Annotated in this window: 78 protein-coding genes (2 of these 78 only partly in view); 37 read left to right on the top strand and 41 right to left on the bottom strand. The window is 40.6% G+C overall.

All coding sequences use genetic code 11. The annotated features are described in order from the left end of the window. Both R8N23_RS08830 and R8N23_RS08825 read left to right on the top strand, forming a co-directional pair. Positions 1 to 277, top strand: the 3' end of a protein-coding gene (locus R8N23_RS08830) for a PhzF family phenazine biosynthesis isomerase (protein WP_318171222.1). It extends 536 nt beyond the left edge of the window; 277 of the gene's 813 nt are visible here — the last part of the coding sequence; its start codon lies off the left edge, out of view; the stop codon is at positions 275 to 277. Positions 278 to 352: 75 nt separating this feature from the next. Further along, positions 353 to 763: an EF-hand domain-containing protein gene (locus tag R8N23_RS08825; RefSeq protein WP_318171221.1), complete on the top strand. Its 411-nt coding sequence runs from the start codon at positions 353 to 355 to the stop codon at positions 761 to 763. Between the two features lie 209 nt (positions 764 to 972). Here R8N23_RS08825 and R8N23_RS08820 read toward each other — a convergent pair whose 3' ends face one another. Together R8N23_RS08820 and R8N23_RS08815 are read right to left on the bottom strand one after the other, a co-directional pair. After that, the gene (locus R8N23_RS08820) at positions 973 to 2,205 is read right to left on the bottom strand and encodes a hypothetical protein (RefSeq protein ID WP_318171220.1); all 1,233 of its coding nucleotides are present in this window, start codon (positions 2,203 to 2,205) and stop codon (positions 973 to 975) included. Continuing rightward, the gene (locus tag R8N23_RS08815; protein ID WP_318171219.1) at positions 2,195 to 4,525 is read right to left on the bottom strand and encodes a DUF2339 domain-containing protein; all 2,331 of its coding nucleotides are present in this window, start codon (positions 4,523 to 4,525) and stop codon (positions 2,195 to 2,197) included. Before R8N23_RS08815 ends, R8N23_RS08820 begins: the two co-directional genes overlap by 11 nt. A gap of 368 nt (positions 4,526 to 4,893) precedes the next feature. Between R8N23_RS08815 and R8N23_RS08810 the strand changes: the two genes are divergently transcribed. From R8N23_RS08810 to R8N23_RS08775, 8 genes are all read left to right on the top strand, one after another. Further along, a complete protein-coding gene (locus R8N23_RS08810) occupies positions 4,894 to 6,195 on the top strand; it encodes a DEAD/DEAH box helicase (protein ID WP_318171218.1) in 1,302 nt (433 codons plus the stop codon). Positions 6,196 to 6,392: 197 nt separating this feature from the next. Beyond that, on the top strand, positions 6,393 to 7,367 hold the full coding sequence (rlmF, locus tag R8N23_RS08805) for a 23S rRNA (adenine(1618)-N(6))-methyltransferase RlmF (RefSeq protein WP_318171217.1): 975 nt from the start codon (positions 6,393 to 6,395) through the stop codon (positions 7,365 to 7,367). 266 nt (positions 7,368 to 7,633) lie between these two features. Beyond that, a complete protein-coding gene (locus tag R8N23_RS08800) occupies positions 7,634 to 7,858 on the top strand; it encodes a hypothetical protein (RefSeq protein WP_318171216.1) in 225 nt (74 codons plus the stop codon). Between the two features lie 350 nt (positions 7,859 to 8,208). Then, positions 8,209 to 8,385 (top strand): hypothetical protein, encoded by a 177-nt coding sequence (locus R8N23_RS08795; protein ID WP_318171215.1) that lies wholly within the window; start codon positions 8,209 to 8,211, stop codon positions 8,383 to 8,385. A 466-nt stretch (positions 8,386 to 8,851) separates the two neighbouring features. Continuing rightward, entirely contained in the window at positions 8,852 to 9,385 is a 534-nt protein-coding gene (locus tag R8N23_RS08790) for a hypothetical protein (RefSeq protein ID WP_318171214.1), read from the top strand. Next, complete coding sequence (locus R8N23_RS08785) at positions 9,382 to 10,197, top strand: DUF6503 family protein (protein ID WP_318171213.1); 816 nt, start codon at positions 9,382 to 9,384, stop codon at positions 10,195 to 10,197. The genes R8N23_RS08790 and R8N23_RS08785 overlap by 4 nt, the downstream gene beginning before the upstream one ends. A gap of 71 nt (positions 10,198 to 10,268) precedes the next feature. Further along, the gene (locus R8N23_RS08780) at positions 10,269 to 10,448 is read left to right on the top strand and encodes a hypothetical protein (RefSeq protein WP_318171212.1); all 180 of its coding nucleotides are present in this window, start codon (positions 10,269 to 10,271) and stop codon (positions 10,446 to 10,448) included. A gap of 38 nt (positions 10,449 to 10,486) precedes the next feature. Further along, complete coding sequence (locus R8N23_RS08775; protein WP_318171211.1) at positions 10,487 to 11,110, top strand: DUF4386 domain-containing protein; 624 nt, start codon at positions 10,487 to 10,489, stop codon at positions 11,108 to 11,110. Between the two features lie 268 nt (positions 11,111 to 11,378). Here R8N23_RS08775 and R8N23_RS08770 read toward each other — a convergent pair whose 3' ends face one another. From R8N23_RS08770 to R8N23_RS08760, 3 genes are read right to left on the bottom strand one after another with little or no spacing between them, the layout of a single operon-like run. Continuing rightward, entirely contained in the window at positions 11,379 to 11,576 is a 198-nt protein-coding gene (locus tag R8N23_RS08770; RefSeq protein ID WP_318171210.1) for a hypothetical protein, read from the bottom strand. Positions 11,577 to 11,586: 10 nt separating this feature from the next. After that, the gene (locus R8N23_RS08765) at positions 11,587 to 12,558 is read right to left on the bottom strand and encodes a sodium-dependent bicarbonate transport family permease (RefSeq protein WP_318171209.1); all 972 of its coding nucleotides are present in this window, start codon (positions 12,556 to 12,558) and stop codon (positions 11,587 to 11,589) included. A 5-nt stretch (positions 12,559 to 12,563) separates the two neighbouring features. Further along, complete coding sequence (locus R8N23_RS08760) at positions 12,564 to 12,935, bottom strand: hypothetical protein (RefSeq protein WP_318171208.1); 372 nt, start codon at positions 12,933 to 12,935, stop codon at positions 12,564 to 12,566. An 89-nt stretch (positions 12,936 to 13,024) separates the two neighbouring features. On the opposite strand from R8N23_RS08760, the gene R8N23_RS08755 reads away from it, so the two are divergent. From R8N23_RS08755 to R8N23_RS08745, 3 genes are all read left to right on the top strand, one after another. After that, on the top strand, positions 13,025 to 13,948 hold the full coding sequence (locus R8N23_RS08755) for a LysR family transcriptional regulator (protein ID WP_318171207.1): 924 nt from the start codon (positions 13,025 to 13,027) through the stop codon (positions 13,946 to 13,948). A gap of 37 nt (positions 13,949 to 13,985) precedes the next feature. Beyond that, entirely contained in the window at positions 13,986 to 14,891 is a 906-nt protein-coding gene (locus R8N23_RS08750) for a patatin-like phospholipase family protein (RefSeq protein ID WP_318171206.1), read from the top strand. A gap of 158 nt (positions 14,892 to 15,049) precedes the next feature. Beyond that, positions 15,050 to 17,254 carry a T9SS type A sorting domain-containing protein gene (locus R8N23_RS08745; protein ID WP_318171205.1) on the top strand — a complete coding sequence of 735 codons (2,205 nt, stop codon included), beginning with the start codon at positions 15,050 to 15,052 and terminating at the stop codon, positions 17,252 to 17,254. A gap of 1 nt (position 17,255) precedes the next feature. On the opposite strand, the gene R8N23_RS08740 is transcribed toward R8N23_RS08745, so the two are convergent. Continuing rightward, a complete protein-coding gene (locus R8N23_RS08740; RefSeq protein ID WP_318171204.1) occupies positions 17,256 to 17,936 on the bottom strand; it encodes a nitroreductase family protein in 681 nt (226 codons plus the stop codon). Beyond that, positions 17,936 to 18,403, bottom strand: coding sequence for an Lrp/AsnC family transcriptional regulator (locus tag R8N23_RS08735; protein ID WP_318171203.1), 468 nt, complete (start codon positions 18,401 to 18,403; stop codon positions 17,936 to 17,938). Before R8N23_RS08735 ends, R8N23_RS08740 begins: the two co-directional genes overlap by 1 nt. A 278-nt stretch (positions 18,404 to 18,681) precedes the next feature. Here R8N23_RS08735 and R8N23_RS08730 point away from each other — a divergent pair, with 278 nt between their 5' ends. From R8N23_RS08730 to R8N23_RS08710, 5 genes are all read left to right on the top strand, one after another. Then, positions 18,682 to 19,911 (top strand): Glu/Leu/Phe/Val dehydrogenase dimerization domain-containing protein, encoded by a 1,230-nt coding sequence (locus R8N23_RS08730; RefSeq protein WP_318171202.1) that lies wholly within the window; start codon positions 18,682 to 18,684, stop codon positions 19,909 to 19,911. Between the two features lie 134 nt (positions 19,912 to 20,045). After that, positions 20,046 to 21,203 carry a homogentisate 1,2-dioxygenase gene (locus R8N23_RS08725; protein ID WP_318171201.1) on the top strand — a complete coding sequence of 386 codons (1,158 nt, stop codon included), beginning with the start codon at positions 20,046 to 20,048 and terminating at the stop codon, positions 21,201 to 21,203. A 106-nt stretch (positions 21,204 to 21,309) separates the two neighbouring features. After that, on the top strand, positions 21,310 to 22,470 hold the full coding sequence (gene hppD / locus R8N23_RS08720; protein ID WP_318171200.1) for a 4-hydroxyphenylpyruvate dioxygenase: 1,161 nt from the start codon (positions 21,310 to 21,312) through the stop codon (positions 22,468 to 22,470). 231 nt (positions 22,471 to 22,701) lie between these two features. Continuing rightward, positions 22,702 to 23,952, top strand: coding sequence for a fumarylacetoacetase (gene fahA / locus R8N23_RS08715; protein WP_318171199.1), 1,251 nt, complete (start codon positions 22,702 to 22,704; stop codon positions 23,950 to 23,952). A 158-nt stretch (positions 23,953 to 24,110) separates the two neighbouring features. Beyond that, entirely contained in the window at positions 24,111 to 25,010 is a 900-nt protein-coding gene (locus tag R8N23_RS08710; protein WP_318171198.1) for a flavin reductase family protein, read from the top strand. 1 nt (position 25,011) lies between these two features. Here the strand turns inward: R8N23_RS08710 and R8N23_RS08705 are convergent, their stop codons facing one another. The 12 genes from R8N23_RS08705 to R8N23_RS08650 all read right to left on the bottom strand — a co-directional run bounded on the left by R8N23_RS08705 (position 25,012) and on the right by R8N23_RS08650 (position 44,453). After that, positions 25,012 to 27,240 carry a methyl-accepting chemotaxis protein gene (locus R8N23_RS08705; protein ID WP_318171197.1) on the bottom strand — a complete coding sequence of 743 codons (2,229 nt, stop codon included), beginning with the start codon at positions 27,238 to 27,240 and terminating at the stop codon, positions 25,012 to 25,014. A gap of 226 nt (positions 27,241 to 27,466) precedes the next feature. Next, a complete protein-coding gene (locus tag R8N23_RS08700) occupies positions 27,467 to 28,426 on the bottom strand; it encodes a polysaccharide lyase family 7 protein (RefSeq protein ID WP_318171196.1) in 960 nt (319 codons plus the stop codon). 17 nt (positions 28,427 to 28,443) lie between these two features. Next, the gene (locus R8N23_RS08695) at positions 28,444 to 29,328 is read right to left on the bottom strand and encodes a polysaccharide lyase family 7 protein (protein ID WP_318171195.1); all 885 of its coding nucleotides are present in this window, start codon (positions 29,326 to 29,328) and stop codon (positions 28,444 to 28,446) included. A 124-nt stretch (positions 29,329 to 29,452) separates the two neighbouring features. Beyond that, the gene (locus R8N23_RS08690; protein ID WP_318171194.1) at positions 29,453 to 30,211 is read right to left on the bottom strand and encodes an SDR family NAD(P)-dependent oxidoreductase; all 759 of its coding nucleotides are present in this window, start codon (positions 30,209 to 30,211) and stop codon (positions 29,453 to 29,455) included. 340 nt (positions 30,212 to 30,551) lie between these two features. Continuing rightward, positions 30,552 to 31,823, bottom strand: coding sequence for an MFS transporter (locus R8N23_RS08685; RefSeq protein ID WP_318171193.1), 1,272 nt, complete (start codon positions 31,821 to 31,823; stop codon positions 30,552 to 30,554). Positions 31,824 to 31,834: 11 nt separating this feature from the next. Next, complete coding sequence (locus R8N23_RS08680; protein WP_318171192.1) at positions 31,835 to 32,209, bottom strand: cupin domain-containing protein; 375 nt, start codon at positions 32,207 to 32,209, stop codon at positions 31,835 to 31,837. A gap of 7 nt (positions 32,210 to 32,216) precedes the next feature. Further along, a complete protein-coding gene (locus R8N23_RS08675) occupies positions 32,217 to 34,493 on the bottom strand; it encodes a heparinase II/III family protein (protein ID WP_318171191.1) in 2,277 nt (758 codons plus the stop codon). Continuing rightward, the gene (locus R8N23_RS08670) at positions 34,490 to 36,778 is read right to left on the bottom strand and encodes a polysaccharide lyase 6 family protein (protein WP_318171190.1); all 2,289 of its coding nucleotides are present in this window, start codon (positions 36,776 to 36,778) and stop codon (positions 34,490 to 34,492) included. Before R8N23_RS08670 ends, R8N23_RS08675 begins: the two co-directional genes overlap by 4 nt. A 142-nt stretch (positions 36,779 to 36,920) precedes the next feature. Next, positions 36,921 to 38,882: a PKD domain-containing protein gene (locus R8N23_RS08665; protein WP_318171189.1), complete on the bottom strand. Its 1,962-nt coding sequence runs from the start codon at positions 38,880 to 38,882 to the stop codon at positions 36,921 to 36,923. 11 nt (positions 38,883 to 38,893) lie between these two features. Next, the gene (locus R8N23_RS08660; RefSeq protein WP_318171188.1) at positions 38,894 to 40,321 is read right to left on the bottom strand and encodes a RagB/SusD family nutrient uptake outer membrane protein; all 1,428 of its coding nucleotides are present in this window, start codon (positions 40,319 to 40,321) and stop codon (positions 38,894 to 38,896) included. Between the two features lie 18 nt (positions 40,322 to 40,339). Next, positions 40,340 to 43,477, bottom strand: a complete 3,138-nt coding sequence (locus tag R8N23_RS08655) for a TonB-dependent receptor (protein WP_318171187.1) — start codon at positions 43,475 to 43,477, stop codon at positions 40,340 to 40,342. Between the two features lie 211 nt (positions 43,478 to 43,688). Continuing rightward, on the bottom strand, positions 43,689 to 44,453 hold the full coding sequence (locus R8N23_RS08650; RefSeq protein WP_318171186.1) for a FadR/GntR family transcriptional regulator: 765 nt from the start codon (positions 44,451 to 44,453) through the stop codon (positions 43,689 to 43,691). A 358-nt stretch (positions 44,454 to 44,811) separates the two neighbouring features. Between R8N23_RS08650 and R8N23_RS08645 the strand changes: the two genes are divergently transcribed. Beyond that, positions 44,812 to 46,782: a polysaccharide lyase family 7 protein gene (locus R8N23_RS08645; protein ID WP_318171185.1), complete on the top strand. Its 1,971-nt coding sequence runs from the start codon at positions 44,812 to 44,814 to the stop codon at positions 46,780 to 46,782. Between the two features lie 86 nt (positions 46,783 to 46,868). On the opposite strand, the gene R8N23_RS08640 is transcribed toward R8N23_RS08645, so the two are convergent. Continuing rightward, positions 46,869 to 48,206: an RICIN domain-containing protein gene (locus R8N23_RS08640; protein ID WP_318171184.1), complete on the bottom strand. Its 1,338-nt coding sequence runs from the start codon at positions 48,204 to 48,206 to the stop codon at positions 46,869 to 46,871. Between the two features lie 378 nt (positions 48,207 to 48,584). Next, a complete protein-coding gene (locus tag R8N23_RS08635; protein WP_318171183.1) occupies positions 48,585 to 49,619 on the bottom strand; it encodes a LacI family DNA-binding transcriptional regulator in 1,035 nt (344 codons plus the stop codon). 168 nt (positions 49,620 to 49,787) lie between these two features. On the opposite strand from R8N23_RS08635, the gene R8N23_RS08630 reads away from it, so the two are divergent. From R8N23_RS08630 to R8N23_RS08610, 5 genes are all read left to right on the top strand, one after another. Next, the gene (locus tag R8N23_RS08630) at positions 49,788 to 50,834 is read left to right on the top strand and encodes a sugar kinase (RefSeq protein ID WP_318171182.1); all 1,047 of its coding nucleotides are present in this window, start codon (positions 49,788 to 49,790) and stop codon (positions 50,832 to 50,834) included. Between the two features lie 94 nt (positions 50,835 to 50,928). Continuing rightward, positions 50,929 to 52,149, top strand: coding sequence for a 6-phosphofructokinase (locus R8N23_RS08625; RefSeq protein ID WP_318171181.1), 1,221 nt, complete (start codon positions 50,929 to 50,931; stop codon positions 52,147 to 52,149). Positions 52,150 to 52,153: 4 nt separating this feature from the next. Then, positions 52,154 to 52,828, top strand: a complete 675-nt coding sequence (locus tag R8N23_RS08620; protein WP_318171180.1) for a bifunctional 4-hydroxy-2-oxoglutarate aldolase/2-dehydro-3-deoxy-phosphogluconate aldolase — start codon at positions 52,154 to 52,156, stop codon at positions 52,826 to 52,828. Positions 52,829 to 53,105: 277 nt separating this feature from the next. After that, positions 53,106 to 53,543: a hypothetical protein gene (locus R8N23_RS08615; RefSeq protein ID WP_318171179.1), complete on the top strand. Its 438-nt coding sequence runs from the start codon at positions 53,106 to 53,108 to the stop codon at positions 53,541 to 53,543. Positions 53,544 to 53,642: 99 nt separating this feature from the next. Beyond that, positions 53,643 to 54,425, top strand: coding sequence for a helix-turn-helix transcriptional regulator (locus R8N23_RS08610; RefSeq protein ID WP_318171178.1), 783 nt, complete (start codon positions 53,643 to 53,645; stop codon positions 54,423 to 54,425). A gap of 54 nt (positions 54,426 to 54,479) precedes the next feature. Here R8N23_RS08610 and R8N23_RS08605 read toward each other — a convergent pair whose 3' ends face one another. The 6 genes from R8N23_RS08605 to R8N23_RS08580 form a co-directional block, all read right to left on the bottom strand. Further along, positions 54,480 to 57,128, bottom strand: coding sequence for an ABC transporter permease (locus R8N23_RS08605; RefSeq protein ID WP_318171177.1), 2,649 nt, complete (start codon positions 57,126 to 57,128; stop codon positions 54,480 to 54,482). Further along, positions 57,116 to 57,466, bottom strand: a complete 351-nt coding sequence (locus tag R8N23_RS08600; RefSeq protein ID WP_318171176.1) for a PadR family transcriptional regulator — start codon at positions 57,464 to 57,466, stop codon at positions 57,116 to 57,118. The genes R8N23_RS08605 and R8N23_RS08600 overlap by 13 nt, the downstream gene beginning before the upstream one ends. A gap of 115 nt (positions 57,467 to 57,581) precedes the next feature. Then, the gene (locus tag R8N23_RS08595) at positions 57,582 to 60,650 is read right to left on the bottom strand and encodes an ATP-binding protein (protein WP_318171175.1); all 3,069 of its coding nucleotides are present in this window, start codon (positions 60,648 to 60,650) and stop codon (positions 57,582 to 57,584) included. A 182-nt stretch (positions 60,651 to 60,832) separates the two neighbouring features. After that, entirely contained in the window at positions 60,833 to 64,759 is a 3,927-nt protein-coding gene (locus R8N23_RS08590; protein WP_318171174.1) for a T9SS type A sorting domain-containing protein, read from the bottom strand. Positions 64,760 to 64,795: 36 nt separating this feature from the next. Continuing rightward, a complete protein-coding gene (locus tag R8N23_RS08585; protein ID WP_318171173.1) occupies positions 64,796 to 68,596 on the bottom strand; it encodes a tail fiber domain-containing protein in 3,801 nt (1,266 codons plus the stop codon). Between the two features lie 157 nt (positions 68,597 to 68,753). Beyond that, positions 68,754 to 69,353 (bottom strand): ribonuclease HII, encoded by a 600-nt coding sequence (locus R8N23_RS08580; RefSeq protein ID WP_318173570.1) that lies wholly within the window; start codon positions 69,351 to 69,353, stop codon positions 68,754 to 68,756. Positions 69,354 to 69,432: 79 nt separating this feature from the next. Here R8N23_RS08580 and R8N23_RS08575 point away from each other — a divergent pair, with 79 nt between their 5' ends. From R8N23_RS08575 to R8N23_RS08565, 3 genes are all read left to right on the top strand, one after another. Then, positions 69,433 to 70,062, top strand: coding sequence for an L-threonylcarbamoyladenylate synthase (locus R8N23_RS08575; protein WP_318171172.1), 630 nt, complete (start codon positions 69,433 to 69,435; stop codon positions 70,060 to 70,062). A 243-nt stretch (positions 70,063 to 70,305) separates the two neighbouring features. Next, on the top strand, positions 70,306 to 71,493 hold the full coding sequence (locus R8N23_RS08570) for a phosphoglycerate kinase (protein WP_318171171.1): 1,188 nt from the start codon (positions 70,306 to 70,308) through the stop codon (positions 71,491 to 71,493). 124 nt (positions 71,494 to 71,617) lie between these two features. Further along, positions 71,618 to 72,103: a hypothetical protein gene (locus R8N23_RS08565; RefSeq protein ID WP_318171170.1), complete on the top strand. Its 486-nt coding sequence runs from the start codon at positions 71,618 to 71,620 to the stop codon at positions 72,101 to 72,103. 5 nt (positions 72,104 to 72,108) lie between these two features. Here R8N23_RS08565 and R8N23_RS08560 read toward each other — a convergent pair whose 3' ends face one another. Then, on the bottom strand, positions 72,109 to 73,806 hold the full coding sequence (locus R8N23_RS08560; protein ID WP_318171169.1) for an RluA family pseudouridine synthase: 1,698 nt from the start codon (positions 73,804 to 73,806) through the stop codon (positions 72,109 to 72,111). A 291-nt stretch (positions 73,807 to 74,097) separates the two neighbouring features. Between R8N23_RS08560 and R8N23_RS08555 the strand changes: the two genes are divergently transcribed. From R8N23_RS08555 to R8N23_RS08545, 3 genes are all read left to right on the top strand, one after another. Next, positions 74,098 to 74,403 carry a GIY-YIG nuclease family protein gene (locus R8N23_RS08555; RefSeq protein WP_318171168.1) on the top strand — a complete coding sequence of 102 codons (306 nt, stop codon included), beginning with the start codon at positions 74,098 to 74,100 and terminating at the stop codon, positions 74,401 to 74,403. A 243-nt stretch (positions 74,404 to 74,646) separates the two neighbouring features. Beyond that, complete coding sequence (locus tag R8N23_RS08550) at positions 74,647 to 74,952, top strand: GIY-YIG nuclease family protein (RefSeq protein WP_318171167.1); 306 nt, start codon at positions 74,647 to 74,649, stop codon at positions 74,950 to 74,952. A gap of 377 nt (positions 74,953 to 75,329) precedes the next feature. Then, positions 75,330 to 76,430, top strand: a complete 1,101-nt coding sequence (locus R8N23_RS08545; protein ID WP_318171166.1) for a hypothetical protein — start codon at positions 75,330 to 75,332, stop codon at positions 76,428 to 76,430. A 117-nt stretch (positions 76,431 to 76,547) separates the two neighbouring features. On the opposite strand, the gene R8N23_RS08540 is transcribed toward R8N23_RS08545, so the two are convergent. The 3 genes from R8N23_RS08540 to R8N23_RS08530 form a co-directional block, all read right to left on the bottom strand. Next, on the bottom strand, positions 76,548 to 77,117 hold the full coding sequence (locus tag R8N23_RS08540; protein ID WP_318171165.1) for a hypothetical protein: 570 nt from the start codon (positions 77,115 to 77,117) through the stop codon (positions 76,548 to 76,550). Continuing rightward, the gene (murQ, locus tag R8N23_RS08535; RefSeq protein ID WP_318171164.1) at positions 77,110 to 77,925 is read right to left on the bottom strand and encodes an N-acetylmuramic acid 6-phosphate etherase; all 816 of its coding nucleotides are present in this window, start codon (positions 77,923 to 77,925) and stop codon (positions 77,110 to 77,112) included. The genes R8N23_RS08540 and murQ overlap by 8 nt, the downstream gene beginning before the upstream one ends. Positions 77,926 to 78,107: 182 nt before the next feature. Continuing rightward, positions 78,108 to 78,986 carry an N-acetylglucosamine kinase gene (locus R8N23_RS08530; RefSeq protein ID WP_318171163.1) on the bottom strand — a complete coding sequence of 293 codons (879 nt, stop codon included), beginning with the start codon at positions 78,984 to 78,986 and terminating at the stop codon, positions 78,108 to 78,110. Positions 78,987 to 79,231: 245 nt separating this feature from the next. Between R8N23_RS08530 and R8N23_RS08525 the strand changes: the two genes are divergently transcribed. Continuing rightward, positions 79,232 to 79,795, top strand: a complete 564-nt coding sequence (locus R8N23_RS08525) for a hypothetical protein (protein WP_318171162.1) — start codon at positions 79,232 to 79,234, stop codon at positions 79,793 to 79,795. On the opposite strand, the gene R8N23_RS08520 is transcribed toward R8N23_RS08525, so the two are convergent. Genes R8N23_RS08520 through R8N23_RS08510 form a run of 3 tightly spaced genes read right to left on the bottom strand, consistent with a single transcriptional unit; the run spans position 79,796 to position 82,872 of the window. Further along, positions 79,796 to 80,029: a cytochrome b5 domain-containing protein gene (locus tag R8N23_RS08520; protein WP_318171161.1), complete on the bottom strand. Its 234-nt coding sequence runs from the start codon at positions 80,027 to 80,029 to the stop codon at positions 79,796 to 79,798. Beyond that, positions 80,029 to 82,419: an endonuclease MutS2 gene (locus R8N23_RS08515; RefSeq protein WP_318171160.1), complete on the bottom strand. Its 2,391-nt coding sequence runs from the start codon at positions 82,417 to 82,419 to the stop codon at positions 80,029 to 80,031. Before R8N23_RS08515 ends, R8N23_RS08520 begins: the two co-directional genes overlap by 1 nt. A gap of 3 nt (positions 82,420 to 82,422) precedes the next feature. Then, positions 82,423 to 82,872, bottom strand: coding sequence for a DUF4296 domain-containing protein (locus tag R8N23_RS08510; RefSeq protein ID WP_318171159.1), 450 nt, complete (start codon positions 82,870 to 82,872; stop codon positions 82,423 to 82,425). A gap of 53 nt (positions 82,873 to 82,925) precedes the next feature. Here R8N23_RS08510 and R8N23_RS08505 point away from each other — a divergent pair, with 53 nt between their 5' ends. The 3 genes from R8N23_RS08505 to R8N23_RS08495 are packed head-to-tail and all read left to right on the top strand — an operon-like array spanning position 82,926 to position 85,735. Continuing rightward, positions 82,926 to 83,804: a DUF58 domain-containing protein gene (locus R8N23_RS08505; protein ID WP_318171158.1), complete on the top strand. Its 879-nt coding sequence runs from the start codon at positions 82,926 to 82,928 to the stop codon at positions 83,802 to 83,804. After that, a complete protein-coding gene (locus tag R8N23_RS08500; protein WP_318171157.1) occupies positions 83,797 to 84,690 on the top strand; it encodes a hypothetical protein in 894 nt (297 codons plus the stop codon). The genes R8N23_RS08505 and R8N23_RS08500 overlap by 8 nt, the downstream gene beginning before the upstream one ends. Beyond that, positions 84,683 to 85,735, top strand: coding sequence for a VWA domain-containing protein (locus R8N23_RS08495; protein WP_318171156.1), 1,053 nt, complete (start codon positions 84,683 to 84,685; stop codon positions 85,733 to 85,735). Before R8N23_RS08500 ends, R8N23_RS08495 begins: the two co-directional genes overlap by 8 nt. A 13-nt stretch (positions 85,736 to 85,748) precedes the next feature. Here R8N23_RS08495 and R8N23_RS08490 read toward each other — a convergent pair whose 3' ends face one another. The 4 genes from R8N23_RS08490 to murB form a co-directional block, all read right to left on the bottom strand. Continuing rightward, positions 85,749 to 87,713, bottom strand: coding sequence for a tetratricopeptide repeat-containing sensor histidine kinase (locus tag R8N23_RS08490; RefSeq protein WP_318171155.1), 1,965 nt, complete (start codon positions 87,711 to 87,713; stop codon positions 85,749 to 85,751). Between the two features lie 111 nt (positions 87,714 to 87,824). Continuing rightward, on the bottom strand, positions 87,825 to 88,943 hold the full coding sequence (locus R8N23_RS08485; RefSeq protein WP_318171154.1) for an MBL fold metallo-hydrolase: 1,119 nt from the start codon (positions 88,941 to 88,943) through the stop codon (positions 87,825 to 87,827). 21 nt (positions 88,944 to 88,964) lie between these two features. After that, positions 88,965 to 89,522: a TetR/AcrR family transcriptional regulator gene (locus tag R8N23_RS08480; RefSeq protein ID WP_318171153.1), complete on the bottom strand. Its 558-nt coding sequence runs from the start codon at positions 89,520 to 89,522 to the stop codon at positions 88,965 to 88,967. 66 nt (positions 89,523 to 89,588) lie between these two features. After that, positions 89,589 to 90,608, bottom strand: a complete 1,020-nt coding sequence (murB, locus tag R8N23_RS08475; protein ID WP_318171152.1) for a UDP-N-acetylmuramate dehydrogenase — start codon at positions 90,606 to 90,608, stop codon at positions 89,589 to 89,591. Positions 90,609 to 90,848: 240 nt separating this feature from the next. On the opposite strand from murB, the gene gyrB reads away from it, so the two are divergent. Next, entirely contained in the window at positions 90,849 to 92,819 is a 1,971-nt protein-coding gene (gyrB, locus tag R8N23_RS08470; RefSeq protein WP_318171151.1) for a DNA topoisomerase (ATP-hydrolyzing) subunit B, read from the top strand. Between the two features lie 66 nt (positions 92,820 to 92,885). Here the strand turns inward: gyrB and R8N23_RS08465 are convergent, their stop codons facing one another. The 3 genes from R8N23_RS08465 to R8N23_RS08455 all read right to left on the bottom strand — a co-directional run bounded on the left by R8N23_RS08465 (position 92,886) and on the right by R8N23_RS08455 (position 95,285). Beyond that, positions 92,886 to 93,608, bottom strand: a complete 723-nt coding sequence (locus R8N23_RS08465; protein ID WP_318171150.1) for a hypothetical protein — start codon at positions 93,606 to 93,608, stop codon at positions 92,886 to 92,888. Between the two features lie 74 nt (positions 93,609 to 93,682). Then, complete coding sequence (locus R8N23_RS08460) at positions 93,683 to 94,057, bottom strand: DUF423 domain-containing protein (RefSeq protein WP_318171149.1); 375 nt, start codon at positions 94,055 to 94,057, stop codon at positions 93,683 to 93,685. Then, a complete protein-coding gene (locus tag R8N23_RS08455) occupies positions 94,050 to 95,285 on the bottom strand; it encodes a pyridoxal phosphate-dependent decarboxylase family protein (RefSeq protein WP_318171148.1) in 1,236 nt (411 codons plus the stop codon). Before R8N23_RS08455 ends, R8N23_RS08460 begins: the two co-directional genes overlap by 8 nt. 1,064 nt (positions 95,286 to 96,349) lie before the next feature. Between R8N23_RS08455 and R8N23_RS08450 the strand changes: the two genes are divergently transcribed. Together R8N23_RS08450 and R8N23_RS08445 are read left to right on the top strand one after the other, a co-directional pair. Beyond that, complete coding sequence (locus R8N23_RS08450; protein ID WP_318171147.1) at positions 96,350 to 105,304, top strand: LamG-like jellyroll fold domain-containing protein; 8,955 nt, start codon at positions 96,350 to 96,352, stop codon at positions 105,302 to 105,304. A 266-nt stretch (positions 105,305 to 105,570) separates the two neighbouring features. Continuing rightward, a protein-coding gene (locus tag R8N23_RS08445) for a DUF2341 domain-containing protein (RefSeq protein WP_318171146.1) crosses the window boundary here: on the top strand, positions 105,571 to 115,343 show its 5' portion. Its footprint extends 3,979 nt past the window's final position; 9,773 of the gene's 13,752 nt are visible here — the first part of the coding sequence; the start codon lies at positions 105,571 to 105,573; its stop codon lies off the right edge, out of view.

The raw sequence follows: 115,343 nt of genomic DNA, 5'->3' as shown, positions 1-115,343 counted from the left end.
CAAGGAACTGGTGGTTACCACTAAGTCTGAAGACAACGAATTCGATTTTTATTCTCGTTGCTTTTGCCCATGGATAGGCATCAATGAAGACCCTGTGACAGGCGCATCCCACTCAGTATTAGCCAAATACTGGGAACAAAAGCTAAACAAACAGGAGTTATCTGCTTATCAACTTTCCAAACGCGGCGGTTACCTCAACCTCAAAATTACTAGCCCTTCTACGTTAGAAGTCAGAAGTAATGCTTGTATTGTATTCAAAGGATCCTTAAAGGTTTAAAAAAAACTTCTTATCGAGTTAAACCTTTTGATACTTCAAAAGTCTAACAGACTTTAAATCAAAAATTCAATAAATATGAAAGTATCAATTGTAAAAATGAGTGCCATGGCATTGGGCGTTTTGGTGTATTCACAAGCACAAGCTCAGCCTCCGCAAAGACCAGACAAAGAAGAGGTTTTCGCCAAGTTGGATACCAGCAAAGATGGTCAGCTTGACAAAGAAGAATTTAAGGCTGGCGCCAAAATGAGAAAGGAAAAAATATCAGAGAAAAAAGATGCTCGAAAAGCATTTGACAGAATGGATGCCGATAAAAACGGCACCATCGAATTTGATGAATTTGAGAAAGCAGGTGAAGCCCGTCAGGAACGAAGAGAGGAACGCTTGACCCCAGATGAGCTCTTCGAAAAAATCGACACTAACGCTGATGGCTTTGTCAGTTTAGAAGAATTCAAATCGCACAAAAGACCAGATAAAAATAAGAATTAACTAAATATAGTATCAAATCCCCCTTGCACTCTTTTTCTCAGGAGGAATTAAACTCCCTCTTGAAGAAGAGGGCTGGGGAGATTGAAATCTAGATTCTAAGATTTTAGCACTTTACGTTCATACAGCAGAAGTACTAACAAACAGGTCGCGCAACAAAGTGCGCGAAAAGTAATATTCACTCAGAGTTGTTCGCAAGGAACTCTGAGTGTTTATGCTCTTCCTCCTATCTCTTTCACCATCTTCAAAGAAATATAAGTCAACCCGAAACCAACGATTGCAATTACAAACCAAACCAGATACTTATTGCCCCAGAATCCAGAAGCGACTGCTGGGTCCTCTGCTGGTCGAATATCAACCATGGCGCCATGATCAACACGCGGAATATCATTTGGTATCTGGCTGGCAAATGCCTTTAGATCATAGTCTGGTTTTCTCAAAGATTGATTTCCAAGCTTCAAATCGTATTTCATTTGAGGAAGTAATTCACTCACGACATACTTACTCAGAAAGGAAGCTTTAATTGACTCCACCTTTAATGGGTGATTATCCCTATTATCAATTTCAATGAGCAATTCCTGAACCACAGTTCCATTGAAAGCTACCGCATTTTCACTATTAGAGTTGAGTTCAAAAGACGCCAATGATTCAAAATAGTCATAAGGGTTTTTCTTGCGATCGATCCCGTTTCTTTTTGCTTTAACAGTAGCCGATCTTAGATAATAATCTTCTCCACTCAATGAAAATTCCAATTGTTCCATATACATGGGCTGAGGAAAAATTACCTTAATGCTTGATATTTTGAGCGTATCTTTTTGCCATGTAATCGGGCAATCGAAACTAGTAGTTAACCCCTTCACTCTTTGTCGATCATAATAGCCTACTTTTAGAATGTTGATCGGCAATCGCCAATTGTCATTGATCTCTAATTTAAAATAGGCATAATCGCTCAATGGAAAGTTTAGCATTTTCATTTCTGAAGTCTCTTCCTGGCTTTGCATCGCATGCAAGAGATAGTTGTCCTTAATCACATACCAATTTTCCTGATCATCGCTTCCGCTCAATCTGGCTCGTTTTTTTACTTCGGTATTCTTCACTAAAAAGCTCACATTATCGATAGGACGCCTGTCAGGATTGCTGAAAATCAAATGTGAAATTGCATCCTCTTTGTAGGCCTTGTCTATAATTTCATATTCCTTGAATAACGACTGGGTAGAAACGGCGCTCTCCTGACGGATCAAATAAGCCTGCTCCTCGCCTGTATGATCGTAAACCCTGACATCCGACAAATCAATTTGAGCTTGCCCCATCAGTTCGGGCGAAAGCGCTATTCTATAATACCCCGAATCTGAAACCGCAGCAATCGGAGCCTCAAAAGCGAACTCCTGCCCAAAGGTCTGAACACTAATCAATAGTCCTAGTAACCAACCTATTCTACTTTTCATCATCTTGAATAATAAATTTTAGTTTCTGATACAGGAACGAAATCAATAGCAAAATCACGCCTAACAAGATAAAAGAAATGATTTTCCCGGTAGAGTTACCTGCCAGATCATAGAAGAACAATTTAACAATAGTGACAGAAAACACCACCAACGAGGCCAATCTCAGCGGTTTCATTCTGAGTTTCATTCCCACGACCATCAGCACCAAAGCAGACAGCGCCCAAACCGCCGGATAAACCGAACGAACGGCAGAATCTAGAGCTTCATATTCTTCCTTACCTGACCCGAATTGGTATAACATGGATAAATGACCTACTTCTACCGTACTCACAAAAACTCCAATAAATGCCAGTACCCATAGGGAGATGGTTCCTGCCTTGGATTGGAAAGTATAAGTCTTTTGGATATGCTGGTATGCATGAATCAATATCAGAACAAACAATACCAATAAGACATAATGCCAATAAAAACCTGTGGAGAGTCCATCCTCAAGGATATAATAACTTCTGGAGTAATTAACCGCACTCAAGTAGTAAGTCAAATAAGACCCAATAGCGATTATAGATAAACCAAAACTAGCCATATTCAAGGAGTCACTTGGCTTCTTTCTAGCCGCCATAGCAACCAATAACACATACAAGTAATTGTAGACCCCTAAAAGAATAAGTCTTTTGGAAAGCACCCATTCAAACCTTAAGAATTGATAATTCAGTTCCATCAAAAATCCCAAATAGAAAACAATAGCAAACAATACACTTACATAAGACTTCTTCCAAGTCATCTTCACACCCTTTATTTCAAACGACTCATCCGTTTTCATCAAAAGCATAGAACCAACCAAAGAAATCATGGCCACGAAAGATGCAATGAAGGCTTTATTGAGGAATACATTCAAGACCACATAATCATAACGAGGGTAGTAGCTTTGCTGCCAGTCCATGGACAAACTAATCAACATCAAAACAGTGATCAACGCCGAAGCTGCAGTCATTAATTTGATACCAGACTTCTGAGACAGCCAAAGCAGCAACACTGCCTCTATTGCCCAGAACAACGTGATATAATTTCCATCCAGCTGAATAGGCGCTATCAAACTCACAAAAGTCAACACCAACCCGATCAACAAGAACAGTAAGTTCTTATCAATGTCTTTTCGCTTAAATAGCGTGAACGCAAATCCAAAATTGAAGATAGCCACAAGTCCAGTGAACAGGCCACTTAATAAACCTTCTCTATATCCTTGAACCAATCCCAACCCTAGACCGAAATACAAACTGGAATTGGTGAGCAACATCATGATTTCTGGATACTTGAATTTCCGCGAGTTTTTGACGTTGTAAATGATGGTCATCAAAAAGAAGATCAAATAGAAAGCCGTAAGGAATAAAAATAAAGGCAATCTTGTCTCATCCTGATTATCAATAAACTTGGTAAAATAAACCCCTAGAAACAACAGATAGGTAAACCCATAAGCCAGGTAGTTGATCACATTCCATTTTTTAAAATAGACCAATGCCAGCATACCAATATCTAAGATCAGGATATAAGTGAGTAAAGCACTAAAGTTTCCAGAACCGGTACTTACAAAAAACGGTGTGCCAAAACCGCCAATGATCGCTAATACAGCTAGCTCCTTCCGATCATAAGCAATTGACAACAACACACCAAATGCCGTAATGACCACCATAATAATAAACGCCGCCATTTGCGGAATCAATTCATATTCATGAAAAGCGAGGGCAATGGTGAAATACAAAACGGCCAAAGCTCCACCAATCAAGATCGAACTAAACTTGGCAAATGAACCGCGCATATAATGCGCCAGACCAATCATACCTCCACCAATCAAGATACCAATGGCTACACGCATACTCTCCGTAATCACCTCATTGTCGATGCCCAGCTTCACCAAGAAGCCCATGCCAATCACGAAAATCACAATACCTACTTTGCTCAATAGATTTTCGCCAATGAACTTCTCCAAATCGGGGTTACGCTCCCAAAAGGATGGACTTGGAGGCTTACTCACCACTTTTTTCTTCGGTGCTACCGGTGTGGCTTTTGGTTTTTGAGAAGCCGCTATCAACTCCTTCACCGGATCCGGTTCTTTCTCTTTCACTACCTCTTTTGGAGGAATTGGAGCTGGTTTAGGCTTTTCGACTTCCGGTTGTTTGACTGACTTTGGCGACTTTGCCGTTGACTCACCTAATATTTCGTCGTGGATATGCTTGACTCTGGTATCAATCTTATCCACCCGATCCATCAAGCGAACGATCATGATCAAGAGTACTATTAACAGGAGTATGATAAATCCTTCCATTTAGTGATTGGTTTCAATGTTCCGGGTTTCCCCAATTTTAAACGCGCGACAAGATAAGATTTTCTTTTTTCATGCCACAATAATTTCGCTGGCAAGTCTTAATCTCCCCACTTTCAAGAAGGCCCAATCAATTATTTTTTTATACTTTAATAAAAATCGAAAATTTCACTGTTTGAGCCCGAAAGCGGAGCGCATCGGGAGAGTTTGAAATTTTCTAGTCTTTTTGCCTACTTTTTTGACAATGAAAAAAGTAGGAGCCAGTCCGGCTTGAGGACAATGCTAAGTTGAAACTGTAAATATCAATTTGCAGCAAGGACAATTATAGACTTTAGGTTGTCTAGCTTTGCACCACACGCATAGATACTTTCATGAAAAATTTCTCCTCGAGCAATCTGCACCTCAACATCAAAAAAGCCCTGGCAGAAAAAGGCATTGACATCCCTAGCGAAATTCAGGCAAAGACTATTCCGGTCTTGATGAATCACGAAGGAGATTTCATAGGCCGATCAGCGACAGGTACAGGCAAAACTTACGCCTACGGAGCCCCTCTCCTTTCGAGGATCGACCCGAAGATTGGAAAAGTACAAGCGGTAGTACTAGTCCCAACCAGGGAATTGTGTGAGCAAGTGGGCAAAGAACTCTCTTTTCTATCCAAATACATTCCCAACCTCAAGACAGAGTCCATCTACGGCGGCGTATCTCTAAAAACACAAATCCACGACCTAAGCAATGGCACGCATATCGTGGTAGCCACGCCCGGCAGACTGATGGATCTAGTTGGCAGAAACGTGGTGCATTTGGAGACTTTGAAATATGTGGTTTTTGACGAAGCCGATGAAATGCTATTCAAAGGATTTCAAACAGACATTGACAAAATTTTAGCTACATCCAACCGCACCTATTCTACCTGGTTATTTTCTGCTACCATGCCGGACGAGGTTAATCATTTGATCAAAAAGTATCTCAACAAAGACTTGGTAAAAGTATTAGTTGGAAAAGCGGAAACACCCAATGCAGGCATCCAGCATCAGCTGATCGAACTAGCTGCTGAGCAAAAACTAGACGTGCTGCTCCAGTTTCTTCAGCAATACTCGAACGAAAAATGCATCATTTTTTGCAGAACCAAATCTGGCGTTCAAAAACTCTACAAGCAGCTATCCGCCAACAAATTTAGTTGTGGTGCTATACACGGCGACTTGCCTCAGGGCCTCCGCAATAAAGTGATGGAGCAGTTCAAAGCAGGAAGCATCAGCACCCTGATCGCTACTGACGTAGCTTCCCGAGGCGTGGATATCGACAATGTGGGCGTGGTACTGCAATACCACATGCCAGACACCAAAGAGTCTTACATGCACAGAAGTGGCCGAACTTCTCGCGCTGGCAAAACAGGCATTAGCATCACGTTCATTTTCGCAGAAGAAAAAGAAAAGTGGAACGAAATCAAGAAAGCGCTGGACATCAAATTCAAAAACCTGCCAGTCCCGAGTGTTAAAGACCAACTGGTAGGCAAAGCCATGGTCTGGGCACAGAAAATTGCTAAGTCAAAACCCGTAGGGAACAAATTGGATGAGGCAACCAAAACCGAATTCAAGAACCAGCTTAAACATTTATCGAAAGAAGAATTACTGGAAAAGCTATTGGCGACTTACTTGAGAGAGCAGCAGGGGTAAACCTTGTCATTGCGAGAAGTTCCGATAGATATCGGGACGACGTGGCAATCCCCCGCGGCCTTCCACTGCATCTAGTGATACGCAGACTAAAAAGCATGAGATTGCCACGGCAAGCATTCGACTCTCGTCGAATTGCTCCACTCGCAATGACGTAAAAAAGTTAAATTGTATCCTTCTAATCAGAAAGCATTCCACAAATGCCAAACAAAAAGAAACAAAAAAAGTCCGTTGCCAAAATACACCCACGCAACAAACACACAGGCCGCTATGACTTCAAAGCGTTAATTGAAGCTTTACCAGCACTTGCCGATCACGTCCGCCCCAACCTCCATGGCGACGACTCGATCGACTTTGCCAATCCAGAAAGTGTGAAGGCACTAAACAAAGCGTTACTCAAACTACAATACGACATCGAAGGCTGGGACATACCCGAAGGCTACCTCTGCCCGCCTATTCCCGGTCGTGCCGACTACATCCACCACATGGCCGACTGGCTTTGTAGCCACAACTATGGCAAGATCCCAACCGGAGAAAAGATCACCTGCCTGGATATCGGTGTCGGTGCGAGCTGCATCTACCCCATCATTGGTCAGAAAGAATATGGCTGGTCGTTTATCGCTTCGGATATCGATGAAAAATCTTTGGCCTCGTCTCAAAGTATTGCCGATCAAAACGCCCAGCTCAAAGGCCAGATTGAATTTAGGCACCAAGCCGATCCCAAAGACATCATCTACGGCATACTGACCAAAGAAGAACGTATTGACTTGGCGGTTTGCAATCCGCCTTTCCACGCCTCAGCAGAAGAAGCGCAAAAAGGATCGCTCCGAAAGGTGAACAACCTCACCAAAGAAAAAGTAAAAGAAGCCACACTCAACTTCGGCGGACAAAGCAACGAACTCTGGTGCGAGGGCGGCGAACGAAAATTCGTGCGTGAACTCATACGTCAGAGCAGCAACTTCCCCGAGTCGTGCTTCTGGTACTCCTCACTGGTGTCCAAACAGTCTAACCTCAACAGCATCTACGAAGCGCTCGACAAAGCCAAAGCCACCATCGTGCACACCATTCCTATGGGCCAGGGCAACAAATCCAGCCGCATCGTTACATGGACTTTCCTATCGAAAGAGCAGCAAAAAAAGTGGAAGGATATGAAATGGAATAACCGAAAGAAGTAGTAGATTATTAATTAGATTTGGATGTTACATACTACTACATTATCGAGAATCTATTTAGCTGATGAAGAAGAATATTATTTGGTTTGTTTATGTGTTTATAATTTTGACATTATTGACATTGATAAGTATTAGGAGAACAGAAACTTTCATGTATAATTCAAAAAGAGAAGATTGTATGAACTCGTCTGAACTTCAAAACCTTTTTAAGAGGGTTTATCAACTAGAAGATTCTATATTGGTATTGTCCAACGAATTCAACTTTGAAAATGAATAGAAGAAAAATTCTACATGCAATATTTATCCTGATCATAATGTATCTGGTTAATTGGAATTCAAGAGAACGCACCCTGGCTTTAGTTGCAGAAAAAAGCTACAAAAGTTGCATTCACGATGAGCAACGAGACAGAACGAACCTAGAAAATGAAATTGCTACTAAAGAACTTATTATCAGTTCTCTCAAATTGGCCATTAAAAAGAAGGCGTCTCTATAATATCGTGTAGAAAGGAATGCCCTTGCGGAATCTCCAGAATCTCTGACTGGCGCGCATTTGTAATGCGTGCCCCATCTACATTAATTGCTCCTTAAAATTTCACTCAAAGCACGTAAGAAGATTAGCCATAAACTCACTCTCTCCGGCGTCATCCTCCGATTGACAGGCAGCCATGACATCAACTTGAATGAATCGAAAAGTCAATTCGGGGAATCTGTCAGCGATAGCTCTCAACCCAAACAGATTCCCTTGACAAGCAAAGGGAATGACGAGTAGTGGCTAGCACATTGAAAGTACACATCGACTCTAAAAGCTTTATTTAATTAAATTTGACACCAACCAAAACCAATATGAATAAATTTAGATATTTCATGGCTGCTTGTGCCTTTGCCATCATACTCGGACACTTGTATGTCATAAACTATAACGATTTGAGTTGGTCCAGAAATACCGGAGCCTATTTGGGTATTATTTCTATGACCTGCATAATGATCGCTATGATAGTCAATATTCGAGATGCCAAGTAAAAAATCGCACTGAATAGATATTGTAATATGAGCCAGGTCCACAACTCCCCAAATTCAGGAACTTATCTACAACACATTTAGTTAAGCTATCGTCCAATCATTTGAGGCCAAAGATCAACCCACTTTCCCCTATGACTTTGTACATGGTTTACATTAATTCAAACCTTTGATTTTTGATTAATTATCAAAGAATACCATATCGTAAAAAACATGAAGTGTTTTTGAATTGTAAGGAATTGAAAACCAATAGTACCTAAAAAATGTATAATTGAACCTTTGGACCTAAGAACGCTCTATAAAATTTCAGTAACAAGTGCAGCATAAATTTTACACCAAGACTCCACAGCAACAGCTTCTCATACAGGTATTAATAGGCACTGGAGCTCTGCTAGTATTTCTATTTTTCATTTTCATCTCTTGGCAGACTCAAATTTATCTGATAGGGATATTCACATTTTCCGTGATCATGTCCATTATAGCTCCTTTCTTTGATGTTCCATCGCTCAAGAAAGAGGGAAAGCTAAACTATCATTCCTTGCTTTTCTATGCTGAAAAGCCAAAAGCTGGAGTGATCGAAATACATGGAGGTACTTTGTTTGATTATGTATTTGTGTTTGATGAAAAACTGAAGGGCATACAAAGAATGAATTTTATCATTCAACAATATCTCGAGGGTCTGCTAAACTTGATGGAAGAAAATGACGATAAACAAACTACAATAATTCGAGGTACAAGTTATATTCTCAACGCAAGAACTGCCGAGCGATTGGGATTTAGAATAGTCAAAACTGATCTTCTTCAAAGATTGATTTTGACCTATAATTACTTCAATATTCTTATTACTAATTCAATCGCAAAAGGTAAGTTGTCTTTTCCCAAACTGAGAGAAACAAAAACAATTGAAACGGAACTAATTAATCTGATTGAAAGAAAAGATTACATCAAAAATTTAAACGAAAAATTAAAAGTCAGATTGACTAATCACATAAAAACACAATGAAAAACGCGCTTTATTTATTCCTTATCCCTGTATTAATATCCGCCTGTAACCAAAGTAAACCCTCCGAAAAACAGGAAACACCAACAGTTCAATTTCAAAACAAAGGACATGAACTGATCCACGGTCTGGTACAGAAGGTGGGTAGCTATCAAGATCTGTTGGATAGAAAAGATGTAGTATACACCTACACCTATCAAACACCCGATGGCAAAACCGATGTCTCTACAGAAAAATACATTTTCGATGGCGAATTGTCCATCGGGCAATACACCCAGCACGAAAGAACACTACCAGACCTCGAAGGCACCTTCACTCAAGGGTACAACGGCAAGGAGTTTTGGTTTCAACACGACGGGACCTATTTGGCTAATGAAGAGTACCTAAAACGGACTCAGTTCAACAGAAAGACTAATTTCTACTGGTTCGCTATGTTTCAAAAACTGCTCGATCCGGGATTGAACTATGAGCACTTGGGCGAAACAACCATAGAAAACAAAAAGTACAACATCGTGAAAATCACTTTCAACTCCGAAGATGGGAAGCCTACCGACATTTATCAGGTGTACATCAATCAGACCACCTCTATGGTAGATCAGTTTCTGTTCACCGTCGTAGATTTCAATATGATAGAAACGCCTTTGCTAATGCAAGTAGAATACGAGGAAATTGATGGACTACTCATCCCCAGCAAACGCCGATACAAAAAATCTACCTGGGAGGCTGAGGTCACAGATGCGCCATGGATTAATGTGAATTGGACCGATATTAAGTTTAATAATGGTCTAACTCGAACATCCTTCGACAAGGAATAACTGTTCGATTAACTCGATTACTTCGAGTAATCGAGTTAATTCATATATTTGATCCAAACAAAACCTTCCTTATGAAAAAATTCAGAGTTACCCTTGGCATCGGAGCTGCATGTGTACTAATTGGTCATATAACTGTATTGAACTATAATGATCTTAGTTGGTCTCAAAACACAGGTCAATATTTGGGAATCATCGCCATGATTGGTTTAATCATTGCCATGGTATTCTCTAAAAATCATAGCTCACAGTAAGTCCTATGACATATGTGTTTTAATATCAAATTCAATCCATGACGCCAAGAACCCTTTCCAAACTTACCGGTGCTAGTTACCTGATCATTTTCTTTGCAGCGATCTTCGCTAACTTTTTTGTACTCGAAGCGATTTTGCAAGACCCAATAGGCACGATACAGCAAGATCATCAAACGGTCAGGTTCGGGATAATGGCCTTTATGATCACTGTAGTATTCGATGTGGTTGTGGCCTGGACATTGAGCGAATTATTCAAGGATCATCCTTTAACCAAGCTAAGTACTTACTTCAGGATGATGCATGCAGCGATTATGGGTGTAGCCATATTTGCGCTCCCTCTGACCCTGGGTATGACGTCTAGTGAAGCCATTCTGGGGCAAATAGATATCTTCAACACCATTTGGCTCATTGGTCTATTCTTTTTTGGCATCCATCTCCTACTCCTTAGTGTGATCCTACAAAGACCAAAATGGATTGCCATCTTTCTTGCACTAGCTGGCCTGATGTATATGGTCGACACCAGTGCACATTTCCTTCTTGCGAATTACGACGATTATGCAGATATATTTCTTGCTCTCGTTGCCATTCCTAGTATTGTTGGGGAAATGTCTCTTGCTATTTGGTTGTTATTCAAGGGAGAAAAACACCAAATTCCTAATTAGAAACCCCTTTACCAGAATCAAAATGCATAAGCAAAAATATGCTTGTTACACTGAGGTCACAGATGTACCATGGATATTGGTGAATTGGTCGAATATCAAGTTCAACAACAACTTGAAAAGAAAGGAGTTTGACCATCAATAATCTTTCCTAATACGGGCCTGATAAGAATTTTCACTAAAAGATCACAAAAAAGGCACTGACCAATATGGTCAGTACCCTTATGAACTGAACTCAGATAATATGAAAATTAAACTACTCTACTAAATATTATGACTGTTCTGTTTCATTGACTGCAATAACCGAAGCCATTGTCAGTCCGATAATTCCTCCAACGAATAGTCCGCCTTCGATGAGTTCCCAGTGGCTGTTTTCTATTTGTATGATCATTGGCAGTAAGGTTCCAATCTTGGCCCCTATAGCCCCACCTATGATTACTCCGATAAGTAGTGTTCTTATTTTATTCATTTTGATAGAATTAAGATGTCATTAATATGATTGAATAATAAAATGGTATCCCAATGATCACATTCAAAGGAAAAGTGATACCTAAGGCCATGGGCAAATACAACCCTGCGTTTGCCTCTGGTACAGCCTGACTCATGGCAGCCGGAACTGCTATGTATGAGGCACTTGCGCCTAGTATGGCGAAGAGCAATTGATTTCCCGCTGCATCTGTAATTTGCATACTGATCAATAAGGCCAGAAGGCCGTTGATAAATGGCATGACACTCGAAAAAAGAAATGGATACATGCCCTTGTTCAACATGGAAGACAACTGCTTCCCACTGGTCAATCCCATATCGAGTAAAAAGACAGCTAAAAACCCCTTGAAAATGTCCGTAGTAAATGGCTTAATACCTTCTGCCTGTGCGGGTGTTGCCATAAAACCGATGAGCAAACTTCCTAATATCAACAACACAGATCCGTTGGTCACGGAATGCCAAACGATATCAGAAAAGTTCGAAGTACTCTTCTTCTTTTCACCTCGTTTAAAATAATTGATAAGTAAGACACCTACGATTATCGCAGGAGCTTCCATAAGTGCCATTACTGCAATCATGTGTCCATTAAAATTGATCCCTTCGAAGTCCAGAAAAGTTGTGGAAGTCACAAAGGTGACTGCACTAACTGAACCATAAGAGGCAGCGATCGCTCCGGCATTTTCTATACTAAATTTTCTTTTTAGTAGAAAAAAAGAAGTGATAGGTATAAGTGAGGCCAAAAAAAGCCCCAACCCCATACTATAAACAAGCTCCATACTCATGCCGCTATGAGACAGCTCCTGTCCTCCCTTGAAACCGATAGAAAGCAAAAGATAGATCGAAATAAACTTCGAACTGTTTTCTGGAATCTGCAGATCGCTCTTGATCTGAACAGCAATAATTCCTAGCAAGAAGAACAGCAACGCCGGGTTGGTCAGGTTCTCAATGAGTGTTTCAATCGCCATCTCTATTAGTCAGATATCTTTACCGTAAGTGTTTTGATATACTCTACTTTTTTGCCAAGCTTTTCTGCTTCAAGGACATAGCTATGCAAAGTCAAATTGGAAAGCCCTTCTACTTCCAATATGTCCTCATCTACAAAGCGACTAGTCACAGATTGAGCCTCCCCTTTTCTTCTCAGCGTATCATCAAATAATTCATACAGAGAGGGTGCATTCTTTTGCACTTGTCTTTTCAGTTCCTCAGGCATGGCACTCTCTTGTGCATGTGTCGATTTGATCTGTATACTCAATTGAGCATGACCGTTTTTCTTCGAAGTCGAACTCACCTCATGGGCTGATCCTCCTTGATTTTGGTTGTAAGTTTTTGTTAATAAAGTCATCGTTTATTTGTTTAATTCGAAGCAAACGTACATTTTTATATTCATTAATTTTTATTTAAATATATTATGATTAACATAAACTATTATTAATGCATTACACTTTACACCAACTGAAAATATTTCTTACAGTCACTGATTTTCAGAGCATTACGAAAGCGGCAGAAGAACTTCATCTAACCCAACCAGCCATCTCTATTCAGCTAAAAAAACTTCAAGATCAGTTTGACATTCCGCTTACAGAGGTGGTAGGAAGACAACTTTACATAACTGATTTTGGGAAAGACATAGCCATTAGATGTCGTAAAATTCTCGATGAAGCAGATGGGATTAAGCATACTGTAGACCAGTACAAGGGATTGTTATCTGGTAGTATAAAAATATCGGTAGTCTCCACCGCCAAGTATATCATACCCTATTTCTTAAAACCGTTCATGGACATGCACCCTGGGGTCAATATTTCCATTGATGTATCCAACAAAAACAAGGTGGTGGAAGGACTGGTAAAGAATGAAACGGACTTTTCGCTTGTTTCGGTTCTACCAGAAGACATAAAACTGAACACCGTTGAATTGATGGAGAATAGGCTCTATTTGCTCGGAAACGAAGATTTTACAGGAAAGATGAAAGCACCAAAAGACCTGGAGAAGGTAACTCTACTTTTCCGAGAAAAGGGATCTGCGACAAGAAATGCCATGCAACAATACCTCAATCACCACAAAATCAATGTCAGTTCTTCCATGTCACTGGTTTCAAATGAAGCGATCAAACAAACCATAAATGCGGGTATTGGATTTTCTATTGTGCCACTCATTGGATTGCGAACAGCATTAAAAAATGAAAAGGTTAAAATCTATCCATTGAAGGGATTGCCGATTATTACTCAATGGAATATGGTATACATTTCTGGAAAATCATTGACCCCAGCACAAATGGCCCTGGTCAAATTTATGGAAGAAAACAAAGACAGACTCGTACAAGAACATTTCAATTGGGCATTAAATCCATTGGTTTAATCGATGCTTTATTATCTTGTAACTAGAAGAAAAACACATGAACAAAAAATCGACCAAGGAAAAAAAATCAGTTTCTCTAGTATTAGGCAGTGGTGGCGCCAGAGGCTTGGCGCATATCGGCGTAATCAAATGGCTAGAAGAAAACAATTACGATGTCCAATCCATAGCTGGATGCTCTATAGGCGCGATGGTCGGCGGGGTATATGCCGCAGGAAAACTTCCCGATTTGGAAGAATGGATGTGCTCTATCACTAAAATGGACATGGCCAACCTACTCGATATTTCTTGGGGAAGTGGTGGCATTTTCAAAGGAGATAAGGTCATCGATACACTCAAAGATTTGATTGGTGACACACAGATTCAAAATTTGGATATTCCTTTTACAGCTGTGGCTGCCGATATGATCACTCAAAAAGAAGTGTGGATCAACAAAGGTTCAGTTTTTGATGCTATTCGTGCTTCTATTTCGCTGCCCTTGTTTTTCACACCTGTAAAAAGTAAAGGCAAGCTGCTCATAGATGGTGGTGTACTTAATCCAGTTCCCATAGCTCCTACTTTCAATGACCAAACAGATCTGACTATCGCTGTCAATCTGGGTGGACCATTGTTGAAAAAAAATGAGACCAAATCAGACTCAAAGGACGAAGAAAAAAACGGCTGGGGAAAATTTCAACAAAACATCAAAGACTTCATTGATAAATACAGCGACTCAGATGAAACGAAAGAAAAAGACTGGAGTATGTATGAAGTAGCAGACAGAGCATTTGACACGATGCAAAGCTCCATCGCCAGAATGAAAATCGCTACCTACCCTCCCGACGTAGAAATCAAAATTGCACGAAACGCTTGCGGAACATTGGACTTTGATCGTGCTTCACACATGATTGATTTAGGATACCAAAGAGCAAAAGAGGCTTTTGATGCCAATCACAAAGTCGTATAATTCATTTCATCTGACAAAATAATCGAGTAAATCATCTCCTTGATCGACTAATGGATTCATTTTGTCAATATTATTGTTATCATTGACAACTACCTTTGGCAAGTAATATTTTGAAAAGGAAATTGAATAAACGCTGCTCAGTTTTGTTGATTGTAAACATGCATAAATCTTTTTTGGTAAGAATTTTGACCATACTAATTGGTATCAGCTTCTCTTTAACAAATTTATGCATTGGTCAAACCTGCGACCCTTGCTATGCGATAGTGAATGGCGGGAACTGGAGTGATCCAAATACATGGTCTGATACGCCGGGTGGGTCAGCTACAACCAATACGCCGGGTAATACTACAGATGTTCATATTGGTGAAAGCGGTGCGATTATTGTTAATCTCGATGTAGACTCTGATAGCGATAATCTAACCATTTATGGCAATAGCGTATTGCAATATACAGCTGCAGGTCTTCGCTTAAGAACTCGTGGAGGATCTACTCTTGACCTTCAGGCTAATGGTGCCATTGATGGCAATGGCCAAAATAATGCAGATATCACCGTTAGAGGAAATTTTATCCTGAATGGATCCGCAAGTGATATAAGAAGAATACAAACAAATTCCGGAAATGATATAACCCTTTCTGGTTCAGGTACGCTTGGCATGAATGCAGGCAATGGTGAATTAAGAATTACCGGTACAGGTACTGTCACCAACAACATAAGTACAGCTATCAGCATGGTAAGACTCAGGCTTAACAGCGATGCTAATTTATTTGTAAATAACGGCAACATTCAATGTACAGAACTTCGACTTTATGGAACTAATGGTGTACTAACCAATAATGGTACTCTTACGATCACCAGCCAGATTGTTTCTAACAATGATACTGATGACGGAAATACATTAACTAATACTAATACCCTCAGTCTAACTGGAAACTTCAATATGAGTAATGCTGATTTCAGCGTCAATAACTCAGGTGCATTCACGCATACAGGAGATTTTCTAAATGTTGGCGGCACAGAAACTTTTAGCAATCTGACAGGTGGAGTTTGGACCACCACTGCTACGTCACATGCAAACATTGCCACAATTAATTGCAGTGCTACGAATAATTCATTCATCTATAACTTAGCTGGAGATCAGGTTGTTTTTGCACCTTCAGATGGTAGCTATAATAACTTAACCATATCAGGATCTGGTACTAAAACTATAACTGGAGCTATTCAAATAGATAATACTTTGGACATGACCTCGGGAAATGTAGATCTGGGAACATTTTCACTAACTCTTGGCACCGCTGCAGCTACTCCAGGCTCGTTAAGCTATACCTCAGGAAATTTGTTTAACGGAAGTTTTATCCGGTACTACGATGCGGTGACCCTAGCCAATGGTGATGTAGCAGGACTCTTTCCAATGGCAGATGCTAATGAAAACACCAGACCTTTTTACGTGACACCGGCTACAGCTCCAGCTACAGGAGGTACCATCACGGTATCTGTTACCACCAGCGATCAAGCGGTTGATATTGGCCCAATTGATGACAATGGTACAGATATTGTCAGACAGCACCAGGCTTCCTGGAATGTCAGTACAGGTGGTGGATTGGCTGGTGGAGATAATTACAATCTCCGTGGAGAAGGTACAGGTTTTGGTACCATCGATGCCGTCTCAGACCTACGTCTGATGACCAGCGGCGGAGTAGTTGGGACTGATGGTGGAGCTGGAGGTTCCACTTCTAATCCAAGTGTAGACAGAACTGGCCTGACATTAGCACAGTTGACTAATAGCTTTCATTTGGGATCCATCAATGCGACAGACTCGCCGCTTCCTATCAAATTACTCAGCTTTGATGCAAAATTTGAAATGGATCAAGTACAAGTTCAATGGTCTACCTCTTCTGAAACTGACAATGATTATTTTACCATAGAGCGTTCATCTGATGGTATTGAATACTATGAAATTACACGAATCGATGGCGCGGGACATTCAACTGAAAAATTGACTTATACCTACGCTGATTTTAGCCCTTTGAGTGGTGAATCTTATTACCGATTGAGACAAACGGACTTCGATGGAAAGACAGAAGTTTTCACTCCTGTAAGTGTACAAGCGCTATTCAACTCTTCTATCAGCATCTACCCAAATCCATTGACCGGCCATCAATTCAACATCCAACTCAATCAGAGATCAGAGCAACCAACATTGGTTAGCATCTATGACCATACCGGGAAAAGTGTTTCTTTTCAATCAATTGAAGAAGAAACTTCTTTGACCTTGACCTTGCTAGAACATTTGAACCCTGGCGTCTATCTGGTTTTTGTTCAGAGTGGATCTGCTACCTTCAGTCAACGATTACTTGTTCACTGATTTAATAATAAACAGCCACCTCGTCCAGTCCCTTCCTAGTCAGCTGAGGAACATAAACCTCATCTTCTGCATAGCCTACCGGAAGCAATAAAAAGGCTCTTTCATTATCGGGACGTTCCAATATTTCTTGAAGAAAATTCATGGGACTAGGTGTATGGGTTAGTGTTACCAATCCTGCGTTATGAATGGCTGATATTAAGAAACCACAAGCTATACCTACCGATTCGTTGACGTAATAATTATTGTGCTTCTTCCCTTCCTCATCCCTTTCAAACACGCGTTTAAACACGATGATTAAATAAGGGGCAGACTCCAAAAAAGGTTTCACATCATCGGTACCTATCGGTTTCAAATCATCCAACCAACGATCGCTCATACGATTCGCATAGCTTTCTCTCTCTTCTTCTTCGGCCGCTTCTCTTATTTTGCTTTTGATTTCAGGGTTAGAGACCACACAAAAAGTCCATGGCTGCTTGTGTGCGCCGGAAGGTGCTGTCGATGCAGTTTTAAGAATATTGTCAATAATTTCCTGAGGAACTGGTTGATCTGAAATTTCACGAACGGTTCTTCTCCGATCAATCCACTCAAAATAATCCTTACTTCTTTGAATCATTTCTGCTTCAGGGTAACTATCCGGAACATAGGCTTCATGAAGATGGCCTTTTATCTCTTTGGTTTTCATTAGGAATCTAATTTATAGGCGGTGGTAAATTTATCTCTTGAAAGTACAAACTGACTTTTCACATGCGCAATATTTGAATTCACCGATAGATTCGCCAGGATGAATTTCTGGAAGGTCTCGATGTCTTTGGTGACAATTTTAAGCATGTAATCGAAATCCCCAGCGATGTGATACACTTCTTGTACTTCTTTAAATTGATTCATCTCTTCGATAAACTTTTCTAAATAAGAACGTGTATGGTTCTTCAAAGAAATAGATACAAATACGGTTAGCTTTCGATCAATCTTTTTATGATTGAGCAAAGCCACATACTTGGCAATTACTCCGTCTTTTTCAAGCCTTTTCATTCGCTCAAAAATTGGAGTAGTAGAAAGTCCCAATTTTTCCGAAAGAGCCTTATTTGTGATTCTTCCCTCCTCTTGTAGAACGTTTAGAATCTTGATGTCAGTAGCGTCTAACTGCGTCATTTTAGAATTTTATTATTTTGAAAGATCATACATTGATGACAAAAAGGATATAAATCCATTAAGTCATATGAAAACATTCATTTATTCTAATTAATTACAAATATTTAGAATAATCAGACATCCAAGATAAGTAAAATCTATCTTCGCACAAGGATTTTAAAAATATTTTATTCTTAATAATTAATTAAGACTTACTTATTTATACGATAAAAATAATTCGAAAAGAACATTATTCTACACAAACAACAATAACTAGAATATTTCAATATCAACTATAGATGAAAGAACTACTAAACAAATTTGAGGCGAAGCAACCAGAGATCGTGTTCGAATGGAAAGACGCAGAAACAGAGGCAGAAGGCTGGGTGGTAATCAACTCTCTTCGAGGTGGAGCTGCCGGTGGTGGCACCCGGATGCGAAAGGGCTTAAACAAAAGAGAAGTGGAATCTCTCGCCAAAACCATGGAGATCAAGTTTAGTATTTCTGGCCCTCCGATTGGAGGAGCAAAGTCAGGCATCAACTTCGACCCTGCTGACCCTCGTAAGGAAGGCGTTCTACAAAGATGGTATGCAGCTGTTATGCCATTGCTCAAGTATTACTATGGGACAGGTGGGGATTTGAACGTAGACGAAATTCACGAAGTGATTCCAATTACCGAAGACCATGGCATTTGGCATCCGCAGGAAGGAGTATTTACCGGACACTTCCACCCTACCGAAGCACAAAAAGTAAATCGCATTGGCCAGTTGCGTCAAGGCGTGATCAAAATCATAGAAGACGAAAAGTATACACCAGACATCTTCAAAAAATATACGGTAGCCGATATGATCACGGGTTACGGTGTATCCGAAGCGGTAAGACATTATTACAACCTGTGGAGTGGTGATATTGCTAGTAAAAAAGCCATCATCCAAGGTTGGGGAAATGTGGGAGCAGCTGCGGCCTTCTATTTGGCTCAGATGGGCGTGAAAGTAGTAGGAATTATAGACAGAGCTGGAGGGTTAATCAAAGAAGAAGGATTCACCTTCGAAGAGATAAAAACTCTTTTTGTCAACAGAAATGGCAATCAACTGAACAGCCCTGATGTCATTCCGTTTGAAGAAATAAATGCTAAAGTGTGGGATCTAAAGGCGGAAATATTCATTCCAGCTGCAGCCTCAAGACTGATTACGCAAGATCAACTGGACCGAATGGTTAATTCCGGACTGGAAGTGATCTCATGTGGGGCCAACGTTCCATTTGCAGATGAAGCCATTTTCTATGGTCCAATTAGCGAACATGCGGATCAACATGTGTCTGTGATTCCAGATTTTATCGCCAATTGCGGAATGGCCAGAGTATTTGCCTACTTGATGTCTGGAGAAGTGGATATGACTGATGATGGTATCTTCAGTGACACGTCTAGCATTATCGGAAAAGCCTTAGAAGCGATCCACAAGCAGAATAAAGAGAGAACGCTACTGACTAATACTGCCTTTGAGAATTCATTAGGCCAATTAGTGAACTAGTTTGATACTTAGTAAATTTATATAGACTTAATCGTCATCGCGAGAGCAATGAAGCGATCCCATTCCTTCTACCCAAAGATAAGATTGCTTCGCTCCGCTCGCAAAGACGTAAACGAATTAAACATTAAACCACTATGCCTCAATATCATCAATTAGGTAAAATTCCACACAAACGGCATACTACCTTCAAAAAAGAAGATGGCAGCATTCACTACGAGCAGCTATTTGGAACGATCGGGTTCGATGGCATGTCATCCCTGATGTATCATCTACACCGACCTACTATGGTCAAAGAAGTGGCCAAATCTTATAGCGTGGCTCCAAAGATTGCAGAAGAAAAGAATATGCTTTCATTGGCCATGGAAGGCTTTAAGGTTCCTTCTGAGAATGATTATTTGGAGAGTCGGAAGACTATACTTGTCAATTCCGATTGTCATATCGTATTAGCTTCCCCTAAACACAGCCAAACCGAATATTTCTACAAAAATGCTGATTGTGATGAATTGATATTTATTCACAAAGGAACAGGTACGCTCAAAACGCAGTTGGGAAATATCACATTTGGATATGGGGATTATCTACTCGTCCCGCGGGGTATGATCTACCAAATGCACTTTGACACAGAGGATAATCGGCTTTTTATTGTAGAATCGAAAAGACCAATCTATACGCCCAAACGATACAGAAACTGGTTTGGGCAACTGCTTGAGCATTCTCCATTTTGTGAAAGAGATTTCAGGAGACCGTCAGAATTAGAAACCTTCGATGAGCTGGGAGACTTCACCATCAAGGTGAAAAAAGAAGACATGATGCATGAATACATCTATGCCAGCCATCCTTTTGATGTTGTTGGCTGGGATGGGTACAATTACCCATATGCTTTCTCTATCCACGATTTCGAACCCATAACAGGACGAGTGCATCAGCCACCGCCGGTTCATCAGACCTTTGAAACGGATGCATTTGTAGTGTGCTCTTTTGTACCCAGACTATATGATTATCACCCAGAATCTATTCCGGCTCCATATAATCATAGCAACATTGATTCAGACGAAGTGCTTTACTATGTGGATGGTGATTTCATGAGTAGAAACAATATAGAGAAAGGAAATATTACACTCCATCCTGCAGGCATTCCCCATGGACCACATCCGGGAGCTACTGAAAGAAGCATTGGAGAAACGGTAACGGAAGAATTGGCCGTGATGGTAGATACCTTCAAACCGCTGAAAGTGACTGAAGAAGCAATGAAAATATTAATTAAAGACTATCACAAAAGCTGGTTGGATTAAACCAAGTGTTCGTTGGTGACAACACCAACGAAGGCAAGATTAATAAACGAATAACATACCACAACAGGCTTTGAAACTCCTGTTAGGGTAATCTAAAAATAATATTATGGCAAAGCAAGTAGAAAGCGTAAACTACGGTTTAGAGAAAATATTCGAAGGAGCCCAGGACTTCCTTCCATTGTTGGGAACAGATTACATCGAGCTGTATGTGGGTAATGCCAAGCAAGCTGCTCACTTTTATAAAACAGCCTTTGGCTTTCAGTCTTTTGCATACAGAGGACTAGAAACCGGAAGCAGGGATGTTGTTTCTTATGTATTAAAGCAAGATAAGATCAGATTGGTACTTAGCACCCCGCTCAACTCCAAGCATCCAATCAACGAGCATATCGTCAAACACGGCGATGGTGTAAAAGTAGTTGCCCTTTGGGTGGAAGATGCTAAAAAAGCATGGGAAGAAACTACCTCAAGAGGAGCAAAATCATACCTAGAGCCAGTCGTGGAAAAAGACGAGCATGGTGAAGTGGTGAGATCAGGAATTTACACTTATGGAGAAACTGTTCACCTTTTTGTTGAACGTAAAAACTATAAGGGTGTATTCATGCCTGGATTCGAAAAATGGGAGTCGGATTACAACCCAGAATCATTGGGCTTGAAATACGTTGACCACATGGTAGGTAATGTAGGTTGGGGAGAAATGAACACCTGGGTGAAATGGTATGAGGATGTGATGGGGTTTGAAAATTTCCTTTCATTCGATGACAAACAAATTCACACGGATTACTCCGCTTTAATGAGTAAAGTGATGAGCAACGGTAATGGAAGAATTAAATTTCCAATTAACGAGCCCGCAAAAGGAAAGAAAAAATCTCAGATTGAAGAATACCTTGACTTCTATGAAGGACCAGGCGTTCAGCACATTGCAGTGGCTACAGACGATATCCTAAGTACAGTAGCTAATATGCGAGCAAGGGGTGTTGAGTTTTTAACCACACCTCCTGAATCCTATTATCAAGCAGTACCTGAAAGATTGGCTACGCATGACCACAAACTCAAAGAGGATCTTGAGAAATTGAAAAAACTAGGAATCATGGTTGATGCTGATGAAGAGGGTTATTTATTGCAAATATTTACGCGCCCTGTTGAAGATAGACCAACGCTGTTCTTCGAGATTATCCAAAGAATGGGCGCAAGAGGTTTTGGAGCGGGAAACTTCAAAGCACTTTTTGAATCCATTGAAAGAGAACAAGAGCGCAGAGGAACGCTGTAGCCCAAAGTCGTCATTGCGAGAAGTTCCGATGAATATCGGGACGACGCGGCAATCCCCTTCGGCCTTATCTGCCCTATTGATATGCAGACTAACAAAGTTCGAGATTGCCGCGTCGTACATTCGACTGCCGTCGAATTGTTCTTCTCGCAATGACGGAATGGAATTTTATTTACATCCGAATTGTATCTTTGTCTTTATTAAATAACCCAAAAATTTTAAAACACATTAACAATGAGTAAATCCTGGATTTCGGTAGCCGCTGAATCTGACTTTCCTGTTCAGAATATACCCTTCGGAATAGTAGAAAACGGCAAAGGCTGGTATGCTGCCTCACGAATTGGTGAGTACGCCATCAACCTAGCCATTCTTCAAGAAAAAGGTTACTTAAAAGGTCTTTCGCTACCAGAGGGCATCTTTGAAAAACAATATTTGAATGACTTCATTGCTTTAGGTAAACCAGTGACCAATAAAGTGAGAGAAAGGATTCAAAGCATATTTGAAGAGCATTCAAAAAACGGTCTGAGGGAAAATACGGTTCATCGGAATAAGATCATGAAAGATGTGAAAAATCTCACGATGAGCCTACCAGTGCAAATCGGAGACTACACAGATTTCTATTCGAGTGAGCAGCATGCCTTTAACGTTGGCTGCATGTTTAGAGATCCAGACAATGCATTAATGCCAAACTGGAAACATATACCTGTCGGGTATCATGGACGGTCTTCTTCTGTGGTTGTCTCAGGAACTGATTTTCATAGACCCAAAGGTCAGCAAAAACCAAACGCCGATGAGCCACCAGTTTTTGGGCCAAGTAAACTTTTGGATTTCGAGTTAGAAATGGGCTTTATCGTTGGGAAAGGCACTGAACTTGGCGATTCTATTACTACAGCCAATGCAGCCGATCATATTTTTGGTCTATGTGTTTTTAATGACTGGTCTGCTAGAGATTTGCAAAAATGGGAGTACGTGCCATTAGGGCCATTCTTGGCTAAAAACTTTGCTTCTCACCTATCTCCTTGGATAGTCACTTTAGAGGCGCTAGAGCCATTCAGAACCGAAGGACCTAAACAAGACCCTAAGGTCTTGCCCTATTTAGAATATGAAGGCAACCACCATTATGACATTGAGCTTGAGGTAGCCATCGAAACCGAAAAAGGCGAGAGCAAAACTGTGAGTCAATCCAATTTTAAATACATGTATTGGAATATGATCCAGCAGCTCGCGCATCACACGGTGAATGGTTGTAATGTAAAGCCTGGGGATATGATGGCTTCTGGTACAATTAGTGGCCCGGAGCCCCATCAGTATGGATCTATGCTAGAGATTGCCTGGCAAGGCACTAAGCCAGTACAAATGCCTGATGGAACTGAAAGAAAATTTATCCAGGATGGCGACACGGTCGTGATGAAAGGATTTGGAAACAAAGACGGCGTACGAGTTGGTTTTGGTGAAGTAAGAGCAAAAGTACTTCCGTCGAAATAGAGCAACATTACCCAAAAGTGATCTTTGATCATTCATATTAAGTGTTGTTGATCCCGACCTAACCGTCGGGATTTTTTATTTTACTTGACAGTTTCTATGTTTCAACAGTCAAGTAAAAAACATTATTTTTAAGCTTAACATTAAACATTGAATCCACAATGACTTCTATTGATCCTCAGTCAGTTTCTACAGCTCACTTTCATTCTGTACTTCTATCCGCGGTTGCACCCCGACCAATAGCATTTGCCAGCACGATCGATGCAAACGGAAATGTAAATTTGAGTCCTTTTAGTTTTTTCAATGCCTTTAGTGCCAACCCTCCGATTCTTGTTTTCTCTCCTGCCAGACGTGTCCGTGATAATACGACCAAGCACACGCTAGAAAACGTACTTAAAGTTCCCGAAGTGGTCATCAACATCGTGGACTATCCTATTGTAGAGCAAATGTCATTAGCCAGCACAGAATACGGAGAAGGAGTCAATGAGTTTGTGAAAGCGGGGTTTACTGAAGTGGCCTCAGAAAAAGTCAAACCACCTAGAGTCAAAGAGTCACCTGTTTCTTTTGAGTGTAAGGTTTTGGAAGTAAAACCTATGGGCGATCAGGGAGGTGCCGGTAACCTGATTATTTGCGAAGTGGTGATGGCTCATGTTCAAGATCACCTGTTGACGGAGGATAAGAAAATTGACCCTACCCGGCTAGAACTTGTCGCACGTATGGGTGGTAATTGGTACACTAAAACCAATTCGGATACCATGTTTGAAATACCGAAACCACTCACGACCATGGGTATCGGTTTTGACCAATTGCCAGACAATGTAAAAAACAGCGTAGTGCTCACTGGAAATAATCTAGGTCGATTAGCCAATGTGGAACATATCCCTACAAAGGACGAAATTTTGAATATGTCCAAGGAACCAGAGGTAAGCGCCATCCTAGAGAGTTTTGCAGACGATGAAGAAAACTTAGAAAATGAACTTCATCTGTTAGCACAGAAATACCTTGACTCAGGTGAAACTGCCCAAGCTTGGCAAGTCATATTGCAGGGAGAGTATTTGTAAATCAGGCTGTTTTCTTTAACTCCTCGTTCGAACCAGGATTCAACTGTGCAAGAAGCTTTCTTTCATTAGCCTTCAATTGTTCAATCTCTTTTTCCATTTTTTGCTTATTGAGTGTGTCTTCCGTTACATCACGTGAAATACCAAAAATACCAACCACCTTATTGTCCAGATCGTACAATGGCAACTTTGTGCTAGACTTATAGCTCACATCTCCATTCTTTAGCACCTTTTTCTCTACCTCGTTTAGAATGGGTTCACGAGTATCCATGATGCGCTGTTCGATATCGAATTGTTCTCTTGCATTTTCTCCGAAGAAGTCAAAATCATTTTTACCTACCAACTCCAGAGGACTCTCCAAACCAAAGCGCTTAGCATGCGACATACTGTTTCTAATAAAATTGCATTCTCTATCCTTGAAATAGATCAAATCAGGCATATAGTTTAGCAAGGCATCGAGCAAATATTTTTCTTTTTCGTAGGCCTCCTTCATTTTGAATATAGCTGAGTTTCCAACACTTCCATCGGTTACTTTGACCATACTCAAACCTTCTTTCAATGAATCCGCCACCTGGGCTAAACCCTCCACTTTCTCATGATAGGTTTCCATTCCTGAAGACAACTCGGATGCTGATGCTGCCACCTCATCTGTGCCGGCAGCAGTCTGTTCGGCAATCACGACAATGGATTCTGTAATGCCGACAATTTCATTGATAGACCCTATTTGCTTTTGACTTGATGCTAATATTTCTTCGGAAAGCATCAGCGTCTTTTTAGATGAATCGTTAATTTCATTAAAGGCTTCAGCCGCCTCGACCGATCTTTTTTCTCCGTTCATCACACTTTTCGCCATCGCTCCAATGGTCTTAGCTGCCTTGGTCGTATCAGATTGCACATCGGTGACCAATACTTCAATTGTTTTCGCAGAAGATTTCGCATCATCCGCCAATTTTCGAATTTCATCAGCCACTACGGCAAATCCACGTCCAGCATCGCCAGCTTGAGCAGCTTCTATCGCCGCATTAAGCGCCAAAAGGTTCGTTTGAGCAGCTATCTCAGTAATCACTTTTAATGCAATCGAAATCTCCTCTGATCGATCAGTCAAAACACGCATAGTATCTGTAGTAGCTTCACTAAATCCACCAATTTCCTTCATACTGCTTACCACCTCGTTGATTCTTGCCAATCCCTTCTCACTACTTGTCACTCCTTCCTTTGCCGCGAGGTTGATCTCTCCTGATTTCTCTCCCATATCATTAGATGAAGCCAAGATTCCTTCAATTAGATTTGAAGCGTCCTCTATTTTACGAAGCTGAGCTTGTGCCCCATTACTCATTTGTCCGATGGCCGAAGCGATTTCTACAGTATTGGTATTCATTTCCTGACTGGAAACTTTCATTTCTTCTGCAGATTCGTCAATAATATTGGTATTCAAATGTATCTGAGCCATGAGCCCATCAAGATTCTCAAGTGCAAGATTCAGGTTTTCCGCCATTCGATAGATGTCTCCTTTTTCTTGTTCGGAATATCGAAATGAAAGATCTCCTCCTGCTAGCGCTCGTATAATGGCATTGATTCTTCCCAATGGACCAGAAAACGAATTCACCATCTCGTTGATGCCCATGCTCAGTTCTTTCCAAGCTCCTCGCTTATTCTCTGTTTCAATCTGGGCATCAAGATCTCCATCTTGGGTAGCCTTGTTCACCACTCTCTTGGTTTCATCTATGAATCCACTTAATGTTTTTCTGAGTTGTAAAATTGATTGACTCAGTGCATCAGTTTCTGCTGATTCATCTAACACTGAGTTCAAATTTCCGGCAGCCATTTGCTTTGCCAAATCAAGCGTTACTTTTCGGTTATTGAATAAGCCATAGAGCTCTTGTTCAACAAAATCGAACTCATTCTCCTCAAAGTACGTTTCTTTTTCCACTACGTGGATGTCCAAATCAGCCCAATTGACAACCATACGTTTCAGTCGTTGGATAGGCTCTGAGAAAAAAACGTAGAGCATAAAAACTTGCAATCCAAGTCCTGCTGAAATAAATAAAGCCCAATAGAAGGGTTGAGTACTCAAGCCGAACATGTAAGCACTTAGTCCAATCGAAAGTGCGAACGACGAACACCCTATTAGTAATTTACCAAGGACAGATATAAAATTTAACTGGCCCAGTACATAAATACCTGCAAACAGCCCGATTTGACAAGCCATCATCATAATTTCGTAATTTTCCATCTCTACTATTGTTTAAATTGTACTTAAATCAATAGGTTAGATTGTATTCAGGTTGGTATTCACGTGTGGATAGTACCTCTTTGCATCTTCAAATTTTCGGCTCTTTAAGTCTACTCTGTTTTTGACTCTAGGTCTATTCTTGAATATTAAGTAACGACCAGCCCACACCGAACCTTGATGGGGCCAGCCGTCAGTAGGAGATTTTTAATGTTTTTCAATTCTCATATTAATGACTGACCTCCAGGTCATAATACTTCACTTTAGCAAAGGCATCTTCATCGAGTGCTGTCAGATAGTTTCCTGCTTTGAAGTAATTTTCGAAGATGCCCCATCTTTCCATGTGGATATCATCATAGACCATAGTCTGGTCATCATTAAGTGTTATTTCCATCTTACCATCGGATACTTTCACTTCTAGTGTAAACTTGTCGAAATCTACTTTTTCATCGAAGTTCACTCCTGTCAGATCTCCCCATGCATCAGTATGCAAAGCTTCGGTATCTGTGGCGTCCAGATCTTTGAGGTATTTGGTATGCACTCGTACATATCCATCGTTCCAATAGATTTTAAGTACAGGAGGAGCATTATTGTCATCTTCTCCAATCAAATCTCTCTGTTCATTCGTCAAACGACCATGGATTTGCATAATGATCGTACGATGATAGTCTCCATCCGATTCTTTAGAAATAGTATCCAAAGCCAAGGTCCCTTTCATATAGGCTCCTTCTGCAAACGTCCAATTGGTACTATTGCTACCTGAAACCATTTGCTCTCTTAATTCCGTTCTGGAATATTTGGTATTGTTTGTAGTTGCTCCTGGATAAGTATAAAACACTAAGCTCCCGTCTGTAGAGTCATTGTACATAAACGGCAATAATGTTTCGTTAGTAGCATAATCCAATATCTCTGGTGGTTCCACTTCTGTAGGATTTCCCACTGGCAGCGTTACTTTCCAATTATTAAGATCAATATTCGGTAGAAAATAGTCTACGCCTTCCACCAAATCACTTTCAACAACTTCTTTCTCCTCCTCTTCTTCTGTCTCCTCAGGTTCAGTGGTTTCCTCTGCCTTTTTTACAATCTCATCAGCTTCATCTTCTCCACAGCTGACAGTAAAAAAAACACAACTCACTACCAGCATGCTAACAATTAATTGCTCCCAACTTATTCTCCTCACTTTATTCATAGCCTTCCAAATAATGTTTAATTCTTTCCTTTTTTCTCTTTCTTTTTTGGTTTGGTTGGTGGTTGTGCACTATGGTCCACTTCCAAATTATAATATTTCACCTTAGCAAATGCTGCAGGATCCTTTGATTGCAAATAATTACCTGCTTTGAAGTAGTTCTCAAATACCCCCCACCTTCTCATGTGAACGTTTTGATACACCTTAGCGTATTTCTCATTTAGGATAACTTCCATTCGGCCTTGAGAGACTAACACCTCCAAGGTAAAAGGGTCGTTACCAACTTTCAATGGGAAGTTGTATCCAGGATCATCACCCCAAGCCTCTTTACTAAGAATTTGTCTGTCATCAGCGGTCAGATCTTTCAATATTTTCGTCTTCACCCTGATGTATCCTTTATCCCAGTATATTTTTAGAATAGGTGGGGCATTGTTATCCTTTTGACCAATAAATTCTCTTTGTTCATTAGTCAACCTACCATGGATTTGCATCACAATAGTTCGGTCAAATTTGCCATTTGCTTGTTTTGAAATATCTACAACGGCTAAAGTTCCTTTGAGTCTTCCTCCTTGTTCAAATGTCCAGTTGATCTTATTCTCTCCAGGAACCATTTGCTCGCGCAATTCACACCTAGAGTACTTTGTATTTCTTGTAGTTGCCCCTGGTGTGGCAAAAAACACCAAACTACCATCTGTGGAGTCGTTGTACATATATGGTTTCAACAACTCATTATTCGCATAATCTAAAATTTCCGGAGGACTTACCTCCACAGGTCTTCCTATAGGCAAAGTGACTTTCCAATGAGACAAATCAATGTTGGGTAATTGATAATCCTCATTCGATTGCGCTAGCGCAAAATTGAATGAAAAGTTGACCAAAATCAGTATCACACTTAGTGCTTTCATACTTGAACCCTCATGTTTTTTATTAAAGATCATTAGATCGCATTATTCCTACTATTGAGCTGATAGTAAGGAAGTTACTCTTGGAAACTTCCTTACTTCATTATTCTCCTTTTTCTGCTGACTCCTAAATTCCAAGTGCCTGACCACCACCAATCTGGATGGTTTCGGCAGTAATGAAAGAAGCATCTTTGCTTCCTAGGAAAGAAACAACAGAAGCCACTTCTTCTGGCTCACCAATTCTTCCCAACAAAATATTGTTCTTCCAAGAAGCAAATACTTCTGGCTTAGTTGCTTTAATCTGCGCATGGAATGGTGTATCTATCGTTCCAGGAGATACCGCATTTACTCGAATATTGTATTCAGCCAAATCCTTAGCTAAAGCTCTTGTAATTGCATGTACACCAGCTTTAGATGTCCCATAAATTCCTGCTCCAGGACCGCCAGCATTCCAACCAGCATTTGAGGTATAGTTGATGATCGATGCATTCTCGCCTTTCTTCAAGAAAGGAATAGCCGCTCTAGAAGCAAAGAATACTGAATCAAGGTTTAAAGCCATGACAAATCTGTAAAACTCAGTTGTCATTTCTTCAAATCGTGATCTACCACCTAAACCACCTGCGTTATTTACAAGAAGGTCGATTTTGCCGTATTTCTCACCGATTTTGGTAATGTTTTCAGTCACTTCAGCTTCGTTAGTTACATCAAAACCATAATATTCTGCTGTAATTCCCTCCGCTTCAAGTTCCTTTACTCTTTCTGCTCCTTTGTCATCCTCGATACCGTTTAACACAACAGTATATCCATCTTTACCTAATCTTTTTGCTACCGCAAATCCTATGCCTCCTGTAGCTCCTGTAACAATCGCTACTTTATCTTTCGCCATGATATTTCTATTTTAAATTCAGTTATTCTATTAATCGCGGGCTTATTCTTTTCCCAAAGAAGGCAGACACCATGCCCAGGGTACAAGTAGGTTACCTTTTTCGAATTAGCACGGTAGACAAAGTCGGTAACAATTTCTTTTATCTATCTGAATTGATATAGTCAATTCATTGGCACATATTCAATAAACAAACTTCCAAAAACATCGAAGTTCTCTGAAGAATGAGTGAATTCTCGAAAGATTTACTCAACACTTGTTGGCCCAAGGCTCAAGTAAAAATCTCATTAACTACCCGTTCTTTTATACACTCACAGTCTGCAACTCAGACTGCATTTATCTTTTAATCTTCCTGATCTACAGGCTTAATTTCTTTCGCAAAAAAGTAAATCGACAATATGCACAATGGCACAAACAAGGCGATCATCACGAAGATGGGCGTGTAAGAAAATTTTTCTGTAATCACAGGAACCAAAAAGTTCATGATGATTACTGAAAAGATCCCAACAGTACCTCCCAATCCTGCCAATGAGCCTACTGACTTACCGCTAAACAAATCACTTGGTATCGTTTGGATATTACTAATTACAAACTGGAAACCGTAGAGTACAAAGGCTACGATGGCCACAAACTTCACTGCCGTATCGCCCGCTAGAATGGTGGCAACCAATCCCAAGAACATAATCACACAACCCACCATAATCGTTTTCTTTCTAGCTTGATCAACACTAGCTCCTTTGATAAGCAATTGACCAGAATAATATCCACCTGACAAACTACCCAGCGCTGCACCTACATAAGGTACCCATGCAAAAAATCCGATCTCTTTTACATTAAATCCATAAACATCGGCCAGATAAATAGGCATCCAACCTACAAACAACCACCAGATAGGCTCAACAAAGAACCTAGAAGCTAGTACCGCCCATGATTCTCGCTTTGACAGAATTTGCATCATGCTCAAACCAGGTTTGTCGTCCGAATCTTTCGAATCGTTCAATCCAGAAAGAATATGTTCTTTTTCTTCATCCGTAATCCATGGGTGCTTGCTTGGCACATTTTTGTTCATGATCCACCAAGGAATAATCCATACCAATCCTAAGAGACCAAGCAAAACAAATGTCATTTTCCAACCGATCATCACCCATACAATGGCGATTAAAGGAGGGGCTACAATAGATCCCAATGCGGCTCCTGAGTTGAATATTCCTTGAGCAAATGCCCTTTCTTTCACTGGAAACCACTCTGCGTTACTTTTTACAGCACCAGGCCAGTTGCCCGCTTCGCCTAAACCTAACAATACTCGGAAAAAGCTAAAGGAAACCACCCCTCGTGCAAAAGCATGAATGGCTGTGGCTAAACCCCACACCGTAATAGAAACCACGAAACCCAATCGTGTTCCTATTTTATCAAACATTTTTCCAGAGAGAGATTGACCGACTGCATAGGCTACCAAAAACACATTTAGTATAATGGCATAATCGGCTTTGGTCATTCCTAAATCTTTGGAAATATCTGGCCACATAATCGCCAGTGCGGAACGGTCAATATAATTGATCACCGTGGCAAGACACACTAGCCCAACAATCCACCATCTCAGTCCTTTTATTTTCATCTTTTCCTTGTTTAGTCTTTATCTCCAAAATAGGATACGCCTTCCCCAGAAAGAAAATCCTCCCTAACCGGACTGAATGTATCGATCAACATCCCTTCTTCCAGGCATACGGCACCATGAACTAAATTCGGCTCTATGTACACACCATCTCCTGCCGATACTATCTGCTTGACTCCGTCTATTTCAAATTCAAATTTACCTTCTACACAGTAAGTAGCTTGTGTATGGAAATGGCTATGTGGTGTGCCTAATGCTCCTTTTTCAAACTTCACCAACACCATCATGATTTGATTGTCGTATCCGAGAAACTTTCGGGAAACCCCTCCACCAAGTTCTTCCCATTCCATTTCCTTTGTCAGGATATATTTTTCGCTATTTCTTTCCATTAAATTATTAATCGTATTTTTTAAAATCGTAAATCCCTTTCCATTCTAATAGCCCCTCTGAAGTTTTCACTCCATGTTTGCTTGCTTCACTGCTATCCGCTAGTGAAAAAGCAAACTGATAGTTTTCGCCAGTTTTGAGTGTGAATCCAACTACCACATATAATGCTGATTGATGCAATACTTCTAGTTTAGCGACAGAAGTGAATGAGTTTATCGGGCGCTCTGATGCGTAATCATAGCTACCATGTGCTTCATAAAGGCTTGCGAAAAGTGTATTACCACCCTTCCTACGATGGATCAAACCAGGATCTCGTCTAAGGTTAAAGTTCGGGTCATTGGCCCCAATTCTTGTAAGAATCACCTCATCTCCAGCTTCAACTGCAGAGGTAATCGTATAAAATTTCTTACTATTGAACCAAGTCATACTGAATACATCACCCACCAAACCTGTCTGTGCTTCTGCCCACAGATGCTGATAACCGTCATTCTGTCCTAGTGGGCTGAGGTCGTTGTTGGTTTCAAACTTCTGATTAGAAGACATGAACTCTCCCATATAATAAAGTGGCATGTCATACCTAGTCCCTTCTGGTGCTTGCACTGAAAACAAGTCTATCACCAATGGATTTTCTAATTCTTCAATATCTACTACAGCCATAGTTCTTTGCATTTCTATGTTCTTATAGGCGTTCAGTTCCTTGGCACTGGCAATCTGCACTGAGCCCTCACCTAAGAAGTAATAAGGAGTTCCAGAAGTTTTGTCTGCCTCCCTGACATTCCCGTCAAAATGGGAGTCTTTATCTACTACAAGCGTGTTATGAGCTACTGTTTCTTTCGCCCAACTATGGTTTTCTTTGAGATAACCTCCTCCATCTTTATGCTCTATATTTACCCAGCGTGCGGCGCCATAGTCCTGAATCACTTCGCCCGTTTCGTCATACAATAAGAAGCCCAAACGATCGAAGTGACCATGCCCCATTCCGTGTTTTGCATATTTCATCATCAAAGTCAAGTCTTCCGACCGAATGATTCCAATAGCTCCTTCGTCACCATTAGCCCCATCAGTCAACTCCAAACTTTTGTATTCAAACTTTTGAGCCTTACCTTCTGCTATTCCTTTTGCTGAAGCCATGCCTGTGTTATTCAATGGCACTCGTCCTTGTTGTTCTACAATTGACAATAGTCCAGGATCATTACCTCCAAACGCATAAGCCATACTTACAGCATTTACCAATTCTCGAGAAGCCAATGACATTCCTTTTTGCGAATCGTTGATCGGGAAAAATTCTCCTGCAGAATTAGTCTGATTGATCAACGCATAAATGGCTTTAATAAGGAGGCCATTTCTGTATTCTAATATTTTAAGTTCCGGTTTCTTGTTAGCCAAAGCCTGTGCAAAAATCAAGAATGGATACATCGCATATCGCTGATAGTATGGCCCTTCGGTATAATAGCCATCTGGAGAAAAAGAGTGATCTATCTGTGCTAAGAACCCTGCTTCCTTTTGTCCATCCAATTGTATATCGCCCCCATCGTTATCCTTAATAATATCACCTGGCACCTGAATATCCAATCCATACAGCGCCCAGTTGATCAGTTCTTCGTCCTCCATAACCAAGCCAATCATACCTACGGCAGCATTTCCCCAAGTACTGTGGTTGTGAATTCGATTAAAAAACTGTGGGTTCTCAATAGAAATATATTCAGCATAAGGTCTGAATAATTCCTTATTCAATTTTTCACTAGTGGCTACATCCAACCAGTCATAGATACAATCGTATCCCTGACTAGCATACACCAACCAGTTCGCATCATTCAAACATTGCCAAAAGATCTTACCTCGAGCATACGATCGCTCTGCTGGATGCTTTCCAATGGTAGGCCACATTTCAGCGTAAGCTAAAAGCATATCCCGCACATAAATTGCGTACTTTTCATCCCCAGTAATCTGAAACAAGACTCCTGCCTTTTGGATGATAAAAAAGTTAGACTTATGTCGCTCGTGCGTATAACCACCTGCCAAATCTTTCGGAACTGGTACTTCAATACCATTGGTAATTTCTGAATCTACTTCAGTGATTACCGCCTCCAATGTTTGATCAAAAAGAGGTGCTTTGCCCAAATTGGCTTTGATGTCAGCAACACCAGCCGCTGTAAGTACTAAACTTGGATGTTTGTCAGATAGGAACTGTTGTGCTGTCTTTTCTTCTCCTCCAACACAAGAGAAGAACGACAGAACAACAGCCACACTAAAACCTATACTGATATAACAAAACTTTATCTTCATAGTGCTGACCCTAGTTTTTCACCATCACTACCTTTGGCATTCTTAGCCAATTTGAGATTGGACAATGTGGCTGTTTTATCGCTGATGGCCAGCTTTGATTGGTCGATATTACAATCAGATATCTTTGTGATAGGCTCTCCCACCGTATGAAAAATATCGAAAGTCTTAATGTCATCGAATACGGAATTCGATATCATGGTTTTTTGTACGCCATGAAGCGTGAATGACTTACCTCCTTTATTTTTCGGTCCATAACCCACCTTTTCAAACGAACAATGATCAATAAAAAGTAGCGGTCCAAAAGTACTTTCGTCACTTCCTCCTCTGTGCAGGTTTACAATCTCTTTACCTATATTCTTGAATGAGTTGTTATTCAAAATCACGAATTCAGCATTGTAGATGCCAATATCATCAGATTCCTGATTCAACTCCAGAATCGTACCACTCACATCACTGAACTTAGAATTCTCAATGAGGATACTATCTGCGAAAGTGTTCTTATACACTCTAAGGATATTGAATGAATGGTTGACATCCAGATCTCTAAACTCACAGTTGTTGATGAACAATTTGTAATTCTTATTCATGGAATATCGACTAGTTGATACCACTGCGTTGCCAGCATAATCTGGACATTCAGCACCATCTATGACCAACCCTTCCATTTGGAGTGCTCCACCATTTTCTATGACGAATAAGTTTGATTTTTCAAACTTCAAAACAGCACCTTCAGTCGACTGAACCGTGATAGGTACGCTAACAGGCACTTTCTTTTCTAGCAAGTATTCTCCACCAGCCAGGGTGTATACATCTCCTGCCCTAGCATCTTTCATTACATCAAAAAGATTGGCTCCTTCTTCTACAGCTACATTTCTACCATAGCCAAAAGTCTTGCTATTTTTTGGTTTAGTGTACCACGAAGGCCCAGTAGCCTCTTTCGAAACCACTGAAAAGTCTGCTGTTATACCCGCAGTAATAGATTCATCGTTTAGGCTATAGATTCCATTTTGGTTTTTAGTCAATTCTGCGTCTACTCCCTTAAAACCACTAGCTATAGGTTTAATATTGGGACTAATAATATTATCATTAAAACTGATTCCAGAAATATCATCGTAAGCAGTAAACACATCATCCTTGGCTTCATTCCAAAAAATATTGTTTGAAATAGAAGTGGATTGTGGAATAGCACTTCTCTCCTCATCGCTACCCGCACATAGTTGTACATAATCGCAGTTGATGAAGGTATTGTTATTGATTTCCGAATCAATGACCTGATTGTACCTATTGATCGGTGAATTAGGTACTCCGTTCATTACAACCATTGCGCCTCTGAATCTATGTCCTGTCAAGCCGTAGCCGTAATTATTTAATACTTTTTGTTTTTCATTGATAACTCTGATACCACCAGTATGTGGCTTTCCATTACCGAAGAAAGCATTGCTTTCGGCTGTATTTTCATTGCCATGTCTGAAGGTCAATGTCCCTACACATTCGTCGAACACATTGCCTTTGAATAAATTTCCGCATGATTTGTTTGAGATAATTTCATGCTCGCCATCACAACGGTCGAAGTAGTTATTGATGACTTGTGTATTCGAGAAGGATAGCGAATAATGGCTGGTGCCTATTCTCAAAGTCTCCCCTCCGTTGGCTCCTAAGTTTTCTCTTGGACCAAAATAGTTGTGATCGATTAAGTGATTGTTTTCAAGGCTTTCTTGTGAGTTGAGTCTCACAGCCATGGTCACTCCTTTGTTTCCTTTGCCTACTAGGGCGTTGTGATCAAATCGGTTGTTTTTTCCGTACATACCGACCCAATAATCACTTTCATGTCTTTCTGGATTGGAGTAGTTCTCCACCAGTGTTTGGGTTATTCTACAATTGTTCGCTAGTTGGTCTTTTTTGATTTTGAAAGAAATCACTTCAGCAGTAGGTGTGTACCCATTGGTAAAATGCAAGCCACTGACTACTACATATTCTCCAGCTAACTTTAAGTTTGAAGCTCCTGTTAATTGTACTCCTCCTAATGTTTCAGCCATCACCACGATTGGCGCTTCTTCAGTACCATTGGCTTTTATCACCAACTCGGCATCCTTCCATTCGCCGTTGGCCAATATGATGGTATCACCCGGAGCAGCCAGGGAAAGTTTTAGTTTCAATTCTTCAGCATTAGCCACTGAATTTTGAGTATTCACTTTGGACCCACACTCAGTTCCGAACATAACCAGCAACAATAGTAAGCTGAGGGTTACAGGATTAATTAACTGTATATTCTTCAATTCTTTCATTTTTTATTTTGTTAGGATTCAGCTCACGCTGTCCATCCTGATATTATTGATGGATATCCTTTTACATCGATTTTTACAGGGAAATGTATTTTAAAACTACCCGGATATGATTCCGGGTAGTTTTAAAATATTACATTGATATTTAAGGGGCTTCTACAATTGAAGCTGGCAATATTTTGATGTTGTCATAGTATGACTTACCACCAAATGCCCACATCCAAATAGATACTTCACCGCTTACTGGTGCTGTGAACTTCCCTCTAATGGTTCTCCATTGAGGACTATCACTACCTCCACTGATCTCACCATTGGAAATAGTTCCCTGAAGTTCAATTAAGCTAGAACCATCTAAAGAAGCCGCTAACGCATCGGATCCATCATCAAAGTGACCATCCAATATCTCACCGGCTACAATAGTACCATCCGCATTGTTATATGAGAATTCAAGATAATACTCTACACCCGGGCTAAGAGACATCTCTTGATAGGCATATCTGGTATTACCAGTATCCACATTTCCATTAGCATCCACCGCACATCTCGAGGCATCGATTTTTGCACCTCTTGTTTTAGTTTCTGTATCCGTGCCATCATAAGTTTGAAAAGCACCATCACTACTTCCTCCATAAGGAGTAGTACTGGTTTCACCTCCTGAGAAACTAGCAGCTCTCCAATAGTCTCTATCATCACCAGTATCTGTATCTTCAAAATCTCCACCCAATACTTTTGGAACTCCAATAGCAAGTGTAGTTGATTTTTCAACTTCTAGGCCTGTACTACTTGTTGAAGTAAGCGTAACAGTGTAAAACCCAGGTCCACCATTGTAAACATGTGTAACAGTAGCATGTTCTTCTGTAGTAGAGTATTTGAAACCATCACCAAAATCCCAAAGAACACTTGCAGCATTTACTGACTCGTCAGTAAATTCAATTGTGAATTCATTGGCACCTTCTGCAAAAGAAAATTCGGGAGTTACCGGATCATGAATCACAATCACTTCACTCAATTCTCCTGTCAAACCACCTTCACTTTTAACAGTCAAAGTCACAGTATATGTACCAGCTTCAGCATATTCATATACTGGAGATTCTTCTGTTGAAGGAGTCGATTCATCACCAAAATCCCACGAATAAGTAGCCGCATTTAATGATTCATTGGTAAAAGTGTATTCCAAATAATTCACATCGCTTTGCGCAACAGTGAAATTCGCAGATGGAGGAACTGCTCCAGCATTACCAATTTCAACTGTGAAATTATCAAATCTCGCTTCGATACCTACAGAGTTGGAGACCATGATAGCCACTTTAGTACTAGTACCAGAGGCAAATGATACTTCTCCTCCTACATAGGTTGACGGATCATCCTGATCATTCAAAGTAACTGCGCCTATCACATGATCTCGTGTATCTTCATAAGTTTGAAAAGTCTCTCCATTGGCAGTAACATCTAATATTTCTACCGTCATCTTACCTGCTACAGCATCAGTCAACGTATAGACAAAAGCAATGTCATAATTAGATTCTGCTTCAACAACCATCTCCTGATAAGCCACTCTTTGTCCGTCGCTTGGCAGTTTACCTCCTTTGGTTTTGTTTCCGTCTGCATCCAACGCACCATCTGATGTGATTTGAATTACAGTAGACCACTCAGCATCCCAAGGATCTCTGGCATCTCCTGTTGCACCATCACCTTCAAATTGTGCTTCCAAAATGACCGGCAGATATGGGCCCTCTTCAACCACCACTGCAATAGTCGTGTCGCTAACTACGCCCAAACCATCAACTGCAGTCAAGGTAACGTCATATGTTCCAACTGATGCATAAGTGTAAGAAGGATCAACAGCTGTCAAAACACTGTCTGGAATTTCAACATCAACTCCAAAGTCCCACTCATAGCTTAGCGCTTCTACAGACAAGTTTGTAAACTTAATCTCTAAGAAATTCTCCTGAGAAGCGTAAGAAAAACTAGCTGCCGGTGGTATATCATCAGGCATAGAACCTGGACCCGGTAGTTCTTCAACACATCCGTAGATAATTCCTAGGGCCACCAAGCCAAAGAACAGACCTGATACCTTATTTAAAATTATTTTTAATGAATTTTTCATAATCAAAGATTTTAAGGGTTTTGAGTTAATAGACCACCACTTTGGTTAATTTCTCTTGCAGGGATTGGGAGCAGTAAAGCTCTTGCACTGTAGTCTGAATAACCCATATCTGCTGCATGTGCACTCAAAACTGCATCAGCAACACCGAAACGTAGCAAGTCGAAAAACCTATGGTTTTCAAATGCGAACTCTACTCTTCTTTCTAGCAACAAATCATCTTTTGAAATAGCTGTTGCAGCGGTTAATCCTGCACGGCTTCTTATCGCATTAAAAGAAGACAATGCTCCTGCACTACTTGTAGACCCAGAGGTTCCCAAGATGGCTTCCACATGCATTAAAAGCACATCAGCGTATCTAATCACAATCCAATCATTTCCAGAATTTCTTGCATTTCCACCATAATCATTAGTCCAATCATTACCGTCCGGTAAGAATTTCGCTACTTCTATCGATCCTTGAACATTTGTAATACTTGTTGCAGTTCTATTACCACCATAAGCATTAAGATCATTGATCAAGTTCGTGTTCGGCATATTAAGACCATCCTGTAACCCTTGACGAACTGCAGAAGTGAATTCTGCTGAAAATCCCTGGCTTTCTAATGGATCTCCAGAGGCATATTGAATGGCCCATATCACCTCATTATTCAATTCAGAATAGAATACATCATTGAAATTAGTCATCAAAGAGTAGTCACCTCCATTAATAATGGCTTCACACAATACTTGCGCATCTTGATAATTAGGCGTTGGTTGAGACAAGTAAACCTTAGCCAACAATGCTTGTGCTGCTGCCTGAGAAGCTCTCGCTTTGTGTGAATTGTCCAGTGCACCAACTGCTTCTTGCAAATCAGCCACAATCTGAGCATAAACAGTAGCTACGTCCACTCTTGTGTAAAGCACCTCAGTATCACTAGGAAGCGCTACTTCTGTGATCAATGGCACCGCACCGTACAATCTAACCAGGTTGAAATAAGCATAAGCTCTTAAAAACTTGGCTTCAGCTGTATAACTCGCTTGATTACTAGCATCAGCAATATCTATAAAGGTCAAGATATTATTCGCTCTAAAGATAATATCATACATAGATGCCCAATAATCTTCAGACTGCGTGTTATCCGCATCAGTAAGATATCTGTGAAAATCAGCTCGTGATCCTTCAAGTGTCGCACTTCTTGTGTTATCTGAGCGATGCTCAGTTAGTAGGTATTCGTATTGAACCCCTCTGTTGTAAGCTCCATCACTACTTTGAGTACTTTCGTTTACTCCCTGAATCGCATCATATATTCCAACGATACCAGATAGTACATCTGCATCTGTTTGAAAGTATGAATTACTTGTTACTGCAGTTGTGGGTATCGGATTTAGAAACTCATCCGTATCACAAGAGAATAATCCTACTCCCGTCACCGCTATTATTATATATTTTATAAATTTCATAGTCTCTGTCTTTATAGATTAAAAATCAACATTTAGACCAAAAGTCATAGTTCTAAAGAGAGGAGATCCTGCTCTTTGAGACCCATAAGAAGTAGGGCTATTACTATTGTCGATATACTCTGGGTTGAAACCAGTGTACTCATCCTTTGTGATGTAGAAAAGGTTTTGACCCGAAGCATACACTCTTACTCCACCCAATCCAATTTTAGCTACTAGTTCTTTTGGAAGTCTGTAACCAATATTCACATTTCGTAGAGAGAAATAATCCGCATCTTGAACCACTTGGTCAGTCAATACTTTTTCTTGAACAAAAGAAGTATGTCCAATAAGTCCATCATCAACTAACTGCTGAGGACTTGTTGTCGCACCTTGCCACCAAGTATAGAAATATTGATCACCGATATTTTTAACCTGTGCGCCGTGACTTCCCTGGAACATGAATGAAAAATCAAAATTTCCAACTCTGAAATCATTGGTAATACTCCAGATCAATTCTGGATAAGGATTTCCAAGTTTCGTTTTATCAGCATCAGTAATCACACCATCACCGTTCAAATCAACGACAATTACATCTTCACCTTGTCCGTTAATCGGCACTGAAGGAGTAGTTACATACTCATCTGGAATAGGATTACTTCTATCTACTACATAACCGTAGAATGTTGAAATTGGGCTACCGACTTCATTGATCCATTGAGAATTTCTTCCGAATGTATCCTCTAATAATTGTCCATCTGAATCACCAAATGCTGTTAATTCATTTTTGTTTGTAGATGCGATTAAAGTAGTGCTCCATGCAAATTTGGTTTCAACAACATTCTTTGTTCTCAACTCAAATTCAAATCCTGAATTCTTTACTTCACCTAAGTTTACAATTGCACTATTGAAACCTGTTCCATATGATACTGGATTTAATAACAATAGATTATCGCTCACTCTGTCATAGTAATCCACAGAACCTGTAATTCTATTTCCTAAAAGTCCATAGTCCACACCTACTGTCAATTCAGCTGACGCTTCCCATTGCAATAAGCTATTGGCAACGTTTCGAGGTGTGAAACCACCAGTAACTGTATTATCTACCACAGCATTAGCTGGGTTCAACAACGCCAAGTATGGCCACGTATTTACGATATCATCGCCAACGCTAAAGTTTTCTGATCCAGTACGACCATAACTTGCTCTTAATTTCAAAATGCTAAGGAAATTGTTTCCAGCCATGAATCCTTCATTGTGAACATTCCACCCTGCTGATACAGCTGGGAAATTACCCCACTTCGAATCTACTCCAAATACAGAGCTACCATCTCTTCTGAATGATGCGTTCAATAGGTATCTATCATTGAATGCATAATTCACTCTAGCAAAGTATCCGATTTTTCTTCTTACCAAATTCACGTCTACCTGCTCAGATACTGAAGTAGCACCAGCCAAATTTTTAAGCAGGTCATTGCTATATCCAGTTCCTACTACTTCATTGTAATCAGTAGTTCTCTGCTGAACAGTTAAACCAACCATTGCATTTAGATCATGATCACCAAAACCTTTGTTGTAAGTAATGAAGTTATCAGAAATCATTCTTGTTCTATATCTATCCTGCACAAAATACTCTGCAGCATTACTATGGTGGTAGTAATTACCGTCCCAACGACTTCTTTTTCTTTGATCCAATGTGAAGCCGAAACGAGTTTTGGCAGTCAGACCTTCAATGATCTCGTAGCTCAAGTAAGTAGCTCCTAACATGGCAGTTGTAATATCATAATGCTCTCTTTCCACATACTGCGCATATGGGTTTTGATCACCTGATGTTCTAGCAGTAGCATCTAAATCACCATCGCCATCTACATCCATAGGGCCGAAATGATCTTCTCTGGCATAATCACCTGGAATAAGGTCCGGGTAATATTTCGCTCCATCAGGGTCATCCTGATTCACCAAAGCCAATGTTTCTTCCGTATGATAAATTGGCAACCAAGGAGATTGTCTAATTGGGTTATGTACCGAAGTAGGCAAACGTCTTGTCTTGGTATATGAAGGAGTTGCATTGAATCCAAACTTTAGCTTGTTATTCAACTTAGTGTCTATCTTCACAGATCCAGTGAACAACTTAAAATTATCAGTAATCACTACACCTTCATCTTCCAAATACTTCAAAGACACACTAAAAGTAGTGTTCTCATCTCCTCCTCTTGCAGATAAAGCATGGCTTTGGATAATTCCACCATCAAAGAACACGTCCTGCCAATCACGATCCAAACCTCCTGCTGCCGCAGAAATGATTTGAGCGTGTTGAGTCTGCTCACTTAACTCTCCATTTTCTGCCATTTCTTTGGCTGCCCAATCAGAAAGACTCTTTTTATATTCATCACTTCCAAAAGCTTCTTTATATCCAATAAAGGTTTCATAGCTAAACTTTGTTCTTCCAGCTTTACCACTTTTTGTAGTGATCATGATCACACCATTTGCACCTTCACTACCATAAATAGCTGCTGATGCAGCATCTTTTAGCACTTCAAATGAAGCAATGTCGTTCATGTTCATATTTCCTAAGAAATCAGAACTTACTACCACTCCATCCACAACCACTGCTGGTCCTGAATCCGCTGTAATTGAACCAAATCCTCTAATGGTAATAGTAGGGGCTGCACCAGCTTCTGCACTAGTAGCCTGAACATTTACACCAGACACCTGACCTATAAGAGCATCATCTACCCTTGCCACTGCGATCTGATCTAATTTGTCATTCTTGACCTTGGAAATAGAACCTGTCAGTGTAGATTTTTTCTGAGTACCATATCCAACTACGACAACCTCTTCTAGTTGTGCTATATCTGGAGACATCGAAACATCAATTGTAGATCTTCCACCTACTGATACGCTTTGCTTTAAATAACCAATGAAAGAAAAATCTAAAACAGCATCTGTAGGCACTTCTAATGCATACTTTCCATCAATATCAGAAACTGTTCCTTTCGTTGTTCCTTGCACTAGGATTGTAACTCCTGGTAATGGTTCGTTCTCTTCAGAGTTTATTACCCCTGAGACTTTGATATCTTGAGCGAATACCGGAGTTATTATCATTACATTCAACGCCAACATCATCAGCATCAAATTGAGCTTCTGGTAGCGTTTAGATAATAGTAAAATGTTTTTCATTTTAAATGATTTTGTTCACACTTAGTAAATAGTATTTGCTGATGCGGGTAGGTAAAAAAGACACTCCTTTACTACAGAATTGCAGTATTTGGTTATCTTTGGATCAGCAATTGATCTCTTCAATGAAATACCGATGGCCAAATTGATATTTTAACATTGAGTGATCGATCCCGCGATGAATGGGTTGACCCTTGGTTAATCCATTCTTTTTTTATGTCCCTGTCAATCCTCCATTAACTTCTCCTTTTTTATTGTTATATAATTGTTCTACTTGTATCGTTTTAGAATAATCAAGAATATCCACTAAATGCCCTCGCATTTCCTCCGCTACAGTCTCTCTATCTTGATTTTTAATTGCTTCCAATATTTTTTCGTGTTGCTCTACCGCTTTGTTTGATCTTCCCTCTCCACACACATCGTGTTGTTTGAAATAAGAAAGAATATCAGGTGTGATGATCAACATCAGCGATTTGAGTACTGAATTTTTGCTAGCCTCAGCTATTTTCAGGTGAAACATCAAATCTTCCTCTACGGCGTGGTCCGCTTGCTCTATTTTGGCTCTGTGAGCAAATAGTGCTTTTTCAATTTCTCGTATATCGTTGCCTGTTCTGTGCTCTGCCGCCAGCACTGCACTATTCACTTCTAGAATTACACGAGTTTCTACTAAAGAACTGAAATCATTCCCCTCTAACTTGAGTACATCGGAAATCAAACCTTCTAAAGCTGTAATCCCCATACCGGCCACAACCGTTCCACTTTGGGGAAGAGTTTTAAGAATACCATAGAACTCTAGCTTCTTGATAGCATCTCTCAAATGTGTTCTACCAACTCCCAACACATCGCAAAGTTTCCTTTCTGATGGAAGTTTATCGCCAGGCTTTAATTGACCAGAAGTGATCAGTTGTTTGATTTGGTTAATGATCTTATCAACCGGTGTTTCAATAACTATCTGACTAAAATTCTTAAGCAATTCCATTGTTATATGTTCAAATCATTGTTGATTGGTCGACCAATTTATTATAAATATTTTAAAATGCAAAATAATGCATGAAAAAAACTGCCATTCAGCAGCTCATCAAAAAATTGATACTACGACCTAAATCCTTACTTACGTCACTTATAAGCTCTTTTTCATACAATTACCACATAAATATTCTCTCAAATCAGAATTCTAAGTCTTCCTATAAAAGACTTTATAAGCACTGATCAACCAGTTCCAATTTTCACTTTCAGTTGTTTAAATAGCTTTAATCGGTCTTAATTGTAATTGGTTTACCAATCATTAATCGACTAACGGTGACCTATCTAAACATTTATTCACAAACTAGAACAAAATGAAAAACACGTTTAACAAGCTATGTAAGGAGATTATTGCTTCTTCCTTAGTACTATCTGTGATTTGGCTCGGTGCTTGTCAGGAGGAAGACCTGGGAGTTGCCTTAGCCAACATCGAAAATGTAAAAATGGCTGCAGGCGATCAGGTGAGCCTTAGCAACCCTGGCTTTGAAAGTAGCTGGTCTGGTTGGAATGATACTGATCCCTCAGCCCTATCGAGCGACTCTCATTCAGGATCAAAATCTGCTAAGATCACCGGATCTAGCGGGAAAGTAGAGCAGTCAGTTTCTGTTTCACAAAACACCAATTACGTTTTGACCGCTTACGTCCTAGAAAAAGGAACGATTGGCGTCATTGCAGGAAGCAATGATTACAACGATGGCGGAGATTATGATGATTGGACTGAAGTTTCAGTTTCCTTCAATTCGGGCAGCAACAGCTCGATAATCATCTATGGTAAGTATAATGGAGGCACCGGTCGATTTGATGACTTCGCTCTCATAGAAGGCAGTGGGTCTGGAGGATCAGGCGGTGAAAATGGCAAACTAATAGTATCATCTGTGTCGGCCAGCGCAAATGATGGTAATGTTCCTGCCAACACTTTGGACGGAAACCTAGGTACCCGTTGGTCAGCCAACGGTTCCGGACAATACATTACCTATGACTTAGGAAGCATTAAAAGTGTGAGCAGTATGAAAGTCGCCTGGTATAAGGGAGATCAACGAAGCTCATTCTTCAAAATCAGAGCCGGAAATACCACCTCAACGTTATCCGATGTATTCAATGCCCAATCGAGCGGTAGCAGCGGAAATACAACGAGCCTGGAAACTTACTCTTTTGATGCTGTGAATGCGCGCTATATCCGGATCACCGGCTTCGGTAATTCGAGCAACAGTTGGAACAGCATCACTGAAGCTGAAATCTGGGGTGAAACTAGCGGTGGCGGTGGAGACACTACCCCTCCTGGGTCAGTTTCTGGACTAAGTGCAACCGCAGGTGATGGACAAGTGAGTTTATCCTGGACTAATCCTTCGGATTCAGATTTTGATCACGTCGAGATTTCTTACAGCGGGGGAAGCAGCTCTACCTCATCATCGAGTCAATCGATCACAGGACTAACGAATGGCAACTCATATACTTTCAGTGTGGTTGCTTATGATGATTCTGGCAATGCATCTTCGAGCCAATCCGTTAGTGCTACTCCTCAAGGATCTGGTAATGGCGGCGGTTCTGCCGATGTACCATCTGACTTGATGGCCAATTGTAATCAATGGAAAATCACTTACCCAGATGGAAGCGAGGACAAAACGCTTTGTGGCGAAGCAAACAACGAATATTATTTCGTGAGTGACAATCAAGACGCTATTGTATTCAGAGTGCCAATTCGCAGCAACAATGGATCTACACCAAATTCAGACTATATCAGATCAGAATTGAGAGAAAGAAAAGCAGATGGAAGCTCTGATATTTATTGGACTACTACCGGCCAGCATGTAGTCTATTCCAAGCAAGCCATTACTCATCTTCCTATCAACAAGGATCATTTGGTAGCTACTCAAATCCATGGGAATAAATCTGATGGAATTGACGACGCCATGGTTTTAAGATTAGAAGGCTCTCACTTGTTCTTGAGTTTTAATGGAGGAAATCTCCGAAGTGATTTGACGATCAAGACCAATTACACACTGGGCACTCAGCATGAAGTCATATTTGAAATCATAAATGGTAAGCACTATTGCTACTATAGCGAGGACGGAAATTTGGCCAATGCCTATAACAGTGGCAATGCGTCAAGTTATTTGGTAAAAGATGGTAGTAATGACCATGTGATGGACATTGATTATGATCAGACCTATTTCAAAATAGGCAACTACACGCAAAGCAATCCAGACAGAGAAGGCAGTGATACAGACGACCCTAATAATTATGGGGAAGTGTATGTCTACGACTTCTGGGTGCTACACAACTAATACTTAAAAAGCGGTCGATTAATAAATGAAGAAGGCTGCCATGTACGTGGCAGCCTTTAATTTTTAATTAGATTAAGCTACTAACATTAATGCGTCACGCTCAAGCTTTTAATAGCTACAACAGCATTAGAACCATCATAGCTAGCTCCTTGCACGGACTGCATATAATCACCTACCTTAAAATAATTGTTTGACGTGTCGTGCCCACTCATGGACTGACTGAATACTTGCGAACCATTTACATAGAAGCGTACGACGCTACTATTATAGGTCAGTTTGAAAGTATATTCCGTATCAAGCGAATAGCCTGTGTACGTTTTACTCCCACCTTGTAGTTCTTCAGTCACATACCCACTGATTTTGAGCTTCACAGCACCAGAGGTTTGATTTGGAGTTCCGAGGAATTGTACGCGGATGACATCATCCACAGAATCTCCATCTCCATGAATCTGCCCGAAACATGTGACTCCGCTGTTACCATCAGCACTTTTGCCCAAGCGGTCTACTCTGGCAGTCCAAGTCATGGTATTGTTGCCACTAGAACCACTCCAAGCAGCCAGGTCTCCACCGTCTAATTCTCTCAATTCGACTCGAGGATTGCCTGACCCACTCGAACTAGGCTGACCTCTATAGACCCTGAAATAAGTCCAAGTGCCATCAGTCCAGAAATAGTTGTTGTCCGAATAGTTGGCAAAAGTCTTACCTGTGGCATCCAGCACATCATCACGATAAGTGGAACTGGATGGACTACCGGTAAATCCATTGAGCTTCCAATCATCCATGGAAAGCCCTAGGTTTTGACCTGGAGTCTCGGAGCCTCCTCCACCTCCACCGGATGATCCTACCTCTTCAAACAGCCAATGCTGATTTTGATTAGAGGTATTATAAGTCCACTGCCAAATTCGAGAACCATTGGCCGTCTGACCCGTACCATCTAGCGCCTTACCACTATGCCTGGCTTTGATCATATAGTAGCCATTGCCAGCACTATGAAATGTAAATTGCTGGTTAGTTCCGCCGCCGTAGGCCCATTGCTGCAAATAAGCTTTGTTGGCTGTACTTTTATCGGTCACGTCAAATGATTTGCCGCTTTCCTTGCTTTTCAATCGAAAATAGCCACCGCCAGTAGAGATAATCTCCCACTGCTGATTTAGACCGCCATGATGGGTCCATTGATGCAGTTTTCCACCATTGGAGTGGCTATATCCGGCTACATCAATATACTTCCCACTTTTTCGATTTTTAATGAAATAGGTTTTTGAAACGGTTGGTACCGCAGATCTTTCATTTTTGATCTCCGTAAATTCAGGTTCAGACAATACGTCTTCCTCTGCGCAACTAAAGGTAATCAAGGCACAAAAAAGCACCCCGACCACCAGTACAAATGACTGATTAAACGTCAGTAGTTTTAGGTTTGAAAACATGATAATTGGTTTAGTTAAAAAATGATACAACTCTGGCCGATTAATAGTTGAATTATCATTTTTTGGTATACCAATTTAATATTTAATAATAATTAAAGAAAATTGATCTGAACAGGCGCACCAATACCCTTAGCCTATTATTATTAATAGAAGTTAAAATACGTGTTTTTAACCCAAAATCGTGGAAATCTGAGACAGACTAAGGAGAAAAATATTGTAAAAAATATTGGTCGACCAATTTAATTTTAATCGAATTCAATGAAATTATATTCACTTCATACAATTACTTCGAATCAACAATCAGTTAAAAGAACGACCATATTAAGCGGTCGGTACAATTAAACCAAAGAGGTAAATCACAACAGGTTCAAAGTCAAATTAATTATCAGCGAAGGCTACGTTTTCCCTGGTCAAAATATCCAAGGGCATAAACTGGGTGTTCCGAACTTCTGCGTTCAGAATCAAATGCCTATATAGCGTCTGAATGCTTAATGCGCCTTGGGTTTTAGGATTTTGATGAATGATGAACTCGATTTTACCATCTTCCAATCCGGCTAAATTTTTTGAAACCAAATCATAACCTACCAAACGGTACGACCTAGCTGCCCAAACCGAAGCTGCTTGTTTCGCTACTTGATGCGAGCGTGAATTCGGCACGAAAATCAAAGCCTCTTTTCCTTTCACCGATTCAAACCATTCTTTTAGTGCTGCTTCATCTAACCCAATTTCTACTTCTTTTATACTCGATTCATCTAAATTTTGCTCAGCATAATATTTCTTGAAACCTTTGATGCGTTCATCGATGGTTTTATTAATACTATCGTAATCACGGAATTTGATGATCAATGAATTACAATTTTCCGGATGACCGATATTCAGTAGTTTGGCTGCCAGATAACCACTCTGTACAGAGTCCTGACCTATGAAGGCGAGTGGCTTCGCACTTTCCAGATTCGAGTCCACAAATACATAAGGTATTTTGGCGGCATCAAGTTGTCCACATATAGTGGTTGCTTCATTCTCCAATAGCGGTGCCATCACTACGGCATCAGGCATAGACTGCAAGGCCAATTCTGACTGAGTAACAAAAGAATCTTCGTTCTGCCGATCAAAAGTATAAAAGTCCAACTGTACGCCAAGAGATGCATACTCAGCAGCTGCTGACTCAATACCAGCTCGCTGTGTTTTCCAATATTCATTATCCTGCGGAAGGATGATCGCAAAACGATGCGTTTTGTTCAACTTCAAATTTCTTGCAAATACATTGGTAGAATAATTTCCCTCCTTTGCAATTTGTTTGACCAGCTTTTTGGTTTTCTCAGCCACTTCACCCCTATTGTGTAGTACTCGATCCACGGTTCCTACTGACACTCCAGCTTTCTTGGCTATCTCTTTAATCGTAATTCGTTTCATGCGGGGCAAATATTAAAAAAAATGTTCGAATCGTTTTGTAATCGTCAGCAATATACTACATTTGTAATCGTCGTTAACGAACACGGCTTGAAAATCCTTCAATTGAGGGATTTATTTTTCAAAAGTTCCGTTAACGAGCACGGTAAAAGCAAAAATTATTAAACGATTATGAAAAAGGTAGTAACATTCGGAGAAATCATGCTGAGATTAGCTCCACAGGGTTTTTTAAGATTTTCTCAGGCCAACAACTTCGACGTAGTGTATGGAGGAGGTGAGTCTAACGTAGCAGTATCATTGGCTAACTATGGTGTAGATGTTGACTTCGTAACACGACTACCAAAGAATGACATCGGCGAATGCGCCATGATGGAAATGAGAAAAAGAGGTGTAAACACCAGCAACATCATTTTCGGTGGCGATAGATTAGGTATCTACTTTTTGGAAACTGGTGCTGTGAGCAGAGGATCTAAAGTAGTATATGACAGAGCACACTCTGCCATGTGTGAAATTCAGCCAGGCATGGTGGATTGGAAAGAAGTATTCAAGGATGCTGGATTCTTCCACTGGACAGGTATCACACCTGCCATCTCACAAAGTGCGGCCGACGCCTGCCTAGAAGCGGTAAAAGTAGCTTCTGAAATGGGTGTGACTGTATCTACAGATTTGAACTACAGAGCAAAGCTTTGGACATACTGTGATGCAAAGAAAAGAGAAGAAATAATGACTGAGTTGACTTCGTACTGCGACATCGTGTTGGGTAACGAAGAAGATGCTGAAATGCACTTTGGAATTAAGCCAGAAGGCATCAGCGTACAAACAGAAGGTCACAATGTAAAAGGAGAAGCTTTCTTGTCTGTATGCAAGCAGATGATGAAAAAATTCCCAAAAGCTAAGAAAGTAATTACCACGTTGAGAGGAAGTATTTCTGCTTCTCACAACACTTGGGCTGGCGTATTGTACGACGGAAACAAGCTATTCGAAACACGTCAATATCAAATTACTGACATCGTGGATCGTGTAGGTGGAGGAGATTCATTTATGGGAGGATTGATCTACGGATTATTGAAATTCCCTGAGGACGATCAGCACGCACTTGATTTTGCGGTAGCTGCATCTTGTCTAAAACATACTATTAAAGGGGATGCTAATCTGGTAACGGTAGCAGAGGTTGAGAAGCTGATGGGTGGAGACGCATCAGGTAGAGTAGCCAGATAGTACGATTCAGAAGAACGGGCGATCTATATTTTCCTAGAATATTTAAACCGGGATCGCCCTTCTTTTTTCCCACATCCAAAACTAAAATAACACAATGTCCAAACCATCCATAGCGATCGTATGCGGAGGAGGCCCAGCACCGGGTATCAATACTGTGGTGAGCACCGTAGCCAAAACCTTCTTAAAGGACGGCTACCGCGTGATCGGCGTGCATGGGGGCTATCAGGGCATTTTGTCAGACGATCCTCAAATCACTGATTTCGATTTTGCCTATGCCGATCGAATCTTCAGTAGAGGTGGCTCTTCTTTGGTGATGAGCAGATTCAAACCCAAAGACTCTGATTTCAACACCAGGTTTTTCACAAACTATAACGTAAAACTTTTGGTGACCATAGGTGGAGATGACACCGCCAGTACTGCCAACCGATTAGCCAAATTCTTAAAGAAAAGTGAATTGGACGTGAAGAATATTCATGTACCAAAAACAATAGATAATGACTTACCCCTACCCGATCGGAATCCAACTTTCGGATTTCACTCGGCCAAGGACGAAGGCGTAAAGATCGGCAATACGATCTACGAAGACGCCATCACAAGTCAAAACTGGTTTATCATGTCAGCCATGGGAAGGTCGGCAGGACATCTGGCTTTCGGGATCGCCTCGGCCTGTCACTTTCCCATGTTGATTATCCCCGAGATGTTCAACAAGACCAAGATCACGCTCGACAAAGTGGTCAATTTGATCATTTCTTCCATGCTCAAGCGAAAACTGGAGGGCATCAATTATGGTGTTGCGTTGGTCAGTGAAGGGGTGTTTCACGAGATTGATGAGCAAGAACTCAAAGACTCTGGAATACTATTTACTTATGATGATCATGGTCATCCAGAGCTAGGAAACGTGAGTAAATCCAATATCTTTAATGTATTAGTTCAAGAGAAACTAAAGACATTGGGCATTCAAATCAAAAGTCGCCCAGTTGAGCTAGGTTATGAATTGAGATGCTGCAGACCGATTGGCTATGATTTGACGCTTTGTACCCTTTTGGGCACAGGAGTAAAAAAACTTTTTGATGAAGGAACAAGTGGCTGTATTGTTACTACCAACTCACGAGGAGATATTAAACCAATGTTCTTGTCTGAGTTTGAAAACAGCGATGGTGTAATTCCCCCTCGTTTGGTAGATACAGATGCTGAAATATATAAACTCAGCTTGCACAACTTACATTTTATAGAAAATAACGATTTAGCGAAAGCGAAAACCATAGTAACCGACCCTGAAACATACGAATTCAATACAATATTAAACTGGAATTAAAATTATGGCACGATTTACAAGAATAGAAGTAGCGCAGCAGATGGGGGCCACCGGGATGGTGCCTGTGTTTTATCACAAAGACATCGAGATCTGCAAAAAGATATTGAAGGCCTGTTACGAAGGCGGAGTAAGAGTTTTCGAATTTGTCAACAGAGGCGATTTCGCTCATGAGGTTTTCACTGAATTGAACAAATGGGCAGCCAAAGAAACACCTGAGTTGATCTTAGGTATTGGGTCTGTGGTAGATGCAGGCACTACTTCTTTGTACATTCAAAATGGAGCCAACTTTGTAGTCTCTCCTATCTTGAATGCAGACATGGCGAAGGTTTGTAACCGTAGAAAAATCGCTTGGTCACCAGGCTGTGGTTCATTGACTGAAATCTCTTATGCTGAGGAATTAGGCGCTGAGGTGGTAAAAATCTTCCCTGGTTCTCAGGTAGGTGGACCATCTTTCGTAGCTGCCGTAAAAGGCCCATTCCCATGGAGTAGCATCATGCCTACTGGTGGTGTAGAGCCTACTGAAGACAACCTCAAAGGCTGGATCAACGCTGGCGTGCACTGTGTGGGTATGGGATCGAAATTGTTCGTGAAAAACTCCGAAGGAGAGTACGACTATGCTGGATTAACAGCAAAAGTGAAAGCTACTTTGGCTTTGATTCAGAAGTTGAGAGAACGTTAAATGGTTTGGTTCGTGGAGACACGAACCATTGCTGTGTGCTTGTTGGTGACAACACCAACTGACCATACGAAAGAAAAACGATTAGTGTGTTTATTACGATATAGTCCATTGCCCGATGGATTATGCATCAATGAAAAGACCCTTGAGAGAGGGTCTTTTCTTTTATCCAACCAAACCTTATAGGTTTTCGAAAACCTATAAGGTTTAATAAACATATCCTTTTCATAAGTCAACCGTTATATGCATTTTTGAGCAAGCATTTGAAATAAGAAGAAGAGTGATCAAAATAGAAAAGGGAGAGCGGTACTGGAACATTGGTTTTGCACTATTTTCTATTTTATATGTCGGATATTTATTCGATTTCGACTATCTGTCAAGGATCGATCCTCCGCTTGAGTTTTTCACCATCATTACCAACCCCCTTTCTGCCGTTTTTTATCTAGGTGCTTCTTTGATTGCCTTTAGACACAGTTACATGTTGATGAAATTTGTTGCTCAGAAAACGCATCAGCTCACACTTCCATTCATCATCATCTTTGCTTTTGTTTCTGTTGGAAGTATCCTATTGATTTATTTGAGTTTTGGATTTGATACCTCTGCATTGACCTATCCATTCGAATGGTACGTGATGGTCGGTATGGAATTTATCGTGCTTTTCTGGTTGCTAATGATCGAGGTGCAACTCATTCAAAACCTAAAAAAAAGCCCCAAATAAACTATCAGGACAAATGACGGGTAAATGTCGGGTAAGATTCAAATCCAAAATTTGAACTATCATTGAGGGTCTGCTAAGCTTGCAAAAAACGAAAAGAAAATGGCAACTCTAAAACAACCACAGTTAGGACAAACTATACTCGCGCTCCGTCAAGAAAAGAAGATCACTCAGGAAGAATTAGTCGACAGATGCAATGTAAGCGTCAGAACAATTCAAAGAATTGAAGCAGGTGAAGTGACACCCAGAGATTCTACGCTAAAGATAATTCTGGAATCCTTGGACTACGACTTCAATCAAATTCAAGACCGATCGCAAAAGAAAAGAAGGCTTGATCTGCTGAATGTCGCATGGATCATGGGAACAATCTACTTCCTGACCGGAATAGCAGAATCCTTTTTAGACTTCTATCGATTTGAAATTGATTTACCCATCTACTACAGCTGGACTTATACCAGTGTTAAACTCATCATTTTAGCGACCTATATCTTCTTTATGTTTGGCTTTGTAGAAATTGGAAAGATCCATAATAACGCTTTTCTAAAAATCAGTGCTATTCTTATGCTTGGGTCCATGTCTATTATGGAGTTTTACGACATCATCACCCTATTCTCTAATTTTAGTGAAGAAGAATTCCTTTTAGTGAAAGGAATAGAGGGCGTCGTGTTTGCCGGAATTGATATAGCCTTCGGTGTAGCCCTTTTCAAACTAGCTTCAGAACTTGGAGACCTATCAAGAATAGCCGGAATCCTTCAAATTTTAGCTGGACTTTGCTTTTTATCCTTTGTACTCGGTTTTATTGGACTATTCATTTTACTGCCAGCCACCATTTTGCAAATCATGCTGATTTACAAAGTTTTTGATCGTTTAAAAGCTGCACAATAAGACATTAGTCTGACGAATTGAATAAACTGGATTCAATTCGTCAGACAAAATCAGTTACTCATATTTCAACGTTTTTACAGGATTAATGGTCGCCGCTTTGAGTGAATGTGCCCCCACTGTGATCATGGCCACCAGAAATGTAGCCAATCCTGCCACTGCAAAAGGCCATAGCATTAGATCGATGCGATAGGCAAAACTTGCCAACCACCAATCAATCATCAGGTAAGCGATAGGTGCTGCTATTACGAAGGATATAACGACAAGGATCATAAAGTCTTTAGACAAAAGCAAGACGATATCCTTGGTTTGAATTCCGAGTACTTTTCTAATTCCAATCTCCTTAGTCCGCTGCTCCATGGTAAAAGTGGCCAATCCAAACAAGCCTAAACAAGCGACCAGAATGGCCAGTCCAGAAAACACGGTTGTGATCATACTTAGCTTACTTTCTGCTTTGTACGACTCGTTCAATCGATCTTCTAAAAAGAAATACTCAAACGGTCTACTCGGAATGAACTTCTGCCAATTAGATTCAACAATGGCAATAGATTCTTGAAGGTTATTAGCATCTACTTTTACCGCCATATATTTCATAAACAGATTGAAAGTGAAAGGCTGAGTCCAAAGATCTAAGGCAATAGGCGACATCGGGTGATGTTTGGAAGTGAAGTTAAAATCCTCCACCACGCCAATAATTTTCCCTTTTCTACGCCTCATTAATTCTACGCCTTTTCCTATCGCAGCCTCTGGCGTACCATATCCCAACTGCTTGATCATAGTTTCATTCACGACCAGCGCCAAACTATCGTCGGTAACATGCGACTCGTCATAGGTTCTTCCCGCCAACAGCGGAATGTCAAAAGTTTTCAGAAAATCATGTCTCATGAAAAGCCTCGGATAGGGTTTAGATTTCTCTATACCTTCAAATGTATAATTCATAACCTGATGTTTGGCTCCCAAGACCTCCTCTAAGGCAGTTACTGATTTAATAGCTGAATTAGTCAGCATCTCACTTTTCATACTTTCGTAATGATTGGCAATAGGTGTCCCAATAACCGGCACCATAATGACCGCCTCCTTATTGAATCCTAAATCATCATCTTGCAAAAATTGTAGCTGTTTGATGGCCACTATTGTTCCAACGATAAGGACCATAGATATGGAAAACTGAAGAATCACCAACACCTTTCTAAAATTCATTCCATGATTATTGAGCTTGCCCCCTTTAATCACCTCAGTAGTTTTGAAAGATGATAGCACAAATGCTGGATAAAACCCTGCAACCAGCCCTACAAACAAGGTAAGTCCTGCCACCGCCGAGAGGTAGACTGGTGACCAAAAAGTCATCAATGTGATTGATTTCTCTGTCAGTGCGTTGAAGCTTGGCAATATGAAAACAATGCCCATCACGGCAATGATCAATGCAAGAATAGTCTGTAGAATAGATTCGAATATAAACTGATAAATCAGCTGCTTTTTCAGACTACCTAGTGCCTTTCTGATTCCTACTTCCTTAGCTCGCTTAGTAGCTCTTGCGGTAGAAAGGTTAATAAAGTTGATAACTGCTATCAACAACACAAAAACTGCTACCGCAGAAAACACATAAATATTGCTTTCATTACTATTGGCTTGAATTTCATAGTCCAATTTCGACTTCAAATGAATATCAGTCAGTGGTTGCAATTCCATAGTGATATCATCTCTAATGCCTTCTTGAAAATATTTCTGTACAAAATCAGGAAGCATGTCTGATAATGTCTTTGGATCTGTATTTTCATTAAGCACCAAATAGGTCCAACAAGGATTCCAATACCATCCATTCATGGTTCGTTCTTGATTTCGCTCTTTGTAATGCGCTCTCAAAGTAGAAAAGGAAACCAAAAAGTCGAATTGAAAATGAGCGTTGTGTGGTGCATCTGCGAGTATCCCCTTCACCACCAAATTTCTTTCTCCCTGAAACTCCAGATTTTGCCCTAAGGGATTTTCTTCGCTAAAATATTTCTTAGCCATTGTTTCTGTAATGAGAATAGAATTTGGTTCATCCAGTGCCGTACGCTTATCTCCAACTATCATTTCAAAGTCAAAAACATCGAAAAAAGTAGAGTCTACAAAAAAGACATTCGGTTCATTGAAGCTTCGATCCAATTTTCGATTGGCCAAAGCCAAAAAAGGTGACTGAAAATCAAATAACCTTGTCATATGATCGATCTGAACAGGGTAATCATTGATCAATGATGGTCCAACAGGAAATGGCTGACTAGCAGAATGTTCTCCCACGCCGTCACTTTCAAAGTGTTCTAATATCCGGTATGTTCTATCAGATTTAGAGTGAAAGCGATCATAACCCAACTCATCGTGGATATACAGGAAGATCAACAAAAAACAAGCGACCCCAATAGCCAGACCTGCGGTATTAATCAAACTATACACACGCTGGCGCATGAAATTTCGATAAGCTATTTTGAGAAAATTTTTGAACATGGCGATTGTGTTGTTATGTGTTATTGAGTTTTTTTTGAGTAGAAAAGGTCTGAGTAAATCGAATGCATCAAACCAAACCAAGAGCTTTGCATACCATTTACCCTTCTTCTGATATCTATCGGCGTAGAGTTCATACAGGTCTCCTTTGAGCATTTCTGAATGCTCTTCCTTACAAAAGACATCCAAAAACCGAGTGACCCATTTCGGTGGTTTTAATTCATCCATACCAATGATAGCCCCTTGAAGGAAAGACTTGGCATGGCCTGATACAGGCCGGTTCGTAAATCGTGCGCTTCTCTAGCGGCGGCTCTGCCTGCAGAAGTAATCGTATAAAATCGTTTTCTCCTTCCTCCCCTTTCTTTGGTGGCTCCTCCTTCTTGTGAACTAATAAAGCCTTTTTCTGTCAATCTATTGAGTGCAGAGTGCAAGGCACCGATACTAGGGTTTCTTCCTGTTCGCTCTTTGAGTTCTTCTTTGATTGAAATACTGTAGGCATTTTCATTTAATACACCAATGACCAAAAGCACGAGTTCTTCAAACTCTCCAAGATATGTTCCTTTCATAATTAGATATATTCTACAATTAGGATTCTAATACGTGAAGTACATGTATTAGTTTCCTATTTGCAAATGAAATAATAGCAGCTCTAATAAACAGCAGATTCCTCCTGTCAAACGACTACTTATTAGGAAATAAAAGTGTGAAGGTGGTTCCTTTTCCGGATTCGCTGGCTACCTCAATCGTCCCATCATTGAGAGCTACAAACTCACTCACCAAAACCAGCCCTAAACCGGTACCTTTTTCATTGTTGGTACCATAGGTAGAGTGCGTCAGTTCAAATATCTCTTCCAATTTATCTTTTGGAATGCCTACTCCTTGGTCGGATATGATGATTTTTGTATGCTCATGATCACAAGAGTAATTCACCTCAATTTCAGAATTTTCATTTGAAAACTTAATCGCGTTATTGATCAGATTTCTTATTACTGTAGACAAAGAGTTTTTATCCGCATGAATCAAGCACCCTGAAGCTCCGGTCAATTTGAGCGTTATCGATTTTGATTTGGCTGACTCATTTAGAATAGACATAATCTCTTTGAGAAAATAATCCACCTTGATAAGCTCCGGATTTACTTTAAAATTACCCGATTGGTTCAGGGCCCAGGTTAGTAAGTTGTCGAGCAGATGTCTCAATCTTTTTACTGACTCAGCCATATGTTCGACCATTTCGTCGACCATATGGCTTTGTTCTTCTTCCTGATAGTGCTGAATCAAATCAGTCAGACCCTGCAAGGAATTAAGCGGACTCCTTAAGTCATGACCGATGATGGAAAATAATTGATTTTTGGTATCATTGGCATTCTGAAGAATAAGTCGTTGAGTCTCCAGATCGCGCTTTTGCTCCTCTACTTCTGCAGTCCTTTTAGAAACCAAATATTCCAACTTTTGCTTGGCTTGCTCCAGACTAGCCGTTCTAATTCTGAACAACACATAAATCAAAACCAGTATACCAGCGATATAAGCTATGACCGCATATCTGGACCGATACCATGGTCGATTAACATAGAACTGATAAGTGTCAATTTTACTTATCTGATTAACGGCATTTTTGGCTCTGACCTGAAACGTGTAAGTACCAGCACTCAGACCAGTATAATCCTTTTTGGCTTCCTGTGTCCAGGCAGACCAATCTTTGTCCCGTCCCACCAATTTATATTGAAAGGATTTTTCATCACTTGCATTTACCTCATCTGTAAAGAAAGTGAAGCGAATATCTGTTTGATCATAGGGCAAATCCACAGGATCGACATTAAATCCATTTTCGAAAATTAAGGAATCCTTGCCTAAAACCATTTTTTCGATATGGCAGCTGAAATCCCCTAACTCTCCTGTGACTGGTATTTTCTGATCGTATCTAATAGCACCTTCATCTCCAATAAACCATAAAACACTATCCTGATCTGAAAAAGACGAATTCACATGAAAACTGGAACCAAAAGCAATCCCTGTAGCTTCCATATTTCCATCCACCATTCGTACTAATTCATTGTAGTTTATCCGTCGCTGATCCTGATAGCTAACCCACATTTGCTCGTCAGCCAGTACCACCGCTTGTAGAATTTTGGAAGCTTTATTTGATAAGGCTAAAGGTCTAGGTTCAGACAATTGACCAGACTCATCCAGATAATACCAGTGCTCACGAGCTATGACTAAAATCTTATCTCCGCAGGGAGCGATTGACGCATTACCCACTTCATAAGACTCTTCTAGTTTTAGATAATGTGTACCCTGCGATTCTCGATGTGTGACTACACCCAACGTGCCGTACTTTGATAAGAAAATAATTTTATCACCTAATTGCTCAACTTTTTTGATGGGCTCAGTAAAACCTTCTAGCCGAATCAACTTGAATTTCGACTGGTCCATATAATAAACCCCCATGCCTACTTCGCCCAGGCCAACAAAGACTTCTGATTCATCTTTAGACACCTGGGCATAATGCAATCTTTCAGTATCCAAATATTCAAAATTTACATTATCAAAAGCTACAAGGCCACGTTGGCAACCTACGATCATTTTGTCAACCATTTTGTCCAGAGAAAATACCTCATAGTAATCTTCATGATTAAATGGTATGAAATGAGCACCAAACTCATTGGGTTGCATTTTGTACAATCCACGCAAAGTGGTCGCGTACATATTCCCTTTGTATCTGATGATGTCCGTTCCTACGTCCTTAAGCCCACGGCGCTCATCAAAATAAGACAATGGTGACTGAATTTTCACCTTACTTGTTCCTACTCCATTGGCAATCCAAAGATTATGGGGATCGAACATGCCCACAAATAAATACTGAAAGTCGATTAGCCCTGAATTTTCATCCAGCATTTCAACAATTTGCCCTTGCTTATCCAATATCACCACCCCTTTTGTATAGGCAGCAAAGGCATAATTGCCACTAGACGTGATACATCCATGGTAAATTTTGTAGGTCTTTAAAAAGTCATCGGCTTCAGTTTTGAAAACCTCTACCGTACCTTCGCTATCCAAAAGGAACAATCCATCAAATCGACTGGCTACAAGCAACTTATCCTCAAATGGCAAGAACATATTAACCTTCATATCAGCAAAGTATTCTCCCCCTTTTACTGGCGTCAATTCGTCACCATTTAGATACATTAAACCAGTCCCCACCTGACGAGTATAAATGGTATCGTTTACTGTAAACGCTATGTCATACTCTATGCCTTCGCCGGTGAAAACTTTGATTTGGTCATCTTTCAGTCTGAATAAGTATTTTTTGGATCTAAATATGACTTCTTTGCTTGAACATGCGACTTCCCATACCGAACCAAAATCATGATACTTAGGGTCAATTTTATCCATAAGAGAAACGTATGAAAGTTTACCACTTTCGGAAGCTTGCATGTAGCCAAACTCCCCATCCGATCCTACGTAAATCACGCCATCTTCATCCTGCTGCAGCCAGTAGACAGACTTCTCTTTAGTAATTTTGATGAGATTCCAGTCTACGCCATTATACACCAATACACCGTCGTCATTAGAGAAATAATAAATTCCTAATGAATCACGGATCACATTGAAATTAAAACTACCAGCACGATAGTCTGACGGTGCATAATAGTCAATAAAGGGCAAGCCTTTTTCACTGGATTGTGCCCATGAATAACTGCTAAGAAGAGGTAGGAAGGTTAAACACAGTATTGCTGACTTTATAAAACTCATCAAAGGTTTTAGTTAAATTAAAGACAGGCGGATAAGAGATATAAATAAACTGAATCTATAGAACTTAACCTAGTCGCACACCTAATAAATAGAGAATATACTTTAAATATAGACCACGACAAACTAAAAAAAGAGACCAATCAGTTGATCGGTCTCTTTTTCTTGTTGTGGATGACTAAATATTATTCTTTGATAAATTTCAAATTCAGCTGTTGCGATTCAACTCGCAGCCTCACAAAGTAGATCCCACTTTGATAATCAGCAAGATCGATCTTAACTTCAGCGCTATTCAACTGGCTTTGGAAGAATACTTCCTGTCCTTGCATATTCACCACGCTAAGCTGACCCTTATGCCATGATTCGGGCAATCGAAGCGTCAAATGTTCTCTAGCCGGAACAGGAAAGAGTACCACCTCCTTGGATGGGTCATTCAAACCAAGTACTTCTTCAGGCTCCTCAGGAATTATAATAGTAACATCCAAAGCATTGGATGTAGCAGAACATCCCAAATCTGAAACTACGACTACCTGATACGATCCACTTTCTGAGGGTTCGTAAGTTGCCCCAGTCGCCTCACTAATATTAGAATCGTCCAATGACCAGGTATAAGTGTAACCTTCTACATCAGCCACTTTTAGCAAATCATCTTCCTGCGTCAATGTCGCATCTGGCAACGGATTGAAATCAATATTGGCTTCAAATTTTGTTTGGGTTTCTGTAGACTGACCATCTACACCAACCACAAACAAAGTAGTGGCTTCTGTAGATTCATAAGTACTACCTCCTTCTTGAACCAACTGATCATTGGCATCATACCAATTATAGTCAAAAGCACCACTTGCAGAAACTGATGATGTACCCCCTAAACAACTCTTATTTTGAGTAAGACTTACTGTCACGTTATAAGAAAGGATTGAAACATTTATGGTTAAAATATCCTCTACAAATAAACCGGAACCATCAGTTGCTCGATAGACCACCTCGGTCTGACCGACATCAGTATTGGTGGGTGTACCAGAAACCGTACCACCAACGTCGGTCAACCAAGATGGTTTACTTTCCACGGTATAGGTTAAATCATCTCCAATGTCGATGTCTTTGAAGTTGCCTTCAGGAAATGCATAGGTAAACGCCTCTCCCGCATAAATCAGTCGAGAACCAGCAGCCTGAACTACTTCAGGTGCATCATTCACGTTAATGATCTCAAATTCAAAAGTTGCTCGAATAGAACCACCTTGATCTGAGGCAAGGATCGTCACCTGATCAATACCCACATCGTCATTCGAAGGAGTACCAGTCAGGTCATTACCGCTTTGAGTCATCCAATCGGGTTTACTTTCTACTTCATATGTCAGTGACTCACTATCTATATCATCGAACAAAGTGGCAATATCCGTATTGAAGGATCCATCTTGATTCAAATCTGCAAGACTACCAATTACATTAGGCAAATCGTTTACACTTGACACATTCAACACAAAGGTCTCTTCTGAAGTATCACCATCATCGGCTGTAATGGTAATTGTAGTTGAACCGTTTTGATCAGCCTCTGGTGTCATGGATAAGAAATAGAAATTACCCTGATTGTCAGTTTCTACTATATTGGCATCAGTCAATAAAGCTTGATCACCAGAAACTACTGAATAGGTAAATGAATCACCTTCAGGATCTTCTATCTCGATCAAAAAATTTTCTAACACACCATCTTCTTTAACAGTTTGAGTCGCTACGGCAGAAATCATTGGCGGGTCATTGACCGGGTTAATTGTTACCGTAAATACTTCAATGATAGACTCTCCACTCGTCGTACCCACTAATACCAAATCCTCACTACCATTTTTATTTTCAATACTGGTCAATACCAAATTACTTCCATTAATGGTCGCTGTCAAAAGAGAAGCTCCTAAGATATCATATGAGAATACCGCTGCCTCGTCATTGATATCTTCAAACACATTGGATATATCTATGGTTTGTTCCGCAAAATCTTCTTCCAGAGCAGCCACTGTAATTTCATTGGGCACATTCAAATCTATTCCCAAAGGATTTACCGTGAATACCACATCAAATGATGCATCCGTACCTCCTCCATCGGAAGCACTAAAAGTTATAGTTTCAGTACCTGTGCCAACATAACTAATTGTCGCAGTAGAAGCACTAGCCCCTAATCCTGTAATACCAATTACTGAACCACCAGAATTATGACTGTAAGTCAAACTTCCTGATGCTGTTTCCGCATCCGAGAAGTAGGCAGAAAAATCTATATCATAATTGGTGAAACTTTCGAGCAACACTTGATCAACTAATTCAGAAGTAACTACAGGGTCATCATTCACTGCATTGAAAGTCACATTGAAAGTTACCGTATTAGACAAGGCATTGCTTGCACCCGAACCATCATCCGCAGTGACCGAAACTTGGGCAGTACCATTCGCATTGGCTCTTGGCACGATACTTAAAGTATTACCAGAGGTACTTACTGTCGCAAGCGTAGGATCATCAATAGCCGTTTCATAACTAAAAAACACCACATCACCATCCACATCGGTAGCCACCAATGGTACTTCAATGGTCACATCTTCATCTCCGGATTGATCACCAATTGCTGCCAGCACCGGTGCATCATTGACTGGTGTAACAACAACACTTAGCTGCTTTAATACCAATAGCGGATCATCACCTGCCGATTCTTCTACCCATACACTTACCGTAGCTGAGCCTGACTTGCCATCTATAGCCTGTAACGATAATTGGCCATCCACAATACTTGCTGTAAGGAGTGCCGTATTATTTGAAGAGGCAGAAACGATTAGATCATTGTCAGGGTCTGAATAGGTTAAACTAACGGTTTTAGACCCATCTTCAACTAATTGCTGATTAGGAATAGCCGCCAACTTCGGTACATCATTCACCTCCTGAACTGACATGTTGATGGTGGCAGATTCATAACTATTTCGGATCGAGTTGAACACCCTAAATGAAAAGTCATCTTCTGCTCCTGTATCTTGTGTGGAAGTATACTTGGATTCCCAAATCCTCAGATACTGCGAGGATTCAACCAAAGTAAAACCCCCCAAGACCCCTTGCGTAGGGTTTTTAGTCCATTCAATCGTTGGCTCTGCATCAAATCCAGCAAAATCTACGGCTATCAGTTTCACTTTAGCCGATTTATTCTCTGGAACAGACAAATCGCTACCCACCACAAAATAATCTCCGTCTTCACTAGCCAGAATACGACCCCCTGCTGCATTATCTATGATAAATGAATTAAAAGAAGAATAACTATTCGGCGTTGTGACTAAAACAGTAACCAATACCTGATCTGCGTTAAACAAATAACTGTTAGCCGTTTCGTCTACATCAAACGAATAGGAACCTGATAAACTTCCGATGGTTAAGGATTCCTGCGATACCGATCCATTTTGAACATTGATGAATTGCGCATTCAATGGATCAGAGATGTTATAGTAATTCACATCTATGCCATAATTGGCATTGAAAACTGTATCAGCAAAGGTCACGGTAAAAGTAGACCCTGACTTAGTCAAGGCTGTCACTTCATGTTCGGTATCCTCCAAAGTAAATTTGAAAAGTACAGTAGCCGGATCAGAAGATTCTGCAGTATTCGTTTCATTCACCTGGAAGGTAAACTCATCTAAGTAAGTAGTCCCTGGCAACAAACCCGAGTTTGGAGTAAATATCACTTCTTGTGTATTAACTCCGTCTGCCAAAACCAGACTCCCTTTAGTAGGAGGCACAGTGATTTCAAATTCAATCGGTTGTTCCTCCGGATCATACCCATCTAAGACCAGCACCTCACCCAGATCATAAAAGAAACGTTGCGTCGGTGCAGAAGCTACCGGTGGTAGGTTTTCTTCCGCCGTAGTCAGATCACCCAGCAAATAACCAATCTTGCCGGTATAGTCTCCTCCAGCGATTTTTCCCTGAACATATTGCCCTGCCATACCAAACGTAGTATAGCCGCCATTGCTTCCCCAGCCTGCTCCGAGATGGAGCGTACTTGGTACCAGCAAGGTATCCGGCTGTGCTACCATGGCATGTACCACAAGTAGCATCAACATTGTCAGATAATATCTTATTGTTTTCATGTCTTTTGTGTTTTAGTTAAACAATCAAACAATCAATTATCGAGAGACAGTGGCTTGGCTAGCCGCTATGGTTTGCTTCGCTAATAATTTTTGTATTAAATCAATTTTGATTTCAAGTTCATCCACTTTGGTGAGTTCCGCTTTCAATTCAGCGTTTTCTCCCTGTAGCGTACTTACTTGCTCTGAAAGTTCTTTTACCGCCTCAATCAACACAGCAGTAAGTGCCGCATAGTTTACAGATTTGTATCCTTCGTCATCGGTTTTCACCAATTGTGGGAAGACCGCTTCCAGCTCCTGAGCTAACACTCCTACTTGCTCTTCCTTATTCTTGATGCCTTTTTGCTTCTCAGCTAGTTTATTCCAGTTGTAGGTATAGCCATTCAATTGTTGAGTCTTGGCTAATGCATTGTCGATCGATTTTACGTTTTTCTTGAAACGAGCGTCGGAGGTTACTGTTCCTGAGCTATTTTCAAGTGAATTTGCATAAACATTTCCCTGAAACGATGCGTCACCATTTGAGCCATTGATAAAGGCTTGTAAAGTGCTACCAGCGTACATTTCAAAAACTCCTCCTCCAGAATTATCATAGTTCATCACGATGCCATTGTCATAGGCATTGTTGCCCATATTAATACCTCCAGACGAGATAGTCATTCTAGAATCGTTACCTTGGTTAGTAGTCAGCTCTAAATTGCCCCAGTAATTTCCAGAGCCATCGTCATCCACTGTAGCTCTAATTTGATCATTATCATTGGCATCTCTTAGATGGAGGGCGCCTTGACCATCGTTACCCCAGCCACTATGAATTGATGTTCTCTGAGTACTGATATCATTTTTGGCAAAGATGTTTCCATCTCTGTTCAAGTTAATGAGGTCCTCGCCTATGCCTGAATCATGAATACTGATATAACCATCTCCACCCATTTCTGTGAGAAAGCCATCTTGACTATTAAAAGCTGTGATTGTACCGTTATAGTTCGATGATCCGTCATCGTTAACTGAAGCCTGTACCATCCAAGTATCCGTGGCATCTTTCAGAATTAGAGCGCCTTGACCGTCGTTACCCCAATCGCTTTGCAGCTGTGCTCGAGGCGATCCAAAAGAATTCGCGAACACTTCTCCTTGAAACGAGCCATCTCCGTTTTCACCATTCAAACTAATGGTTGTCAATCCATGTCCTCCGCCATCGTCTTGATAGTTTTTAAGTCCAAGAACCCCAAAACTTCCATTACCATAGTCATCGACATCCAAATAAATTCTTTGAGTATCACCACTAGGCAAACCATCACTTGTGCCTGACAAGTGAATAAATCCTCTTTGATCTCCGTTGTTTCCTTCCCAGTCCTTAGAGCCAATATTTACATAGTCATGACCATTGTTGCCATAAACTGCATTTGGAAAACTTCCTGAGAACCCGTGAGAATTGATACTAAACTCTGAGCCATCTGTTCCCCGGAAGGTTAACGCCCCAAGTTCAGTGCCATCTCCCCATCGCTGAGCCTCCAACCAAACCAGATCTGGTCGGTAAAAGTTACCACCCCCATCATCTACGTCAGCTGATCCACGCATGGTCAGGAATGGTAAATCGTGACCATTAGTCTCCCAAGTTTTTGCTCCTAATTGGATATTATCTCCATTCGTGCCAGTCAGCGACATGGCTGCAGCATATCCGGCAGGATCATCTCCATTAGTATCATGGTTTATTCCCATACGAACGCCAGCACCATTTCCGCTGTCATTTCTTAATTCAAATTCTCTGGCACCATAAGTAGCTACATGGCCATCTGTTCCATTCAAAGAAAGATATCCGTATTCTTCTCCTTCTGCTGAACGTTGGACTTCCATCCAAAGTAAATCCTGTCCGTCATCATTACCAACCATTTTAAAGAATGGCAGGTTTTTCCCTTGGTCTTCCCAATTTTTCGAACCCATCTCAATGTTTTGGGTGTCTTTGCCCTTTAACCACAAATAACCAACACTATCCTGAATACCCATATCAACTTGATGATATCCATTACCAAGTTCCATATAGAGCTCAGGGTGTCCAGCCCAAAACCCTGTAAGAATAGCTCCCTCTCCATCAGTACCGGCATCATTATAATCTACCAACTGCATGAATCCTTTGTCATTAAACTGTCCAAACCAACCTGCTGTATTGTTAGTAGAATTTCTTGATAAAAAGTTCCCCGTAGTGTTAACACTACCATTGAATCCTCTGGAAGTAAATTCAAAAGTCGATCCATCCGTCCCGTTCAAGGTAATTTGTCCTATTTCATTGGCACCTCCATCCACTTCCATAGCTTGAATTGTGACAACATCTAGCGTATCTGGATTACCATATACTGCTATATATCCTAAATCAGGTCTACCTTCCCAAAATTTACCTCCTGTTTGAAATAGTTTGTTGTTATCCTGTGAGTTGACATTGATTTGTCCGTACTCTTCTTCTGCTAGTAATCGAACTTTTCTTTTATTATTACCTGTTTCAATAGTATACGATCCACCATTGCCCCACACCTGTTGATAGGCAGCGCCTAGTCTTTCTTCCCAGTCAACATCGTCTGTTGGAATCCCTATTTGTTGCCAGTAGGTTCCCCAATCATAATTTTTCATCCAAAAAGCTGGGTATCTATTTCCATTAGAGCTTCGAATTCTTTCGTTATACATAAAGAAATGGCTGGCCGTGTCATTCGACATCAGCTCAAATGTTTTTTCTCCTAGTCGATCATATAATTCTAGACCTCCATTGTCATTGGAAGTCAATTTTGCTCGTACTTCGTCGTTGGCATTTTGTACTTGTATAGAATCAAATACCCCAGATGAGTTTCCTCCTCCGCCAGTATTGATTGGTTGCCCATTGACCATCAGTTCACCATTCACATTGACGTCTCCATCAAATACACCGGCCCAGTTTTCATCACCATTAGCTGCCGTACCATAAACCCCAACATTTTTACCAGAACCATAGGCTCGACCTGCGATACCAGTATTTTCAACAGAAGTACCTGTGCCGGCATTAGAAATACCATGTACACCAAAATTCCATACGCCTTCAGTTCCAAAGTTAGAACCCTCTACACCCGTATTATTAAAAGCATTGCCTGTAGCATTCCCTTCCACACCAAAGTTGACTGAGCCTTCTCCGTAACCTTGCCCAGTGTCTCCGTTACCTCCTCCTGCAGCATACCCTTTCAAACCGTGGTTGTATTTACCTCCACCAGAACCGTATCCCATGACGCCTCTATGATTGCCTTCTCCGTCGCCAGCGGCTTGACCATAGAGTCCATTTTGAGTTTCAGCATTTCCAGCACCTGAAATTGCAAAGCCTTCTACCCCTGTGTTTTGTGAAGTCGATTGAGCCACCCCTTCAAAAGCTGAAGTTTGTGCATTACCGACACCATCCACAACCATAGTCAATCCGTTGAACTCGGTTCCATCTTCATCAAAGGTTCTTTCGAGTTGTCCAGGCATGTTCTGACCTACGATGGCCTCACTGATATATGGTGCATGCAGATCCACAATAGCCACATCGGTTCCTCCTATATTGACAACCACTTGCGGTGTCACACCGGTGGTGAACATATCTTCTGGAAACGGAGTTGTTTCCCCTAAAACCACTGCGTACACGCCTTGTGTAACACTTACGTTTTCGTGAGTTTCTGTCCATGCCGGGTCGGCTATGGTAAATGTGATATTAACTGTACCATTTACTGCGGTACCACTTTGATACAATGTTCCTTGAAAAGGAATCACCTGGCCACCTTGGGCCAATGAGTTTGAAATAGATAGCACCGCTATAAATAGCATGGCTAAACATGAGTTGAAAAATAGCTTCATAATTCTGGTTTTATTTGCTAGACATTTATTCTAATTGACTAACAAAAAGAGAAAAATGATCCACAAAAGTAAATACTCATTTATAAGTATTTATCAGAAGACTTATTGGTATAATACAATTATTTCTTAATCAAGAAATATATTATATACAGTTGTATTAAAATAATTCAAGTTGCTCAGGCAAAAGCTTGAAGCTCATCCGATGATGGGGTGTCACGCCAAAGTCTCTAATGGCTTGTCGATGAGCCTTGGTAGGATAGCCGGCATTGGACTGCCAGCCGTATTGAGGAAATTCCTGATGAAGGTCAGTCATTAACTCATCACGATAGGTCTTGGCGAGCACAGAAGCGGCCGCTATCGAATAGTACTTTCCATCTCCTTTGATGATCGTTTCGTGAGGTATGTCTTTATATGCCTTAAAACGATTCCCATCAATCAATAGCAACTCGGGTCTGGTCTTTAATTGATCCACCGCACGGTGCATAGCCAAGAAGGAGGCATTCAAGATATTGATTTCGTCGATTTCAGTATGCGACACTACCCCTACTGCCCAGGCCATGGCATCGGTTTTGATTTGGTCTTTGATGGAATTGCGCTGTTTGAGGCTCAGTTTTTTCGAATCATTCAAAACCTGATGTGAATAATCTGCAGGTAGTATGACAGCCGCTGCTACCACTGGTCCAGCTAAGCAACCGCGACCGGCTTCATCGCATCCGGCTTCTATGACTCCTTCTTTATAAAATGGCAATAATGGCATCATTCAAAATTAGGAATCTTGTGGACAAAAAATTCATGTTTTCAATGTATTCTGTACCTTCGCATTTCGTTTTATCGAAATGGCAAAAATAGGAACAGACATATTGCACGCAGCAGCCTTGCTCAAAGCGGGTAAGTTGGTAGCTGTACCCACAGATACCGTCTATGGCTTAGCAGGTCACGCGCAAAAAACGGAATCTCTCCAGGAGATATTCCATGTCAAACAACGTCCTCAGGACAAACCACTCATCGCCCAAGTCGATCACATAGATAAGGCTATGGGTTTTGTAAAAAACATCCCTAACAACGCCCGTATGCTGGCAGAGAAATACTGGCCCGGCGCTTTGACCTTAATATTTGAAGCGACCAGTGAAGTATCACCGGTAATGTTATCTGGAGGAACGACTATGGGACTAAGAGTACCCGATCATGACATGACTTTGGAACTTCTTAAGCAATTGGATTTTCCATTAGCAGTTACCAGTGCCAATTTGAGTGGCCATGATAGTCCTACCACAGCACAAGAGGTAAATGAACAAATCGGTGATCGCATCGAATACATTTTGGATGGAGGACCGAGTACCATAGGTTTAGAATCCACTATTGTAGGGTTTGAAAATAAAATGCCTGTGATCTTCCGAAAAGGGGCAATTTCGGAAGAGGAGATTTTGGCTACGCTCAATTTAAAATTGAGCAAAAAAGAAAATTAAAATGATAATTAATAATAAATAACCGCATGACCCAAAGGGCTGTTGAAGTAATAGAGAAATGAACAAAAAAAGGCACTAATCAGCCTCAACTGTCATTTCGAACGGTAGAGAGAAATCTTAACGCTACTAATAAATGACAATTAGATTTCTCCGTTTCGTCGAAATGACAAAGAGTTTTGATCTTACAACTATTTCAGCACCATGATTGCTAAAAAATTTATTAGATAATAAACACGAATTACAATGAACACACTTGATCAATTCAACTTTGAAGGCAAAAAAGCCTTAGTACGGGTAGATTTCAACGTGCCTTTGAACGCCGAATTTGAAATCACTGACGACACCAGAATCAAAGCTGCCACTCCTACTATTAAGAAAATATTAGCTGACGGCGGATCAGCTATTTTGATGAGTCACTTAGGTCGTCCGAAAGATGGACCTGAAGAGAAGTTTTCTTTAAAGCACTTAGTATCGACACTATCTGAAAGATTCGGAACTACAGTAAAATTCGCTGAAGACTGCGTAGGTCAAGATGCTGTAGATTTAGCTGCTGGTCTGCAAGCCGGCGAAGTGCTTTTGCTCAACAACCTTAGATTCTACAAAGAAGAAACTAAAGGTGATGAGGCATTCGCTGAAAAGCTTTCTAAACTTGGTGATGTATATGTAAATGACGCCTTTGGTACCGCACATAGAGCACATGCTTCTACGACTATAGTAGCTAAGTTTTTTACTGACAAAGTATGTGGTTATGTGATGCAAGCTGAATTAGACAATGCCGAAAAAGTATTGAACAATCCAGACCGACCATTTACAGCGATCATGGGTGGAGCGAAAGTATCTGATAAGATTTTGATCATTGAAAAATTATTGGACAAAGTAGACAACCTGATCATTGGTGGTGGCATGTCTTACACTTTCACCAAGGCTAAAGGAGGACAAATTGGAAATTCACTTTGTGAAGACGACAAATTGGAGTTAACCAAAGAATTGGAAGCGAAAGCTAAGGAAAAAGGTGTAAACCTTTACTTGCCGGTTGACAATAAAATTGCAGACGATTTCAATAACGATGCAAAATCTGAATTTGTAGATGCAGATAAAATTCCTGACGGTTGGATGGGATTGGATATCGGACCTGAGACAGTGAAAATATTCAGCGAAGTAGTAGCCAACTCAAAGACTGTACTTTGGAACGGACCTATGGGTGTTTTTGAATTCCCAAATTTCGCCACTGGAACAGAGTCTATCGCTGAAGCAGTAGTAATTGCTACTGAAAACGATGGCTTCTCATTGATCGGAGGTGGTGATTCAGCTTCTGCTATCAACAATCTAGGATACGGTGACAAAGTATCTTACGTATCTACTGGAGGCGGTGCATTGCTCGAATATATGGAAGGCAAAGTACTACCTGGCGTAGCTGCATTACAGGATTAATAATAAAAAACATTGTATACTCAAAGCCTTTCTGAGATGATCAGAAAGGCTTTTTTTGTAACTAATTCTCGATTGATCAATCGGTTTCTTTATTTTACAACTCTCAAAACCAAACGCCAAAACTATGAAATGGACTATTGCATCATTTTGCTTAATCATTTGCCTCTTGATCCAAGATGCCAATGCACAATCGTACATACCCTCCACGGGTCTCGACGGCAAATACTATTTGATGACACCAGAGCGATCTCCCAAAGGTGGAACCACTCAGGAAATGCTGGTACAATACGTGGAACGAAATGGTCAAAAAATGTTGGTAGCAGCGGCTTGTGAAGATGGATGCACACCGATGGTCTTCTCCTACCAACCAGCCCCGAGCGAATCGCTAGGTGTACCAGTCTTTTATAACAGCTTCGGATACTATATGATTTCTTACGAAGGCGATAGTTTTCTTTCGGTGATTCCAGATACACAATTGGGTAAGGATATTTGGAGATCCATTCGGTACAGCAACTTTTACAGCAAGGATGCTGAAAAATCGAGCGTCATGACTTCGGATAAAATCAGTGAAATTGCCATCTCACTTTCGAATCAGGCTATGGGAAAGTAGAGTTGCTAAAAGTCAGGCGCTAAAGCCAGCGTCATTTCTTCCTTGGTCACCGGATGCACAAACGACAACTCTGCCGCTTGAAGGTGTAATCTACTATCGGGCTTCCCATACAAATCATCCCCTACCATAGGCATGTTCAAACCATCCAGGTGTGCAGCATGGACTCGCAATTGATGCGTACGGCCTGTCATTGGCCAGAGGTGCACCAACGTTCTGTTGTTCTTCCGCTCTACTACTTTCCATTGGGTAGTTGCTGGTTTGCCATGTTCGAAACACACCAACTGTCTGGGTCGATCTTCTATATCTGGTCGTAGTGGCAATTCAATTCGCCCTTCGTCTCCTGCTAAATTCCCTTCTAACAGTGCTGCATATCTTTTCTTAATCGTTCGAGCCAGAAATTGGTCCTGCAAGTCTTTGTGAACTTCCTTGGTTTTGGCTACCAATAGCAATCCAGAAGTGGCCCGATCCAATCGATGAACTAGTAGCGGTCCCGTCGCGTTAGGCAATTGTTTCTCCATTCTAGCCAATACAGAATCGGCATTGGTCTTTCCAGGTACACTCAAAAACTCATGAGGTTTATTTAGCACCAACAGGTAATCGTCTTCATAGATCGTCTCTAGTTTTTTATCCTCAGTCGACACATTCAGCATCGGACTCCGTGCTACTTCCATTCCATCCAACATGTGTCCCAGAATAGGTTCGCACTTGCCTTTGCACGATGGATAGAAATAACCATGCTTTCTCACCTCAGACTTCGGCGACTGCCCCCACCAAAATTCGGCCATTGCCAGCGGTTTCAATTTGTACTTGAAGGCGTATTGCAGCAGCTTGGGCAATGCACAATCTCCAGCTCCAGAAGGAGGAATTTTGAAAGCCGTTTCTGCGAAAATGTCACAAACACTTCGGGTCTTGCCATCTATATTCAAGAATTGATATTGATCAAAAATCCACTGCTGCAAGTCATTGGACATTTGCTTTCTTTTCTTTTTCAATGCCTTGGCTTGGTTGTCCCAATGAAGTAACTCAGCCTCTTTCTCTTGCAGTTCGGTTTTCCATTTCCTCACCAAATCTTTACTTTGATAATGCATCTGCATGCTTTCCGCTTTGAGCGCAGCATCCAAAGCTAGAAAGTCGTTTTCAGACAACTGCTCTTTACCCTTCTCCCTTTTTAGTTTGCGTTCTTGTTTGGCTTCCTTCTGGATTTTTTTTGAATGAGTGAGTTCCTTCTCTGATTGCGCTTTAGCTTGCTCCCAATTGGACTTGGCAGTCAGATAATCGTCAGACTCTAACAATCGACACAGTTGATTGTTAACCTCTTCAATTTCTTTTTCGCCCTTTCTGTAATAACTATCCACGGCCAAGTAGTCGACAACTGGTGGCACAAATCCTGGCAAATGATGCTCATCTGCCAATTTGCCCGAGAAGGCTGACAAAAAACCAATTTCTCCTGCTTCGTTTTGCACCAATAGCACACCAAACATCTTCCCTATGTTCACTCCATCCACCCAGTGATCAATACCAAAATCATGTTGCCAGTTGGTCTGTGATTTCAGGGATTCTTGTAATTGCTTAGCGGCCAACTTGCACAAGGGATGTGGCTCGTAAAAAAAAGGATAGGTGAATTGTGCAGGTAGTGAAATCCCTGCTATGCTTTTGTTAAATCTGGTGAACAGTGTGTCCTTATTTGTGGCTGCCTGACTCATGGATAGGCAAAGGTAGAAGGAATCTACCTAATAAGTTTAACGAGTTCAATCACGTTTTCTCACAGGGTCTTCATGCACTGAATGTCGCCCTTCGACCTTGCTCAGGGTGACAAGTACATTTTTTACTATCATCCTGAGGCCCTCGAAGGAAGACATTGCACAACCAACTTTGTCAGTCTGAGGCTCTCAAAGACAGACAATTGGCACTAACGGAATTTTGTCAGTCTGAGCGGATCGCCGCCCGGGCCCTCGAAGACAGAAAATTGGCACTAACTTAATTATATTAGCCTCATGGCGACCAACCAACCCTATACGGTCTACATCTTAGCATGTGCAAACAACAGCTACTACACCGGAGTCACCAACGATATCGAACGCAGACTCTGGGAGCATGAAACGGGCTTTCACCCCAAGTGCTACACTTTCCATAAGCGACCAGTAAAATTGGTATTTCAAGAACACTTTGGAGACATCAACAAAGCCATTGCCTTTGAGAAACAAATCAAAGGCTGGCGAAGGGCTAAGAAAGAAGCGCTGATCAATGACGAGTGGGAAAAGCTGCCAGAACTATCTAAGAAATACTCTAAAGATAAATGAGGACGGAATGTCGCCCTTCGAGAGCCACTGCGGCGAACCGCTGAAGAAGACAGTACCGTTTGCCTTATTGAACTACATCGAAGGATATTTTCTGCATTGTCACCCTTCGACCTTGCTCAGGGTGACAAGTACATTTTTTACTGTCTTCCTGAGGCCCTCGAAGGAAGATCATGCACAATCGGCTTTGTCGTCCTGAGGATCTCGAAGACAGACAATTGGCACCAACTTAATTATATTAGCCTCATGGCGACCAACCAACCCTATACGGTCTACATCTTAGCATGTGCAAACAACAGCTACTACACCGGAGTCACCAACGATATCGAACGCAGACTCTGGGAGTACGAAACTGGCCATCATCCCAAGTGCTACACTTTCCATAAGCGACCAGTAAAATTGGTATTTCAAGAACACTTTGGAGACATCAACCAAGCCATTGCATTTGAAAAACAAATCAAAGGCTGGCGAAGGGCGAAGAAAGAAGCGCTGATCAATGACGAGTGGGAAAAGCTGCCAGAACTATCTAAGAAATACTCTAAAGATAAATGAATATGGAATGTCGCCCTTCGAGAGCCACTGCGGCGAACCGCTGAAGAAGACAGTACCGTTTGCCTTATTGAACTACATCGAAGGATATTTTCTGCATTGTCACCCTTCGACCTTGCTCAGGGTGACAAGTACATTTTTTACTGTCATCCTGAGGCCCTCGAAGGAAGGCATTGCATAATCGGCTTTGTCATCCTGAGCCCAGTCGAAGGAGACAAGTGGTTCCTTTGACAATTACTAAATCTACCCAAAGCCACTCATTAACCATCTAGATTTGCATAGTGCACTATATTCTACCATATTAGTGGAGTAAAGTGCACGGTGCACTTTATTCAAATGTTATGGAGCATTGAGTACTTCCAGAATTCTTCTCAAATTTTATGAATCCCGACTTCTCAAAAAACACGGTTGATATTATTGCCAAAAGAGCCGGATTCATCTGTTCCAATCCAGACTGTAGAACTAAAACAGTAGGCCCGAATAGTCAGCCTGATAAATCAACGACAATTGGAGAAGCGGCTCATATTCGAGGTGCAAGGCCTAGCGCAAAAAGATTCAAAGCTGAAATGACAGATTCTGCTAGGTCAGAAGTCACAAATGCAATTTGGTTGTGTAGAAATTGTCATAAACTGATAGATACGGACGAAGAAAAATTTTCGACTGAAGACTTATTCAAATGGCGCGAAATTCACGAGGAGTACATTCTTTCCGAATTGGGAAGTAAATCAGCCCAAATCAAGAATGAACAACTGCAATTTATCCTTGATCAATTTGAAAGCTATCCTTTCATAATCAGAAGAATTATAGTAGATAAGCCAGACGGTTGGGAATACCGATTAACTGCTGAGCTGATGAGATACTTAAACGCTCCTCATTTAAGAAAACTTAAAGATTTACGTAACAATTTATATCTAAAACCTCAGAATCATATTGAAGAAGAAGATGCTTTCAATTGGATTGGCCTTAGACTGACTGAGGCATCAAACCTCATCGAACCTCTCGTAAACTTAGTTGATGAATTAAACAAAACTTGGGGAGAACCAGGAGTAGCTGGTGATGTCAACGAAATACATCACGTATGCAAGTTGATTGCAGACTACCTTGAACAAATCGTGCAATACGAGGAGCTTATCAATTTCACAAATGTCCCTGAAGAATATGAAAAACTAAGGTCTCTATTGAAGAATAATGTTGGAGAACAGACACTTAAAATTGAAAGAATACCTGAAAGGCTCGATCATATTTTAACCTTAATATCAAATGAATCAGATACTGACCATAAAAAACCACAAATAATTGAAGAGACTATTGTTCTTGAACTTCCAGAGCATTGGGAAGAGGAATTTCATGCTGAACTGCAATTAGTGGGTAACCAAGAAATTCGTAAGGCTGAAGGGCTTCTTGGTAAAAAGGATAGTAATGGATGTACTACAATTGTCATAGTAATTGTTATAATCATATTTCTAATGATGCTCTTCTAAATAGCTCCATAACATTTACTATCATCCATAAGCTAACTGAGCTATTTGCAAAGGCGGGTGGAATCAGATACTTTTATGGAAATTTAAAAGTCCAGCTTACGCCCGATAGCTGGACGTTCACATCCCCAACCTCCTCATCACCAATTCATCTACTCTTTGACAGAGGGTGAGTGGTTTGATCGTTCGCCAGTTGGTGATTTCTAGTGGGCCACCGAAATTGATGTAGCCGTCTACATTGTAGTTGTTCATTTCATCTATGACGAAGTCCCGAAAACCCATACCTACAATCCATCCATCTTCTACATCTTCAAACCATTCCTCGTAATAACTGTCATCTGAGCCGTGGAAGTTGAGCACATTTTCACCAATCAGGATGTACTTATTGATGCCTTCCAGTTGAAATTCATCGATAATGTTTCTTTTGAGATGCATGATATCATTATTCACCGCGTCGTTCCACTCACCTATGAATTCGAGCACGGCATAGCCCAAATGATAGTCCACAAAAAGCATCTTGACATACAAAGTCTCAGAGCCTAAATAATCCCACCCTGGGTCGATATAATAACCATAAATGGTTTCAGAATAAAGATCGTAATTGTACTCCTTGCCATGAAAAGGCGACAAGGCATCACTGGCCGAGTCATAGTATTTCAGCCAACCACTATAGGGTTCAATGTTATGCATCCTCTCTATTGTGGTGATCAATCGCCTTGCGAACCGAACCTTGAGAATTAACCAAAGCCTCAGCCTTAGTTCTATTGAGGCCTGTCTCTTCCATGACCATTCTAATGGCCCGATCCACCAGCTTTTCATTGCTCAATTGCATATCCACCATTTTGTTGCCTTGTACGTGACCCAATCGAATCATAACGGCAGTAGAGATCATATTGAGCACCAACTTTTGAGCCGTACCTGCCTTCATGCGTGTGCTACCGGTCACAAACTCAGGCCCTACCACTACCTCTATGGGAAACTGAGCAGTTTCGGCTAGTTTACTTCCTGAGTTGCAAGTAATGCACCCAGTCACCAGGCCTTCTTCATTGGCTTTGGCCAATCCGCCAATGACATAAGGGGTTCGTCCAGAAGCAGCTATGCCAATAAGAACATCTTTTTCAGAAATATTGAATTCCGATAGATCATCCCATGCTTGCGCAGGATCGTCTTCGGCGTTTTCCACTGACTTGCGAATGGCTCCATCCCCTCCTGCTATCACCCCTACCACATGCCCATGAGGCAAACCGTAAGTGGGGGGAATCTCTGAGGCATCTACCACTCCAAGGCGCCCACTCGTACCCGCTCCGATATAAAACAAGCGTCCGCCGGCAGCCATTTTTTTTACGATCTGCCCTACTAATGCTTCAATGCTAGGAATCACCTTTTCTACAGCCTTGGGCACCGTCTGATCTTCCTTATTGATATTAGTCAATAACTCAAAGACCGACATGTGTTGTAGGTCATTATAATTCGAAGGGGATTCAGTAGTAGAACTCATTCTTCAAAATTGAGGGAATCGATTGGGAAAGAGAAGAGATTCTGATTTTTATTATTTAAACTCCATTGTCAAATTCCCCTAGCCCCCATTTTCTAAGGGGGAATGATTTGAGCCTTGCAGAACTAGAATTATTAGATTTTAAACTCCCTCTTGGAGAAGAGGGTTGGGGAGATTGAATACTTTTACTTCTTCGGCTGGTGATACTGCGTCAAACCATCAATTGGGCCAACCACAATGTCTTTTATATTGATACCTAAATCAGCGCCTACCTTTCTTAAAATGTCCTCATAATAGAAGGCTACCGATCCGGTGAAATGAACGGGTATGTTCTTGAAATTGGTGTATTTCAATACATTCAATTCCACAAACTTTTTGAACGCATCATATACCATTTGATAAATCATTGGGTCTTTAAGATACTTGTGTATAAACTTAGAAAAGCTTGACAAATACAGGATTGGCATGTGGTGATGATAGATATTGTTTAAAATATCCGGAGCTTCGAGGCCAAATTCTTCATCAAACTGATCGCTAATCTCTTTAGGCAATTCCTTTTTGAAATAATGCGTTAAAAACTGTTTGCCCAGATAATTCCCACTCCCTTCGTCTCCCAAAATATAACCCAACGAGCGGACGTTTTCTATAATTCCTATCCCGTCATAAAGACACGAATTAGAACCAGTCCCTAAGATACAGGCGATCCCCTCTTCTATTCCACATAGCGAGCGAGCAGCAGCCAGCATGTCATGATTGATCTCAATTTTAGCGTTGGGAAACAATTGCATAAAGCAATCTCTGATCGTCTGCTTGTTTCGAGTAGACGAACACCCCGCACCGTAAAAGTACACTTCTTTGAATGGCGCATCGATGTACTCGATAAGTCCCATTCGCATCACTTCTAAAATTCCAGCCGCATCCAAATAATAAGGATTGATCCCGCCCGATCGAGCGTGAAAAACATTTTGTTTGGAATCAATGATCCTCCATTCCGTTTTGGTGGAGCCACTTTCTGCGATTAGAATCATACCGTTCTTAAAAATTGATGCGGTGTGTTTGCGCATCGGGTTCGAAAATAACAAATTATTGAGGATTCGCTGAGTTTGTGGTCAATAATTGAACATTTTTTAATTGACTTGTCCTATTTGATCAACCCTATTAATTGTAAAATTTTCAACCTTTCAAAAGTCATGTAAATGGCTGTTTGCCGTCTCAGAATTGTTGTTTGTTGGTATCTCCAGCATTTCATTTGCAAATAGGAAACTAATGATGGTTTTTTGAGTATTACAATGGAATAACATCAAACCTTATGAAAAACCAAATCAGCAAACTTATTGCGTTATTGTTTTTTGCTTGTAGCACCGCTTTAGCTCAAAATGAATCTAAAACATTTGATCCTCAGCCTGTTTTAGTCACTTTCGTTGGAGAATGGACTGGTCAAGCTACTGCCTATTTCCCAAGGGATAGCAGCAAAACAACCAGATTAGAATCTATTCAGGCTGTTGGAAAAAAAATACTCAAAGACACCTATGTAGAAATAAAGTCTAGCTGGACGCAAGAAGATGGAAGCACTCGTGAGTTGTTAGAGTTACTCAACTATCCTGTACGAAAGGACAGCTTTCAAGTATTGTATCTGTATGACAATTGGCCAGGCAGGGTAGATTACCCACTTTCCTACAATGAAGAAACACGAACTTTCAAAGGCTATGACACTTTTATTGCTCGTGGTGGTATTCCAGCCGAAGAAAAGGTAGAATGGGTAATATCTAAGGATGGAAATGAAATTCGAGGCACCGAATACAACCATCTATCTACAGATCCTGATGGATACTGGCCTAAGACTTTTGAATATGTGCTTCGTCGAAAAGAATAGCTAACCCAAAACGCCAATCACCTCAAACTTATCAAATACTTTTTCGGTATGGGGGGCATCGGCCAATTCTGGTGTCAGGTCTTGCCCTGCCCAATGTTCGTAGTGCTTACCGTCTCTCCATAGCCGTGATTTGGTTACATCATAGATATTGCCTTGGTAAGCCACCCAGATTTCATCTCGGTCTTGTCCGTTTCTAAGGGCCAATTGTTGAACAGTGTAAGTAGGTAGACCCATTAGTTATCCAAAGTAACTACAGTAATACCCGCCCCGCCATGTTCTACATGCTCGTCTTTGGCGCTGATCACCTTATGATTCTCACGAAGTACGTTTCTAACCAATTCTCTCAATATGCCATGACCTTTGCCATGAAGAATCTTCACTTCCGCATGCCCAAGCAATAGTGCCTCGTCGATGTAATATTCTACTTTGCCAATGGCTTCTTCTGCTCTCACCCCTCTAATATCCAAAGTAGAACTAAAGCTGGCCATCTTATCGTTCAGATTGATACCAGTCATTTGTTGCACTCGCTTTTCGGTTGTTTTTTTAAACTCCTTCGATGAGATTTTAACTAGATCACCTAGTTTGGCTCTTGACTTCAATCCTCCAAGCAGCAATTCCACTTGCTTTCCTTTAATGCTTTCTACCTCGCCAACAGCCCCAGATTTCAATTGCACTTTATCCCCTACTTCAATCGGACTGGTATCTACCGTTTTTTGTGGTGCAGTCTTTTCAGCTTTTGTTTTCACCACTTTCTCCGCATGATCTTTAAGCGCTTCTCTAGCTTGGGCCGTGCGCTTCTGATCTGCTTTAGATTCTTTGATGGCCTTAATGGTGGCTTCTATCTTCTTATTTGAAGACTGTATGACTCTGGCTGCTTCTTCCTTCGCGTCTTTAAGTACTTTGGTTTTTTCTTTTTCCAAATACTTCTTCAAGTCTTCATAATCCTTGATCGCATCAGTTAGTCGCTTGTTTTTAGCGTCTAATGATTTCTTATCCTTGGCAATTTGATTTTTCTCGGATTCCAATTCACTCAACAGGCGATCAAACTGTACATGAGAGATCCCTGCTTTCTTCTTCGCTCGATTAAGCATCTCAGGGTTGAGACCAATCTTCCCTGCAATCTCCAAAGCAAAAGAGCTTCCCGGTTTACCAATTTCCAATTCGTACATCGGCTCCAATCTCTTCACATCAAACTTCATGGCCGCATTTACCACACCTTTCTCCTTGTCGGCCACTTTTTTCAAATTGCCATAATGAGTGGTAATGGCACCAAAGGCCTGCGCTTTGTTCAATTCCAGCAAGACCACTTCAGCAATTGCCCCTCCAAATTGTGGCTCGGTCCCTGTGCCAAATTCATCAATCAAGAAGAGCGTATTTCTGGTCGACTGCTCTAAAAAGTGCTTCATGTTCGTCAAGTGCGAACTATAAGTACTCAAGTCATTTTCGATGGATTGTTCATCTCCAATATCGATAAAAACAGAGGAGAATGTTCCAAATTCGGAGCTTTCAGAAACAGAAACCGGCATACCGCATTGTGCCATATACTGCAGCAATCCAATGGTTTTGATGCAAACAGATTTCCCCCCGGCATTAGGACCCGAGATCAACATGATCCTTTTGTCTCTTGTCAAGACAAGATTGAGGGGAACAATTTTCTTCTTTTGTTCTTTGAGTGCTGCCTCCAATATTGGATGCCGAGCCAGTTGCCAATTTACTTTCTGCTGCTTCGACAACTCAGGACAGGTGCAATCGAAATCTATTCCAAATCTTGCTTTGGCCCGAATAAAATCCATGACACCCAGCACTTTGATTCCTTTTCTAACTTCAGGAAGGTTTTCCCGGAGTTCATCTGTCAAAGCCGTTAAAATTCTAACAATCTCTCGCCTTTCCGCATATCTCAGCTCTCGGATTTCATTGTTGATTTCTAGTGCCTCGGCTGGCTCTAAAAATACGGTTTGTCCAGTAGCAGATTCGTCATGCACAAAGCCCTTGATATGTCGCTTATGCTCAGCCAATACTGGTATAACCATACGACCCTCTCGAATCGTTAAGGTTGGCGATTCAGGACAATAGCCATGCTTATTAGCTTCTTTCAATATTTTATTGACTGCCGTTCGTGCTCGTACTTGACTCTTGGAAATAGCACTTCGAATAGACATCAGTTCCTGACTGGCGTCGTCCTTCAACTGTCCTTTCTCGTCTATCTTCCTATCCAGAGCCAAATACAACGAATCTTCCAATTCGATATGTGCTACCCTAGCCGATAAGACAGGATAATCTCCTTCATGCACTTCAAAAAACTTCAACATCTTGAGAAGTGTCTCGAGCACTAGTTTGACTTCAAAGAAATCCTCCTCATCCAAGAAACTTCCAGGAACTTCTGAACGCTTGAGGGCTGGTGATATATCTGTATAATTCGATTGTGGAAATGACGAACCGCTAGTTAATATTTGAACGAACTCTCGTGTCTGATCCATCCATTCATTGATCTTCGATGTATTGGTCGAAAGTGCCAATCGATCCACAAAGTCTTCACCTAATGTGCTGATACACCGGTCCTTTACCAACTGCCTTACTTTGTCAAAACCTAATTTGACCTCAATATCTTTGGGGTAATAATTCAATTTCTATTTTTTAAATACTGAATCTCTAGATAACTCTAAAGGTTTCAACTTCCTATTGTTTACCGCCATAGAATCCAAACTTGGTTTAAAATCAGTCACCTTCGTTAATTCAGTTTCTTCTTTATACCCTCTTTTTTGAATCACATTCAGGCTATCGACTACTACAGCATAGATTTGATCCAACTGCTTAGGATTAGATAAGTAGTGTTGATAGCTACGTTCATACTCCAACTTTGTCAAATCATTTTGATCGAAAATTTCCTTCTCCAACGTGTTGTATATGGCAAATGCGGAATCATTCGGCAAACGAAGCTTATCTACTCTGGCTTCCAAAATATGGATATCAATAAGCAACTCGGTCATCTTTGCAGGAGGTATCACATCCTCATTTTTTAGAGTCTGGCTACAACCAAATCCTACGATAACATTTATTAACAAAAAATATTTTTTCACAAACCCAAAGTATTAAGTAATGGCTTAATTTTAGCGCCTCAAAAGTACAATGAATGAAGGACATCCTCAAGAAGCTTAGAAAATACGAGATCAGGATCCGGAAGGCTATCAACTCCCAGATGCAAGGAGACTTTCATTCTATTTTCAAAGGGTCTGGATTGGAGTTTGACGATGTTCGCTCCTATCAGTATGGAGATGATGTACGGTCGATTGACTGGAATGTTTCCGCCAAAGGTCATGGTACTTTCGTAAAGACATTTAAAGAAGAGAAAGAGCAGAATGTCTTTTTCATCCTTGATGTGAGTGCCTCACAGAAAATAGGTAAAGAGGGACAGCAAAAACTTGACGTAGGCAAAGAAATTTGTGCGCTCCTCTCCATCTCAGCAATTAAAGAAAATAGTCAGGTTGGACTCATTTGTTTTTCGGATCAAAAGGAGAAATATGTAAAACCGGGAAAAGGATTGAAGCACTCATTCAACATTGTTTCTAATGTGTTCAATCTAGAGCCAAAGTCTAAACAAACTGATTTGGCTAAGGGCATAAGTTTCACCTTAAATTTACTTAAGCGAAAAAGTGTCGTGATTCTAATTTCAGATTTCGTTGATGAAAATTATGAACATGATCTGAAAGCACTCGCTCGCGCACACGACCTTGTGGTCATCCAGGTGTCGGACAAACGAGAAACCTCTTTCCCGAATCTCGGCATCGTCCCACTTCATGATCAGGAAAGCGGTAAAACGGTATGGAAAAACACCTCGTCTGGTGCGTTTAGAAAATTACTGGATCAAACGTATGGAAATCGCCAGAAGGAACTAGAGAAATTTTGTTTAAGAAATCAGGCCAACTACACCAACATCCGTACCGATGAGGATTATGTACCAAAGCTCATCCGATTGTTCAAAGTCAGAAATAAAATGAGGAAAAGTGGGTAAAAGAATTGCTGCAGGTATATTATTCAGCTTAGTATTTTCATTCAATTATGCGCAGGAAATTGCCCCTTTCGGCAAATTTCTAAAAGACAGTGTCATGGTGGGTGAAGAAGTACAATACTCCCTCTCTGTGAAATACCCCTTGGATTGGCAATTGGTTTTCCCGGACTCTACATTCAACTTTGAGCCGTTTGAATACTACAGCAAAAGCTATTTCCCCACCCGAACTGATAGTACCCATGCGTTCGACAGCGCTGTCTATACGGTAGCTTCCTTCGAAGTAGATTTAGTTCAAAAATTACAGCTCCCAGTCTATTTACTTAATGGCAATGACAGCACAATCATTTTAGCCAATCCAGACTCCGTTTTCTTAAAAGAACTGGTCACCATGATGCCTGATTCGTTAAAATTTAAAGAGAACGTCACGTATCAAGCCGTAGAATATGCATTCAATTATCCCTACTTGATGATTGGACTTGGCATCTTATTGGTGCTTTTGATCGGAACCTATTTTCTTTTTGGAAATTCTATTCGCAAAAAGATCAAACTATATCGAATGCGAAAAGCCTATGAGAAATTCTCCATGGAGTTTGAACGCGGGATTATTAGAATCAAACAGAGCGAGACCAATGCTGAACTCATAGAACAAATTCTAGTCACTTGGAAGAAGTATATGGAAAAGTTAGAAGATCGCCCTTTTACCAAATATACTTCTAAGGAAATACTAAAAGTCGGATTCGAAAAGGAGCTAAAAACTGTATTACAAACGATTGACCGTGCCATTTACGGTGCCATTGACGATGATGAAATGCACAAGAATTTTGAAGCACTAGAGGATTTTACTTTGGAAAGATATCAGCATAAAATCAAGGAGGTGAAGCATGGGTGAGCAACAAGGCAATACTGCTAACTGGTTTTCCTTGGATTGGTTCAAACCAGCCACTTTTTCTAATTTTCAATGGGAAAATCCGATACTTTTTTATGCTTTTTCTCTTCTGCCATTATTTCTCCTTATATGGTGGGCTTGGAGCCTTAGCAAAAAGAAGAATCTAGCTATAGCGCTAATCAAAAAAGACATTAAATGGAGCCCTTCATCATTGCTTAGACACATCCCTAGCTTCATTTTTTTATTATTCGTATCGTTGATTATTGTTGCTTTGGCGAGGCCACAGAAAACCAATGAAAAAGTGGAGCAATGGACTGAGGGAATTGATATCATGCTGGTCATTGATATTTCTGAGTCGATGCAAATCGAGGATTTTAAACCGAATAGACTGGAAGCTGCTAAAGATGTCGCACGAAAGTTTATTGCCGGAAGATTTCAAGATAGAATTGGTTTGGTGGTGTTTTCTGGTGAAGCCTATTCGCGATCACCCCTCACTTCGGATTATGACCTTCTAGGCGAATACATTGATGGTATATCTTTTGATCTAATTGAAAAAGGGGGAACCGCCATTGGGAGTTCTTTGGCCGTAGCCACTAACCGAATGAGAGAGTCCGACTCCAAATCCAAGGTGATGATCTTGCTAAGTGATGGGGACAATACGGCTGGTAATATTGACCCTATAACTGCCGCAGAACTGGCTAGTGCGTACGATATCAAGATTTATACAATTGCGATAGGTAAAGAAGGCAAAGTGCCATTTGGTAAAGATTTTTTTGGTCGAACGCGCTATGTAGAAAACACGTTGGATGAAACTACGCTAAGAAAGATAGCAGAAATAGGCCATGGCCAGTTCTATCGGGTGTCCGACAACAAGGCTTTGGAAAGTGTATTTGAATTGATCGACAAGTATGAAAAAGCCGAAATCAAAGAAAACAGGTTTCGTGACACTACTGACTTCTACCCGATCTATCTTAAGTGGGCGATTGTTTTCTTCCTTTTGTGGATGATGTTTAAATCGACTTTTGTGAGCAACGTGCTTCAAGATTGATTCAAACGCATAGCTATTGATCGACTGTCGGGAGAAATACTGAAAACCTTGTGCCCACATTTTCTTTGCTCTTGATTTTGATATAGCCTTCCGATTTCTCTACAAATTCCTTTATCAAGTTTAAACCCAACCCTGTGCCTTTTTCATTAGCCGTTCCCCTTGTAGTATGAATTTGATTTGAGTTAATCAATAGATCAATCTTTTTCTTTGACATTCCAACGCCCTCATCCTTACACCGAAGCTCTGTCATGGCACGACCAGATTTTTTATCCATCACCTCTTTGGCACTTATCACAATTTCACCTCCCGACTCCGAAAACTTGATCGCATTGGAAACAATGTTTCTCATGATAGACAGAAACGCTTTTTTATCTACATAGACTTCCAAAAAGGGCTGAATTGAATTTTCAATATCAATTTTCTTAAAATCAATCTGTGGTTTAAACAAATCAAGAGTGTCCTTGACCAATTCTCCCAAAACCAAATTTTCAGGATGAAAATTCAACCCATCCTGTTGCGCCACTGACCAGGATATAAGATCGTCGGTCAATTGAACCACCGAATAGGCACAATTATTCAATTCTGAAAGCACTTTGGATTGCTCCTCTTTATTATGTGCATACCCATCACCTAGCATATGCACCAGCATTTGCAGGTTTCCCAATGGAGCTTTGATATCATGAGCTATAAAACCGAATAGCTTATTTTTTGTCTGGTTGGCCTCATCTAATAGCTTCTTATTTTTGTAAAGTTTAATGAATAGAAAAACTACAATAAGAAGGAAAATGATCAAGATTATTACAATGGCATATTGTAATCTGATTTGAGCCTGTTTAGACTCAATCTCTTTTGCTTTCAGGTCATTTTCTTGTTGCAAGAATAAATTTTCTTGTTCCTTTTTCTCAAATTCAAACTGTCCCATGATCTGCATGAGTTGTTCGTTTTGGTTTGAGGCATTCAATGAGTCTTTGGCAATCGCATATTCTTTTTGCAGTTTGTACGCCTGTTCAAATTCACCTTCCAATTCAAAACATTCCGTTTTTAACCCCAGTACAGTTGATTTTTCTCTTGATTCTCCGGTGACCGATATAAGTGCTAAACTTTTATTGAATCGCTGATGTGCCTTTGAAAATTGTCCTAGTCTCATATAGCATTCACCTGCACAGTAATTCACAAAGATTAATCCTGAATTGAAATTATACCTGGTTAGAATTTCCTCTGCGACCGAAAGATATTCCAATGCAATTTTGTAGTCAGCTAAATTCATATAGGCTTCACCAATATTGGCATTGGTAATTCCAGCATCTACTTCATTTCCAATTTTCAAATTAATGGATAGAGACTTGAGATAGTACTTAATTGCCTCTGCATATTCCTTCTTAAATGATCGAATCACTCCTTTGTATTCATAAGAGCTGGCCATTCCTATAGAATCTTTACCCGCTATAGCGATACTTAAAGTTTCTTCATAGATATCGCTTGCTTTCCTTAGTTCACCCGTACTCACATAGATTCCTCCTAAAATATTTGATGCACTTACCAAATTAGCAGTATCCTTCAATGACCGAAATAGATCAATACTCTTCAATATGTTTTTAATTGATTTGACATTATCTCCATATCTCCAGAGGACATGTGATTGCCCCATAAGGGCCTTAGCCGCTTCACTCTCTTCACCATGTTTCTCTGCGTACTTCAGAACCAGCTGATAACTCCTATTGGCCTCTGTGAAATACCCTTGTTTGTAGTAGATGTCACCTATTCGATTATGAATATCTAAGAAATCAACCAAGCTACTATCTACATTTTCAAATAATAAAGCTTCTTTATATGAGTCAATCGCACAGTCAAAATCAAGGACACGAGCACATGAATCAGCCTCTATTCGATTAGTATCAGTCTGAAGGGATTCACTTATAGAATAAGAGTTGGAAATAAAAACAAATACAACACTCAAAAACAGAATGTCAATTCTCATAGCTCAGTCGTATAGTCCGTTAGGCAAGAAATTACTCAAAAAAAGAATAAAACCGAACTATCCTGAGAATAACATTTATAGGATTTTCTTGAGAGAAGGCTTGCGGGACATTTACATGTAATTTTCCCACCACTCGTCAGAGCTGTATCCTGAAGGAATCATTAATACTTTACCAACCTTTGGTGTGTGCGTGTTCAGGCCATTAGACCTGGCTGCCTTCTTAAATCTTTCGATAGGGTCTTTCCATAGATGCAAAGCCAGATTGAACTTACCCCAATGAATAGGCATGGCAATTTTAGCTTTTACGTCTAATGCTGCTTGCACCGATTGCTCAGGCAACATATGAATGTCAGGCCAATTTTCTTTGTTGTAGGCTCCGCATTCGATCAAAGCCAAATCAAACTCACCAAACTTTTCTCCAATTTCTTTGAAGCCAGAAAAATACCCAGAGTCCCCACTAAAATACATCTTCTGAGCTCTCCCTTCTATGACCCATGAACCCCATAAAGTAGAGAACTTATCGGTCAGGCCCCTCCCTGAAAAATGCCTTGTTGGAGCAAATGTCAGTTTGATATTTTCATCCAGATTTTGCTCATCCCACCAATCAAAGGTTGCAATATTATCAGCTGCCACTCCCCAACTTTCCAAATGAGACGCCACACCAAGCGGTACATAAAACAGCTTTACACGATCCTTTAGTTGAGTAATAGTTGGATAATCCAAATGGTCATAGTGATCATGTGATATAATAACCAAATCGATTTCAGGTAGTTGATTCACATTCATATGATGACTGTAATCAAACTTTTTAGGCCCCATAAAGGAAAACATAGAAGCTCGCTCACCAAAAACAGGGTCAGCCAGAATCGTCTTACCATCTATTTTTATAAGAGCGGTAGAGTGACCAAACCAACTCAACATGATTTCATTCTCATTTCTTGAAGCCCACTTCTCAGGATCAAAAGCAAAAGTCTCGATCCTTTCTTCCGGTTCCCTACCTTTGGTATTTGTAACAAACTGATACATCACTTTGAAATATTTGGAAATAGGAAAATCAGTCTCAGTTGGCACTGAATTTTGAAACTTTCCTTCCTGAAATTGCGGAGAATTTTGAATTTCTTCTAGCCTTACTCCTGATGCAGATACCCCAATTTGGGGAGCTGTTTTGAAAAAGATAACCACAAGAATGACGATGGCAATTACAGCCATAAAAATTGTTAATAGGGTCATTTTTAGTATTTTTAACATGATTTATTTCTTGATTCCGTTCCACAAAACGTCAAAAGAGATTTGAATCATTCGTTCATGCTCATTGGCTTCCTGCGTACTAAGGTATTGGATAATAGCACTGAATTGACAAGTAAATATTGAAATCAAAAACTCGAAGGGCTGGTCAATAAGAATTCCGTCCTTTATCGCTTGATTCATCACCTTCTCTACAAATTGATTCTCTTCTTGAAGTTCCTGAACGGTAAGCTGAGAAATATAAGGGGAGTTCTTAAACTGCATCATGAACTTGAATCTTACGGGGTTTTGAACACCCCACGTCACAATGTGCTGCCAGAATAAGTTCAGCTGTTGTTTGAAAGGATAAGACTGATCTGCAAACACATGATGAAATTCCATAATTTCTCGCTTGACATCAGCATATAGAGCGTTAACTAGCTCATCTTTAGATTTGAAATATAAAAACAAAGTGCCCGTCCCTACACCAGCATCTTTAGTGATCTTGGTGGTAGAAGTATTTTGAAAACCCAGCGAACAAAATAGTTTGATCGCCGACCGCATGATTTTTTCTTTCTTAGTCATACTGAGTGATTACTCAGTCACTAAACGTAGGTTGTTTCAGAAGGTTATAATACATGATATGAAATATTAGATAATGTTGACTTCTGGAGTGATGTCAATATTAAACTTCTGCTTAACTGAATCTTTGATTTTGAATGCCAGATCCTTAATGTTTGCGCCTGTTCCATTTCCATAGTTCACCAATACCAATGCCTGATTTACATGGACACCAATGTGGCCCTCACGCATGCCCTTCCATCCACACTGTTCGATCAACCACCCGGCTGGTACCTTTACCTTACCATTAGGCTGCTCATAACTTGGAATATTAGAATAGGTTGCTCTAAGCTCTTGGAAATGATCATTACTTATCACCGGATTTTTAAAAAAACTTCCGGCATTACCTATTTCTTTCGGATTGGGCAGCTTTGATTCTCTAATCTGAATAACTGCGTCGCTCACTTGTTTAATAGATGGATTCGATATCGATTGACTGTCCAACACATCGGTGATAGCCCCATAACTGACGTTCACTTTGTGTTTTTTAGTCAGTTTTAAGGTAACTGAAGTAATAAAATAATCTCCCTTCAACTTTCTTTTAAAAACACTTTCTCTATAACCAAACTGACAATCGTCGTTGCCAAAAGCCTGCTCGGCTAAAGTATCCAAATGAATTGCCTCCAATGACTCAAACACTTCCTTTATTTCTACTCCATATGCCCCAATATTTTGCATAGGTGCAGCCCCCACCGTACCCGGTATTAAGGACAAATTTTCGATCCCTCCCCAGCCATTATCAATACAGTGCAAAACCAACTCATGCCAAATCACACCTGCGCCAGATTTTATCCAAACAAAGTCCTCATTCTCCTTTTGTTTTTCTATGCCGGTCAAATTATTAAGGATAACCAGCGGGTATGTTTTTTTAGTGAATAAAACATTGGACCCTCCACCTAGTACCAAGGGAGGCACATCCAGTTTTTTAGCCATATCAATTGCTTCTTTAACTTCCTGATTATTAGAAACTTTGATAAGTTGTTCTGCCACAGCTTCTATTCCAAAAGTATTATATCCTTTAAGTGAAGCTTGCTTTAAAATATGGGGCATGAATAATATAAATTTCGCTGAAATCTGATTCTCTATCGCAATTTACCCAACCAGAAAAATTATCTCAGTCATAATCTTAAAAATGTTAAAAAAACCACCAATTGGGCAGCTAGATTTTCGTATTTTTGGCAGATTTTATTCGGGTAAATCAAGTCCCGTTTCGGGATATTGTCACGGTTACAATTCAATAGCCATTTTAAAGAAAAATTACACCCGAACAAAGATTAATAAATACGTAAAATGAGCGAAGAAAAGAAGCAAGCCAGCGGAGCACAAAAAGGTGACTACTCAGCCAGTAATATTACGGTATTAGAAGGATTAGAAGCGGTAAGAAAACGACCAGCCATGTACATCGGCGATGTCGGATTTAAAGGGCTTCACCATATGGTATGGGAAGTAGTAGACAACTCAATTGATGAAGCGCTCGCCGGCCACTGTGATACTATTACAGTCACTATTAACGAAGATAATTCCATTTCGGTATCCGACAACGGTCGTGGTATCCCTACGGATATGCATGAAAAAGAAGGTCGTTCGGCGCTGGAAGTAGTAATGACTGTACTTCATGCCGGTGGTAAATTCGATAAAGATACCTACAAGGTATCTGGAGGTCTTCATGGCGTGGGTGTATCTTGTGTAAATGCCCTTTCTTCCATGCTTGAAGTAACCGTCCACAGAGGTGGTAAAGTATTCAAGCAAGAATATTCAAAAGGAATTCCGAAGTATTCAGTAAAAGAAACCGGGAAAACAGACATCACGGGTACATTCGTTCACTTCTTACCTGATACTGAAATTTTCACTGTAAGTGAATACAAATACGAAACTGTAGCTTCTAGATTACGAGAGCTGTCTTATTTGAATGCTGGTATTAAAATTCATTTGACAGACAAAAGAGAAAAAGACGAAGAAGGCAACTTCATTGGCGAAGAATTTTTCTCAGAAGGTGGATTGATAGAGTTTGTCAATTATCTGGATGGTTCAAGAGAAAAATTGATCCCCGACCCAGTATACATGGAAGGTGAGAAAGGAGACATTCCTGTTCAAGTGGCTCTAACCTATAATACGTCTTATACCGAAAACGTGGTTTCGTATGTCAATAACATCAATACGATAGAAGGTGGTACTCATGTGGCTGGTTTCAGAAGAGCTCTAACTCGTACGCTAAAGTCTTATGCAGACAAATCTGGATTGCTAGAAAAAGCCAAAGTAGAAATTGTTGGTGATGACTTTAGAGAAGGATTAACAGCTATTATTTCTGTAAAAGTTCAGGAACCCCAGTTCGAGGGTCAGACCAAGACCAAATTGGGTAACTCAGATGCCATGGGCGCTGTAGATACTAGCGTAAGCGAAATTTTAAATAATTATCTGGAAGAAAATCCTAAAGAGGCACGAGCAATCGTACAGAAAGTCATTCTTGCTGCGCAAGCTAGACAAGCGGCACGTAAAGCTCGAGAGATGGTGCAGCGTAAGAATGTGATGTCTGGATCAGGATTGCCGGGTAAATTGGCTGACTGTTCTTCAAAAGATGCAGCGGAATGTGAACTTTACCTAGTAGAGGGAGATTCTGCAGGTGGATCCGCCAAACAAGGTAGAGACAGGAAATTTCAAGCTATTCTTCCACTTAGGGGTAAAATTCTAAACGTAGAAAAAGCTCAAGAGCATCGCATCTACGAAAACGAAGAAATTAAAAACATGATTACTGCTCTTGGGGTAAAATTCGGAACCGAAGAAGACCCAAAGGCGCTAAACATGGAGAAATTGAGATATCACAAAATCATCATCATGACGGATGCTGATATTGATGGTAGTCACATTCGTACATTGATTCTGACTTTCTTCTTTAGATACATGAGAGATTTGATCGACAATGGCTACTTGTACATCGCACTCCCTCCGCTCTATTTATTGAAAAAGGGTAAACAAGAGCGATATGCTTGGTCTGAAGACGACAGAGAGAGAGTTACTAGAGAATTGGCTGGAGACGGCAAAGAGGAGTCTGTAGGACTACAAAGATACAAGGGTCTTGGAGAAATGAACCCTGAACAACTTTGGACGACAACAATGAATCCTGAACACAGAAGTTTGAAGCAAGTAACTATCGAATCTGCGGCAGAAGCGGATCATTTATTCTCTGTGCTTATGGGAGACGAAGTAGCTCCACGAAGAGAGTTTATCGAGAAGAATGCAAAATATGCGAAAGTGGATGTTTAATCACTTCAATGTTTTAGACAAAAAAGGCTTTCAGGTAATCTGAAAGCCTTTTTTGTCTATTAAATACTATTCCTTAGAAATATCTGCAGTGTAAGTACACCCATCTTCATTATCGTCCCATGTTACTGTACCAGAATCTCCCGAGATTTCATAGGTCACCTCCTGACAACTAAATTCTCCAGACCAACATAAGTAGAGACTAGAACCGCTAGCATAACCAAAACCTGATCTTTGGGGTTCTTCTAACAACTCCCCTTCAAAAGTACCATCCACATCAAATGTATAGGTCAAACAGTCTTGCGTACAAGTTCCACTATCTGAATCGTCGTCGCATCCTGAAGCTACACCCGAATTAGAAGTCCACGTTCCCACCAATTCACTTGGAAAATTAGGTTGGATAACAATTCCGTTATAACTACAACCATCCTCTAAATCCGTCCAGGATACTGAGGTTCCACTTGAAGTAAATGAATAAGTGATAGTTGTACATTCATTATTCGGTGAACATAATTCTAAAGTATTACTGTTTCCAGTTGCAGTCCCTGATATAGTTTCATTGAAAAACACACCTGAGTATTTACCTTCTGAATCAAATGAAATACTCAAACAGCCAACAGTGCACGTTCCATTGTCAGTATCATCTGGACAGCTAGTAGCATTCAGTAGAACAGAAGTCCAAGTTCCAACCCAATAATCTGGCAAATCCCCTAAGCCTTCTTCATCGTCATCACTACAAGAACATATCAATACAAGAAGTAAAAGCCAAAAAGTAAAAAGTTGCCTTTTCATGTTAATAAAGTTAGATAAACAAAAATTCAAAGTAATCAATCGTCCCATCTACTAGCTATTAAAATTAATCATTTTCAAGTGTTCTTGACAATACTAATAATTAGGTAAATCCACCCAGCTACAAAAAACAAACCACCAATTGGTGTAATCGCTCCGAAAATGCCGATGTTGGATATACTCAAAACATACAAGGAGCCACTAAAAATTATAACCCCAGTCACAAAACAAAAGATCGCTCTAGTGGCCCATCTTCCTTTTATTTTCTCAGCTAGGAGACTAGTAAACAGCAACGCAAATGCATGGTACATTTGATATTTCACTGCCGTTTCAAAAACATCTAGTCTACCATTTTCCACTAAGATATCTTTCAACCCATGCGCACCGAACGCACCAATAACTACGGACAACAGACCTAGCACCGCTCCTATTAACAATCCATTTTTATGCATTTGTGATTGATTTATCTAAATCCAATAAGAAATGATCTAAAACACCCTCGGTAACATGATCCATCACAACAATTTTCCACCAAGCCGGAGAATCATGATCATCAGGAACTAAAAAATACTTTTCAGCCAATGCTTTATCGATCATATCTGGTTTCATCGTAACGATATTCATCTTTGGATGCCGAAAATACACAATACCTCGCTTGGACAATTGCTCACAAAGCCAATCGGTACGATCAAGAAGCTCGGCAATTTTTGCAGTCCAACCCTCAGAGCCATATGCTCTTAAGATCATCCAAATAGCCACTGCATTCGCACCTGAACGACTACCAATTAAAGTGTAGTCCTTCCCTTTTACATAGTTTGCCTCTTGGGTCATAGCATAGTCTATATACCCTTTCCTAATCAGTACAATACCAGTACCATAAGGAGACAGTAGCATCTTATGGGCGTCTAAAGAAAATGAAAACACATGCTCATTCTGAAAAGAATATAAGACATCCTTGGCTGAAAAAGGGTAAATAAACCCTCCATAAGCACCATCCACATGAATCTTAAAATTCAAGCTCATAGAATGAAACAAATCAATAGCGCCTTCCATATCATCCACTGAACCAAACATGGTGGTAGACATATTCATGACTACAATAAAATATTTAACACCAGACGCCTTGGCTTGAGTCAATGATTCTTTCAACTTGATCAAATCGATCAAGCGCGTTTCTTCATCTACCTGCGCCACTATAGACTTAATATTCAACAGGTTCACGCCTTTGGGCATCGAATAGTGAGCATCTGAAGAATATACCATAGCAATTTCATCATGAGCGGCTCCCAATTCCTGTATAAAATAATTCCTTAGAACCCAAAATGCTTGAATATTGGCCTCCGTGCCGCCAGAAGCAACATACCCATCTACCGCATCCGATTCAGCACCAAAAATTTGAGTTGCACAAATCTCAATAAGCTCTCTTTCAATAGCCTGGGTTCCACTAAAAACAGGTTCGGAGTCGCCCATGGTGTGACAACCAATATGATTCGGATTAGCTACCATTGTACTCATAAATGGAGCCTCACTTAAAAAAGGTGCGTCTGAATAGAACACCTTAGGATCTAAATATGAGGCTGGAAGCCCTATTGGTGGTGAATCTCGGTAGTTAAGGTTCTTTCCAATCGCTTCAAAAACTACATCTCTTATTTTTTGTCTACTATATTTTTTCCAATACATGAGCTATCTTTTATCATGATGTAAAGCTAAGCATCTTGTTGCCCATCAAAATATTCATTGGAAATAATAAACATAAATCAGAAAATCACAAGGATTAAGTAACCAATCAAAGAATTATATTCTATCTCCTAATGAATGGAAGTATTTCAGGAATCCAAACCAACTTAAAAGGTTGCCATTTCTGGTATTCACAAAATAAAATTTTGTTTCTAAAATTAACTAGAAAATGTCGCAAAAAAGACAGTCTTATTTTACAATATTTAATGCCGAATAATAAGGCAAACCCTACGCTTTCAGCAATAAAATTCGGCCTTTTTAAAAACTTCTAATATTTAATTGGTAAGCCCCTCATTTCATTCAAAAAATCCCTTATAGGCGTAATAATAGCCAATAAAAAAGTATAGGGGGATCAAATTCACCAGCTGTTTTGTCAGTGTTAAAGGTTAAATTCTCAATTTGTTGATACACAGCTAATGTATCGGACTTGATATCAGGCAAGCTTATAAGCGTTGCAGTCTTACAGGTTAAGAAGTTCAACATTTAACATCCAATTTACTGATTTTTCTTTTGCTAACATTTGGAAATAATCAGTTGTCATTACGTGATTGGATTAAACGAAATTCAATCAGTAATTTTTCTCATAATAAAAAAACGAGGTTTTGGTTTTCCTCGTTTTTTTTATGTCTCATTAAAATATAAACTTTCGATTTCCATTTTCTTCTCGCAATAGTGCCACTCAAAAATCTAATTAACCCAGTACGAGAAAAGCCACTCTTCCAGGGTAGTACAATTAAAAAATGATAATTGATTATTTTTTATTAGAATAATACAATTTGTTACTCATTAATCGAATATTTTGCAGCATTCGTAGGAAATCCCCCTATAATGTTAGGGGAATACCCATTTTTTGCAAATAGAGGGGTTTACGTATATATAGTGTTTATATGCTTTCTATTTTTGCATTGTAGATATAACTGGCGCATAGCAGCTGGTTGTATTTGTCAAAATAGTAAATCCTGAAGGTTGTAATGACCTGACCTGAAATAATTGAAATAAGAACTTTGATGAAAAACCTTCTACTTTCATTAGTCATTGTCCTGCTAGGCGCAGGATCAACATATGCTCAAACCGGGCCTGGTGGAGTTAATTCGCCTGCGAGCAACATTACCTTTTGGCTTCGATCTGATAAAGGCCTGACCTATGATGGCACCAACAACGTAACCACCTGGACTGATCGAGCAAACAGCAACGACGCCACTAACAACAGCACGGCCACGAACCCTACATTTGATGCCTCTGCGGGAATTGGCACAAATGCCGAACCAGGAGTTTTATTCACAGCTGCCAGTAGTGAGTTCCTAGACTTGGCTGACCCTTCCAATAGCATTAGCCCTGCCTCTACGCTCAATGCTAGAACCATGTTCATGATCATCGAGCCTTCTACAGTAGGTAGTTTACAATACATTTATCAGCAAGGAGATGGTACTAATGGGATATACGCTTATATAGCTGCCGACGGAAGTATGACTTTCGGAATTAACAATGGGTCTTCAAGCTATACTGTATCAAGTCCGGCTTCCTCAATCATTGCTGGACAAAGCCATATTGTTAGTTGTACCTATGATGGTGCTGCAGGTCCTGCAGAAATAGCGCTTACACTGGATGGGGTCACCTATACAAATAACACATCAATCCCTACCACCATAGGTGATCACAATGCCGTTCAAATTAAAATAGGTAGCGATGCTTCAAGTGCTAATTACTTTGACGGATACCTTGGAGAGCTAATTTATTATGATGTGGTTTTAAACGAAGCTGAAATTAGAGTAGTTGAAAACTACTATTCGGAAAAATTTGGTATTTCTATCGGGGGAAATGATCACTATAGTGGCGCTGGTGCTAACTACCGGTACAATTTGGTAGGAGTTGGACAACTCAACACCACAACTCATAACGCAACTACTGGAGAGGGTGGCACTATCTACTTATCTGAAAATGGCTCAGATGCATTCTCAAATGATGAATACCTTTTCACAGGACACAACAATAGTAATCTAAGTACCACATCAACAAACTTAACCGGTATAGCAAATACCGAACGCTATAATAGAATTTGGTATCTGGAAAAAACTGGAAATCTTGGTGGCATTATTGAATTCGACATCGTGGAATCCGGAATGTACACTGATGTCACTGGACTAACTGCAACTGATTTCAGTCTTTTGACTCGAGCAGGAACTTCTGGTGACTTCACTCAGGTAAGCATGGTTACCAACCCTACATTCAATGGAGACAGAATACGGTTCACATTGACTGATGGAGAATTAAATAGTGGTTACTTCACGCTTGGTAGTCCTTCTACGTCAAAAAAATGGTATGTTATTAATTCAGGCGACTGGTCAAATACCAATACATGGACGCTTGATCCCGCTGGAGCTATTTACAACAACCCTGACGGCTTAACTCCTGACACTTCTCCTACAGCAGCGACAGATATAGTTACCATTCTCTCTGGTAAAACAGTAACGGTAGGCAATGGTGATATATCCGGTACGCTTTCTAAACTGGTAGTCAATGGGACACTTGATTTTGGCAGCAGTACAGGTCATGGAACGGTTACTGAACTGGAAGGATCAGGCACAATCAGATTGAGCGATGATATCCTCCCAACCATAACAGACGGCAGTGTTTTTACCAATGCAGGTTCTGGAGCTGGTACAGTGGAATATTATGGGTCCAGTGATGTAAACTTGACTTCGGCCTCAGGCTTGACCTCTTTTTATAACTTGGTGCTCAATTTCAATTCTTCAGCTCAGCATCTTATTCTTACTAGTGATATAACTGTTAATAACAACCTGACTATTACTCGAGGTGATTTTCAAATTAATGATGCGAGCACTACTCGGTTGATTATAGATGTTCTCGGAAACCTGAACGTCGCCGCTAATGGAGAAATATCAGTAGGTAGCGGAGATATCGGCGACCCAACTGGTCCGGCTGATTACCACACTACCTATCACCGACTCAACTTATACGGCGACTTGACCAACAATGGAATAATTAATTTTTCCAACCTCAGTGGATACGATTTTGATTCCTTTCCAACAGGGGCAAATGAGGGCGCTGTAACTGTGCGGTTTACAGGACAATCTGATAATACATTGACCTGTAATAACACGACCAATTTTTATGACCTGGTCATCGATAAAGGAACAGATCAAACCTACTTACTTACTGTCAACCCTTCCGCATTGGAAAACTTTCGAGTTTACGGAAGAAATGATATTGGCAATACCCCTAATAGTGCCAATCCGACAGTTGGAAAACCAATATATATTCAAAATGGAACGCTGCACTTAACTGGTAGTACATTTATTCCCTCACTTTCTGAAGGCAATGTTAACCTGGGAGGCGGAACCAATGGATCCTGGATGATCCCAGAGAGTGGTGCGCTTTGGATGGATGGTCCAAATGTGGAAGTATGGGCAACCGCAAATAGTGAAGCCCAAATTGCAGCCATAGATCCAGAACTTGATGCCGTAGATATTGATGGTGTAAGAGGGGCTACTGGCCAACAACAATCCGTTACCTTTATGGGTAAATGGCGATTAACAGATGGCACATTTGAATCTCATCAAGCCCCCGGCTCCTTCTTTTCACAATATGGCTCTCCCAATTTGATCATAGAAGGAGGAACGATGACACTACCTCAGCTGAGAAATAGTGGAGGAGCTAATGCGAAAATCGTATATCAGCAGAGTGGAGGTACACTTAATTTGGTAGGAACTACAGAAGCTGGTAATACCTGGGACGACACTATTGGTCTATTTGATTTCAAATCTACCAATGGGGTTTTTGTCATGTCTGGTGGTAGCATCATCCTTAAAGATTACAATGAAAGAGTCCTAGCCGGATCAGGAGTAGTAAACGGTATAAATGTAGACGTTGCTGAAGGCAATTACAGCGTGACAGGTGGGACTATCGAAATCGACATCGAGCCAGGAGAATTGGGAACAGACGGTTTTGAAATCTATTTTACTCCAAATTTTTATAACCTTACGATTACTGATGACGACACTGAGTTTGTCGATATACAGTCGGACATTACCGTATCTAATGACTTAATATTAGCTAGTGGGGCAGATTTTAGACTGGGAGGAAATAACATTACGCTGGGTAGAAATTTTAATATTGCAACCGGATCTACCTATACCCAGGGAGGAAACAACACGACTACATTTAATGGCGAGGCGAGTCAGACCATTACATTAGCAGGTACATATGGTGATTTTTATGATGTGAATGTGTCCGGCACAGGCCTGAAGACAATCAATAGTGGAGACATGACCGTCAACAATTCATTGACTATCGGATCGAGTGCTTCTATAGATAATGCCAATCAAGATATTATCGTTCAGGGCAGTCTATCCAACTCTGGAACACACCAAAGTACTGGAACTGGGGCCTTAGAATTTAGTGGAGGCTCTACTGACTATGCAGTGAGCGGCGATGGGAATGGTGTATTTGGAAATGTCAATCTAAATGATGCATCCAATGATGTTAGTTTCTCTGCTGACCAGGTGGTTACAGGAACATTAACCTTTAGCCAGGACCAGTTGTTGGACATAAACTCTAGCAAACTCCGTATGCAAGGAGCATCAGCAACGATTAGTGGATTTGGAGCGAACAGATTTGTGCAAACAGATGGAAATGCTTCAGATGGTGGAATTGAAATGTATGTAGATGCCACAGGCACATTCGTATTTCCAATTGGAACAGACGCTAATAACCAGGACGTTACGGACGGCTCTAGATATACTCCTGCAAGCATAAATATTTCTACTCTAACTGACGATGGCTATATCACAGTGAGTGTAGCAGATGATGAGATACCATCCAACGACCCTGGAGCTGGGGGTATTCTAAGTTATTACTGGCGAGTCAACCATTCTGACTTCACCGTTTTGCCACAGGTAAGCTCGCAGGTTTTTATTCATGACGAAGTGGATTTGGATGGTTCTGGTACGGGAAGTTGGAGATGTGGTAAAGGATTAGCAGTATTGCCTTTTACCCGTTCTACAGAAAACGATTACAATGCTGGAACTAATGAAATCACATTCGACGATTCTACCATTCCATTAGATAAAGCCTTCTATAGCGCTGGACATAACAACCGCTTCAACAGCAATCCAACTATTTACTATTCTCGTCAGGATGGAAATTTCAACACTGCCGCCACCTGGTCTAGAAATGTACAGGATGGATCTGGTACCCAAGAAGTGCCTACTGAAGGCAGCGTAGTCATCATCCAGTCAGACGGTGCCGGGGATTCTCACCGTGTCAATGTATTAGCAGGTATCAATGATTTAGGTGCGGTAATATTCGAACACGACTATACGACCTATCCCGACCCCACATCTGAAGATTTACCAAGGCTACAATTTTTAACTGCTGGCACCTACAACCTGGGACTGGTTACAGGCTCAGGCATGGTCTCTTTTGACGCCACATTAGCAATTACTGCTAATGGCGATTTTGGAGATTTTGGAGAAAATACTGATTCATACTACCTATACTTTGGAGGTACTGCTACACTCAATAACATTCCCACCCCCATCCCTAATCTGATGGTAGAATCAGCCACTTATACCATCGATCAAAATATTACAACTAACGCCAATGTAGTGGTACAAGGAAACGGGACGTTAATTCCTGTACAGGACATGACGATTGGTGAAGATCTAGTCATCGGAACTTGGGTGGGGGGAACTTTCCAATTTCCAAATAGTGGTTCAGCAGTGACCGTAACTGTGAATGGAGATATTGATTATACTGTGGATCCATTTACAAATCCACAAGATCGTGATTTGATCGTTGCCGATGCAGCAGTAGATCTGGAACATACACTAATCCTTAAGGGAGACATCATTCACGGAGCGGAAAATGGACACAGTTTTGACCTCTACAATGCTGACAATGCCAGACCAAGAGCAATCTTAGAGCTACAAGGAGAAAGTAATAATAGCTATTCAAGAACGTCTACCTCCACCCCTGATCTACACAGGATTGTTCAAAATAAGGGAACTGATCAGACCTATTCCTTCACATTCAATGATGATTTTACGCTAAGCACCCCTACGGCTACGGTTCAGCCGATTGAACTTCAAAATGGAGTATTAGTTATTAATGACACCAACATCGGAGATGCGAATGATATTATTTTAACTAATGAAACAAATGATTCTGACTTCAACATTCCAGCTACTGCTGGTCTGCAAATTAGTGCTGGTACAATGACCGTCCTTGGAGATGATTTAGGCATAACACTAGATGGGTCAATCACATTGGATGGAACTGGAATATTAGACATGGATGGTGGAAACAACAACTATCTGCAATATTCAAGTTCAGGCTCTGCAAGTATAGACTTAAGTGGGACTGCACAGTTGCTGGTAGGATCGCAAATTCGTGAATCCATCTTTACCTCTGGAGGGATATTGAGTTATAACCAATCAGGTGGTACAGCCCTTATTGGAACCAATAATGGAGGATCACCTAGTACGAACAAGCCTATGTTTGCTGTCTATGGAACCGGAAGTTCGTTTAACTTCTCAGGTGGCTCAATTACCATCGCAAACCATTTATCTACTGCATCTGTAGCATCCTTATATTTGGACCCTGATACTTACGCCGTAGGCACTGGTACAACTATTCAATTCGGAGATCTCTCTACAGTTTCTGGAACTGAGGCATTATCTATTAAGAGTTTCATCAATCTTTATGATATAGTTGTAGATAACTCATCTGGTACTTCTGACTATCCGACGCTGAGTTTGTTGAATACGCCTCTGACCATCAATAATGACTTAACGATTGAAGCCAATACTATCCTGGATGCTTCTGGCTTGGCTCTCTCTATTGCTGGGGATTTTACCAATAGCGGAACATTTACTCCAAATTCAAACACCACAACTTTTAATGGCTCAAGCACCCAATTAATAACTGGTGCTACCACTTTTTACAACTTGAATAAATCAAGTGCCAACACGGTTCAATTACAGGCTTCCAGTGACCTAACCATTCAAAACAATTTGAACATTACCTCAGGAACATTAGATGACAACAACAACGATATTACTGTTTCAGGTACAGTCACTAACTCAGCCATTCATACCAATACAAATGGAACAAAAAGCAACAGTGGTATTATTCTAGCGGGCTCTACTCCACAAGATATTAATGGAACAGGTACTTTCAGTAGAATTCAGGTTCAAAACGCTTCTGATGTTACTATAAACAACGACGTAGTTATTACTGAGCAAGTTAGATTGCACACAGGGTCATTAGACATTCAGGGCTTCCAATTGACAATGAATGAGGATGCAGTCTTCTTCGATGCTAGCGGCGGAGGGTTTTCTTCATCGAAAATGGTTCAGACCAGAAGGAGTTTTACAGATGCTGGTGTTATCAAGGTATATAATGGCACGGCAGCTAGTGCCTTCACCTATCCCATAGGCTCAGGAAATAAGTACACACCAGTGGTTATTTCTTTGACACAAAACAGTGAAACAAACGCAACGATTGCCATCAGAGCAGCAGATGAACCGCACCCTAATGTACAGGAAGATGTTGATTCACCAGAGTTCGTTGATCAAGACAACGTACTACAATACTATTGGGAAGTGACCTCATCAGGGATGACAGACTTTATTGGTAATTTAACCTTTACATATTTCGGTTCGGATGCCTATGTCACCTCTCCATTTACACTAAATGACTACAATACCGCTCGTCTCCTCCCCGACGCATCAGACACCTGGAATAAACTCGAAACTGGCTTCAACTACCAATCTAGAGACGGTAGTAACACACTATCCTTTGATGTCATTAGTGCGACGGGTGATTCTGGAATCGGTGGTGATTATACAGCAGGTGTAGATGGGGCAATTCCAAATCAGGTACAGACCGTAACTTCTAATGTATCTGGAGGTACAGGAAACTGGACTACAGATGGTTCATGGGATACAAACTCAGCTCCAAGAGGAGCTATTGTAGATATATTGGCCGGTGATGAAATTATCATGGACGGTCCAGATCTACTGGCATACAAAACAGTAATTGATGGAACATTGACTGTTTCAGCTTTAGCTACCAATGCCAGACTAGGACGAGTATCTGGCACAGGAACTTTAGTGATTTCTGGAGGAGGCAACTTACCAGCAGGTATTTATGACGATTTCTTCAACTGCTCTACTGGAGGTACTTTAGCATTCAATGACAATGATGATTACACCTTACCCGACCAAATTGCCAACCTTAGAAACCTTTTGATCGACGGTACAGGTACAAAATCATTTCCGAACACCGACATTACCATTTGTAATGATTTAGAGCTTCGCGGTGGCACAACACTTAACAATGATTTTAATGTAACCGTTGAAGTCCTTGGCAATATGACGCTGACCAATGGTACATTGGATTTAGGAACAAACACCACTTTTACAGTAAATGGTAATGTAACCGTCACAGCTGGAACACTTGATCTTGGAAACAACGATCTCATCATACTTGGTGATTTAATTCTCAACGGAGGTACTGTGGCTTTAGGCACAAATGGAACGATTGATCTGGAAGGTGATTTAACCATTGCCGGGTCAAGCACGATCTCCGGAGCCAATTCAAGCAATTTTAATTTTGCGCAAGACATAACAAAAACTACTGGCACATTTAGCGTTGATGCGACCACTACAACATTCACGGCAGATGGAACTGGTACCCAAACTATTTCCGGTGACTTCACTGGTGCTGAAGCTTTCAATAGACTTACAGTTAATAAATCATCAGGTGATTTGAGTATTATAGATGGAGGCAATGCTGTTGAGGTAGATGGTGTATTGACTCTTACCTCTCAAAATATTCAAACAGATGGAAGCAATACTTTGACTTTGACGTCCTCAGCGTCTATCGTCGGAGGATCTTCAGCCAGCTACGTGGAAGGCCCATTGACAAAAAACGGAATAGCAGCAAGCGCAAACTTCACTTTCCCAATTGGCAATAGCAGCAGATATGGATACGCCCGTATAGAAAATGTAGGCACAGGCGGTCAAAATTGGACAGCAGAATATTTCTCATCTAATGCAAACAGCGGGCAAACAATTGACATTACTACAAATGCCGGTTATGGGGCTATGGTTGAGATCAGTACACTTAACTCATGGACTATCACTCCTAGCGGAAGTAATTCAGCCAATGTAGAATTAGGTGTAATATCTGGTATGGGCGTACATGTCATAGAAGATGTGAGAATTGCCATTTATAATGGGCCAACAGCAAGCGAATGGGTCAACTTAGGAGGTTCTCCTGCAGGAAATGAATCGAGTGGTTCTATTACCTCTCAAACCGCCTCTGATTTTTCATCTAGTACCTTTTCTTTTGGCGGAATAACGACGGTTGCCCTTCCTGTGGAGCTGGTAAGATTTACAGCGGATCTCATCGATAATCAGGTAGAACTAAACTGGACAACATCATCAGAACTCAACAACGAGTACTTTGAAGTGCAAAAATCTACCAACGGTGAAAACTATGACACTATTGGAGAGATAGACGGTAGTGGCACCACTAATGAGTTTGTAAACTATCAATTCATAGATAGTCATCCTTACTATGGATTGTCCTACTACAGATTAGTTCAGGTAGATTATGATGGGACTAGAAATGTACATGCTCCAGTTACCGTCAACAATGAAGGCTACAGATCTGGAATAGAAGTGTCCGTATTTCCAAATCCGACCAACTCAAATAACGTAAACCTTAGGTTAATTAGTGGAGATGAAAATACCATCATTCAGGTTTCTATGTTTGACCTGTCCGGAACACTAATCCACTTTGAACAGGTGACTCCGAACCAAGGGCTCATAGATATCCAATTAGGAGTTTATAAAGAAATCCAGGCAGGTATTTATTTAATCGCTGTTCAGCAGGGTAATAACAAAGAAATCAAAAGGTTAAGCGTCCGTTAATCAATTCAACTGATTATAACAATCATCTAATTTCTATACTCATCTTACTCCTTAAATAATTCAACATAACACGGGTAAATAACCATTATTTATTATAATAATACAATTTTTAGCTATATCTCTAGTCAAAAATTCACACACCTAGGAAATCCCCCTATATGCCTAGGGGATTCTCTGTTTTTTCTAAATAGTACACAATACCGATGAAGTGAAGATCAAAATAGAGCTACTTTGTATTCAGATTTACTTGAAAAGGATTAATTATTATGAAAAGGTGGAAATCAATACCTGCGTTTCTATTATTAATTTGGTATGCATGCGGCGTAAATGCCCAGACAGGACCAGGTGGGGTGGGCAATTCTACAAATGTTCCGGTATGGCTTCGGGCTTCTGACCTTTCTGTTGGAGACGGAAATGAAATTATAACATGGCCGGATAAATCTGGGAATGGAAATGATTTTACCTCGTTCGCAGGAAATGGCGGGTTAAGACCAATATTGAGAACCTCCTCTATAAATGGACAACCAGGTGTACTTTTTCATGGAGATGCTTCCAGATTTGAAGATGAGGATGGCGAAAACTATATCAACAACCAGACGGGATACACACTTTTAACACTTATTCAATCTGATGAATTAGCTACCATCGATGTAGGGATTTTCGATTCTGAAGATCCAGATGGCGCCGATGATGAATTTACCTGGAGATATGACAATGCTGGTGCCTATGGTGGAGGAGACAATGTAATCAAATTCGGAGTTGAAGCAGGTGGGCAAAATCAATATGAGTCAGCTGACGATACCCATACGGTAGATCCTCAATTGATGCTTGGACTTTGGCAACAAGGAGAATTCAATGAACTTTGGCTTGACGGAGTACAAGACGTCCCCACTAATCAAGGAACTATTCAAACAGGGCTTGTAACCGGTGCATCAAAAGCTGTCATTGGTCGTGGTCCAAAAGATAACGGAAGTACGGGATGGGACGGCTATGTTCTGGAATTTGCCATTATACAATATAAAGTCAATAATGCGGAACGAATACTGATTGAAAACTATCTAGCTGCCAAATACAAGTTACCCGTAGCAAATGACTTTTACATTTTCGAAAACACTCATGGACATGACGTATCAGGAATAGGTCAAACAGGGGCAGACTCCCATACGAATTCTTATTCAGGAGACATTATTGGTGTAGGCAGCCCTTCCGCGCTAAACGATGGAGACTGGTTGTTATTCGGTCATGACAATGCAGATGTATCCACCTGGACATCTGCCGAACAAATCAATGGAGATCCTAACCTAGAAAGAATCGCAAGAGAATGGCGATTTGATGTTACGAACGACCCTGGCACAGTAACTTTATCTATAGATCCTTCGAATCTCCCAGTTTTAAATGCTGATTTTGATTTCTATACACTTTGGGTTGATTCAGATGGCGATTTTAGCAATGGTGCTGTAGCCTATCCCTTAACATTAAATGGTGGCATCTATGAAGCTTACAACCTGACAATAGCTGACGGGGATTATGTAACGGTCGGTGCCTATAGGCCGAATATCCAATTCACAAACACCAATTCTGCCGGAGATGAGGAGGCAAGCAACTCCCCCGACTTCAATGTAAGAATAGATTATGCAATATCGGCTGACATTGATGTAGATTATGCCATTAATGGTGGGACAGCAGTAATCAATACAGAATATACATTTACTGACGGTACCCTTACTATACCTGCAGGAAATACCTCTGCCAATATTACAACTGCTGCAATTTTGCCAGACGGTGATGTGGAACCGGATGAAACTTTTATCATCGAATTGGCTAATCCGGAATTTGGCATATTAGGCTCTAACACAACTCATACCTACACGATCAATGATAATGACAATACGCAGATCATTCAATTTGATGCTCCTTTTAGCTATGCCTATAAAAAACACATAACTGTCAATAGCAGCCAGGTTTCCGGATCATCCAACTTGGATGACTTTCCTGTAATGATCTCTTTTACAGATGTGGATTTCGAAACCGCTTCAGGCAAAATACAAAACACTTCTGGATTTGATGTTCGTTTTACTTTGGCCAACTCGGTGGTTTGGCTAGATCATGATCTGGAGTATTACAATGGGGCTACAGGAGAGTATGTCGCTTGGGTAAGAATTCCTTCACTCAGCTATAATGAAGATACAGAGATTGACATGTACTATGGCAATGCCAATGTTGTAACTGACCCATCTTCAACTAGTACGTGGGTAGATTATCACGCTGTATACCACATGGGTGATGACAATTTTACAGATGCCTCCATCAATGGCTATAATGGAACCAATTCGGGTACATCAGATGCTGTAGGAAAAACAGGTAGAAGTCAATCCTTTGATGGGAGTAGTCAGATTAACCTGAACACATTTCCTAATCTCGATGGAGCCTTCACCATATCCATGTGGATTAATGCCGGAGCAGCCGCTCAGAATGGTATGCTTTTTTCAGATGATGTTAACAATTCAGGCTACTTCTTGAATTATGGTCAAGCAGGAAATGAGCGAATCAGAGGTACACTACGCGGTACAGGTTTTAGCCCTGCCAATATAGACGATACTTACACCTATACTGCAGGTACATGGCAATATGTGTCTTTTGTAATAGACCGTCCAAACTTAGACAGAATCATCTATGCCAATGGAAACTCTAGTATCTCTGACTTATCCGATATTGGACTTATGAGCACAGATGCTGGTGTTGCCTCTATTGGAGGAGAAGGCGCAAGATATTTCAATGGCTCAATTGATGAGGTAAGAGTTTCAAGTGTGGTAAGAAATGCCGCATGGATTGCTACAGAATTCAACAACCAAGATGATCCCAGCACATTCCTCACTATTGATCCCGTAGAGGAAGTGGTCACAGGATTTGATATTTCCGAATCTACCGCTACAGTAGCTCTGACAGTTACTATCAATGCGGCAAGCGGATCGCTTACTCAGGTAAATTATGCTGCAACAGCTGGATCTGCAATCAATGGATCTGATTATACATTGGCCTCTGGTACTGTAGATATTAATATCGGTGAAACTAGCAACTACTTTGAGTTGTCAATCACGAATGATTTAATATATGAATCAGATGAGACTATTACAATTTCACTCTCTTCTCCCACTAATGCGAACTTAGGAACAAACAATACCATTACACTAACCATTGTTGACAATGATAATGGCCCGGAGGTTCAATTTGCCTCTTCGGCAGTTACTGTAAATGAAGGTACTTCACAATTTTACGTCCCTGTACAACTTAGCGCTGTAGCCGGACAAGATGTATCGGCTACCTATACCGTCACTGGTGGAAGTGCCACAGCAAATTCTGATTTCGTATTAAATAGTGGAACGATAACTATACTTGCTGGTAGTTTGACCAACAGCTTTATCGCCAACATCATTGATGATGGCACCATCGAAACATTGGAAACAATAGAAATCACGTTGTCCAATCCTACCCCTTCTCCTGATATTCTAATAGGTACTGATGATGTTATAACCATATCGATCAGCGACAATGATAATTTAGGGTATGATGGCCCTGGAGGTGTCGGATACAAAGATGGGTCAGGAACCCTTACCATGTGGTACATGGCGGACTCAGCAACTGTGACGGGAGGCAAAGTAACAGATCTGAAAAACCTTGTCGGAAATAGTGCTTATGACATGATCACACCAGCTGCCGACCCAGACTACATTAGTTACGATGGTACAGGAACACTTAATGGGCATGCAGAAATTAGTTTCAATAATGTTGAAGACAATCTGGCAACCAACAGCGTATTAAGTGCCTCCACTTTTCCATACAATGAAGCTACTTCGTTTATTGTAACCAGACATGATAACATGTCACAACAAGCCAACACCTATGGCACATCCAATACGCAAACCGGTGGACAGGCTGTCAATAGATTTGGCTCTCACCTTCCATGGAATGGCATCTGGTATTATGATATTGGAAATTGGAACGCTGGTGGCCGCTTGAATGCAGCTTATGACCCGACTTGGGTCGGAGAATATGGCATCTTCACCTATAGAGCTGATGCTTCCTCAGGTGGCACTAAAACTGCCTGGAGAAACAATACACAAATTGGAAGCAATACAGGCACAAGTGAGTTCCTAAATCATACAAGCAGTTATTTCCAATTGGGGCAATCAGAAACCAACGACTTCCAAGGAGACATCGTAGAGTTTTTGTTATTCACAAAACCTATCAATGAAGCACAAAGAATTATTATCAATAATTACTTAGCTGCCAAGTATGATTTGCCTATAACCAACGATTATTATGTTTGGCAAAGCACTCATTCTTTTGAAGTAGCTGGTATCGGACAAACAAGCGGCGAATCTCATGTAGCAGCAAAAGCGGGAGCCATTACTATCAGTGCACCAACCAATCTGGATGATGATGAATATGTACTTTTTGGTCACGATAATGAGGACATAACAACTTGGTCAACATCAGATATTCCAGATGGAGATTTCCAAAGATTAGATCGAGAATGGAGATTTGACCTTACTGGGACACCAGGAGAAATTACGATTTCGATTGATCCAGATATGGTGATCACCGAGCCAGTTGGGTACAACGAGTACGTTATTTTAGTAGATGGAGATGGTAATTTTTCGTCAGGAGCAGCCATATACCCTACAACTTTAATCTCTGGTGAGTATACTACAGAATCTATAGCTGTTACAAAAGGAGACTATGTTACACTTGCACTATTAAAACGGACGGCAGAATTTAGTTCTTCGGGAATAATATCATCGGAATCAAATCAGGGCTTAGTTACGGTGCAACTAGACTATGCTGCTGGATCTACCATCACCATGGATTACACCCTTACGGGTACAGCCACTTCCGGAGGGGTAGACTATGCAGCGGCTACAACCGGAACTTTTACAATCCTAGAGGGACAAGCTTCATCTACTTTGGATTTAGGCATCATTGATGAATCCATTAAAGAAGGGGATGAAACTATTATTATCACGCTTAGTAATCCTTCAGCCAACCTACAGCTGGGTGCACAAGCCAGTTTCACTTACACTATTTCTGATGACGACAACACCAGAGATATCTTTTTCAATGCTGCCTGTGAGTTTGGATTCAGCAAAGTTTTGACCATTAATAGTGGCGAAGTCATTGGGTCAGCAGACTTAACGAATTTCCCTTTGCTTGTGAATATTGCAGGAGACGCAGATCTCGCAGCCAATGTCCAAAATGCAAACGGTTATGACATCTATTTCAAATATCAAGACAGCACATTCTGGCTCGACCATGACATTGAGTATTTCAATTCTGGAAACGGAGACTTTGTTGCCTGGGTACTCTTGCCTACACTTGATTTTGATGACGACACGAACATCGAAATGTATTATGGCAATTCAGACATTACCACAGACCCATCCAGTAATAGAGTTTGGGATGAATATCTAGGTGTGTGGCATTTGCACGACAATGAAGAAGATGCCACTCCCAATGAATACGATGGAACTAACAACGGCACAGATGTGATTACCGGACGATTTGGAAATGGACGTGATTTTGACGGCGTAGGAGACTTTATCGAATTGGCATCTTTTCCAGATTTACAGCAAGATTTTTCAATCACGGCTTGGGTCAACCCTACGAATGTCAATGCAGGGTCAAGGGTTTTCATTGACGATGATAACAATACCCAAGGCTATGCATTATCTATTGGTGATCCAGGTAGTGGACGAGTACGATTTTATAGCAGAGGCACCAATCCAATATCTGTAGACGGTGGAGCAGGTCAAGCTGCTACAGCCGCAGCCTGGAATTTCGTTAGTGGTGTAGCTGACTACAATGCGGGTGGTAGCAGAATTATCTATGTAAATGGACAAGAAGCAGCCAACGTCTCACACACTTCTCAAATGGGTGTAGATGTCGGTAGTGCAGCCATTGGTGGTGAAACACTCTCAGGAGAAACTGGTAATCGATTCACTGGTATTATGGATGAAGTCCGGGTATATAATGGATTATTATCTCCAGAAAGAATTCAAACAGAATACAACAATCAAATAGAAAACTCAACATTTTATAATTTGCCACTTACAGAAGTAGCAGGAGCAGGATGTGTTGTTGCTGAAAATGATGGAACTTTCTCAGCTACTGTGTCGATCAACCCATTTGATAATGCAAGCACAACCACTGCTACATACACAGCTACTGGTGGAACAGCAGTGAATGGTGAAGATTATACTTTGGCTAGTGGAACCGTGACCATACCTCAAGGTGCTACCAGTGCATCTTTTGAAATCGAATTAACTAATGACTTGCTGGACGAGGTAGATGAAACTATCATTTTAACCATTTCAAACCCATCTTCAAACGCAAAAATAGGAAGCAATAGCACCATTACTTATACGATTCAAGATGATGATAATGTTCCGGAAATTGATTTTGTTGACACCCAATCTAGTATCAATGAAGGAACCGCAACCGTAACCATTGGGCTTCAACTTAATGCGGAGTCCGGAAATGACGTCACAGTGCAATATGGATTGAATGGCAGTTCCACTGGCACAGACAATGTTGATTTTATTATTCCTTCCAGTACAGCAACCATTACTGCAGGAGACTTGAATACCAATATCACTTTGAGTATCATAGATGATATTGATTTGGAGGCTTTGGAAACTATAATATTAGATATCAGTAGCCCTACAAACGCAACCCTGGGATCAAACATACAGCATACCATGACCATCAATGATAATGATGACTTGGGATACAACGGCCCCGGTGGAGTTGGTGAATTTGATGGTTCAAAAACACTAAAATTATGGTTGGCAGCAGACTCAGCTGCCACTACAGGCACCGACGTCACTAACTGGGACAATGCCGTTCCTACTATTACTGGCTTAGACTTTACCCCTGTTGGTACTAGCCCCTCAAAAATTGAAGATGCAGTAAACGGACATGCAGAGATAAGTTTTGCCAATGTAAATGATGCGCTAATTTCTAACTCCACTTTGGCAGCTTCTACTTTTCCATACAATGAAGCTACTTTCTTCATTGTCACGAGAACAGATAATTTATCTCAACAATCCAATGCTTATTCCACAGCTACTGCTGCAACTGGTGCTACCGGAGCGAACAATATTTCTGCAGATATACCTGGCACTGGAAATTACGATTTTGATATTTCAGGAGTCAATATAAGCAATACGTACCCATCGGCTTGGGCCAATGGTGATCATAGCATCTTTGCTCATCGAATCACTTCTGATAGCTCTATTGTTTGGAGAAATAACGGGATTATTGGTCAAACTGCCACCAATTCAAACCCTTTTACCAATCATTCCAATTACAATTTTTATATTGGAAGAGAAGAAACAAATCCCTTTCAAGGAGATATTGCTGAGCTGATCATGTTTACCCGACCGGTAAACAATACGCAAGTAAACATCATCAACAACTATTTATCTTCTAAATATGACATTCCTGTAGCCACGGATTTATATGTATTTGACAATACCCATGGCAATGAAGTAGCAGGAATTGGGCAGACTTCAGCTACCGACCAGCATGTGGCTGCAGAGGCAGGCGTAATTACAATAAGTAATGCCAGTACATTAGCGGACGATGACTATGTGCTATTCGGACATGACAATGCATCTATTGCTTCTTGGGTAACCACAGATACGCCTGAAGGAGATAGTATCCGAAGAGTATCCAGAGAATGGAGATTCGACCTAAACAACGATCCGGGGACAATTACAATTGCGCTTGATACTGATTTGCTACCTACGATCATCTCAGGTTATGAAGACTATGTGATTTTTGTGGATGCTGATGGTGACTTCACTGATGGAGCTTCTGTTTACCAAACTACATTAGTTGATGGCCAATACAAGGCTTCTGAAGTTCCAGTTGCATCTGGAGATTATGTTTCAGTGGGAATCATTATCCGTACCATTGAATTTAATTTAGCGAATTCAAATGGATTAGAAAGTACATCTGAAAATGTTGGCATTAGTTTAAACTATGCCTATAATACGGATATCAATTTTGATTATGCCATAACTGGTGGTACGGCCACAGGTGGAAATGTAGATTATTCAACAGCAGCCACTGGTACGTTGCAATTTTTGTCTGGTCAAACTAGTACTTCCCTTCCGTTGGGGATTAATAATGACGGTCTGATAGAATCAGATGAGACCATTATCATCAAACTTAGAAATGTCCCTTCAGGCTTTAGATACAGTGCAGATAGCATTCATACTTACACCATCAATGACGATGACAATGCACGAAGTATTCAATTTTCTGCAGCTGCATCCGCGGGTGACGAAAGTGTCACAGACATTCAGCTAACTATTGAGCTAAATAACCCCGATCCAGTCAATGAAACCAAAGCCTATCTATCAGTAACTGGAGGAACAGCAGAAGATTCTCCAGCTCCAGATTATACGCTTGTTGCTGATACTGTTAGAATTGCAGCTACAGAAAATAGCGTGACTTTTGACTTCAGTGTATTGGACGATGTGTTGGATGAAGCTGATGAAACGATTGAAATCAGTTTGACTAGTCCAGGAAATGCGAATTTGGGTACGAATGCAGTCTATACTTATACCATTCAAGACAACGACAGCCCTGTTTCTCTAGAATTTCAAGATGCTGCTACTACCATAGATGAAGGAGGAAACATCGCTCAAATAGTTGTGGAACTATCAAATCCTTCAGGACAAACTGTGACAGTTGATTATGCTGTATCTGGCGGTACTGCTATTGGTTTTGGTACAGACTACGCCTTGGCGGATGGTATACTCTCCATTGCTCCTGGTAATCAAATCAAATCCATCAATGTTGCTTTAACAGATGATACAGAAGAGGAAAGTGCCGAAACCATTATTATAGATATTAGCTCCCCAACTGGAGCAACGTTAGGTGCTCAGACCCAACATACCATCACCTTGATAGACAATGATGCACAGTACGGATTCTACGGACCTGGTGGAGTGGGTGGAAAGAAAAGCAATCAATTGTGGCTTGATGCAGAAAATATTAATGGAACTGGGGTAAGCGGACCAACTGATGGTGCGACCATCACTACATGGACTGATCGATCCGGTAACAATTATGATTTTACAGCTGTAGGTATTGCTTCTACTTATGATGCAACTGGTCTCAATGGCAATGGAACAATTACTATTTCGAATGCTACCCAAGGGTACCGAGCTCCTGCCAACTTTAGCAACTCCCTATCAAATTATTCTTTCTTTACTGTTGCACAACAAACTGGTGGTCAATACTTGGCAGAAACTACAACAGCAGCAAGTGGTAATTTCAGTCTGAATCAAGGTGCCAATGGTTTGTACTATTTAAATAGCGGGGACTTCCTTGTAGGAAATTCCAGTACAGATATAGACATTACGACATGGATCTTCGATGCTGAAGCCACGCCAAATGCTCAAGTGAGACGCGATGGAACTGCACTTGCAAGTGACAACAATTTTGCGGTCATGGGACTTAGCAATGATTTTAGTGTTGCCAGTAGAGCAACTGGAGAATCTACCGCGGACTTTGAAGGAGATTTATCGGAGTTTATTATCTATAAAAAACCACTTAATACAGCTCAACAAAACATTGTTGAAAACTATCTATCCTCAAAATATGGAATAGCTGTCAATACGGATTTGTATAGTTATGACGGTACGTATGGCGCAGATGTAGTGGGCATTGGACAAGAAGCAGATGGCCAACATTTACAAGCCATGTCTGATAGTTTACTAATGCTCAGTGGGGCTAGCTCATTAGGTGATGGAGACTACGTTTTCGCTGGTCACGACGGTGGTAGCAAGCTGACATGGACTACTACAGAAGCACCTAATAGTGGATCCAATGTAAGAAGAATATCAAGAGAATGGAGAACTGATTTGACAGGTACTCCAGGCACAGTGATCGTTAAAATAGACACGACACAATTGCCCGTGCCTCCTAACGGATATGACCAATATGTAGTTTGGGCCGATGCAGATGG

Origin of the sequence: Reichenbachiella sp., from assembly GCF_033344935.1 — a bacterium.
GTDB lineage: Bacteria > Bacteroidota > Bacteroidia > Cytophagales > Cyclobacteriaceae > Reichenbachiella.
Note: the sequence above shows the minus strand (reverse complement) of the source record. Positions and strands in the feature narration are given on the sequence as shown.

Bases quoted from the DNA above. Each gene is read 5' to 3' on its own strand.
- R8N23_RS08460 (WP_318171149.1), bottom strand. From the start codon at position 94,057: ATGCATAAAAATGGATTGTTAATAGGAGCGGTGCTAGGTCTGTTGTCC.
- R8N23_RS08645 (WP_318171185.1), top strand. From the start codon at position 44,812: ATGAAAAACACGTTTAACAAGCTATGTAAGGAGATTATTGCTTCTTCC.
- R8N23_RS08790 (WP_318171214.1), top strand. From the start codon at position 8,852: ATGTCCATTATAGCTCCTTTCTTTGATGTTCCATCGCTCAAGAAAGAG.
- rlmF (WP_318171217.1), top strand. From the start codon at position 6,393: ATGCCAAACAAAAAGAAACAAAAAAAGTCCGTTGCCAAAATACACCCA.
- R8N23_RS08555 (WP_318171168.1), top strand. From the start codon at position 74,098: ATGGCGACCAACCAACCCTATACGGTCTACATCTTAGCATGTGCAAAC.
- R8N23_RS08610 (WP_318171178.1), top strand. From the start codon at position 53,643: ATGGCAACTCTAAAACAACCACAGTTAGGACAAACTATACTCGCGCTC.
- R8N23_RS08595 (WP_318171175.1), bottom strand. From the start codon at position 60,650: ATGAGTTTTATAAAGTCAGCAATACTGTGTTTAACCTTCCTACCTCTT.
- R8N23_RS08565 (WP_318171170.1), top strand. From the start codon at position 71,618: ATGAAATGGACTATTGCATCATTTTGCTTAATCATTTGCCTCTTGATC.
- R8N23_RS08800 (WP_318171216.1), top strand. From the start codon at position 7,634: ATGAATAGAAGAAAAATTCTACATGCAATATTTATCCTGATCATAATG.
- R8N23_RS08540 (WP_318171165.1), bottom strand. From the start codon at position 77,117: ATGCATAACATTGAACCCTATAGTGGTTGGCTGAAATACTATGACTCG.
- hppD (WP_318171200.1), top strand. From the start codon at position 21,310: ATGGCAAAGCAAGTAGAAAGCGTAAACTACGGTTTAGAGAAAATATTC.
- R8N23_RS08550 (WP_318171167.1), top strand. From the start codon at position 74,647: ATGGCGACCAACCAACCCTATACGGTCTACATCTTAGCATGTGCAAAC.
- R8N23_RS08585 (WP_318171173.1), bottom strand. From the start codon at position 68,596: ATGAAGCTATTTTTCAACTCATGTTTAGCCATGCTATTTATAGCGGTG.
- R8N23_RS08730 (WP_318171202.1), top strand. From the start codon at position 18,682: ATGAAAGAACTACTAAACAAATTTGAGGCGAAGCAACCAGAGATCGTG.
- R8N23_RS08700 (WP_318171196.1), bottom strand. From the start codon at position 28,426: ATGAATAAAGTGAGGAGAATAAGTTGGGAGCAATTAATTGTTAGCATG.
- R8N23_RS08795 (WP_318171215.1), top strand. From the start codon at position 8,209: ATGAATAAATTTAGATATTTCATGGCTGCTTGTGCCTTTGCCATCATA.
- R8N23_RS08655 (WP_318171187.1), bottom strand. From the start codon at position 43,477: ATGAAAAACATTTTACTATTATCTAAACGCTACCAGAAGCTCAATTTG.
- R8N23_RS08810 (WP_318171218.1), top strand. From the start codon at position 4,894: ATGAAAAATTTCTCCTCGAGCAATCTGCACCTCAACATCAAAAAAGCC.
- R8N23_RS08485 (WP_318171154.1), bottom strand. From the start codon at position 88,943: ATGACCCTATTAACAATTTTTATGGCTGTAATTGCCATCGTCATTCTT.
- gyrB (WP_318171151.1), top strand. From the start codon at position 90,849: ATGAGCGAAGAAAAGAAGCAAGCCAGCGGAGCACAAAAAGGTGACTAC.
- R8N23_RS08575 (WP_318171172.1), top strand. From the start codon at position 69,433: ATGGCAAAAATAGGAACAGACATATTGCACGCAGCAGCCTTGCTCAAA.
- R8N23_RS08505 (WP_318171158.1), top strand. From the start codon at position 82,926: ATGAAGGACATCCTCAAGAAGCTTAGAAAATACGAGATCAGGATCCGG.
- R8N23_RS08590 (WP_318171174.1), bottom strand. From the start codon at position 64,759: ATGAAAACAATAAGATATTATCTGACAATGTTGATGCTACTTGTGGTA.
- R8N23_RS08760 (WP_318171208.1), bottom strand. From the start codon at position 12,935: ATGACTTTATTAACAAAAACTTACAACCAAAATCAAGGAGGATCAGCC.
- R8N23_RS08650 (WP_318171186.1), bottom strand. From the start codon at position 44,453: ATGGAATTGCTTAAGAATTTTAGTCAGATAGTTATTGAAACACCGGTT.
- R8N23_RS08765 (WP_318171209.1), bottom strand. From the start codon at position 12,558: ATGGCGATTGAAACACTCATTGAGAACCTGACCAACCCGGCGTTGCTG.
- R8N23_RS08600 (WP_318171176.1), bottom strand. From the start codon at position 57,466: ATGAAAGGAACATATCTTGGAGAGTTTGAAGAACTCGTGCTTTTGGTC.
- R8N23_RS08745 (WP_318171205.1), top strand. From the start codon at position 15,050: ATGCATAAATCTTTTTTGGTAAGAATTTTGACCATACTAATTGGTATC.
- R8N23_RS08665 (WP_318171189.1), bottom strand. From the start codon at position 38,882: ATGAAAAATTCATTAAAAATAATTTTAAATAAGGTATCAGGTCTGTTC.
- R8N23_RS08815 (WP_318171219.1), bottom strand. From the start codon at position 4,525: ATGGAAGGATTTATCATACTCCTGTTAATAGTACTCTTGATCATGATC.
- R8N23_RS08685 (WP_318171193.1), bottom strand. From the start codon at position 31,823: ATGAAAATAAAAGGACTGAGATGGTGGATTGTTGGGCTAGTGTGTCTT.
- R8N23_RS08605 (WP_318171177.1), bottom strand. From the start codon at position 57,128: ATGGATGAATTAAAACCACCGAAATGGGTCACTCGGTTTTTGGATGTC.
- R8N23_RS08635 (WP_318171183.1), bottom strand. From the start codon at position 49,619: ATGAAACGAATTACGATTAAAGAGATAGCCAAGAAAGCTGGAGTGTCA.
- R8N23_RS08780 (WP_318171212.1), top strand. From the start codon at position 10,269: ATGAAAAAATTCAGAGTTACCCTTGGCATCGGAGCTGCATGTGTACTA.
- R8N23_RS08770 (WP_318171210.1), bottom strand. From the start codon at position 11,576: ATGAATAAAATAAGAACACTACTTATCGGAGTAATCATAGGTGGGGCT.
- R8N23_RS08705 (WP_318171197.1), bottom strand. From the start codon at position 27,240: ATGGAAAATTACGAAATTATGATGATGGCTTGTCAAATCGGGCTGTTT.
- R8N23_RS08710 (WP_318171198.1), top strand. From the start codon at position 24,111: ATGACTTCTATTGATCCTCAGTCAGTTTCTACAGCTCACTTTCATTCT.
- R8N23_RS08735 (WP_318171203.1), bottom strand. From the start codon at position 18,403: ATGACGCAGTTAGACGCTACTGACATCAAGATTCTAAACGTTCTACAA.
- R8N23_RS08680 (WP_318171192.1), bottom strand. From the start codon at position 32,209: ATGGAAAGAAATAGCGAAAAATATATCCTGACAAAGGAAATGGAATGG.
- R8N23_RS08450 (WP_318171147.1), top strand. From the start codon at position 96,350: ATGAAAAACCTTCTACTTTCATTAGTCATTGTCCTGCTAGGCGCAGGA.
- R8N23_RS08525 (WP_318171162.1), top strand. From the start codon at position 79,232: ATGAAAAACCAAATCAGCAAACTTATTGCGTTATTGTTTTTTGCTTGT.
- R8N23_RS08455 (WP_318171148.1), bottom strand. From the start codon at position 95,285: ATGTATTGGAAAAAATATAGTAGACAAAAAATAAGAGATGTAGTTTTT.
- R8N23_RS08520 (WP_318171161.1), bottom strand. From the start codon at position 80,029: ATGGGTCTACCTACTTACACTGTTCAACAATTGGCCCTTAGAAACGGA.
- R8N23_RS08670 (WP_318171190.1), bottom strand. From the start codon at position 36,778: ATGAAAGAATTGAAGAATATACAGTTAATTAATCCTGTAACCCTCAGC.
- R8N23_RS08695 (WP_318171195.1), bottom strand. From the start codon at position 29,328: ATGAAAGCACTAAGTGTGATACTGATTTTGGTCAACTTTTCATTCAAT.
- R8N23_RS08675 (WP_318171191.1), bottom strand. From the start codon at position 34,493: ATGAAGATAAAGTTTTGTTATATCAGTATAGGTTTTAGTGTGGCTGTT.
- R8N23_RS08785 (WP_318171213.1), top strand. From the start codon at position 9,382: ATGAAAAACGCGCTTTATTTATTCCTTATCCCTGTATTAATATCCGCC.
- R8N23_RS08530 (WP_318171163.1), bottom strand. From the start codon at position 78,986: ATGCGCAAACACACCGCATCAATTTTTAAGAACGGTATGATTCTAATC.
- R8N23_RS08620 (WP_318171180.1), top strand. From the start codon at position 52,154: ATGGCACGATTTACAAGAATAGAAGTAGCGCAGCAGATGGGGGCCACC.
- R8N23_RS08495 (WP_318171156.1), top strand. From the start codon at position 84,683: ATGGGTGAGCAACAAGGCAATACTGCTAACTGGTTTTCCTTGGATTGG.
- R8N23_RS08640 (WP_318171184.1), bottom strand. From the start codon at position 48,206: ATGTTTTCAAACCTAAAACTACTGACGTTTAATCAGTCATTTGTACTG.
- murB (WP_318171152.1), bottom strand. From the start codon at position 90,608: ATGCCCCATATTTTAAAGCAAGCTTCACTTAAAGGATATAATACTTTT.
- R8N23_RS08465 (WP_318171150.1), bottom strand. From the start codon at position 93,608: ATGAAAAGGCAACTTTTTACTTTTTGGCTTTTACTTCTTGTATTGATA.
- murQ (WP_318171164.1), bottom strand. From the start codon at position 77,925: ATGAGTTCTACTACTGAATCCCCTTCGAATTATAATGACCTACAACAC.
- R8N23_RS08690 (WP_318171194.1), bottom strand. From the start codon at position 30,211: ATGGCGAAAGATAAAGTAGCGATTGTTACAGGAGCTACAGGAGGCATA.
- R8N23_RS08725 (WP_318171201.1), top strand. From the start codon at position 20,046: ATGCCTCAATATCATCAATTAGGTAAAATTCCACACAAACGGCATACT.
- R8N23_RS08560 (WP_318171169.1), bottom strand. From the start codon at position 73,806: ATGAGTCAGGCAGCCACAAATAAGGACACACTGTTCACCAGATTTAAC.
- R8N23_RS08825 (WP_318171221.1), top strand. From the start codon at position 353: ATGAAAGTATCAATTGTAAAAATGAGTGCCATGGCATTGGGCGTTTTG.
- R8N23_RS08545 (WP_318171166.1), top strand. From the start codon at position 75,330: ATGAATCCCGACTTCTCAAAAAACACGGTTGATATTATTGCCAAAAGA.
- R8N23_RS08775 (WP_318171211.1), top strand. From the start codon at position 10,487: ATGACGCCAAGAACCCTTTCCAAACTTACCGGTGCTAGTTACCTGATC.
- R8N23_RS08740 (WP_318171204.1), bottom strand. From the start codon at position 17,936: ATGAAAACCAAAGAGATAAAAGGCCATCTTCATGAAGCCTATGTTCCG.
- R8N23_RS08820 (WP_318171220.1), bottom strand. From the start codon at position 2,205: ATGAAAAGTAGAATAGGTTGGTTACTAGGACTATTGATTAGTGTTCAG.
- R8N23_RS08490 (WP_318171155.1), bottom strand. From the start codon at position 87,713: ATGAGAATTGACATTCTGTTTTTGAGTGTTGTATTTGTTTTTATTTCC.
- R8N23_RS08755 (WP_318171207.1), top strand. From the start codon at position 13,025: ATGCATTACACTTTACACCAACTGAAAATATTTCTTACAGTCACTGAT.
- fahA (WP_318171199.1), top strand. From the start codon at position 22,702: ATGAGTAAATCCTGGATTTCGGTAGCCGCTGAATCTGACTTTCCTGTT.
- R8N23_RS08660 (WP_318171188.1), bottom strand. From the start codon at position 40,321: ATGAAATTTATAAAATATATAATAATAGCGGTGACGGGAGTAGGATTA.
- R8N23_RS08630 (WP_318171182.1), top strand. From the start codon at position 49,788: ATGAAAAAGGTAGTAACATTCGGAGAAATCATGCTGAGATTAGCTCCA.
- R8N23_RS08570 (WP_318171171.1), top strand. From the start codon at position 70,306: ATGAACACACTTGATCAATTCAACTTTGAAGGCAAAAAAGCCTTAGTA.
- R8N23_RS08750 (WP_318171206.1), top strand. From the start codon at position 13,986: ATGAACAAAAAATCGACCAAGGAAAAAAAATCAGTTTCTCTAGTATTA.
- R8N23_RS08480 (WP_318171153.1), bottom strand. From the start codon at position 89,522: ATGACTAAGAAAGAAAAAATCATGCGGTCGGCGATCAAACTATTTTGT.
- R8N23_RS08625 (WP_318171181.1), top strand. From the start codon at position 50,929: ATGTCCAAACCATCCATAGCGATCGTATGCGGAGGAGGCCCAGCACCG.
- R8N23_RS08580 (WP_318173570.1), bottom strand. From the start codon at position 69,353: ATGCCATTATTGCCATTTTATAAAGAAGGAGTCATAGAAGCCGGATGC.